Origin of the sequence: Enterobacter cloacae complex sp. 2024EL-00711, assembly GCF_047529885.1 — a bacterium.
GTDB classification, from domain to species: domain Bacteria; phylum Pseudomonadota; class Gammaproteobacteria; order Enterobacterales; family Enterobacteriaceae; genus Enterobacter; species Enterobacter ludwigii.
Genome location: NZ_JBLIZC010000008.1, coordinates 1 through 113,754 on the forward strand (window position 1 = coordinate 1; position 113,754 = coordinate 113,754).

Here is a 113,754-nt window from a genome sequence, read left to right on the forward strand (position 1 = left end):
CAGGATGTGATCGGCAGTGATCGTCTCACCGTTAACTTCTATCGTCTTCGCATCAACAAAGCGCGCAAAACCATGAATAACATCGACGTTGTTCTTGCCCAGCACATTGTCGTACGAGGTATGAATACGGTCGATATAGGCAGTACGGCTGGCGATCAGCTTGTTCCAGTCAAAGTTATTAATGGTGGTGTCAAAGCCGTAATCCGGGCCATACATATGGATTGCTTCACGGATTTGGGCCGCATGCCACATCACTTTCTTCGGTACACAACCCACGTTGACGCAGGTGCCGCCCAGCGCTTTGGCTTCGATCAGCGCACATTTCTGGCCATACATGGCCGCGCGGTTGATGGAGGCGATGCCGCCGCTGCCGCCGCCGATTGCGATGTAGTCATAATGCTTAGTCATAGCTTTTATCCTTAATCGTGAATTGCCGCGATTGTATACCTGAAATCAATAGTTTCCACCGATGACTGCGATTACTCCGGCACGATCCAACTGACGGTGGCATGGCCCGTTCCGGCCGGCACCAGCGTCTTGTGCAGCCACGGCAGCACGTTGTTCATCTGCGCTTCGAGCTTCCATGGCGGGTTGATCACAATCATGCCGGAAGCGGTCATGCCGCGCTGGTCGCTGTCCGGGCGCACGGCCAGTTCAATTTGCAGAATTTTGCGGATACCGGTCGCTTCCAGGTCTTTGATCATGCGTTTAATTTGCGCGCGCAGCACCACCGGATACCACAGGGCATAGGTGCCCGTCGCAAAACGTTTGTAGCCGTCGTTAATACCGCTCACTACCGCCTGATAGTCGGTTTTGATCTCATAAGGCGGGTCGATCAGCACCAGACCGCGACGGGATACCGGCGGCAGTTTGGCCTTCAGCTGCTGGTAGCCATCCGCCTTTTCCACACGGGCGCGGCTGTCTTTCTGGAATTCAGAACGCAGCAGCGGGAAGTCGCTTGGGTGCAGCTCGGTCAGCTGAAGGCTGTCCTGCTCGCGCAGCAGCTGGCGGGCAATCAACGGCGAGCCAGGGTAGTAGCGCAGCTGGCCGTTGCGGTTAAAATGATTCACCACACCAATGTAGGGTTCCAGCTCTGCCGGCAGGTCGTCCTGCTGCCAGATGCGGGCGATCCCTTCCAGGTATTCCCCGGTGCGTTCGGCATGTTCGCCGCTCAGCTGATAACGTCCCGCGCCCGCGTGGGTGTCCAGATAGAGAAACGGTTTATCTTTCTCTTTGAGTGATTCAATGATCAGGCTCTGAACGGTGTGTTTAAGGACGTCGGCGTGGTTGCCTGCGTGAAAGCTGTGGCGATAACTGAGCATGAATGAATGTGTTCCAGGTAGTAAACGTAGGCCTGATAAGCGTAGCGCCATCGGGCAAAAATAGAGCGTATCGCCACAGTATACAGAAAAGTTTATCCTGCCGCGAAAGCGCAACGTCTGGCATTGAAATCCTCTACACTTATCCCCATTCTAGATCGCATATGCACAGCGCCGGATGCGCGCTTCATTCATCTTATTCAACAGGACAGCGTTTATGACCAATCCATTACTGACGCCTTTTTCGTTGCCACCGTTTTCTAAAATCCGCCCTGAGCATGTGGTTCCAGCCGTAACACAGGCGCTGGACAACTGCCGTGCGGCGGTAGAAAGCGTGGTGGCGCAGGGCGCGCCGTACACCTGGGAAAATCTGTGTCAGCCGCTGGCCGAAGTGGATGACGTGCTGGGACGCCTCTTCTCCCCGGTAAGCCATCTGAATTCAGTGAAAAACAGCCCGGAACTCCGTGAAGCGTATGAACAAACCCTGCCGTTGCTCTCTGAGTACAGCACCTGGGTTGGTCAACACGAGGGGCTGTACAAAGCCTATCGCGACCTGCGCGATGGCGACCACTATGCCGAACTTAACATCGCGCAGAAAAAATCGGTCGATAACGCTCTGCGTGATTTCGAACTCTCCGGCATTGGTTTGCCGAAAGAGAAACAGACCCGTTACGGTGAAATTGCGGCCCGTCTGTCTGAGCTGGGCAACCAGTACAGCAACAACGTGCTGGACGCGACCATGGGCTGGACGAAGCTGATTACCGACGAAGCCGAGCTGGCCGGTATGCCGGAAAGCGCGCTGGCGGCGGCGAAAGCGCAGGCCGAAGCGAAAGAGCAGGAAGGCTTCCTCTTAACCCTGGACATCCCGAGCTACCTGCCGGTCATGACCTACTGCGACAATCAGGCGCTGCGCGAAGAGATGTACCGTGCGTACAGCACCCGCGCCTCCGATCAGGGCCCGAATGCCGGTAAGTGGGATAACAGCCCGGTGATGGCTGAAATCCTCGCGCTGCGTCACGAGCTGGCACAGCTGCTGGGCTTTGAGAGCTACGCTTCCAAATCCCTCGCCACCAAAATGGCGGAAAATCCACAGCAGGTCCTCGATTTCCTGACTGACCTGGCGAAACGTGCGCGTCCGCAGGGCGAGAAAGAGCTGGCGCAGCTGCGCGCCTTCGCGAAAGCGGAATACGGTGTCGACGAGCTGCAGCCGTGGGATATCGCCTGGTACAGCGAAAAACAGAAACAGCACCTTTACAGCATCAGCGATGAGCAGCTGCGCCCTTACTTCCCGGAAAACAAAGCCGTTAACGGCCTGTTTGAAGTGGTTAAACGCATTTACGGGATCACCGCCAAAGAACGTACCGACATCGACGTCTGGCATCCGGACGTGCGCTTCTTCGAACTGTATGACGAGAAGAACGAGCTGCGCGGGAGCTTCTACCTGGATCTATACGCTCGCGAGAACAAACGCGGCGGAGCATGGATGGATGATTGCGTCGGGCAGATGCGTAAAGCGGACGGCTCCCTGCAGAAGCCGGTGGCGTACCTGACCTGTAACTTCAACCGTCCGGTGAATGGCAAGCCTGCACTGTTTACCCATGACGAAGTGATTACCCTGTTCCACGAGTTCGGCCACGGCCTGCACCATATGCTGACCCGTATCGAAACCGCAGGCGTTGCCGGTATCAGCGGTGTGCCATGGGATGCGGTCGAACTGCCAAGCCAGTTTATGGAAAACTGGTGCTGGGAGCCGGACGCGCTGGCGTTCATCTCCGGCCATTACGAAACCGGCGAGCCGCTGCCGAAAGAACTGCTGGATAAAATGCTGGCGGCGAAAAACTACCAGGCGGCGATGTTTATCCTGCGCCAGCTGGAGTTCGGCCTGTTCGACTTCCGTCTGCACGCCGAGTTTAGTCCGGAGCAGGGGGCGAAAATCCTCGAGACGCTGGCCGAGATTAAAAAGCAGGTCGCCGTTATTCCTGGCCCAACCTGGGGCCGCTTCCCGCACGCGTTCAGCCATATCTTCGCGGGCGGCTATGCGGCAGGCTATTACAGCTACCTGTGGGCCGACGTGCTGGCGGCGGATGCGTTCTCTCGCTTTGAAGAAGAGGGCATTTTCAACCGTGAAACTGGCCAGTCGTTCCTTGATAACATCCTGACGCGCGGCGGTTCTGAAGAGCCAATGGTGCTGTTCAAACGCTTCCGTGGCCGCGAGCCGCAGCTGGATGCGATGCTTGAGCACTACGGAATTAAAGGCTAACCGTTACGTGAAGATTTGTTTAGTCGATGAAACAGGCGCCGGAGACGGCGCCTTATCTGTTCTGGCCGCCCGCTGGGGCCTGGAGCATGATGATGAAAACCTGATGGCGCTGGTGATGACGCCGGCGCATCTGGAATTACGTAAGCGTGACGAACCCAGGCTCGGCGGGATATTTGTCGATTTTGTGGGGGGCGCTATGGCGCACCGGCGCAAGTTCGGCGGCGGTCGCGGTGAAGCGGTTGCCAAAGCGGTTGGCGTCAAAGGAAGCTATCTTCCGGACGTGGTAGATGCCACGGCGGGTTTAGGGCGCGATGCGTTTGTCCTGGCCTCGGTAGGGTGTCACGTGCGGATGCTGGAGCGCAATCCGGTCGTGGCCGCGCTGCTCGACGACGGGCTGACGCGCGGCTATGCCGACCCGGAGATTGGACCGTGGCTGCAGGCGCGCTTGCAGTTGATTCACGCCTCCAGCCTGACGGCCCTGACCGATATCACTCCGCGTCCGCAGGTGGTCTACCTCGACCCGATGTTCCCGCATAAGCAGAAAAGCGCGCTGGTGAAGAAAGAGATGCGGGTGTTCCAGTCGCTGGTCGGGCCGGATTTAGACGCGGATGGTTTGCTGGTGCCTGCTCGTCAGTTAGCCACGAAGCGCGTAGTGGTGAAACGCCCGGACTATGCGCCGCCGCTGGCGGACGTGGCAACGGCCAATGCGGTGGTCACCAAAGGGCACCGGTTTGATATTTATTCGGGGACGCCGGAACAGGAAGGTTAGGGTGTGCGGTTTGATGCCGTCACCCCAACCCGCGCTGGAAAGAGGCTCGAACGGTTCCCTCTCCCGGTGGGAGAGGGAAAGCAGACTTACTCGTCTTCTTCGTCACGCAGTGGAACAATCAGCATATCCACATGAACGGTGTTAATCAGCTGACGCGCTGAAGACATCAGCTTGCTCCAGAAGTCCTGGTGGTGACCACAAACGACCAGGTCCATATCGTATTTCTTAATCGCATCAACCAGCACCTGACCCAGATCGCCGCTGCCGCTTAAGGTTTCGGTGATAGGGTAGCCCGCGTTGGTGGACAGTTCGCTCAGGGCGTGGTGTGTCTCTTCAGAGATGCGTTTCTGCATATCACCGAGATTGACGTCAATCAGACCGGTATAGAGGTCGGAGTAATTCACATCAACGTGGATAAGAGAAACTTTCGCGTTGTAAGGGCGTGCCATGGATACCGCTTTATCAACCAGCACTTTACTCTCCGGAGAGAGGTCTACCGCGATGAGAATGTGTTTGTAAGCCATAGTGTTACTCCTTCCTTAAGTTATCGATGACTAAATGGAAAAGCCGTCGTCTGATGCTTTCATTACGGCCCAGTAAAACATATTTTTCAAGCTTTGGTGTTGATAACGATTAACCTTGTGGCAAAAAAATTAACGGATCTCCTACACTATTTAATGAGCCGTTCGGATATTAAAACGCGAACCGGATCGACTTTTGTTCATTCTTTCACTGAACTGTCTGTCAGGGCACTGGAGTGCGGTAGCTCAGAGGCCTTGCTTCGTGGGCGTACGCCGGGGAGGATGTATGATTAGCACCGTCGCATTGTTTTGGGCGTTATGCGTGGTTTGCATAGTGAATATGGCGCGCTACTTCTCATCGTTACGTGCGCTATTAGTGGTACTTCGTGGTTGCGATCCGTTGCTTTATCAGTATGTGGACGGTGGAGGGTTCTTCACCTCGCACGGACAGCCCAGCAAGCAGATGCGTCTGGTAGGGTATATCTATTACCAGCGCTATCGCGATCACCACGATGAAGAGTTTATTCGCCGTTGCGAGCGTCTTCGCCGTCAGTTCATTTTAACCAGCGCCCTGTGTGGTCTGGTTGTGGTCAGTATGATTGCCTTGATGATTTGGCACTGAGCATAAAAAAAGCGGGTCAGTTTCCTGACCCGCTTTTTTATCGCGTTCTGCCGATTAGATAAGCTTCAGCGAAATCCAGTACAACCCACCCGACAGCAGGATAGAGGCCGGAAGGGTAAATACCCAGGCCATCAGAATGTTGGTCACGGTTTTGCGTTGCAGACCGCCGCCGTCAACAATCATGGTCCCTGCCACGGAAGAGGAGAGTACGTGGGTGGTCGAAACTGGCATACCGGTATAGCTCGCCAGACCGATTGAAACCGCCGCCGTCATCTGCGCGGACATACCCTGCGCATACGTCATGCCTTTCTTACCGATCTTCTCGCCGATGGTGGTCGCCACACGACGCCAGCCAATCATCGTACCGATACCGAGAGCCAGTGCGACAGCCATGATGATCCAGATTGGCGCGTACTCAATAGTATTGAGCATATCGCCTTTCAGTTTCTTCAGCAGACGCTGGTCGTCAGCATTCACTTCTGGCAGCTTCGCCACTTTATCCGTGACATCAGAGATGCACAGCATAATGCGACGCAGTTGACCACGTTGCTCAACGGACAGTTTGTCGTAGCTTTCGATATTACCCAGCATGCCTTTGGCACGTTCCAGCGCGTTAATCGCGTTTGCCGGATGGCAGTGGAATTCGCCCGGCGCAGTGGTAGCGCCTGCTTCAGGAGAAGGGATCAACTGGTCAACGCCGGTTGCCTTCTTCAGCAGCTCAGGGTGTTGCTGGAAATAGATTTCAACGTTGTTCACCGCATCACGGGTACGGGTGATTTCGTAACCGGAGGCGTTCATGTTGACCACGAATCCCGCCGGTGCGACGCCAATCAGTACCAGCATTACCAGACCAATGCCTTTCTGACCGTCGTTCGCGCCGTGAGAGAAGGCAACGCCGATAGCGGAAAGGATCAGGGCAATCCGCGTCCAGAATGGCGGCTTTTTCTTGCCGTCTTTCTTCTCACGCTCTGCCGGCGTCAGGTGAATACGGGAGCGTTTTTTCGTATTGCTCCAGTAACGACGCAGGATGAAAATCAATCCGCCTGCGACCACCAGACCCACGATAGGGGAGACAATCAGTGAGGCGAAAATTCCCAGCACTTTCGGGATGTTTAACGCATCAACAACCGAGGTACCGGTCATGAGGGCATTCGTTAACCCAATACCGATAATCGCGCCGATGAGGGTGTGAGAACTGGATGCAGGCAGGCCGAAATACCAGGTACCGAGGTTCCAGATAATTGCAGCAAGCAGCATTGAGAACACCATAGCGAGGCCATGGCCAGAACTAACGTTGAGAAGCAGATCCGTTGGCAACATATGCACGATCGCATATGCAACGCTCAGTCCACCCAGAAGAACACCAAAAAAGTTAAATACCGCCGCCATAACAACCGCGAGCTGCGATCGCATTGCGCGAGTGTAGATAACCGTTGCTACTGCGTTTGCAGTGTCGTGGAAGCCGTTGATCGCTTCGTAAAACAGTACAAAAACCAGAGCAAGCAATAATAAAAGCCCGGTATGTAAATCCAGGCCAGCAAACAAATGTAGCATAGGACGTTACGCCATTTTGAGGACATGAACGCGGCGCATTATCCAGGACAAATGCGCGGCGGGCAAAGTGAAATATAGCTTTTTTTTGATATAACTTCGGCTTTGTTGGCGTTAGGTAAAGAAATATATTTTATATTTCAAGTATATGACTGATATCTCGGTTAATTGCGCTGGTGTGACCACAGAGGAAACTTTACAATCCGCGGCAGTTAACGAAGAGGATTTTGACGTGGAAAGGTTTGATGCCGTGGTAATTGGCGCCGGTGCGGCGGGTATGTTTTGTGCGGCGATGGCCGGACAGGCGGGTCGTCGCGTGCTGTTGCTGGATAACGGTAAAAAGCCAGGACGTAAAATTCTGATGTCCGGTGGCGGGCGCTGCAACTTTACAAATCTCTATGTCGAACCCGCAGCTTATCTGAGCCAGAACCGTCATTTTTGCAAATCGGCCCTGGCGCGTTACACCCAGTGGGACTTTATCGACCTGGTGGGTAAGCACGGTATCGCATGGCATGAGAAAACGCTGGGCCAGCTGTTCTGTGATGACTCCGCCCAGCAGATTGTCGATATGCTGGTGGCCGAGTGCGAGAAGGGCGGCGTGGTGATGCGCCTGCGCACGGAAGTGCTGGAGGTGTCCCGCGATGAGCAGGGCTACACGCTGCAGTTAAACGGGGAAAGCGTCAGCGCCGATAACCTGGTGATTGCCAGCGGTGGCCTCTCCATGCCGGGGCTCGGTGCTTCACCATTCGGCTACAAGATTGCCGAACAGTTTGGCTTGAACGTGCTGCCCACCCGTGCGGGGCTGGTACCGTTCACCCTGCATAAGCCCCTGCTGGAACAGCTCCAGACGCTTTCTGGCGTCTCGGTGCCGTCGGTCATTACGGCTGAAGACGGTACGGTGTTCCGTGAAAACCTGCTGTTTACCCACCGTGGTCTTTCCGGCCCGGCGGTACTGCAAATTTCCAGCTACTGGCAGCCGGGGGAGTTTGTCACGGTTAACCTGCTACCCGAATGCGACCTGGAGGCTTTCCTCAACGAGCAACGCGCGGCGCACCCGAATCAAAGCCTGAAAAACACGCTGGCCATGCAGTTGCCAAAACGTCTGGTGGAATGTTTGCAGGTGCTGGGTCAGATCCCCGATGTGTCGCTCAAGCAGCTTAACAGCCGCGAACAGGCGGTGCTGGTTGAGACGCTGACAGCCTGGCGGGTGCAGCCCAACGGCACCGAAGGCTACCGCACGGCGGAAGTGACGCTTGGCGGGGTCGACACCCATGAACTCTCCTCACGCACCATGGAAGCGCGCAACGTGCCTGGGCTCTATTTTATTGGTGAGGTGATGGATGTGACCGGCTGGCTCGGCGGATACAATTTCCAGTGGGCATGGGCAAGTGCCTGGGCGTGTGCTCAGGCGCTGGCAGAAGACAAGTGACATAAGAGCACTGCCACTCGTCACAGTTGGCTTTACGGGCTGACGGTGGTTACGTCTGTTACAGCAAGAATATTGCTCGCGGCCACGGTCCCCATCTTGATATATGACGCTGCGGTAACGCCGCCAATATGTGGTGAAATAACCACGTTTTCTACGGACTGCCAGAGGTGCGGCGCCGTCAGCGGCTCGTGGGTAAAGCTGTCCAGCGCTGCGCTGTGCAGCGTGCCATCCCTGAGCGCCGCCAGTAACGATTCATCGTCGATCAGTCCGCCGCGTGCCGTATTTACCAGAATTGCGTTCCGCTTGCAGTGTGCGAGCGTCTGGCTATTGATCATCCCCCGATTCTCATCGGTCAGCGGACAGTGCAAAGAGATGACATCGGAACGGGAAAGAAGTCCATTCAGCGTTTCTGCGCGTTCACACAGGGCAGGCATGGACTTAGCATAGGGATCGTAAGCCAGCACCTTCATGCCGAATGCGTGGCCAATATGTGCCACACGCGAGCCGATAGCACCCAATCCGATGAGCCCTAATGTTAAGCCCTCCAGTTCAATGGATTTATGCGTCGCCTTATCCCAGTGCCCGTCTCGCAGGCGCTTGTCCAGAGGTACCACCGACTTTGCGCAGGCGAGGATCTGCGCCCAGGTATGTTCAGCCACTGCCGCCGCGTTTGCACCTGGCGCAGCGCGGACGGCGATGTTGCGCTCGGCCGCTGCCGTCTGGTCTATCACATCGATCCCGCTTCCGTGCTTGGAAATAACCTGCAGAGCGGGGGCGGCATCCATGACTTTCGCGGTAATCTTGCCGTAACGTACCAGAATCGCCACAGGATTGTGTCGTTCACACAGCGCGATCAGTTCATCTTCTGTGGGCTGGCGGCCCGCAAACACCACCTCAAAGCCCTGCAACATCACCATGGCCTGCTCCGCCAGGTCGCTTCCGGTAACCAGAACTACGTCTTTGCCCCCCATCACAGCGTCTCCCCGTCATCTAACATACCTGCCTTACGAAGCGCGTCATCAAGCCAGTGTGGACGTAAATCGCCTTCACGGATGGCGGCAAGGCGTCGGGTCTCCATCTCCAGCTTTCCTTTTGCCAGCGCGATAACTTCCTGAACCTCATCGCGCGGGATGACTACCACGCCGTCGATATCCGCGACAACCAGATCCCCGGCCTGAACCGTCGCCCCGGCGACTGAAATGGGATGATTAACCCGACCAGAAATTAGCTTTGTCGGGCCGCAGGGGTTCAGACCGGCAGAAAAGACAGGGTAGTGACCTTTGCTCAAGGTATCGGCGTCTCGTACAGCGCCGTCAATAATAATGCCCGCAATGCCGCTCGCCTGAGCCTGAGTGGCCATGATTTCCCCAAGCAGCGCGCAGCTCAGGTCGCCTTTGCCATCGACGATCAGGACATCGCCGGGCTGCGCCACCGCCATCGCGGCATGAATCGCCAGATTATCACCCGGACGGACTTCAACGGTGATGGCCGGACCCGCAACGGACATGTGTGGGGCCAGCGGTTTGATGCGGCCATGAAGCGTACCGCGGCGACCGGCCACGTCGGCCAGAATAGCGGCCTGATACTCGGCAGCCCGACGAACGTCCTCGGCAGAAACGCGATCAAACTGGCGATTAATCGGTTTTTTTTCAGTAACGGACATGAATGCCTCCATATTGTTTTACTAAGTACAATGCAGGTGTACAGTGCAAAACAACTATAGCGGTGTTGCTTTCCTTTTAGCCAGACCCGAGATGGCGTTTGTGATGTAAACACGAAGTGACTCACAAAATTTGAGGTACACTCACTGCCGGGCTAACAAGGAGATAATGATGGGGAATGAAGGCGTTGTAGCGGTTGAAAAAGCGCTGGCTTTACTGGATTGCTTCCGTCCTGGAGATGAGAGCCTGACGCTGACCGCGCTGGCACAGCTATCGGGTTATCACAAAACCACGGTTTACCGCTTGATGAATTCTCTTGAACGGATGAATTACGTCGTCAGGCATGAAGACGGCAATTATGCGCTGGGCCCACGTCTGCTTTACCTCGGCAAGCTGTATGAACAATCTTTCCATCTTTCCCGAGTGGTTCAGCCAGAGCTCCAGGCCTTATCCCTGGCGTCTCAGGAGAGTGCCAGCTGGTATGTGCTGGAGGGAGGGCAGCGGCTTTGCCTGTTTCGCGCTGAAGCGTCGCATGGCCTGCGACACAGCAATCTTCCCGGTAGCCAGTTCCCGCTCGATAATTCGGCCATCAGTAAGGTATTACGCCATTGGGGGCTCAATGAGAGCCTGCCGGAGGGAGACGCTGAACTCCCTTTCTACACGTCAGGCGCACGCGATCCCCACACCGCTGCGTTTGCGATGCCTGTCTTCGGCGTTCACGACAAGCTGGTTGCGGCGTTAGCCCTGACCGGCCCCATCTCACGGCTGACGGAAGATCGTCGTGAGAAGGAGATAGGTCAGTTGATGAAGGCGGCAGCAAGCCGTCTGTCGCAGAAAATGGGAGCCAGTAAGCTCTTCTGTCAGCAGTTTTTTGGGGAAACGAGCGATACGGCGGAAGAACATCTTTAAATGCAGAAGCGGGACAGTTGTCCCGCTTCTGTCAACGCTAATGCGTGACCTGTTTTTCGTGTAGCTGAGCGTTGCGGGCCTGTCGGCCCATAATGAGCACCGCTATCCCCCCGGCCACGCACAGCGCGGCCAGCGGAAGCATCGCCAGCGTGTAGCTGCCCGTACGCTCATTGATAATGCCGTACGCGTTTACCATCACCGCCCCGCCTATAAGGTTTGCGATGGCGCCAATCGCGGCCAGTCCCGCCGCCGCTGAGGTACTGCTCATCCAACCGGACGCCAGCGCCCAGAAAGGCCCTTTCATTGAATAGGCGCCTATCAGCATAATGCTGAGGATAACGATCGTGGCAGACAGCGAGACGCTCACAAAGGCGGCGAACACGCCGGCGGCAATTATGAATAGCGTGAGTGCGGTATGCCAGCGGCGTTCGTTGGTACGATCGGAATTCCGTCCCCATACAATCATGAGAACAGATGCCAGACCGTAAGGAATGGCGTTAAGCAGACCTGTCTCAAGATTATCGAGATGGAAGGATTTCAGCAGTTGAGGAGACCAGACGCTGATGGTGGTACCCGCGGACGATGCACCCGCGTAAATCAGCGCCATCAGCCAGATTTGGCGATGCTTTAACAACTGCCAGGTGGTCTGGTGTCCGATATTCTTTTGCTGATTGCGCTCGGTTTCCAGCGTGGTTTCCAGCCATTGTTTCTGTTCACTGCTAAGCCAGCTCGCCTGATGAGGGCGATCCCGGAGAATAAACCAGGCGGCAATACCCAGCAGCACCGCCGGCAAGCCTTCAATAATGAACAGCAGATGCCAGCCGCGAAGACCCAGCCAGCCATCCAGTGACAGTATCAACCCGGAAAGCGGGGAGCCAATGAAGTTAGCGAGTGGGATGGCGACCATAAAGGACGCAATAATGCGTGCGCGGTAGCGGGACGGGATCCACCAGGTCAGATACAGCACGACGCCCGGGAAGAAGCCCGCCTCTGCAGCACCGAGAAGAAAACGGACGATATAGAGCGACGTGGTGTTCTGCACCAGGGACATACACATGGAGACGATGCCCCAACTGATCATAATGCGCGGGATCCACAGCCGGGCGCCGACTTTCTGCATGGCCAGGTTGCTGGGTACTTCAAACAGAAAATAGGCCACGAAATAAAGACTGCTGGCGAAGCCAAATGCAGCTTTGCTGAGGCCAAGATCCTCATTCATCTGCAGCGAAGCCATGCCGATATTCCCGCGATCGATAATGGAGACCAGGTAACTGACAATCAGAAACGGGAGAATACGCCAGATCACCTTCCGCATCGTCTCTCTTTCTATGTCCTCGGTGGCGGTAGCACCGTTACGTAAATGTTCTGTCATTGTGTCCTCGCAGGGTATGTTCTTTGTTTTATTAGGTACAACTTAGTTTTATTAAACAAAACCACTATAGCGACGGCGCGTTCTTTTTATCCAGTTAATGGAAGGTTTAAATGATGTAAATAAGAGGTGACTCACAGATAGTGCGCTCCAGATATATCGCTCACAGCAGTCGAACCAGCCGCAAAGAGGAGACTCTAAAAGGGTGACAATCACGCAGCGCAATTATTGCACCAACTTTTTTCCTCCGATCCACTAAGCTTCGACCAGGCCAGACAACTCCAGGTGCCCCGCTGCGTTCGTGGGGTCATTTTTCTTCCCGGTCAGAGCACCTTTCATGCAGCTACTCAGCATCATTATTTTGCTTACCCTTACGGTGGTCATCCATTCGCTGTGGATGTTTTGCGTTTTAAAATTCATTAACTTAGAGGTCGACTCTGCGGTGCGTGTGGTTTTGCGTAACGTCGGGATCGTTATCTCCATGATCTTCGCCCATCTTCTTGAAGCCGGTCTCTTCGCCGGGTTTTATTTTGTTATTGATGCATTTAACGACTGGAACACCAGCTTCTACTTTTCGCTGGTCAGTTACGCCACGGTGGGATACGGCGATGTCACGTTGCCTCAGCACTGGCGGCTGATTGGGGGTGTGGAAGGCCTGGTCGGCGCCTTGATGGTGGGCTGGTCAGTGGCGGTTCTGGTGGCCGTACTGCAGCGTTTGCGCGGCATGAGCGCCTAAACGGCAGATGCGCGACCCCATGGAGTGCGGTAAAGTACCTCTCTTTGCCGGGCCTGAAAAGCCGCGGCTTTAAGGGTTAAAGGCTGGTAAACAGCCTGCCCCTTTCCGTTCCTGGTTTACGCCAGTTTGCATGGTGTTGTGTTTTGTCTGCCAAAAGGGTTGTGTATGTCTGCTGCTCATCTCGGTTTCCCGACTGAAACCGTTGTTGTCTTTGTAGTGATGGCCGTCGGGGCGATGTTTATCGACCTCTTTATGCACCGTCACGATAAACCGATCTCGCTGAAAAGCGCTGCCATGTGGTCCCTCTTCTGGGTCATGATGGCCATGGCTTTCGCCGGGTTCCTGTATGTTCACCACGGCGCAGAGATGGCAAGCCTGTTCCTCACCGGTTACGCGCTGGAAGAGGTGCTCTCCGTCGATAACCTGTTTGTGATGATGGCGATTTTTGCCTGGTTCGGCGTGCCGGATAAATATCGTCACCGTGTCCTCTACTGGGGCGTGCTCGGGGCGATTGTTTTCCGCGGTATCTTTGTGGCCATTGGGACCAGCCTGTTAAGTCTGGGGCCTTACGTCGAGGTTATCTTCGCGCTGGTCGTCGGCTGGACGGCGGTGATGATGCTCAGACGCAATGAAGAGAGTGACGAGGTTGAAGATTACTCCGGCCATCTGGCTTACCGTCTGGTGAAACGCTTCTATCCTGTCTGGCCTAAAATCAGCAGCAATGCCTTTATTCTGACCCAGAAAGAGGTGGACGCGGAGCTGGAGAAACCTGAAAACCAGGACGTGATGGTTGGACGCGTGAAGAAGGCGAAGCGCTACGCAACGCCGCTGTTGCTTTGCGTGGCGGTCGTGGAACTCTCTGATGTGATGTTCGCGTTTGACTCCGTGCCGGCCATTATTGCCGTCAGCCGTGAGCCGCTTATTATTTACAGCGCAATGATGTTCGCCATCCTCGGCTTGCGTACGCTCTACTTCGTGCTGGAAGCGCTGAAGCAGTATCTGGTGCATCTGGAGAAAGCGGTGGTGCTGCTGCTGTTCTTCGTGGCGTTCAAGCTCGGATTAAATGCCACCGATCACTTCTGGCACCACGGTTACAGCATTGGTGCCACGGCAAGCCTGTTTGTGGTGCTTGGCGTGCTGGCGCTGGGGATTATCACCAGCGTGATGTTCCCGGGTAAGAAAGAAGCCCATTAAAAGCAAAACGGCAACCTTTGGTTGCCGTTTTCGGGTAGACAGTGTCTAACACTTAATCGGTGAATGTCGACGCTTGCGCGGTGGATGGAAGTGCCGCCAGTGTGCATCCTGCGCCGCCGCCAGCAGTTCATGGTCACCGCGGGTATCGCCCCACGCGCGCAGGTGGTAGCTATTCAGATCGCCATACACTTTTTCCAGCCTCGCCACCTTCTGGGCACAGCGGCAGTTGTTGCCGGTGATACGCCCGGTCAGCTTGCCGTCTTTCACTTCCAGCTGTGTGCCAATCAGCTTAATCCCCAGCTTGTCAGCCCACGGCTGGAGCACCAGCGCCGGAGAGGCGGAGCAGATGGTCACTTCCGCACCGGAATTCACCTCTGCGGCGACGGCCAGTACGCCGGCAGGGCGCATCAGCTTGTCCCAGTATTTTTCGCAAAACGCTTCCGCCTGCTGGCGTAGCCAGTGTTCATCCACGCCCGTCAGGAACGTTTTAATCAACACTTCCTTCAGCTCATCGCGCGTCAGCTTACGACGCACGCAGTGGAGCGTGGGCAAGGCCATACGCACCAGGCGGCCCGCGAAGTAACGTTTACCAAAGGCAAAACGCAGGAAAGGGATAAAGCTGTCGTGGTGCGTCAGTGTTCCATCAAAGTCGAAGACGGAGAGCACGTTGGATTTGGCCACGGCCTCGTCGGCAATCATATTGGTCATAAATACGTCTTAGCTAAAATACACATTCTGTTGATTAGTTTACCTGCTTTACCCTGTCTGTCCTTCTGTCTTGAGCATTTTTTTCGCGATCTTGCGATCGGAAAGTGAGTCCATTTTTGGTCTCAATAATAATTGGTTGAAAAGCGAGCTGTCTATATTATCGCCACATTGCGCGCTATTTCGGGGGAACGTTGGCCCCCACCGGTAAGGAAAACATTCACTCACTGAATCTATTTTGATATGACGTTTAGATCGCTTATTTCAATCCTCTCGTTAAGTCTGGCTTCGTTTTCGGCATTGAGTTTTCAACTGCCGGCGTCGATGCTGTCAATGAACCGCGAGCTCGCCCTTTCTCCGGCAAAATCCGCGCTGCTGCACCAGGAAACAGGACCACTGCGTACCCGGATCCTTGATCAATACCAGAAGTGGAAAGGCACCCACTATCAGTGGGGCGGGACCACACATCGGGGCGTGGACTGCTCCGCGCTGATGCAGCATCTGTTCAGCGATGCGGCGCACCTTAATCTGCCGCGCGCGACGGGCGAACAGATCCATCGCGGCGTGAAGGTGGCGCAATACCGTCTGAAGGCGGGGGATTTGGTCTTCTTTCAGACCGGTCCAGACCGAAGGCACGTGGGCGTGTACATCGGCAATAGCCAGTTTATTCATGCCTCACGCAGCCAGGGCGTAACCGTTTCAACCCTGACTGATGACTACTGGCAGGCGCACTATATTACTGCCCGACGGGTCACAGACCGTTCTGTCTGAGGGATCAGATGATGTCATCCACCACGCCGCCATCGACGCGCAGTGCCGCGCCCGAGGTGGCGGAGGCCTGGGGCGAGCAGACATACACCACCATATTGGCGACTTCTTCCACCGTCGCGGCACGCTGGATAACCGAGCTCGGGCGGTGAGTCATCACAAACTCTTTCGCCAGTTCCTCCAGCGATTTGCCGGTTCTCTCGATCTCGTCTTTCATCATGTCGGCAAAACCGTCTGAAAGGGTGGGGCCGGGCAATACGCTGTTCACCGTGACACCGCTTCCCGCCACGAACTTCGCCAGCCCGCGAGCGAGCGACAGCTGCGCCGTTTTGGTCACGCCATAGTGGATCATGTCCGCCGGAATATTGCAGGCCGACTCGGACGAAATAAACACCACGCGTCCCCAGCCTTTCTGCACCATACCCGGCAGCAGCGCACGGGAGATACGCACGCCGGACATCACGTTTGTCTGCCAGTAACGCTCCCAGGTGTCATCGTCGGTGCCATAAAAATCCTGCTGGCCGTAAATGCCGGCGTTGTTGACCAGGATGTCGACGTGGGTCGCCACGTTCAGCAGCGATTCCACCCCTTCAGCCGTGCTGAGGTCGGCAATTGCGGCGCGTACCTGCACCCCAGGCACAACCTGTTGTAGCTGCTGGATACCTTTATTCACAGATTCCGTGCTACGGCCATTGATGATCACTTCCGCACCGCTTTCAGCCAGCCCTCGGGCTATGGCGAACCCGATCCCGCCGGTAGAGGCGGTCACCAGCGCGACTTTCCCCGTAAAATCGATCTTCATCATCTGCTCCTTATCGTGTTTAACGTTCGGACCTTAAAGCGTAGCAGGTGAGGATGGCGGCTCCTGGCTAAAAAGGCGCAGCAGGGTTTCAACCTGTTCATCCAGCGGGCCGAGGGAGCGTTTCACAATCAGGTGCAGCGGCGTAGCCCGGCGCGCACCATGGCTAAGCGGCAGGCGTTTAAGCACCCCCAGATCAAGCTGGGTCTGAATACGCTCCTCTGGCAGCCAGCCATAGCCGACCTGGGACATCACCGCCTCTATGGCTGCATCAATGGTGGAAAAGGTCCACGACTCACCGGCCGCACGCGCGGCGGTCTGGCTGTCGGCTATCTGAATGAGCGGCCACGGGCGCAGCATATCGTCGTTAAGCGGCGCGTCGAGGCTAAAGAGGGGATGTTGATGATGCGCCACGGCAACAAAGTCGATATTCATCAGCCATTCGCCAAGACCGGTTATGTCCTGGCGGCGGGTTAACACCATCACGTCGGCTTCATCATTAATGACATCGGTGCGGCTATTTTCCAGTACTTCGGTGAGACGGACCTGCGTTTGCGGATACAACTGCTGGAACTGACGCAAAATAGCGAACAGGCGTCGGCGCGGGAAAATGCTGTCCACCACCAGATCTAACCGCGTGCGCATTCCGTTACGCAGGCTTGCCGCACGGGTCTCAACATAGGCGAAGGCTTTCAGCAACGGTTTAACCTGGTTGAGCAGGAGTTCGCCGGCCGGGGTCAAGACAGCCCGCCGCCCCTCAGGCACCAGCAGCGCCACGCCCAGCCGCTCCTGCAGCAGCGACAGGTTATAGCTGACCGAGGACTGGCTGCGGTTGGTCTCTTCCGCTGCTTTGGCAAAGCTGCCTGCCTCGACCACTCTTTCCAGTAATGACCATTGTTCAAGCGTCGTCTTATGCATTATTAATCTAAAATTTGGATGAATTTGATTCAAACATAGCGTTATTCATTCATTTTTTGAAGGGGTACGATCGTCTCATCAAAACAAAGGAGACACATTATGAACACCTTCGACAAACATGACTTAAGCGGCTTCGTCGGCAAACACCTTGTATATACCTACGATAATGGCTGGAACTACGAGATTTATGTCAAAAATGAAACCACCCTTGATTACCGTATTCACAGCGGGATTGTGGCGAACCGTTGGGTGAAAGATCAGCAGGCTTATATTGTTCGCGTAGGGGAGAGCATCTATAAAATTTCCTGGACAGAACCAACCGGTACCGACGTGAGCCTGATTGCAAACCTGGGTGACAAACTGTTCCACGGCACCATCTTCTTCCCACGTTGGGTGATCAACAATCCAGAAAAAACCGTCTGCTTCCAGAACGATCATATTCCATTGATGAATGCGTATCGTGATGCGGGTCCGGCATACCCCACTGAAGTCATTGATGAATTTGCGACGATCACCTTTGTTCGCGACTGTGGGGCGAATAATGAAAGCGTTATTGCCTGCGCGGCCAGTGAATTGCCGAGTGATTTTCCTGCTAATCTTAAGTAAACGCGACAATTCACATTAAAAGAAAGTTCCCGGCGGTTGACGAAACCGCCGGGGTTTTTATTTTGGTTGAGCGTTCATTTACTTTTCTTATCGTTTTAATGTAAAAGAAATGAAATATTTAAATGCCCGTCGTGAGTCTACTCACAAAAAATAAAAAAAAGAGAATTAAATCCCATCTTACTGTTGTAAAAGGATTTTTCTTGCACTCTGTTGCTCTTTACCCATTCCGCTTTCCTCATCTCTTAATTTTTTCCTAAGAAAACGACGATACTTTTACTTTAGTTGATGGTTTGTTGACATAAATGGAGTGCAGTCTAAATTTTATTTGGACTTTATTTATAAACCATCTTGCATGATTCCATTGAGCTGCCCATAACGACAGCGCAGTAAAAAAGATGACGCCTTTAATACAGCAAGGAAATTAATGATGAGTGATTTTTTGCCTTTTTCCCGGCCGTCCATGGGTAGCGAGGAATTAGCGGCGTTGCAGGAGGTATTAACCTCCGGCTGGATCACCACAGGACCGAAAAATCAGGCGCTTGAAGAGGCATTCTGTCAGCTAACCGGGAATCAACATGCGATTGCCGTCAGCTCAGCGACCGCGGGAATGCATGTCACGCTGATGGCGCTGGGTATTGGTCCAGGCGATGAAGTGATTACCCCCTCCCTGACCTGGGTATCCACACTGAATATGATTGTGCTGCTGGGCGCAACCCCGGTGATGATTGATGTGGACCGGGATACGTTGATGATCACGCCGGACGCGGTCGACGCCGCCATTACGCCACGCACAAAAGCGATTGTTCCGGTTCATTATGCCGGCGCGCCGTGTGACATCGACGCCATTCGCGCCATCGGGGAACGTCACGGTATTCCGGTCATTGAAGATGCGGCGCATGCAGCCGGCACGTACTACCACTCGCGCCACGTGGGCTGGCAGGGCACCGCGATTTTCTCATTCCACGCCATTAAAAACATGACCTGCGCCGAAGGCGGGTTAGTGGTCACGGACGATGCGCAACTGGCGCAGCGGATCCGTAGCCTGAAATTCCACGGCCTGGGTGTGGACGCTTACGACCGCCAGACGCACGGTCGTGCGCCGCAGGCAGAAGTTATCACGCCCGGCTTCAAATACAACCTGGCGGATATCAACGCCGCGCTGGCGCTGGTGCAGTTGGGCAAACTGAAAGAGGCCAACGCACGACGTCATGACATTGCTGAACGCTATCTGCGCGAGCTTGCCGATACGCCGTTCCACCCGCTGCGTATTCCTTCATGGCCGCACGTCCACGCCTGGCACCTGTTCATCATTCGCGTGGATGAAGCCCGCTGCGGGATTTCTCGCGACAACCTGATGGCAGCCCTGAAGGAAAAAGGCATTGGCACCGGCCTGCATTTCCGCGCGGCGCACACGCAAAAATACTACCGCGAGCGTTTTCCTGATGTATCGCTCCCGAATTCTGAATGGAATAGCGCGCGTATTTGTTCTCTCCCCCTTTTCCCGGACATGACTCATGACGACACAACCCGCGTCATTACCGCGCTCCATCAGCTTGCAGGAAATTGATATGTTCAGCGCACCGCCTGTACAAAAAGTTTCTGTGGTTATCCCCGTTTACAACGAACAGGAGAGCCTGCCCGAACTGATCAGCCGCACGACGGCCGCCTGCGACACGCTCGGCAAAGCCTATGAAATACTGCTGGTGGATGATGGCAGTAGCGATAATTCCGCGCTGATGCTGACCGAAGCCGCGCAGGCCGAGGGCAGCCATATTGTTGCCGTGCTGCTTAACCGTAACTACGGCCAGCACTCCGCCATTATGGCCGGGTTCAGCCACGTGACGGGCGATCTGATTATTACGCTTGATGCCGATCTGCAAAACCCGCCGGAAGAGATCCCGCGTCTGGTTGCAAAGGCCGATGAAGGGTACGACGTGGTCGGCACGGTGCGGCAAAACCGTCAGGACAGCCTGTTCCGTAAGCTGGCTTCCCGCACAATCAACCGTCTGATCCAGCGAACCACCGGCAAAGCGATGGGCGATTATGGCTGCATGCTGCGCGCCTACCGCCGCCATATTGTCGACGCCATGCTGCACTGCCATGAACGCAGCACGTTTATTCCTATTCTCGCGAACACCTTTGCCCGTAAGGCGACGGAAATCCCGGTACTGCACGCCGAGCGCGAGCACGGGGAGTCGAAGTACAGCTTTATGCGTCTCATCAACCTGATGTACGACCTTATCACCTGCCTGACCACCACGCCGCTGCGCCTGTTGAGCGTTTTCGGCAGCATCATTGCCGTGTTCGGCTTCGCGCTCTCCGTGCTGCTGGTGTTACTCCGCCTGATCTACGGTCCCCAGTGGGCGGCGGAAGGGGTCTTCATGCTCTTTGCCGTGCTGTTTATGTTCATCGGCGCCCAGTTTGTCGGGATGGGCCTGCTCGGGGAATACATTGGCCGTATTTATAACGATGTTCGCGCACGTCCGCGCTACTTTATTCAACGTGTTGTCCGCCAGGAACACAAAGCATCTCAAGAGGAAATTCACCCATGAAAGCTGTTGTCTTTGCCTATCACGATATGGGGTGTGCGGGCACGCTGGCCCTGCTGGAAGCGGGCTATGAAATCGCTGCAATCTTCACGCATCCGGACACGGCCGGAGAGAATAACTTCTTTGGCTCGGTGGCGCGTATCGCCGCAGAGCGCGGTATTCCGGTTTACGCCCCGGACGATGTCAACCATCCGCTGTGGGTGGACCGCATCCGGGCGCTCGCGCCTGATGCCATCTTCTCGTTCTATTATCGCAACCTGATTTGCGATGAGATTTTAAGTCTGGCGGCAAAAGGGGCATTTAATCTTCACGGCTCTTTGCTGCCCGCCTACCGTGGCCGCGCACCGCTGAACTGGGTGCTGGTGAACGGCGAAACGGAAACCGGCGTCACTCTGCACCGTATGGTGCACCGCGCAGATGCCGGTGCCATCATCGCGCAGCAGCGCGTGGCTATCGATGCGGATGAAACTGCGCTGCAGCTTCATCAGAAGCTCTGCACCGTAGCGCAAAGCCTGTTACGTGATGTGTTGCCAGCGATCCTTAACGGCACCTTCAGCGAGACCGCGCAGGATGAGAGCAAGGTGAGCTGTTTTGGCCGTCGCCGGCCAGAAGATGGTCGCCTGGACTGGAACAAGCCGGCTCGTCAGTTGCACAACCTGGTGCGTGCCGTCACCGACCCCTGGCCGGGGGCGTACAGCTTTGCCGGCGTGAGTAAGTTTATCGTCTGGAAATCCCGCGTACGCGACGACATTCCTGCCGCCAAACCGGGCACCGTTGTCTCGGCTTCCCCGCTGATTGTCAGCTGCGGCGAGCAGGCGCTGGAGATCGTGACCGGGCAAACCGATAACGGCGTTTACGTTCAGGGCGCGCAGCTGGCTCAGTCTCTGGGGTTGGTCACTGGCGCACTGATCACCAGCGCACCGGTTGTGGCCATCAAACGCCGCACCCGCGTGCTGATCCTCGGCGTCAACGGTTTTATCGGCAACCACCTGACCGAGCGTCTGCTGAAAGACGATAACTACGAAATTTATGGTCTGGATATCGGTGCTGATGCCATCAGTCGTTTCCTCGACAACCCGCGTTTCCACTTTGTGGAAGGGGATATCAGCATTCACTCCGAGTGGATTGAATATCACATTAAAAAATGTGACGTGGTGCTGCCGCTGGTGGCGATTGCCACGCCGATTGAGTACACCCGTAACCCGCTGCGCGTGTTCGAGCTGGACTTCGAAGAGAACCTGAAGATCATCCGCGACTGTGTGAAATACGACAAGCGCATCATCTTCCCGTCCACTTCTGAAGTGTACGGCATGTGTACTGACAAAAACTTCGACGAAGATACCTCTAACCTGGTCGTCGGGCCGATCAACAAGCAGCGCTGGATTTATTCCGTCTCCAAGCAGCTGCTCGACCGCGTGATCTGGGCCTACGGCGAGAAAGCGGGTCTGCGCTTTACGCTGTTCCGTCCGTTTAACTGGATGGGACCACGTCTGGATAACCTTAACGCGGCGCGTATCGGCAGCTCACGTGCCATCACCCAGCTGATCCTGAACCTGGTGGAAGGCTCGCCCATCAAGCTTATCGAAGGCGGTAAACAAAAACGCTGCTTTACGGATATCAGCGACGGTATCGAGGCGCTGTTCCGCATCATCGAAAACAAAGAGGGTCGCTGCAACGGAGAGATCATCAACATCGGTAACCCGGATAACGAAGCGAGCATTCGCGAGCTGGCTGAGATGCTGCTGGCAAGCTTTGAACGTCATCCGCTGCGCGATCGCTTCCCGCCGTTTGCCGGTTTCCGTGAAGTGGAAAGCAGCAGCTACTACGGTAAAGGTTATCAGGACGTTGAGCACCGTAAACCGAGCATTCGTAATGCGAAACGCTGCCTGAACTGGACACCGACGGTGAAGATGGATCAGACCATTGATGAAACGCTCGATTTCTTCCTGCGCACCGTGGAGCTGTCGGAACAGGTCTCATGAGAAAAGTCGGTTTACGCATTGATGTCGACACCTTCAGGGGGACGCGTGACGGCGTACCCAAACTGCTGGAACTGCTGAGCAAGCACAACGTGCGCTCATCCATTTTCTTCAGCGTGGGGCCTGACAATATGGGACGTCATTTATGGCGTCTGGTTAAACCGGCATTTCTGTTCAAAATGCTGCGCTCACGCGCAGCCTCTCTCTACGGCTGGGATATTTTGCTGGCCGGAACCGCATGGCCCGGCAGGCGCATTGGCGCGGGTAATGAAGCCGTTATCCGCGACGCGGCGCAGCACCATGAGGTTGGACTGCATGCCTGGGATCACCATGCCTGGCAGGCCTGGGCTGGCGTCTGGGATATTCCACGCCTGTCGCGTGAAGTTGAGCGCGGCATGCTGGAGCTGGAGGCCATCACCGGTCAGACGATTCGCTGCTCCGCCGTGGCGGGATGGCGTGCCGACCAACGCGTAGTGAAAGCCAAAGAACCCTTCGCGTTTCGCTACAACAGCGATTGCCGCGGCACCGGGCCTTTTTTGCCGCTCATCGGGGAGAATCGCCTGGGGACGGTGCAAATCCCGGTCACGCTTCCCACCTGGGATGAAGTGGTTGGGCGCGAGGTCAGTGCCGGAGGGTTCAATCGCTATATTCTGGACTGCATTCATCGCGACACCGGTACGCCCGTCTATACCATCCACGCGGAAGTGGAAGGGATTGCGTATCAGCATGATTTCGATGCACTGTTGACGATGGCCGCTCAGGAGGGCATTCAGTTTTGTCCATTGAGCGAATTGCTGCCAGAGGATCTTAGCGTCCTGCCCGTGGGCAAAATTGTGCGTAATGAACTGGCTGGCCGGGAAGGCTGGCTTGGCTATCAACAAACCGTGAGTCCGGTATCATGAAAGCAGCCCGTTATGGCTTAGCGCTTCTCGCACTGTTTATCGTTTACTACCTCATTCCGATCGATATCCGCCTGCTGTGGCAGCCTGATGAAACGCGCTATGCGGAAATCAGCCGCGAAATGCTGGCGTCTGGAGACTGGATTGTCCCGCATTTTCTGGGGCTGCGTTACTTTGAAAAGCCGATTGCGGGCTACTGGATCAACAGTATCGGGCAACTGCTGTTTGGGCATACTAACTTTGCCGTGCGCGCCGGCGCCATATTCTCAACCGGGTTGACGGCTCTGCTGGTGATCTGGATGGCGTGGCGCCTGTGGCGGGATAAGCGCGTTGCCATTTTCTCAGGCCTTATCTTCCTGACCCTGTTCCTGGTGTATGGCATTGGTACGTACGCCGTGCTGGATCCCATCATTACCCTGTGGCTGGTGGCCGCTATGTGCAGCTTCTGGCTGGCCTCGCAGGCTGAAACCGTGGCCGGAAAAGCGGGTGGCTACGTGCTGCTCGGGCTTGCCTGCGGCATGGGGGTGATGACCAAAGGATTCCTGGCGCTGGCGGTGCCGGTGATAGGTGTGCTGCCGTGGGTGATTGCGCAGAAGCGCTGGAAAGAGGTGCTGATCTTTGGCTGGCTGGCCATCGTGAGCTGTGTGCTGATCGTCCTGCCCTGGGCGCTGGCCATTGCGCATCGAGAGCCTGATTTCTGGCGTTACTTCTTCTGGGTTGAGCATATTCAGCGCTTTGCCCAGAGCGATGCCCAGCACAAAGCGCCGTTCTGGTACTACCTGCCGTTCCTGCTGGCCGGCAGTCTGCCGTGGCTGGCGCTGTTGCCCGGCGCGTTTCGGCTGGGCTGGCGCGAAAGAGACAACACGGGCGGTGGCTTTTATCTGCTTGGATGGGTCGTGATGCCGCTGCTGTTTTTCAGCATTGCCAAAGGCAAACTGCCAACCTACATCCTGCCGTGTTTTGCTCCGCTGGCTATCCTGATGGCGCGCTATGCCTGCATCGCGGCGGACAAAGGGGCCAGAGCGTTACGCATTAACGGCGGGATTAACCTGGCGTTTGGTGTGATTGGCGTGGTGGCGGCGCTGGTGGTCTCACCGTGGGGGGTTGCTAAGCATCCGGTCTGGACATCCGTTGAGCTGTATAAAGTCTTCTGCGCGGTGCTGGCGTTTCTCGTCTGGGCGGCTGTCGGCTGGTTTACCGTGCGGCAAAGCGCGCAGCGCTGGTGGCTGGCGGCGTTGTGTCCTGCTGGTGTGGCGCTGCTGATTGGGTTTGCCATTCCTAACCTGGTGGTGGATTCCAAACAGCCGCAGTCGCTGGTGGATACCATCCGTGACCCGCTTCAGAGCAGCCGGTTTGTGCTGGCGAACAATGTTGGCGTGGCCTCCGGGCTGGCGTGGGAGCTTAAGCGTAATGACATCATTCTGTTTGGTCAGAGCGGCGAGCTGAGCTACGGGCTAGCGTACCCGGATGTGAAAGACCGGTTTGTCGAGAAAGATAATTTTGCGCAGTGGCTGGCAACGCATCGCCAGCAGGGGGGCGTGTCACTGGTGATCCTGCTGTCAAAACACGACGATATTAAGCGGGCTCATCTGCCAGAACCGGACAGCCTGTATATTCAGGGCCGTCTGGCCTGGCTGCAGTATTTACCGCAATGACGACCTGGCTCTGGTTGATACTGGCAAGCCTGCTGACCTGCGCAGGGCAGCTGTGTCAGAAGCAGGCCACCCGTCCGGCGAAAGCCGGGCGGCGTGGCGCGCATATTATGCTATGGCTGGGCCTGGCATTGCTGGCACTGGGCAGCGGCATGCTGGTCTGGCTGGTGGTCCTGCAGCGCCTGCCTGTCGGCGTTGCCTACCCTATGCTGAGCCTCAATTTTGTCTGGGTGACCCTGGCGGCGAAAGCATTCTGGCATGAAAAAGTCGCGTTGCATCACTGGCTGGGCGTCGGGTTCATCATCATCGGCATTGTTATCCTCGGAGGAAGCCTGTGAGAGGAACGTTCTGGGCGTTATGCAGCGTAATGCTGGTCAGCGCGGCGCAGCTGCTGCTGCGCTATGCCATGCAGGCTCTGCCGCCAGTCAGCGAGCTTTATGCGTTTGTCTCCGCGCTCTGGCACGTCTCATCCGGTACTGGCGCGCTGCTGCTGGGACTCATGGGGTATGTGGCCTCAATGGGCTGCTGGTATCTGGCGTTGCATCGCATGGCGCTCAGCAAAGCGTATGCCTTGCTGAGCCTCAGTTACATTCTGGTGTGGGCCGCGGCCATTTTGTTGCCCGGCTGGAACGAACACTTTTCCTGGCACGGGCTGGCGGGGGTCGGGATGATTATTCTCGGCGTGCTGGTGATTTTTATGCCACGGACATCCCGTGGTGAGCAATCGTCCCGGCGGTAAGGGTATAAGGCGTTGAGGTGCAGACGGCAAGACTGAGCGAGCCGAACTGGAGCTGGCTTACCGAATGCGTCTGCGACGTGCTGTCGATGCTGACAATCTGCCAGGCGCTGCCGCCTCGCTGCTTCACGATGGCCTCTTTACGCGTCCAAATCCCCCAGAAAGCAGAAAGCTTTGTCTCCGGGTCTTCGCGCTCCAGCTCCGCATGTTCCGCCACGCTGAAGACGGCGTTAGCCAGCGCCTGCCAGTTTTCACGTGGGCGGATAACTTCGATATCACATCCCACTTCGCCTTCGTCGCTCAGCAGCAGCGCGATATTATCGCCGCTGTGACTCAGGTTAAACCAGAAGGGCTGCGCATCCACGAAGGCTGGCTTCCCTTGCTCACCATAGACGATCTCGGGTAACGGAGAAGGAGAAAGCGTTTTGGCGAGCAGGGTTCTCCCCGCCAGCCAGGATGCATTTCGTGCACCCGCAGGTGCCATATGTGCAAGCGTCGACGCCAGCGGGTCTGCGCTCAGGGTGGAGATCTTTCCCAGTATAAACTGGTACATAGTTACGCCCAGCGTTTGATGATTATCGACGTGTTGATGCCGCCAAATGCGAAGTTATTGCTTTGTAGATACTCGCAGTCAATCTGACGGGCTTCACCCATAATATAATCTAAAGCACCACATTGCTCATCCGGTTGTCTTAAATTGAGCGTCGGGGCAAACCAGCCCTCACGCATCATCTGCAGACTCATCCAGGCTTCCAGTGCCCCACAGGCGCCTAACGTGTGGCCAAAATAGCTCTTCAGCGACGAAATTGGCACGTTGTCGCCAAAGATGGCGGCGGTGGCCTGGCTTTCGGCGATATCACCGCGATCGGTGGCGGTACCGTGCGCGGAGATGTACCCCATGTCCCGCGCGCTTAACCCTGCTAACGCCAGCGACTGCTCCATACAAATTTGCATGGTGTCACGTTGTGGCTGGGTGATATGGGCTGCATCACAGTTGGTGGCGAAGCCAACGATCTCGCCATAGATAGTTGCACCGCGTGCTCTGGCATGCTCAAGCTCTTCCAGAATCAGGGTGCCTGCGCCTTCCCCAATGACCAGACCATCACGCTGCGTATCAAATGGCGAAGGGGTGGTTTTCGGCGCATCGTTGCGCTGGCTGGTCGCGAATAAGGTGTCAAATACCGCCGCCTCTGACGGACAAAGCTCCTCTGCTCCGCCTGCGACCATCACGGTCTGATAACCGTGACGAATGGCTTCCCAGGCGTAGCCAATGGCCTGACTGCCCGACGTACAGGCACTCGACGTCGGGATAACGCGACCCCGAAGGCCAAAGAACAGGCCGGTATTCACCGCGGTCGTGTGCGGCATCATCTGCACATAGGTCGTACCGGTGATGTTGTGGGTGTGTTTTTCGGTGAGCATGGTGGCGAATTCGCTGACCGGCCCGGTACTGCCTGTGGAGGAGCCATAGGCGATACCGGTTTGGCCATTTGTGAGCACCGCCTCGCCAATCAGCCCCGCCTGCTCCAGTGCCAGCTCGGTGGCGCGGGTCGACATCAACGACACGCGGCCCATGGCGCGAATACGCTTGCGGGTATAGTGTTCCGGCAGGGTGAAATCATCAATCGGCGCGCCCAGCAGAGTGTGCAGGCCATCGTAAACCTGCCACTCCGGCATTTTGCGTACCGCGTTGTCATACGCCAGCAGCCTGCGGGAAACGGATTGCCAGTCCTCACCGAAGGCGGTAACGCCGCCCATACCGGTAATCACCACGCGACGCGTCATAGCATTCCTCCGTTAATGGAAATGACCTGGCGGGTAACGTAGCCTGCAATATCTGACATCAGATAGCTGGCAAGTCCTGCAACCTCTTCGGCCTGGCCCATCCGTTTCATGGGAATGATGGACATTGCCTCTTTCAGCGCAGCCTCTTCCATTTCAATCATGCCGGTATCAATCAGCCCCGGCGCAATGCAGTTCACGGTGATATTGCGTTTTGCCAGCTCAATTGCCAGTGCTTTGGTCGCGCCAATAATGCCCGCTTTTGCCGCGCTGTAGTTCACCTGACCGCGGTTGCCCATCATGCCGGACACGGAGGATAAGGTGATAATGCGCCCCCCTTTTCGGGTGGCGATCATCGGCATAATGCAGGGTTGAATAACGTTATAAAAACTGTCGAGGTTGGTATGAATGACGCTGTCCCAGTCGTCTTCGCTGAGGGCCGGAAACGCACCGTCGCGGGTGATACCGGCATTACTGACCACGCCATACCATGCGCCGTGGGCCTCGATATTCTGCTCCAGCACGTCACGGCACTGTTCGCGGTTACCTGCATCGAAAGAGAGCAGGCGACCCTGACCGCCCGCCTGTGTGATGGTATCCAGCGTCGCCTGCGCGCCTGCGGCGTCACGGTGGTAATGTACGCCTACGGTAAACCCATCAGCGGCAAGCTGGCAGGCGATGGCACGACCAATGCCTTTGCTGGCCCCGGTGACCAGTACGGAACGACTCATGCGTGAGATCCCTGATTAAAAAGCGATGTTAATTCTTCTGCGCTCGGCTGGAAGGTGTTGACCCGGCCCGTGGCCAGCGTCTCCTCACCTGAGGAGATCGTACATTCAAAACTGCCGAAGCGTTCATCCTGCATCAGCAGTCTGACGGTGATGTCCAGCGTCGCGTCTTTTGCGAAATGTCCACTGGCGCAGACCAACTCGCGCGCACCCAGCACCATGCCCAACGCAATATGATCTTGCCCTTTCTGCTGGCGATGCCAGCCTGACCAGACGCCAACGGTCTGCGCCATCAGTTCGAGCGCGTACCAGCCAGGCAAATCGCCCTCGGCATTCAAAAAGGGCGCCAGTACGCTTTGGCCGTTGACCGCGACACGGCATACGGCGGAATCGTCGGTGACGCGTTCAACGGATCCCAGCAGCATCATTGGCGCATCGTGCGGCAGATAGTCGACGGGTGATAAGTAGCTCATGACACTCTCCCCAGCAGGATGCTGGCGTTGTTGCCACCAAACGCGAACGAGTTAGATAAAATGACCGGTTTTTTCAGCGCGGTGCTCTGGTGCAGCACGCCGCACGGCGACAGCGTTTCGTCCGGCGCGTAGCGGGCGAAATCCTGTGGGGGTAACGGCAGGTCACGCGTCAGAATAAGCCAGCTCAACGCCGCTTCGGTGATACCGGCAGCGCCCAGCGTATGGCCGGTAAGGTGTTTGGTAGAACTGCAGGGCACGTTTTCTCCAAAGAGGTCGTGTACCACGTGTGATTCAATCTGATCGTTGAGCGGTGTGGCGGTGCCGTGCAGGTTGATATAGCCAATATCCTCCGGCTGCAGACCCGCGTCATTGAGCGCCTGGGTAATGGCGCGAATGGCGCCTTCACCCTGCGGATGCGGCGCCGAAATATGGTAAGCATCGCTGGACTCGCCTGTTCCCAGCAGCGCGACCCCGGCGGGCTCACGGGTCAACACCATCAGCGCAGCGGCTTCACCAATGGTGATACCCCGACGGTCGCGGCCAAACGGCTCGCAGAGCGTTGGAGAAAGCGATTCCAGACTGTGAAAGCCATTGACGGGCATCCGGCTCAGGGTATCTGCGCCGCCAACAATGGCAATATCCACCAGCCCGGCGTCAATCAGACGCCGGCCGCTGATGATTGCCCGCGCGCTGGAGGAGCAGGCGGTCGAGAGGGTATATGCCGGGCCCTCGAGCTGTAACCAGTTTGCCAGAAAGCGGGACGGATCGCCCAGCTCCTGTTGCGGATACTGCCACCGGGTGCTGGCTTCGCCGTTGAGCGTTAATCGTACGTGCTCATCCCCTTCATCGAGGCCGGAGGTGCTGGTACCCAAAACCACGGCCACGCGGTCGCGGCCGACCCGGGCAATCGCGTCGTCAACGGCGGATTGAATCTGTGCCAGCGCGGCCAGCAGCAGCTGGTTATTGCGGGTGCGGTGCGCGGACAGGGTATCCGGAATGGACGGCAACTCGCCTTCCACGCCACCCAGCACGGCGTCGGGCGCATCCTGCAACCAGCCGGACCGACAATGCATGCCAGGGGCTACGCCCGCCGTCAGGTTAGCGGCAATCTCATCCAGCGAGTTACCCAGCGCGTTGACCATGCCAACAGCAGAAATGTAAATCATCTCAGTCACCCAGATATTGAATGGTGATGTGGTAGTTAAAGACGTGTTGCTCGATGCTGATTGGCACGCGCTTGCCTTTGCGTTGCAGGTAGACAATGTCAGTGACCAGCTTGCCGCTGGCATTGCGTAGCTCGCGCCGATCGCCCTTGTCTTTAAGCGTCCAGCCCTTCGGCAGTTGTGGCTGCCAGGCGCTGAGTGGCCAGTGGCTGAGCATCACATCGGCCAGTACCTGGCTGGCGGGAGGCAGCTGCGGTACAACGATCGACTGTTCGGTGTGGATCCCGGTGTCGTCGTAAGTCGCCAGGAACAGACGGATACCGACGGAAGAGAGCCCGGCAAGCGTCACTTTGTGATCATCCGCGTTGAGCATGACCAGCAGGGACTGCGTTTGTCCGTTGAAGGTTCCGGTCAGCAGCTGCTGCGAACTGACCGCCGGGGTAATACCGGGCGGCGGCAGCGTCACTCGGGTTCCTGGCTGAAGCCAGGCCTGCGGACGTGTCCCTTCAGTATCGGTCGAATGGCTACAGCCTGCCAGCAGCAGCGTCGCGACCAGCGCGGCTGCGCGGTAAAAAGCATTCATTTTCGTTTTCTCTCTTTCTTAACAGGCATCGCCAGCGGCGCCAGCAGGAAGGCGGTAAAAATGCCGCTCACCAGCACAATACCGAAGCTGCTGATGGCCTGCGTGGCGCTGAACACGAGCATGCCTAACGTCAGCAGCGTGGTCATCATCGCCAGCGTGATGGCCAGCATTGACGTCAGCGGCGTACCGCGCGGGTTGCCGAAAAACAGCGTGTAGTTAATGCCAATGCCGAGTACCAGGACCAGCGCCAGCAGTGAAAACAGATTTACCGGATGCCCCGTGACGGCCAGCGCGGCCAGCCCGCAGCTGAGCGACAGCACGGACGGGACCAGACTGATAAGCCCTTTTCGCCAGCCGAGGCGTACCATCGCCCCGCAGGCAATCACCGCCAGCGCGACAAGCAAGAGCCCTGTTAACAGCGTGCGGTAGAGCGCAAACAGGCTGTCAAAACTGGCCTTGCGATCGACCCAGACGACGCCCGCATGACGGGCGGCTACTTCGCTGAGTGCGGCGCTGTTCCGGGCGTTGTCCACCGGCACTAACACACCGCTTTCGCCGTCAGGCAGGGTCAGCCACAGCAGACGCCAGCCTTCGCTGGCCGGGCTGGCGAGCCACGCCTCCACGCTCACGGGCATGGCGTTCAGATTCGGTGTGACGGTGCTCAGTCCCGCGTTTCGCAGCGCGTTCGTTATGGCCGGCGCGGCCTGCTGCAACAGCAGCAGATCGCTTTTCTGGCGCGCCAGCGAATTTAAGGGCAGGGTCCGCCAGCGGGTAATATCCCCCGCTTTTTGGGCCTGGGCTAACGCCGGGGTAAAGGCTTCCAGCCGTTCCAGCGTTTGCTGCGGCGATGCGCCATACACCACAAACCATTTCTGATCGACACCTTGCCCGGTCAGGGCGGTAATGGTTTTCTCCTGCGCCAGAATGTCTTTGGGCAGCGCCTGTAGCTGGGCGATATCGTCGTTGACCTTCAGGGTGGCAAGCCCGGCAGCCGAGACCAGCGCCAGTACCACAGGCAGGCCCACAGAGAGTTTTTTATTGCGTCGCCAGGCGGCCAGCCAGCGCAACATCAGGACCATAAACGGAACCGGGCGCACCGGCAAACCACGGCACAGCCAGGGATGCCAGAAAATCACCGTCAGGCAGGAGGCGCTCAGCCCCACCGCGGCAAACACCGCCATCTGGCGGATCCCGGGGAAGGGGGCCAGCATCATAATCAGGTAGGCGGTAACGGTCGTCAGGAGCGCCAGCAGCAGCGCATTACGCACTTTTGCCAGGCTTTGCCACGGTGAATGTTCTGCGCCGTGCACCATGCGTTCGGTGAGGTAATAGAGCGTGTAATCCGCTGAAATTCCGATGATGCTCATGCTCATCACCAGCGTCATCAGATGCAGTTCGCCAAACAGCAGCAGCGTCACCACCGTACCCGCCAGCGCACCTGTGGCAATGGAAATCAGACACAGCAGCAGGGGTTTCAGGGAACGAAACACTGCCAGGATGAGCAGGATAACCCCAAGGATCGTGACGATGCCCAGCGTGGAGATGTCCCGTTTTGCCTGCTGGCTGGCGTAATCACTGTAAAACACGGTACCGCGTGAGAGCAGCTGCGCCTGCGGAAAGCGCGTTTTCAGCGTCTCCTGCAGGGCGGTAAGGGTGGTTACCAGCTGATGGGTTTGCTGCATATCAAACGATGAGCCCGCCAGCTCACCGTGCAGCATATACCAGTAATTTCCACTGGCATCCTGGGTGACCAGCCAGCCGTCCATCAGCCGTAGCTTCTGGCTGTTTTGCGCCAGCGCCAGCTGCGAGCCGCGCATCAGCATCAGGGGATCGTTATGCAACTCTTTGCCACTCACGCCGGAAAAGGCCGAGTAGAGCTGGGATAAAATCCACTGCGCCTGCGCCTCACCGCCGTTTTGCAGGCGGGCCCGGGTGGCCGAATCAATCAGGCCGTTGCGATGCTGCCAGAAGAACTCGCCCCAGGCCTTTTGCCCGGCGGCGTCCATCGGGCCTTTAACCTCCCTGAGCGAATGGCTGTTTTTCAACAGATCCAGCCACTGCTGCGCCACCCGCGGATCGGGTTCTTTACCGGGACTGACCAGCCAGACAAGCTGGCGGTCAAGACGCTGCATAAACGCGTCGTTGAGTGCCGGCGGGATTGCCCCGAGCGTCTGCTTCGGCAGCATAGCCAGTACGCTGCTGTTCAGGCGCGCGCCGGGCAGCAGCGACAGCAACACACCCAACAGAATCAGGCATACCGTCGCCCACAGCAGCGCCGTGCGCAGGGATTTACGGTGCGGCAAAGCGTTGGCGTTCGTCATCGGTCAGGCTGGCGGGCGTCAGTGTGTGGCGGGAAAGGACGATATCGGTACGATCGCCCTGCTTATCGTTGAGGCGAATCGTCTCAAGGTAGGTCGCGCCGCCCAGATCGAGGGTGGCGAAAATTTTGTCCAGCGGTGTCGTTGTGGGGGTCAGCACCAGCGACCAGCGGCCTTCGCCGAGATCGCGAAAATCGATGCGGAAGTTCTCTTCCAGCACCTTGCGGTCGGCCTGGAACAGCGCCCGCAGCAGGTGGTTGAACTGGAACATCTGCGGGTTATTGTCGGCGGTAATGGTCTGCGGAGGCTGGCCGTTGATCGTCTGGATCATCCGTTTATCATCCAGCAACAACGTCATGGGGAAAGGCGCTTTTTGATCCCACAGCAGGCCGCTGTCGCGTGCGATCAACATTTCGCCCTGCGAGCGCAGCGGCTGCGGCAGATCCTTAATCGTCCGGACCTGTTCGAAATGCGCGCGCACGACAGGTTGCCCGGTAAACCGCTGCTGCAGCTCATCCAGCGTCACGGCGCTCACCAGCGGGCTGATCATCAGTGCCAGCACAGGCAACCATCTCATGGCGTAACTCCCATTCGTTCAAACAATATAGCCGGGCTGACAAAGCACATTTCACGGCTGGCTTCTTCGACGGCCACCTGGATGGTATAGCCGGTGGTGGTGCGTTTACCGGTTTGCGCGTCGAAAATTTGATAGGCGATGCGCAGACGGTTTTCATACTCTTCGATGTGCGCGCGTACACGGATGCGCTGCTCAAAGGTCACCGCATCGCGGTATTTCACCCGGGTATCGACTACCGGCCAGACATAGCCTGACGCCTTCATCTGGCGATAGCCGTAGTTAAACTGGTTGAGCAGCGCCTCGCGGGCAATCTCAAAGTAGCGGAAATAGTTGCCGTGCCAGACCACGCCCATCATATCGACATCGTGGAACGGAACGGTGATTTCTACTTCGGTCGTAAAGCGGGGATCGGTCAGCACCCTTTACTCCTTCTCTTTGGCATCCGGCAGGTGCCAGAAATCGAAAAAATTAAACCAGTCGAGCGGTGACATTAAGGCGTAATGCTCAAGCCGCTGTGCATAGCGATCGACGGCCTGTTGCAGCGCCTGCTGGCGCTCCCCGCGTGGCAGAAGCAGCGGGTCGGCAAACGGCTCGCAGTGTATCGTGAGCGCACCCTGCTGACGCAGAGCGTAAATCAGCACCACCGGGCAGCGCAGAATGGAGGCGAGGATAAACGGCCCTTGCGGGAACGGGGCGGGCTGTCCCATAAACGAACTCCAGATCACCCGCCAGTCGCCGCCGCGCTGTGGCGTGACCGCTATGCGATCGCCCACAATGGCGACCCATTCACCGCGCTCAAGCTTCTCTTTGATGGCGATAGCGGTATCCGGCCCAATGTCCGTCACGGGCATCAGGTTAACCCCTGCCTGGGGTGCCATCTCGGTCATGATCTGTTTAAAGCGCTGCGCGTTATCGCTAAAGACCAGCGCGTTGATGACTTTGCTGCCTTCCAGCTGAGCCAGTGCCCGGCAGGCTTCCACATCGCCAAGATGCGATGCGAGCAGCAGTTTGCCTTGCGATGCGTCAGCATCCAGCACGTCATACGCACCGGGAGCAAAGACCACGTCACGATGAAACGTCAGTTCGCCGCGCCAGCTGGCGACTTTATCCAGCATGGCGTTACCGAAGCGCATAAAATGGAAAAAGCTGTTAAGGCGTGGCGGAACAGGCATGTTCCGCTGCGTCAGCACCTGCTTCACTCGTGCTGTCCACTGCTGTGAAGCCTGTCGCGCCTGTTGGGCCGTAAGCCAGTACACCCCGATAACCGGCCACAGCAGCACGGTAAAGGCCCGGCGGCCAAACAGCTGCCAGACGCGCAGCATCAGGCGCATTCCCCACAGGCCCTTCACCTCGTCCTGCTGCGCCCAGTGCTGGCGGCGACGACGCAACAGCAGGGCGGGAATGCGGGGCAGCATGCCGAAGAACAGCCGGGTGTGCATCAGTGAGATCCGCACGTTGTCTTTGAGCGCGTCGAAATGGGATAACCCGTCAGGCGGATAGGTAACGCGGGTCGGCAGAAAATAGCTGGTATTGCCCTGCCAGTAGAGACGGACCATCACTTCGGTGTCAAAGTCCATACGTTTGCCAAGCGGCACACGTGCGGCCAGCTGCAGCGTGGGCGAGACCGGGTAGACCCGAAAACCGCACATGCTGTCTTTAAGTTGCAGGGACAGGGTTTCAATCCATACCCACACGTGCGTTATCCAGCGACCGTAGAGGCGGGAGCGCGGAATGGAATCATCGTAAATGGGCTGGCCAGAAATCAGCGCCTCCGGGTGACGCTCAGCCAGAGCCAGCATTTTGGGGATATCCTCAATAGCATGCTGGCCGTCGGCATCCACCTGTACGGCGTGGGTATAGCCCGCACGGGCAGACTCTTCCAGCCCCTTAATGACCGCGGCACCTTTACCTGCGTTTTGCGCCAGACGTACCAGCGTAACCTGGGGCTGCCCGGCGGCCAGACGCTCCAGAATGCGGCGCGTCTGCTCGTCACTTCCGTCATCGACCACCAGGCAGGGCAAGCCGAACGGCGCCAGCCGCGACAGTACTTTTGCCATCATCGCGCCATGGTTGTAGCACGGGATCAGCACGCAGGGGCGGAAGGTTACTGACACAGGCGAATCTTCCCGCTGCTGGCAGTATGGCGATCGTCACCGGCATGGCGCTGGTAGCTGAAGGTCAGTATCTGACGTTCAGCATGCCAGTTAAGGACCAGCGTGACCGTGGTATCCGGCAGCAGAGGGGCCTGGAATTTCACATTTTGGATGCTGTGAAAACGGTAACCCGGTGCCAGCAGCGTGGTGGCGTAGTGCATGACCCAGTCAATCTGTGCCACACCTGGCAGCAACGGCTGTACGGCAAAATGCCCCTGGAACCAGAACAGGGAGGGGTCAAGATGCAAAACGATTTCCAGGTGCTGCGGCTGTGCCTGGTGGCGTTCGATTTCATGAATTTTCATGAAACAACTCCTGTAACTGCGCATAGACACGCTTGTTCATACTGTTTACCGGCATCTCATCGATAATGCGCCAGTAGCGGGGGACGGCGACCGGCTCAAGCCAGGGCCGCAGGGCGCGGCGCCAGGCCAGTTCCTGCGTTTTTTTGCCCTGCTGATGCCAGCGCTGACGGGTCTTCTCATCCAGAACCAGCAGGACACCTATACCCTGACGACCTCCGCGGGTAACCGGTAATGCTGCGGCTTCACATATGCCCTCAAGCTCCAGCAGGCGACGTTCAATCTCGTTCAGTGAGATACGCTTTTCTTCGATTTTGACCACCCGACCACGACGTCCGGCAATGCTAAAAAAACCGTTACTGTCGAAGTGCAGGATATCGTCCAGCTCTAACCCTGCGGCTTCGTGAATGAGCGGGGAGGTCACGCGGCAGATTTCCCCTTCACTGTGGAACACCACGCCGGGGAAGGCGAACCAGGGTACGCTGTCCGCCTGACGGTGCCGCCAGGCGAGGATCCCGGTTTCGGTGCTGCCATAGATTTCATCCGGCCAGACGTTAAGCCAGCCATGGGTCTCCGTGACATCGCACCAGGGCAGCATTCCCCCAGCGGAGATCAGCATCACGACGGGAGGGGCAGTCAGCTCGGTATCCAGCCGTTTCAGGAACGCCGGACTGCTGATAAAAAGGTACTGCCTGTCGTGAGGGAGTGCCGCCAGCTGCTCAGCGTAATAAAGCATGGCGGCGTGCAGCGGAAGCCCCATCGCCATTGGCAACATGATGCGGAACGTCAGGCCATAGAGATGTTGTGGTACGACCGAGGCCACAATGCTGCAGCCCGCCAGGCGTTCGCCAAAACGGTTCGCCAGCAGGCATGCTTCACGGTCCAGGCTGGTGATGTGCTTAATGACCCGGCGTGGGGTGCCCGTGGAGCCCGAGGTAAAAAGCTCAACAAAGCGCGCGTCGTCAATGACGGGCAACGGTGCCCATTGGCGCGCGGTCTGGGGGGAGGAGGTCACCACAATGACCTTTCCCTGAATATCCAGCGTCTGATCGCTCAGGACACCGCTAAACAGCGACTGCTGTTCGTCGAGCAGAGAGACCCGGCTATGGCCTGGAATGACCGGGGTTTTACCGGCATGCAGTGAGGCCAGCAGCGCAACAATAAACAGGTAGCTGTTTTCAAAGCACAGCGCCCAGCGTTCACCCTCCTGCTGTCGCAATGCTTCTACCAGCAAGGTGACATCGTGGCGCAACTCACCCAGCGTCCAGGTGCGATCGTCAAGCCAGGCGATCGGCATGTCGTCAGGGCGTGGAGCATTTAACCACTGGCCCAGCGGGAGGGGTTTATTCATCGAGCTTCTCTTTTTTCATCACCCGTTGACGCACCAGCCACTCTGTCGCCATCAGCGTGCCCATCAGAAAATAAGCCACCATACCGTTCCACACTGTCCAGACATGCATATCGCCGTGTAGCACGGTAAACAGGGCTATCGCACCGTTACCGAGGAAAAACCCGCACCACACCAGCGTCACCTTACGGGTATATCGCACACCCGCCGGAGGCAAATTCGGTTCACGCAGACGTGCCAGCCGTTCAACCAGCGGCATGGTTGTCCACAGTGAGCCGCCAAACACGGCCAGCATCACGAGATTAACCACCACCGGATAGAGCAGCAGCCACTGATGCGCTTTCAGCAGATAGCTCGCCGCGCAGAGCGCCAGGCCTGCCAGCGCAATGCACTGCACCACATACCGCATCGGGCCTGCGTTTCGCCGCGCCTGATGCAGACGCAGCACCAGCACCAGGGCCATCAGCGGCAACAGCCAGTGCAGACCGTTGTGCGTCAGCCCCAATCCAATCAGGAATGGCCACGCCAGCAACACGACTCCCGTCAGGAGTGGGATCGCCGGAAACGCTCGTCCTCCAGGCACGGTGGTTTACTCGTCGCGCAAAAGCTGAGCGACAGCGTCAACCACATCCTGCACGGTACGGACAGATTTGAAGGTTTCCGGTTTGATTTTCGTCCCCGTTTTCTTCTGCAGGTGAACAATCATGTCCACTGCATCGATACTGTCCAGATCCAGATCTTCGTACAGGCGAGCCTCAGGCGTGATTTCCTGTGGGTCGAGTTCAAACAGCGTAGCCAGGAGTTCGCAGACTTCCTGATAAATGGTTTCTTGTTCAGTCATAACGGATCACATCTCAGGCGCGTTGAGCGTTGATAAAAGAAGCCAGCGTGGCGACGGAAAAGAAGTGCTGACGCATCTCTTCGCTTTCGGCAGACAGCACCACGCCATACTGGTTTTTCACGGCCAGGCCAAGTTCCAGGGCGTCGATAGAGTCGAGACCCAGTCCATCACCAAACAGCGCAGCATCGGTATCGATATCCTCGGCGGTGAGCTCGTCCAGATTCAGCGTGGTGATGATGAGATTTTTAATTTCAAGATGAAGCGCTTGCATCATTAATTCCTGACAAAGATTGAAGGCCTGATGTTAATCGATGCTGCAGATGCCGGTTTAACTGCCTTGCCGCCAGTGCCGGTTCTTGTGTCTTTGCATCGTAAAAAGCGTCGATATTCACGCGATCGCGAACATCTACGGTGAAAACAGGTTTTACGGGCGGTACGTCGTACCAGTGACTTTTTTTATCCAGCAGAGGTTCGCTGCAGTGGATCACCACGATGCGCAGGTCGCTGTGGCAGCGCACGGCAATATTTGCCGCGCCGCGCTGGAGGGAGATTGCCTCTCCCGACCGGGTTCGTGTGCCCTCCGGAAAGATTAACAGCGTGTCGCCCTGGGCCAGACGCTGCTGGCTTGCACTGAGGAGCGTTTCCGCTTCGCTGTTAATCAGGTAATCCGCTGCGCGAATGACGCCGCTGACAAAGGGGTTGCGGAGCAACGCACTTTTCACCAGACAGTCGGTTTCGGGCATGACGGACGCCAGGATCACGTAATCAATCAGCGTCGGGTGATTGGCCACCACCAGACAACCGCGATCCCCGCGAAGGGCGTCAAGATTGTGAATGCGATAGTCCAGTACCCCGGTGCCACGGGCGACATGTAAGAAAAAGCGGAAGCTGGCCGCGATACTGCGACGCGCCAGGCGACGGCGTCTGGCGCGGTCGCGCTGAACCAGCAACAGCAGATTGAACCACACCAGCGACAGCAACAGCCCGCCCGTGCCAAACAGCACGAAGCAGAAGCCGGTCATCATGAGACGCCATAACCAGTTGATACGGGCAGTCAGGCGGCTCATTCGCGTGTCCATTGCCACAGCAGACGTTCGCCTGAAACCACAAACTGTCGTTCATCGCGGAGGTAACGTTGCAGGAACATCAGGCTCTGCGGCAGGGGAGGTTCTTCACCCGTGCTGCCGCTGCGGGTTTCGCACTGCAGTGTGCTCCCGGCTTCAATCACCAGGGCCAGCGCGTAGGGCCAGGTGGGCATCTGCGGCGGTAAACCCGGATGATAAAAATCGGGCAGGGCACCGTCAAAATCGACCAGCAAGACGCGGGAATAGCCCGCCTGAAGCAGGCTCAACACTTCACATAATGCCTGCTGGAAGGTGTCCAGCCCGGCAGAAACAGAAGACGAGACGATGGGGTGTCGCGCAGTGATCGTCAGGTTGCCCACCGCCGAATTGTGCACGGACATGGCAAAGTCTGTCGGCGAGACGGCCTGACCGGTCGCCAGGGAGTGCAGGATGCGGAAATTACGCTCCAGTTCGCCATGACGGCTGGAATAGACAACGGCATCAATCGCGTGGCGGCGAAGCAGGGTGAGTCCGAGGTCTACCGCCAGTTTACTGCCCGAGTTGAGGCGGCGCGCGGTCATCATCGGCAGTTCGGTAAGCTTAGGCAGCGGCGCAGCCGGGTCGAGGGTAAGGTGCTGGCGTGACCACGCCTGCCACTCTGCGGCATCGCTCAGGCCTGGTGCTCTTGCCTGCCAGTCAATTATGTTCAGTGAAAATTTCATCTACGCGCGTCCGCGGAAAACCATCATTAAAAGACAGGCAAGCCTGCCGGGCAGTTCAACTGCTCTATTGTTCAATTTTTTGACAAATCAATAGGGTATGACCTACCCCAAGGTTGTCCAGCCGCTGTTCTACGTGGAAACCGGCCCGCTCCAGGTAGTGATAAAATTTCTCTACACTGTAAAACCGGCTGTTGCCGTTCGCCATACAGGTGAAATAAAGCGAGGTAGCATTCAGGCTGAATGAGGCGGCTTCAAATTTTTGGGCATCCCAGAACAGTTCCATGATGCACAGTCGCGCGCCGGGCTTCATAGCCTGTGCAACGCGAGTCAACATGGCGACAATCTGGTCCGGAGAGAAACAATCCAGGAACTGGCTCATCCACCAGATATCGGCTTCACCCGGCAATGTCGCATGACTAAGCATATCGACAGCATGGAAGCCAATGCGATGAGATAAACCTGCTTTTTCGATGTTTTCCTGCGCCAGCGTTATCTGCTGTGGCAGGTCAAGGATCGTCACGGCAACATTGTCGTCATAGCGGCAGCAGCGTAACGCCCATTTACCCGTATTTCCGCCCACATCGTACAATTTTGTCGGCGAGCTTGCGAATATATATGGCAGCGTCGCGTCGAAAGCGGCATCAGAATAGTAATGATCAAAAGCGAACCAGCTCTCTTTTGCCTGCTCGGGTAATTGTGATAATGCCGGATAGATGGTTGGCCAGTTGCCAAACACGGATAATCCCGCCGGTTTTTCTTCCTGCAGGGCATCGGCCAGATGGAATAATCCCTGGTAACAAACATCCTGCGTGAAATCCATATTCACGCGGGTCATGGTGTCATGCAATAAGAAATGACCCACCTTTGCCAGGAAATAGCGCCCTTCTTTACAGGTAACGATCCGTCCGCTTAATCCCATATCCAGCAATACGCTTACGCTATAACTGCTCAGGGTACTGTTTTCGGTTATTTCCTCGAGACTTGCCCCTGTTTTCCCTTTTTTATCCAGCCAGGAAAGCACGCCCGAATTACGCAGACAACGCGCGGTCTGAAACAGCATCGGCGCAAAAGCGATGCGTTGCGCTTCGGTAATGGCGTCCAGCGCGTTGAGGGTGTCCTTTTCGTACATGCGTGCGTAACCTTATGAGGCCGAGAAAAACGTTATCGGGCCATTTCGGCCCGACATGAGGAAAATATTACAGCGCGGCACCTGCAGAGAGGTTCATCTGAATATCGTGGTCGAGGTTATGCACCCAGCGGTTATAGTTCTTGTGGATTTTACCGTCGGCGGCTTTCAGGTTCATACTGCTTTCGTAATTAATTGAATAGCTTGTCGCAGAATAAGGAATACGGATTTCGACCGAGTGGTCGCGTGCCTGCAGACGGCCTTTAATTACGCCCGGGCCCGCTTCGCTCATGATCCAGTCGCGCTTCTGGCCTGCTTTCAGAATGGCGGTTTTCACCTGCTCAGCAGTGTGGCCTGTACTGACAGTAGCGTGAACCTGATCGATTGGGGCGGTACGCGCGCAACCGGCCAGTGCGCCGACGACAGCAACAGCAGCAAACCATTTAATGATCTTTTTCATCAACAACTCCGTATCAATAATAACAATTTAAATCAGTAATTTTAAAAAATTATATTTTGGCGGAGTATTATCGCTAATGAGGATAATTATTGTCGATATAAAAGTGGGTATTTATTTTACGTGAGGGGAGGTGTAATGCATTGAAACGAAAGGGTGAGAATTATATGCCATGTAATTTGCGTTAAATAAATATTTGCATGACGATTCATTTATTAGGGCAAGATAAATAACGCGAAATCCTCCTTACCGAAAATGAAAATTACCGCGCGGTGAGCGTCGCGGTAATTTTCGGTGTGTTGCACTGTTACGCGTTGTGGGACCCGTTATCCCGGCAGACGGCTTTTCGGTCGCCCGGGACCCAACAGGATCGCCAGTTTGCTGCCACCTTTGGTGGTTTCCATCCAGATCTTACACACGCTGGTCAGCGGGACTGACAGTAACATCCCGACCGGTCCCAGCAGCCATCCCCAGATCAGCAACGACAAGAACACCACCAGCGTCGACATTCCGAGACGGTGGCCCATCATGCGCGGCTCAAGGATATTGCCCAGCACCATATGCACGACCAGGAACAGCGCCCCCACCAGCATGCATTCGTAAAAGCCATTGAACAGAAACGCCTGAATCATCGGCGGCACGGCGGAAAGCACCGCGCCGATGTTGGGTACGTAGTTCAGCAGAAACGCCAGTACGCCCCACATCAGCGCGAACTGCACGCCCATCAGCATCAGTCCCAGCCAGACAATCACCCCGGTCCAGACGCTTAACAGCGTTTTCAGGGCCAGATATTTGGACACGCCCTTCAGGGCGCGGTGTAAACCCGCAATATGAATTTGCGGGTTATTCAGCGCAAAGCGCAGCTTATAAGGAACATGGCGGACCTCGAACAGCATAAACACCACCGTCATCACCAGCAGAAGGATGCTGGCCATCGCGCCGGAAAGGCCGGTCATCAGGGTAGTGGCGTAGGTCATGACCTTCTCTGAATCCATGCGGCGTAACATCCGCTCGGGTGAGATATGCAGGTTAAGAAAAGGCATCATCTCCTGAAGCGAAACGATCTTACTCGTCAGCTCTTTGTTGTACTGTGGAAGCATGGTGGAGAATTCACTGAGCGACGCCGCCAGCACGCCGAAAAGCGCCGTCAGGGCAATCATCATCACGATGACCACGATAGTAATGGCTACCGGACGGCTGATGCCCCGGCGCAAAAACCAGGTCACCAGCGGATTAAGCACAATGGCAAAAAAGAGCGCCAGCAGGAGCTGGACAATGATGTCAGCGGCAGCATGGATACCTGCGAGGATAACCACCAGGCAGGCGAGTTTTAATAAGATGTGAAGTCCTGCTTTGTCGGACTGGTTCGGTATCATGCGGGTTCCTTAATGTGATAGCCCGTTAAGTGTAGTGCCCGGCGGCCGCTTCGTCTGGAGCCGATAATCTGAAAGTCAGTGCTGATTTTCTTATCCTGCCGTGGTAATAGTGAAACACTGTTGTAAAAATTCAGGTTAAACCCCATGCCAGAGCATGCCGCCGAACCGGCGCTGAGCGGATTGCGCCTCAATCTGCGCATTGTTTCCGTTGTGATTTTTAACTTCGCCAGTTATCTGACGATTGGCCTGCCGCTGGCGGTGTTGCCGGGCTATGTCCATGACGTCATGGGTTTTAGCGCATTCTGGGCGGGGCTGGTCATCAGCCTGCAGTATTTCGCCACGCTCCTGAGCCGCCCGCATGCCGGGCGCTATGCGGATCTGTTTGGGCCAAAGCGCATCGTCATTGTGGGGCTCTGCGGCTGTTTTCTGAGTGGTCTGGGCTACCTGCTGGCCGCCACCACCAGCCACTGGCCGCTGGTCAGCCTGGCGCTGCTCTGTCTGGGGCGAGTGATTCTGGGTATCGGACAAAGTCTGGCGGGTACCGGTTCGACGCTGTGGGGCGTGGGTGTGGTGGGTGCGTCCCATATTGGCCGGGTGATCTCCTGGAACGGTATCGTCACCTACGGCGCGATGGCACTGGGCGCACCGCTGGGAGTGATCTGTTATGCCTATGGCGGGCTATCCGGGCTGGCTATCACCATTATGGTCGTCGCGCTGCTCGCGATTCTGTTTGCCCTGCCGCGCCCCAAGGTGAAGGCCAGCAAAGGCAAGCCGCTGCCGTTCAGGGCGGTGTTAGGGCGCGTCTGGCCTTATGGTATGGCGCTGGCGCTGGCAACCACCGGCTTCGGCGTGATCGCCACGTTCATCACTCTCTTCTATGACGCCAAAGGCTGGGACGGCGCAGCCTTTGCCCTGACGCTGTTTAGCTGTGCGTTTGTCGGCGCGCGTTTGCTCTTCCCGAACGGTATCAACCGTCTGGGGGGACTGAATGTGGCGTTGATCTGCTTTGCGGTAGAGATTGTCGGGCTGGTGTTGACCGGGATTGCCACCGCACCGTGGATGGCGAAAATGGGCGTTTTCCTCGCCGGCGCTGGCTTTTCGCTGGTCTTCCCGGCACTCGGCGTGGTCGCGGTAAAAGCCGTGCCACAGCAGAACCAGGGGTCGGCGCTGGCGACCTACACGGTGTTTATGGACATGTCGCTGGGCATTACCGGGCCGCTGGCGGGGCTGGTGATGGCGTGGGCAGGGGTACCGGTAATCTATCTTGCCGCGGCGGGTCTGGTGGTTATCGCATTGATGCTGACATGGCGGCTAAAAAAATGGCCCCCGATGCAGGCACCGGAGGCCACGTCATCATCGTGAAGAATTACTGGATCACGATGGTGTTAATGATGTTTTCAGCAGCCGTCTGCGCTTTCTGCTGATTTTCCGCCGGCAGAGTGATCTGCAGGGTCAGCAGTTTATTATCGACCTTGCCAAGCACCACGGAAGAGTAAGCGGTCTGGCCTTTTGCTGAGATGATGCTGTCCAGCTGTTGCAGCGTATGGCCTTTCAGTTCGATAGATTTATTGGTCACGACCTGCAGCTGCGGATCGCGGCTGCGCTGCTGATCTTCCAGACGTTTGGTCATGACGGCCAGGTCTTCGCTGGTGTCGTCGCCCACAATCACAATAACGGCTTTCTGCCCGGTTGCATCGGAGTAAACGTGCATATTGTTCGCCTGGGTACCCAGCTTGCCGCTCTGGTCAGTCATATCTGCCGGCAGAGAGAAACTGAGTTTACCGTCCAGCAGACTCACCGGCTGACCGGTGGCGTTGCTCTCTGCAGACGCGCCCTGAGCAGGCGTTTTCGTGTCGCTGTTATCACAGGCTGCAAGGCCCACAACCAGCAGGCCAATCCCGACATATTTAACCAGATTGCGCATTAACTTCTTCCTTTCGATAAACGGCCATAACGGCTGATTGGCTCATCTTATCACAACTGATAAAGCGAACCCTTAACCAGCCTGCAATGCTGTGATTTCAGATTTATCTGCGAGTCTTTTCAGCAGCATATTTAGCAGGACGCCGTACATCGGCAGGAAGAACACAATGCTGATAAGCACCTTGAAGCAGTAGTCCACAAGGGCGATTTCCATCCAGTGCTGGGCCATAAATGCGTCCGGGCTACGCCAGAATGCGATAAAGAAGAAGGCCAGCGTGTCGCTGACGTTGCCGAACAGCGTGGACGCCGTGGGTGCCATCCACCAGCGATGATTTTGACGCAGGCGGTTAAACACGTGAACGTCGAGGATCTGCCCCAGCGCGTAGGCCATAAAGCTGGCGGAGGCGATACGGGCGACAAACAGGTTGAAGTGCGTTAATGCCTCGAACCCCTGCCAGCTTCCCATATAAAACAGGGAAGAGATCACGTACGAAATGAACAGCGCCGGCAGCATGACCGCAAAAATAATGCGGCGAGCCAGCGGTGCGCCGAAAATACGCACGGTCAAATCAGTGGCGAGAAAAATAAACGGGAAACTGAACGCGCCCCACGTGGTATGAAAACCAAAGATGGAGATCGGGAGTTGCACCAGATAGTTGCTGGAGGTAATCACCAGCAAATGAAAAAGCGAAAGCCAGAACAACGCTTTAACGCGCTGTGAATCAGAAAACTGCATCATGTTGTAACCTTTTTATACGTTGGGGTGAGGGAACCCAATAAAAACCGCAGCATGATACTGCTTTGGCCGGACATTGCAATGGTTAGTTTTTACGCAATCGTTAACCTGGTTGCATTGCCGACGATGGGGCGTAAACTACAGCCGTTTTTACCTGACCGAGAAGAACATGACCGATCTGTTTTCCAGCCCAGACCACACCCTTGATGCTCAGGGCCTTCGCTGCCCGGAGCCGGTAATGATGGTACGTAAAACCGTGCGCAACATGCAGACCGGTGAGACGCTGCTGATCATCGCCGACGACCCCGCCACCACCCGCGACATTCCCGGTTTTTGTACCTTTATGGAACATGAGCTGGTGGCACAGCAGACCGAAACGCTGCCGTACCGGTATGTGATCCGTAAGGGGTAATTGCGGCCTGATGGCCTAACCCCGACCCTCTCCCACCGGGAGAGGGAGAAAACCTTTCTAAACCATCGTTTCAAAATTTCACGCTTTTGTGAGGCGCTTCACCTCCGCTTTTCCGGCCGTAGTCTAGTTTTTAAGCGTACAAAAATAAAACACTGTTTTAACGCTTATCTCACTACCCTGGAGTTGACCCGATGAAAACGACCCTCAAGCCGTTACTGGCCGCCCTGTGCCTCTCCGCTTTTGCCTGCTCTGTCGCTGCGCAAACCATCAAAGCCGCCGATGTGCACCCTGAAGGCTACCCGAACGTGGTGGCGGTTCAGCAAATGGGTGAAAAACTCAAACAACAAACCGACGGCAAGCTGGAGATCAAGGTCTTCCCCGGCGGCGTGCTGGGGGATGAAAAACAGATGATTGAGCAGGCGCAGATGGGGGCGATCGATATGATCCGCGTCTCGATGGCGCCGGTGGCGGCCATCCTGCCCGATATCGAAGTCTTCACGCTGCCCTACGTTTTCCGCGATGAAGACCACATGCACAAAGTGATCGACGGGGATATCGGCAAGCAAATTGGCGATAAGCTAACCGCCAACCCGAAATCACGACTGGTATTCCTCGGCTGGATGGACTCCGGCACCCGCAACCTGATCACCAAAGATCCGATTGTTAAACCCGACGATCTGAAAGGGAAGAAAATCCGCGTACAGGGCAGTCCGGTGGCGCTGGCGACGCTGAAAGATATGGGCGCTAACGCGGTGGCAATGGGGGTGAGCGAAGTTTACAGCGGGATGCAAACCGGCGTGATTGACGGCGCGGAGAATAATCCACCGACCTATGTCGCGCATAACTATATGCCAGTCGCCAAAAACTACACCCTCAGCGGCCACTTTATCACCCCGGAAATGCTGCTCTACTCAAAAGTGAAGTGGGACAAACTCAGCGCCGACGAGCAGAAAAAGATCCTGACCCTGGCCCGTGAAGCCCAGTTTGAACAACGTAAGTTGTGGGAAGCCTATAACGCCCAGGCGCTGGAAAAAATGAAGGCTGGCGGGGTGCAGTTCCACGAGATCGACAAAACGGTATTTATCAAAGCCACAGAGCCGGTGCGCGCCCAGTATGGCGAAAAGCATCAGGGTCTGATGAAAGCCATCGCTGACGTCAAGTAACCGGAGTACGTATGTCCGAACTCTATCTGAAGTGGATGGACCGTCTCTACCTGCTGGCGATGGCCGTGGCGGGCATTTCGCTGCTGGTGATGACGATTGTGATCCCCATCGGCATTTTTTCGCGCTATGTGCTTAACCGCGGTGAATCCTGGCCGGAGCCGGTTGCCATCATCTGCATGGTGACCTTCACCTTTATCGGCGCGGCGGTCAGCTACCGTGCCGGTTCGCACATTGCGGTGAATATGCTCACCGACCGGCTGCCCGGGCCGTTAAAAACCGTCTGCGCACGGGCCGTTGATCTGCTGATGCTGCTGATCGCTGGCCTGATGTTCTGGTACAGCTACTGGCTGTGCGTCGAACTCTGGGAGCAACCGGTCGCCGAATTTCCGGTCCTGACCTCCGGCGAGAGCTATCTGCCGCTGCCGGTGGGCTCTGCCGTTCTGATCCTGTTTGTGATTGAGCGCCTGCTGTTTGGCTCGCAGGAAAACCGTCCCGTCGTGCTGATCGGCAACCACAGTTAAGGGGTGAACAATGGATGCATTCGTTTTGTTATTCACCCTCGCCATTTTGCTGGCGCTGGGGATGCCGGTGGCTTTTGCCGTCGGGCTAAGCGCCGTCGCGGGCGCATTGTGGATAGATTTACCCCTCGAGGCGCTGATGATTCAGATAACCAGCGGGGTGAATAAATTCACGCTGCTGGCGATCCCCTTCTTTATTCTCGCGGGTGCGATTATGGCGGAAGGGGGGATTGCCCGACGGCTGGTCAATTTCGCCTACGTGTTTGTTGGCTTTATTCGCGGTGGGCTGTCGCTGGTGAATATTGTGGCCTCCACGTTCTTCGGCGCGATTTCCGGCTCGTCGGTGGCGGATACGGCCTCCATTGGCAGCGTAATGATCCCGGAGATGGAGAAGAAGGGCTATCCGCGCGATTATGCGGCGGCGGTGACCGCCAGCGGGTCGGTACAGGCGATTTTGATCCCGCCCAGCCACAACTCGGTAATTTATTCCCTCGCGGCAGGCGGGACGGTCTCTATCGCGACGCTGTTTATCGCGGGGGTGCTGCCAGGGCTGCTGCTCGGCGTAAGCCTGATGGCAATGTGTCTGGGCTTTGCCCGCAAACGTGGCTACCCGAAAGGGGAAAAAATTCCCTTTAAGCAGGCGCTGAAAATCACGCTGGACGCGCTGTGGGGGCTGATGACCGTGGTGATTATTCTCGGCGGGATACTGTCCGGGATATTTACCGCAACGGAATCCGCTGCCGTGGCCTGTCTGTGGGCGTTCTTTGTCACCATGTTTATCTACCGGGACTATAAATGGAACGAGCTGCCGAAGCTGATGTGCAGGACGGTGAAAACCGTCACCATCGTGATGATACTGATTGGCTTTGCGGCGGCGTTTGGCGCGGTGATGACCTACATGCAGCTCCCGAGCCGTATCACCGAGTTCTTCACCTCACTCTCCGATAACAAGTACGTGATCCTGATGTATCTCAACATCATGCTGCTGCTGATCGGCACGTTAATGGACATGGCACCGATCATCCTGATCCTGACGCCAGTGCTGTTGCCGGTGACCAATTCGCTGGGCATCGATCCGGTGCATTTTGGGATGATCATGATGGTGAACCTGGGGATCGGGCTGATTACGCCGCCGGTCGGTTCGGTGCTGTTTGTGGCGAGCGCGGTAAGTAAACAGAAAATCGAGCATGTGGTTCGCGCCATGCTGCCGTTTTACGGCATGCTGCTGGTGGTGCTGGCGATGGTGACGTACATCCCGGCCATCTCGCTGTGGCTGCCGCGCGTGTTAGGGATGCAGTGACGCCGTTTTCCGCCCTCTCCCGGTGGGAGAGGGCATCTTGTGTTATTGTCGACGTAATAAGCGGAGCGCGTTCGCCGTCACCAGTACCGTCGCGCCGGTATCCGCCAGCACCGCCAGCCACAGGCCGGTTATACCGAGCAGCGTGGTGACCAGGAAAATCCCCTTCAGGCCCAGCGCAATCCCGATGTTCTGACGGATATTGGCCCGCGTGGCGCGCGCCAGAGCAATCATCTGCGCCAGCCCGGTCAGGCGGTTATGGGTGAGCGCCGCGTCGGCAGTTTCCAGCGCCACGTCGGTGCCGCTGCCCATTGCAATGCCAATGGTGGCGGCTTTCATCGCCGGGGCATCGTTGATGCCGTCACCCACCATTGCCAGCGGTGCATGGTTGTTCAGTTCCGTTACGGCGCGCACTTTATCCGCAGGCAATAACCCTGCTTTGAACGCCAGCCCCAGTTCACCGGCAATCGCTGCCGCGGCTCGCGGGTTATCCCCGGTGAGGATCACCCCCTGTACGCCCAGTTGATGCAGCGCGGCGACGGCGTCTTTTGCATCGTCACGCAGGGTGTCACGCAGTGCCAGCATCCCTATCGCCACGCCGTTTTGCACCACCATCACCACGGTTTGCCCGGCCTGTTCCAGCGCCTGGACTTGCTGGCTCAGCCCGGCCGCCGGAAACGTATTCGCGGCAACGATCAGGACGTTATTCCCTTCAACGTCGGCTTCAATCCCGGACCCGACCAGCGCCCGCTGTGCGGTGGCGGCAGGGATGTCCAGCCCACGCGACTGCGCTTCGCGGACTATTGCCTGTGCCAGCGGGTGGGTGGAGCCTTGTTCGACGGCAGCGGCCAGGGTGAGCAGCGTGTTTTCACTGACCTCCTGAGGATAAATGCCCGTGACCTGCGGTTTACCCACCGTCAGCGTACCGGTTTTATCGAAGGCGATATGTTGCACCTGGCTCAGCTGCTCCAGCGCCGCACCGCCTTTAATCAGCGCTCCACGACGCGCCGCGGCCGCCAGGCCGGAGGTAATGGCCGCCGGCGTGGAGATCACCAGCGCGCACGGGCAACCAATCAGCAGCAACGTCAGACCTTTATAAACCCAGCCTTCCCAGGCTGCGCCCAGGAACAGCGGTGGAATAATTGTCACCAGCAGGGCGACCAGCATGATGGCGGGGGTGTAGATCCGGCTGAAGCGATCGATAAAGCGCTCAACGGGTGCGCGACGCTCCTCGGCCTCTTCAATCAGCTTCAGGATGCGGTCGATGGCGCTCTCACCCGGTCCGGAGAGGACCGTGAGTTGCACCAGACGATCGACGCTGGTGGCGCCTGCAGGCACTTTCTCGCCCGCTGAGCGTTCAACCGGAATCGACTCGCCAGTAAGGGCACTTTCATCGAAACTCGCCGTGGCGGTAAGCAATTCACCGTCCGCAGGTAGACGCCCGCCGGCGGCGACCTCAATCACATCACCCGGGCGCAGCGTGTTAATAGCCACCGTCTGGCGTTCGCTGCCCGTCACCCGCGTTGCGGTTTCCGGTTTCAGCGCCATCAGCGCGCTGACCCCTTTCCGTGCCCGACTCGCCGCCCAGCCCTCAAGGCGCTCGCCAATTAAGAACAGCAACAGCACCATGGCCGCTTCCGCCGTCGCGCCAATAAACAACGCGCCGATCGCCGCCACGCTCATCAGCGTTTCGATGGCGAACCAGCTTCCGCTTTTCATCAGCCGCACGGCCTGACGGGCAATCGGGAACAGTCCGACAAGCGTCGTGGCGATGAACGCCAGGTTACCGAACGGGTGGTTAAACTGTTCCAGACCCCAGCTCAGGGCCATCATGATGACAAGGGTGATAATGGGCAGGTTTTCTCGCAGGGCTGACGTCTTTTCGACAGGTGCGGTTTCGCTGCGCAGGCTGTAACCGGCCTTACTGACGGCGGCTTCAACCAGCGTGCTGATGTCATTATCGGCGCTGACCAGCAGCTTTTCGGTGGCGAAGAGCACCTGGACGTGGCTGACGCCCGGGACCTGTTTTACCGCGTTTTCGACTTTACGGGCGCAGGCCGCGCAGTCCATACCGTTGACCACCCAGCTGTAGCGGTTTGCGCTTTCCGGGAGCGGCGGCGTGTTTTGCGTTTCGCATGCGCCGTCGCAGCAGCAGTCGTCCTTCGCGGGAACGGGGCTGAGCTTAAGTGCCGAGAATTGTGGAACTTTTTTAGGTGTTTCTGGAGTCGACATGGCAGTCTCCGGTAATGATAATTTTCTCATTAACCGCAGCATACACTCTGGAGTCGACTCCAGAGTCAAGGCTTATTTAGATATACAGTGAACGCACAATCAGGAAGTGCCCGGCAAAGTAGCAGGCGGCGGCAATCGCGTTATCCGCACGGAAGCGGCGACGATAGTGGCTGCCCAGCCAGACGATATTCCCGAGTAACAGCAGCGTGGCACCAAAGAACGCGGACATTGCCGGTGCCGTCGGACGGAAGAACCACAGTTCACCCGCCAGCCATACCATCACCAGCGTCATGGCGATAAACGTGCAGACAGGCAAGCGCATCTCTTCCAGACGCGTCCAGATCACCGCGATCAGCAGCGCGCCAATGACCAGCAGCACCAGCGGTAGCGGCCAGAAGAAGGAGAGCGTCATCTGGCTGGCGAAGTAAATGGTATAAAGCAGATGCGACAGGAAAAATGCCCCAACGGCATACAGCAGGCGCTGTCGCGGCAGCAGGGTTAAGGCATCACCAATCAGGGACGCACACAGACCGGCAAGAACCAGATAGCTGACGGCGTTAAACATGGGCGCTTGCCAGGCAAGCAGCAGGAGTAACAACAGCGTGACGGGTTTAAACAACCATCGCTGCCAGGCAGGGCCGCGATAGGATGCATCGACGTAAAGCCATGCGGAAAAACAGACAGCGATAAATGACCAAAGCATATTAACTCCCTGTAACTGTTGAGTCTGAATAATCAGTTTCTTCTTCAGTGTAGTGATGGGGGCAGGCGTTTGGCAATGCCGGGGAAGGCAAGGTATGCTGAATTCCGTATAATCTGATGGGATTTTTGAATGAGCAAGATGCCGCTTTTTTTCGTTATCGTGGTGGCGATTATCGTCATTGCCGCCTCCTTTCGTTTCGTGCAGCAGCGCCGTGAGAAGGCGGACAACGATGCCGCGCCGTTGATGCAAAAACGCGTGGTGGTAAGCAATAAACGCGAGAAAGCCCTCAATGACCGACGCTCGCGCCAGCAGCAGGTTACGCCGGCGGGGGCCACCGTGCGCTTTGAAGCGAGCTTTAAGCCGGAAACCGGCGGGCTGGAGATGACCTACCGTCTGGAGGCGCAGCAGTACCATCAACTGACGGTGGGAGAAAAAGGGATTCTGAGTTACAAAGGGTCGCGGTTTGAAGGGTTTACGCCAGATCGGTAATGTTCCCTCTCCCGCAGGGAGAGGGGTAGGCTAAGGCTTGATGCGCCTTACTTCTTCGCCTGGGCCTTAAATTTCTTCATCCACACCAGCAGTTCAAATACGCCAAAAATAAACACGCGCAGCTGCTGCCAGCCGGTCATCTGCGGACCGTCTTTTGGCAGGCCGTTTTTCAGCATCACCATCTGCAGGGCGTGCATGAAGGTGGTAAAGATAAAGGCCACGTTCACAAAGATGTTCATCGGGCGCGGGAACGGGTGCACCAGATTGAGGAGCAGAAATGCCCAGACGCCCAGCATCAACAAACGTCCCACATTAATCAGTACTGGCATTGGATTCTCCTTGTGCCTGACGGTGATACAGACGATAAGCGACCTGACCTGCCACTTTTTCTCGGTGCAGATCCCAGTGTACCGGGACCGGCGGTAAACCATTTTCGACTTCGCTTTCGACGTAGATTAACGCGTCATCCGCCAGCCAGCCGTTGTTTTCCAGCAGGGATAACGTCTCCTCCAGCAGCCCCTTGCGGAACGGCGGGTCGACAAACACCACGTTGTGCGGCGTGCCCTTTTGCGCGAGGAAGCTCAGTGTGTTGGTATTCACTACTTTGGCGTTGGTCGCTTTCAGCGTTGCCAGATTTTGCTGCAACGTCTGCGCAACGCCGCGCTCCATTTCCAGCAGCGTGGCGCTGGCGGCATAGCGCGACAGCGCCTCCAGACCCAGCGCGCCGCTGCCCGCGAAGCAGTCAAGGCAGTGGGCATCCACCATTGAGGGGGCCAGCCAGTTAAACAGCGTTTCGCGTACGCGGTCCGTGGTTGGGCGTAGTCCGGGGCTATCCGGCACCGGTAATTTCCGGCCTCGCCATTGGCCGCCGATAATACGAATTTGACCGGCTGGGGCGCGGTTGGGTTTCTTCATCTCTGGAAAGCTCTGTTAACAATTGGCCTGCGATTGCGGGCGGTGATGTCAATTAAGTAAAGTGTTAGACTATTTCATCATTTTTTTAGCTTCCATGTATATAGCGCCGCGAGGAGTGTAGTCGCAGATGGCAAAACAAAAAAAACGTGGCTTCTTTTCCTGGCTGGGCTTCGGTGAAAAAGAGCAAGAAACAGAGCAGAAAACCGAAGAACAACAAGCCGTTGAAGAGCAGTCTCAGCCTGAAACGCCGGTAGAAACTGCCGCCGTTGTCGACGCGGAAGAGCACGCGCACAGCAAAGAAGAGACCGAAGCCTTTGCTGAAGAGGTGGTGGAAGTTACCGAACAGGTTCAGGAAAGCGAGAAGCCAGAACCCGTTGTGGTAGAAGACGTTATCGATACGCCGCAGGCGATTATCGAGCATGAAACGTTGCCGCTGCCGGAAGAGGTGAAAGCCGAAGAGGTTTCAGCGCAGGAGTGGCAGGCCGAGGCAGAAACCGTCGAAATTGTTGAGGCGGTGGAAGAAGAAGCACAAGACGAGCCAGCGCTTACCGACGAAGAGCTGGAAGCCCAGGCGCTGGCGGCAGAAGCGGCGGAAGAAGCGGTTATCGTCGTGCCGGTGGAAGCGCAACCAGAGCAGGGTGAAGAGGTTGCTCAGGAGCAGGAAAAACCCACCAAAGAAGGTTTCTTCGCCCGCCTGAAGCGTAGCCTGCTCAAAACCAAAGAAAACTTAGGTTCCGGATTTATCAGTCTGTTCCGCGGCAAGAAGATCGACGACGATCTCTTTGAAGAGCTGGAAGAGCAACTGCTGATCGCCGACGTTGGGGTGGAAACAACCCGTAAGATCATCGCCAGTCTGACCGAAGGGGCGAGCCGCAAGGCGCTGCGTGACGCCGAAGCGCTGTACGGTCTGCTGAAAGACGAGATGGGCGAAATCCTCGCAAAAGTTGACGAACCGCTTAATATTGAAGGCAAAACGCCATTTGTTATTCTGATGGTTGGCGTGAACGGTGTGGGGAAAACCACCACCATCGGCAAGCTGGCGCGACAGTTTGAGCAGCAGGGCAAATCGGTGATGCTGGCGGCAGGTGATACCTTCCGTGCGGCGGCGGTTGAGCAGCTGCAGGTCTGGGGCCAGCGTAACAACATTCCGGTGATTGCGCAGCATACCGGTGCGGATTCCGCCTCCGTTATCTTTGACGCCATTCAGGCGGCGAAGTCGCGTAACGTGGATGTGCTGATTGCCGATACCGCAGGGCGTTTGCAGAACAAAGCGCACCTGATGGAAGAGTTGAAGAAAATCGTCCGCGTCATGAAGAAGCTGGACGAAGAGGCACCGCATGAAATTATGCTGACCATTGATGCCAGCACCGGACAGAACGCCATCAGCCAGGCGAAGCTGTTCCATGAAGCGGTAGGGCTGACCGGGATCACGCTGACCAAACTGGACGGCACCGCGAAAGGCGGGGTGATCTTCTCCGTGGCCGATCAGTTCAATATTCCTATCCGTTACATCGGTGTGGGCGAGCGTATTGAGGATTTACGTCCGTTTAAAGCGGACGACTTTATTGAGGCACTATTTGCCCGAGAGGACTAACAATGATTCGCTTTGAACACGTCAGCAAGGCCTATCTCGGTGGGAGACAAGCGCTGCAGGGGGTGACATTCCACCTGCAGCCAGGCGAGATGGCATTCCTGACCGGCCATTCCGGCGCGGGGAAAAGTACCCTGCTCAAGCTTATCTGTGGGATCGAGCGGCCGAGCGCCGGGAAAATCTGGTTCAGCGGCCATGATATTAGCCGTCTGAAAAACCGTGAGGTGCCTTTCCTGCGTCGTCAGATTGGCATGATTTTCCAGGACCACCACCTGCTGATGGATCGCACCGTTTTCGATAACGTGGCCATTCCGCTGATTATTGCCGGTGCCAGCTATGATGATATCCGTCGTCGCGTCTCTGCGGCGCTGGATAAAGTCGGGCTGCTAGACAAAGCGAAGAACTTCCCGATCCAGCTGTCTGGCGGTGAACAGCAGCGTGTGGGGATTGCCCGTGCGGTGGTGAACAAACCTGCGGTACTGCTGGCGGATGAACCGACCGGTAACCTGGACGACGCCCTGTCAGAAGGGATTTTGCGTCTGTTTGAGGAATTTAACCGCGTTGGGGTGACGGTATTGATGGCAACGCACGACATCGGGCTGATTTCCCGTCGTTCGTACCGCATGCTGACCCTGAGCGACGGTCATTTGCACGGAGGCCTCGGTGAATAAGCGTGATGCAATAAACCAGATTCGGCAGTTCGGAAACCGGTTTGACCGCTTCCGTAAGCCGCAGGGCGGCGGTGACGGCAATCGTAATGCACCAAAGCGTGCGAAAGCGGCGCCTAAGCCGAACTCCCGCAAAACCAACGTGTTCAACGAGCAGGTGCGTTATGCGTTCCACGGTGCGTTGCAGGACCTGAAAAGCAAACCGCTGGCGACTTTCCTGACGGTGATGGTGATTGCCATCTCCCTGACGCTGCCAAGCGTCTGCTACATGGTCTATAAAAACGTTAACCAGGCGGCGTCGCAGTACTATCCTTCTCCGCAGATCACGGTCTATCTGGATAAGGCGCTCGACGATAACGCGGCGGCGCAGGTTGTGGGGCAAATCCAGGCCGAACAGGGCGTAGAGAAAGTGAATTATCTCTCTCGTGAAGAAGCCCTGGGTGAGTTCCGTAACTGGTCAGGCTTTGGCGGTGCGCTGGACATGCTTGAAGAGAACCCCCTCCCGGCCGTGGCGGTGGTGATCCCGAAACTCGATTTCCAGGGGACCGATTCGCTCAACACCCTGCGTGACCGCATCACCCGTATCAACGGGATTGATGAAGTGCGCATGGATGACAGCTGGTTTGCGCGTCTTGCTGCGCTGACCGGGCTGGTAGGGCGCGTGGCGGCGATGATTGGTGTGCTGATGGTGGCGGCGGTCTTCCTCGTCATCGGTAACAGCGTACGCCTGAGCATTTTCGCGCGTCGCGACACCATCAACGTGCAGAAACTGATTGGTGCGACGGATGGCTTCATCCTGCGTCCGTTCCTGTACGGCGGCGCATTGCTCGGTTTTTCCGGCGCATTTCTTTCACTGATATTGTCAGAAATTTTGGTGATGCGGCTGTCCTCTGCCGTAACCGAGGTGGCGCAGGTTTTCGGAACGAAGTTTGATATCAGCGGCTTAGGGTTCGATGAGTGCCTGTTACTGCTGCTGGTGTGCTCGATGATCGGCTGGGTGGCAGCATGGCTGGCAACCGTGCAACATTTACGTCACTTTACTCCCGACTAATAAAAGCGTGATATAATCTTTCCCTGCACCGAGATGTTCGCTCTGCAGGGAAAGCGTCCCTGTTGTCTCTTCCCCTGTTATCATCTCCATGTCACAATTTGTGCGTAATTTATTCACCGTTGCACCTGGAACTTGTGGATAAAATCACTGTCTGATAAAAGAGTGAATGCTAATCTCGTGGCTCAAACGCTTTGGCATGGTTGTTGCCTGATGGGGACAGCCTGGACCAGAAGAAACATTGAGAGGAATGAATGACCAAAGAAATGCAAACTTTAGCTTTAGCCCCTGTTGGTAACCTGGAATCTTATATCCGGGCTGCGAACACCTGGCCGATGTTAACGGCCGAGGAAGAAAAGGAGCTTGCTGAAAAGCTGCATTACCAGGGCGATCTGGAAGCAGCGAAAAAGCTGATCCTGTCTCACCTGCGCTTTGTTGTTCACATTGCTCGTAATTATGCGGGCTATGGCCTGCCGCAGGCGGACTTGATTCAGGAAGGTAACATCGGTCTGATGAAGGCTGTACGTCGCTTCAACCCGGAAGTGGGTGTGCGACTGGTCTCCTTCGCCGTACACTGGATCAAAGCAGAAATTCATGAATACGTGCTGCGCAACTGGCGTATCGTGAAAGTCGCCACGACAAAAGCGCAACGTAAACTGTTCTTCAACCTGCGTAAAACCAAGCAGCGTCTGGGCTGGTTCAATCAGGATGAAGTTGAAATGGTGGCGCGCGAGCTGGGCGTATCCAGCAAAGACGTGCGTGAGATGGAATCCCGTATGGCCGCGCAGGACATGACCTTCGATATGTCCTCCGACGACGACGGCTCTGACAGCCAGCCAATGGCACCGGTTCTGTATCTGCAGGATAAAACCTCTAACTTTGCTGACGGCATTGAAGAGGATAACTGGGAAGATCAGGCCGCGAACAAGCTGACTTCAGCAATGGAAGGCCTCGACGAACGTAGCCAGGATATTATCCGCGCCCGCTGGCTGGACGAAGACAACAAGTCCACGCTGCAGGAGCTGGCCGACCGCTACGGCGTCTCCGCTGAACGTGTGCGTCAGCTTGAAAAGAACGCCATGAAAAAACTTCGCGCCGCTATCGAAGCGTAATTTCCGCGATGTCCCCGATAACCCTCGAATGCAAATTCGGGGGTTTTGTTTTTTTATCTCCCGCTCTGGCGAATTCCCTCCCCCTGGCAAACACTTACAGATGCGCTAAGCAGGTGACTTTCTCAGGGGGACAGGGTGAAAAACAGTGAACTGAATGACCGGCGTTTGCAGGCGACGCCGCGCGGTATCGGCGTGATGTGTAACTTCTACGCCGATAAAGCCGAAAATGCCACGTTGTGGGACGTCGAGGGTAACGAGTATATCGACTTCGCCGCCGGGATTGCGGTGCTGAATACCGGCCATCGGCATCCAAAAGTTATTGCCGCCATCGAAAAACAACTCCACGCATTTACCCATACGGCATATCAGATTGTCCCGTACGAAGGCTATGTGGCGCTTGCCGAGCGTATCAACCAACGTGTACCCGTTGATGGGCCTGCCAAAACGGCTTTCTTCTCTACGGGAGCAGAGGCGGTCGAAAACGCGGTAAAAATTGCCCGCGCGTATACCCGTCGTCCTGGCCTGATCGCCTTTGGCGGTGCCTTCCACGGCCGTACCTTTATGACGATGGCGTTGACGGGGAAAGTGGCGCCGTACAAACTCGGTTTCGGTCCGTTTCCCGGATCGGTTTATCACGCACACTATCCAAATGATCTGTACGGCGTCAGCACGGCAGAAGCGTTAAAAAGCCTCGAACGCATCTTCAAAGCCGACATTGCGCCGGACCAGGTGGCGGCCATTATCCTGGAACCGGTTCAGGGGGAGGGGGGATTCAACATTGCCCCCGCCGATTTTATGCAGGCCCTGCGCGAACTGTGCGATACGCACGGAATTTTGCTGATTGCTGACGAAGTGCAAAGTGGCTTTGCGCGAACCGGCAAGCTGTTCTCGATGGAACACCATTGCGTGAAGCCGGATTTGATCACCATGGCGAAAAGCCTGGCCGGCGGGATGCCGCTCTCGGCGGTCTCTGGCCGGGCGGAAGTGATGGATGCCCCCGCTCCTGGCGGGCTGGGCGGGACTTACGCCGGCAACCCGCTGGCGATTGCCGCAGCCCATGCCGTGCTGGATGTGATTGATGAAGAGGATCTCTGCACGCGCGCGGCGCATCTTGGCCATCATCTGGTGGAAGTGCTGAACAAAGCGAAGGGCGACTGTCCGTTTATCGCTGATATTCGTGCCCAGGGCTCAATGGTGGCGGTGGAGTTTAACGACCCGCAAACCGGGCTGCCGTCGCCTGAATTCACGCGTCAGGTCCAGGAGCGTGCGTTGCAGGAAGGTCTATTGCTGCTGAGCTGCGGCGTGTACGGCAACGTTATCCGTTTCCTCTATCCGCTTACCATCCCCGAAGTTCAGTTCCGTAAAGCGCTGGATATTATCTCCGCGTCGCTGACACGTTAAAGCCCTTGCCCGGCGGTGATCCCTGCCGGGCTTATCATATATTCATTTCAAATTAGCTATTCCAAAATCATAAAAATGGGGTATGTTTTAGCAGAGTATGCTGAAAAAGCGCGACTGTCATACCTATAACTGAAATAAAGCGCTACACAACAACATCACGACAATCGTAATAACCATAATAATGGGGAATCTCAGGATGAATATGAAGGGTAAAGCGTTACTGGCAGGATGTATTGCGTTGGCATTCAGCACGATGGCACAGGCCGATATTAAAGTGGCTGTCGTGGGCGCGATGTCCGGTCCGGTAGCACAGTACGGCGACCAGGAATTTACCGGCGCAGAACAGGCGGTTGCAGACATTAATGCTAAGGGCGGCATCAAGGGCGAAAAACTGCAGATCGTAAAATATGATGATGCCTGTGACCCGAAACAAGCGGTTGCCGTGGCGAACAAAGTGGTGAACGACGGGATCAAATACGTTATCGGTCACCTGTGCTCCTCTTCCACGCAGCCCGCGTCTGATATCTACGAAGACGAAGGCATTCTGATGATCACCCCGGCTGCAACGGCGCCGGAGCTGACCGCACGTGGCTATAAGCTGACCCTGCGTACCACCGGTCTGGATTCAGACCAGGGCCCAACCGCGGCAAAATACATTCTGGACAACGTGAAGCCGAAGCGTATCGCGATTGTTCACGACAAACAGCAGTACGGTGAAGGTCTGGCGCGTGCCGTGCAGGATGGTCTGAAGAAAGGCAATGCCAATGTGGTCTTCTTCGACGGTATCACCGCCGGTGAGAAAGACTTCTCCACTCTGGTGGCACGTCTGAAGAAAGAGAATATTGATTTCGTTTACTACGGTGGCTATCACCCTGAAATGGGCCAGATCCTGCGTCAGGCACGTGCGGCTGGCCTGAAAACCCAGTTTATGGGTCCGGAAGGGGTTGCGAACGTTTCCCTGTCTAACATCGCCGGTGAGTCTGCTGAAGGCCTGCTGGTGACCAAACCGAAGAACTACGACCAGGTGCCTGCGAACAAACCGATCGTAGATGCCATCAAGGCGAAGAAACAGGATCCAAGCGGCGCGTTCGTCTGGACCACCTACGCTGCGCTGCAGTCTCTGCAGGCGGGTCTGAACCAGTCAGCCGATCCGGCTGAGATTGCCACCTGGCTGAAAGCCAACTCTGTCGATACCGTGATGGGTCCGCTTTCCTGGGATGCGAAGGGCGATCTGAAAGGCTTCGAGTTCGGCGTGTTTGACTGGCATGCTAACGGAACGGCAACCGACGCCAAATAAAAGCAAACGGCAACCTTTCGGTTGCCGTTTTAGTATTTGCACCCTCTCCTGTGGGAGAGGGGCGGGGTGAGGGCATCAGGCGGCATTCAGCAAACCTGACGTTTCTCCCACCCGTTTTCCTGCGCCGTAAACCCTAACGCCTGCATAAACGCCGCCATCACGCCGCGGTCTTCCACGCCCACGTCGGCCATCCACCAGGAGGTAACGTTCGGGTTTTCACGGATTATTTCTTCAATTAAATACTGCCCCACACCGCGACGACGGGTCACGTCACGTACGCGCAGTGAGTCCAGCGCCCCTTCGGTGCCGCTCAGCGTCACGCGAACCGCGGCGAGCAGACGCTCGTTAAAGCGCGCGGCGTAGATGCGGTGTGTCTCATCGACACGGAGCGACGAAGGGGAATATTCCGGCCAGATCTTGCCCAGGTCGATATGATCCTGGTCGCTAAAGGTCACCAGACGCACGATAGTCAGTTTCATTAGCTGCTTGTCCAAATCAAATTGAGTAGGGGCAGTGTACTCAATTTATTCCCTCAGCGGCTTCCTCTTTTTATCCCGGCTCACCAGGTGATTAGTTTTTTGGCAGCGCGAAGGGCAGTTTGAAAACACATGGATCGAAAAATAAGCAGAATTTTAACCTGAATGGCAGTGAATTATTCGGCGCTTTGTACCGTTATTTTATGCTGCAAACTGCAATTTTATTTGTTTATCTCTGCCTTGTTTCAGAATATTATCTTTGCTTAATCGCCTGAAAAATAGAGATTTTAGTCTGGTTTTTATGAAAAAACTGCGCTAAACCATTAAAGGCGCTGGTAAAAATAGCGTTGTGCATTAAAAGTACAGAATGCTTTTTAACCATAATAAAACAAAATATATACACGACATCACGAATGGGGATTCAGAGATGAAAAGGAACGCGAAGACGTTAATCGCGGGGATGGTTGCATTGGCGATTTCGCATGCAGCCATGGCGGAAGATATTAAGGTTGCTGTAGTGGGTGCGATGTCCGGTCCTGTTGCCCAGTGGGGGGACATGGAGTTCAACGGTGCTCGCCAGGCAATCAAAGACATCAACGCCAAAGGCGGCATCAAAGGCGACAAGCTGGTTGGCGTGGAATATGACGACGCCTGCGATCCCAAACAGGCCGTCGCGGTTGCTAACAAAATCGTGAACGATGGTATTCAGTACGTGATTGGCCACCTGTGCTCGTCGTCCACCCAGCCTGCGTCGGACATCTACGAAGACGAAGGCATTCTGATGATTACCCCGGGCGCAACCAACCCTGAACTGACTCAGCGCGGTTATCAGCACATCATGCGTACTGCCGGTCTGGACTCGTCTCAGGGACCAACCGCCGCCCGATACATCCTCGATACCGTCAAGCCGACGCGCATCGCCATTATTCATGACAAACAGCAGTACGGCGAAGGCCTGGCGCGCTCCGTTCAGGACGGGCTGAAAAAAGGCGGCGCGAATATCGTCTTCTTTGATGGCATTACCGCTGGCGAGAAAGATTTCTCCGCGCTGATCGCCCGCCTGCAAAAAGAGAATATCGATTTTGTTTACTACGGCGGCTACTACCCGGAAATGGGTCAGATGCTGCGTCAGGCGCGTTCGGTCGGGCTGAAAACCCAGTTTATGGGGCCAGAAGGCGTCGGTAACGCCTCCCTGTCGAACATCGCCGGGGACGCAGGCGAAGGCATGCTGGTGACGATGCCAAAACGCTATGACCAGGATCCTGCGAACAAGGCTATCGTAGACGCGCTCAAGGCGCAGAAGAAAGATCCAAGTGGTCCGTACGTCTGGATCACCTACGCGGCGGTGCAGTCTCTGGCAACCGCGCTGGATCGCACCGGCAGCAAAGAACCGCTGGATCTGGTGAAAGATTTAAAAGCACACGGGGCGAACACCGTGATTGGGCCGCTGAACTGGGATGAGAAAGGCGATCTGAAGGGATTTGAGTTTGGTGTCTTTAAGTGGCACGCCGACGGTTCGTCCTCGGTCGCCAAATAATTATCCCACCGCCCGGACCGCCGGGCGGGTATAAAAAGGTTTGCATATGTCCGAGCAGTTTCTCTATTTCCTGCAGCAGATGTTTAACGGCGTCACGCTGGGAAGCACCTACGCGCTGATCGCCATCGGCTACACGATGGTTTACGGCATTATCGGCATGATTAACTTCGCCCACGGCGAGGTCTACATGATCGGTAGCTATGTCTCCTTTATGATTATCGCCGCCCTGATGATGATGGGTATCGACAGCAGCTGGCTGCTGGTCGCCGCCGGGTTTGTCGGCGCGATTGTGATTGCCAGCGCCTATGGCTGGAGCATTGAACGCGTGGCGTACCGGCCGGTGCGTAGCTCCAAACGCCTGATTGCGCTGATCTCCGCCATCGGGATGTCGATCTTCCTGCAAAACTACGTCAGCCTGACGGAAGGCTCGCGCGACGTGGCGCTGCCAAGCCTGTTCAACGGTCAGTGGGTGGTCGGTGCCAGCGAGAACTTCTCTGCCTCTATCACCACCATGCAGCTGGTGATCTGGGTGGTGACCTTCGTTGCAATGCTCGCCCTGACGGTCTTTATCCGCTACTCGCGTATGGGACGCGCCTGCCGTGCCTGCGCAGAAGATCTGAAGATGGCGAGCCTGCTTGGCATCAACACCGACCGCGTTATTGCCCTGACCTTTGTGATTGGGGCAGCGATGGCGGCGGTCGCGGGCGTCCTGCTGGGGCAGTTCTACGGCGTTATCAACCCGTACATCGGCTTTATGGCCGGGATGAAAGCTTTCACCGCGGCGGTCCTGGGCGGTATCGGCAGTATTCCTGGCGCGATGATTGGCGGCCTGATCCTGGGCGTGGCCGAAGCGCTCTCCTCCGTGTATCTGAGTACGGAATATAAAGATGTGGTGTCGTTTGCCCTGCTGATTCTGGTTCTGCTGGTAATGCCTACCGGTATTCTGGGTCGTCCGGAGGTAGAGAAAGTATGAAACCGATGCATTTCGCAATGGCGCTCCTCTCTGCCGCCATGTTCTTCGTGCTGGCAGGCGTCTTTATGGGCGTCCAGTTAGAGCTGGACGGCACAAAACTGGTGGTGGATACCGCCGCCGACATTCGCTGGCAGTGGATATTCATTGGCACCGCGGTCGTGTTTCTGTTCCAGATGCTGCGTCCTGTGTTCCAGAAGACGCTGAAAAGTGTCTCCGGTCCGAAATTCGTTCTGCCGGCTCTCGACGGCTCAACCGTTAAGCAGAAGCTGTTCTTCGTGGCGCTGCTGGTGGCTGCGGTGGCGTGGCCGTTTGTGGTTTCTCGCGGTACGGTCGATATCGCGACCCTGACCATGATCTACGTGATCCTCGGTCTGGGCCTGAACGTGGTGGTGGGGCTGTCTGGCCTGCTGGTGCTGGGCTACGGTGGTTTCTACGCCATCGGGGCCTATACCTTCGCGCTGCTGAACCACTATTACGGTCTCGGCTTCTGGACCTGTCTGCCGCTGGCGGGCCTGGTCTCCGCCGCCGCGGGCTTCCTGCTGGGCTTCCCGGTCTTACGCCTGCGCGGTGACTATCTGGCGATTGTGACCTTAGGCTTCGGCGAAATCGTGCGTATCCTGCTGCTCAACAACACCGAAGTGACCGGCGGCCCGAACGGGATCAGCCAGATCCCGAAACCGACCTTCTTTGGTCTGGAATTCAGCCGTACGGCTCGCGAAGGGGGCTGGGATACCTTCAGCAACTTCTTTGGCGTGAAGTACGATCCGTCCGACCGGGTGATTTGGCTCTACCTGGTGGCGCTGCTGCTGGTGGTGCTTACCCTGTTCGTGATTAACCGTCTGCTGCGTATGCCGCTGGGCCGTGCGTGGGAAGCGCTGCGTGAAGATGAAATCGCCTGCCGTTCACTGGGCCTCAACCCGACCCGCATCAAGCTGACCGCGTTTACCATCAGCGCCGCGTTTGCCGGATTTGCCGGTACGCTGTTTGCCGCGCGTCAGGGCTTTGTCAGCCCCGAATCGTTTACCTTTTCTGAATCTGCCTTTGTACTGGCGATTGTGGTGCTCGGCGGTATGGGCTCGCAGTTTGCCGTTATCCTGGCGGCCATTCTGCTGGTGGTCTCTCGTGAGCTGATGCGCGACTTTAACGAATACAGCATGCTGATGCTGGGTGGTTTGATGGTGCTGATGATGATCTGGCGTCCGCAGGGCTTGCTGCCGATGACCCGTCCACAGCTGAAGCTGAAAAACGGGCAAGCGAAAGGAGAGCAGGCATGAGCCAGCCATTATTATCCGTTAACGGCCTGATGATGCGTTTTGGCGGCCTGCTGGCCGTCAACAACGTGAATCTGGATCTGCACAAGAAAGAGATTGTCTCCCTGATTGGCCCTAACGGCGCGGGGAAAACCACGGTCTTTAACTGCCTGACCGGTTTCTACAAGCCGACGGGTGGCACCATCAAGCTGCGCGACCAGCATCTGGAAGGGCTTCCGGGCCAGCAGATTGCCCGCATGGGGGTGGTGCGTACCTTCCAGCACGTGCGTCTGTTCCGCGAGATGACGGTGATAGAGAACCTGCTGGTGGCGCAACACCTGCAGCTCAAAACCGGTCTTTTCTCTGGCCTGCTGAAAACCCCGGCCTTCCGCCGTGCTCAGGATGAAGCGCTCGACCGCGCCGCCACCTGGCTCGACCGTATCGGCCTGCTGCAGCATGCGAACCGTCAGGCCAGCAACCTGGCCTACGGTGACCAGCGTCGTCTGGAGATCGTGCGCTGCATGGTGACGCAGCCAGAAATCCTGATGCTCGATGAACCGGCGGCAGGGCTTAACCCGAAAGAGACTAAAGAGCTGGACGAGTTGATTGCCGAACTGCGCGATCATCACGACACCACCATCCTGCTGATTGAGCATGATATGAAGCTGGTGATGGGCATTTCTGACCGTATCTACGTGGTGAACCAGGGCACGCCGCTGGCAAACGGGACGCCGGAAGCGATCCGCAACAACCCGGACGTAATCCGTGCATACCTGGGTGAGGCATAAGATGGAAAAAGCGATGTTAACGTTCGACAAGGTTAATGCTCACTACGGCAAGATACAGGCGCTGCACGATGTCAGCCTGCATATCAATCAGGGCGAAATCGTCACCCTGATTGGCGCGAACGGTGCGGGTAAAACCACGCTGCTCGGCACCCTGTGCGGCGACCCGCGCGCCACCAGCGGGCGGATTGTCTTTGATGGCAAAGATATTACCGACTGGCAAACCGCCAGAATCATGCGTGAAGCGGTGGCGATTGTCCCGGAAGGGCGTCGCGTCTTCTCACGAATGACGGTGGAAGAGAACCTTGCGATGGGCGGCTTCTTTGCTGACCGCGACCAGTACCAGTCCCGCATCAAATGGGTCTATGAGCTGTTTCCGCGTTTGTGGGAGCGCCGTATTCAGCGGGCCGGCACGATGTCCGGTGGTGAACAGCAGATGCTGGCGATTGGCCGCGCGCTGATGAGCCAGCCGCGTTTGCTGCTGCTGGATGAACCGTCGCTCGGTCTTGCGCCGATCATCATTCAGCAGATCTTCGACACCATCGAACAGCTGCGTAAAGAGGGGATGACCATCTTCCTCGTCGAGCAGAACGCCAACCAGGCGCTGAAGCTCGCCGACCGCGGCTACGTGCTGGAAAACGGCCACGTGGTGCTCTCCGATACCGGCGACGCGCTGCTGGCAAACGAAGCGGTGCGAAGCGCCTATCTCGGCGGCTAGATAAAAGCAAAAGCAAAAAGGCAACGTCAGTTGCCTTTTTTCATGCAGGGCACCAGACCGCACCGAACTTACCCCAACCGCCTTCACACAACCATCATCCGCCTGACGTTTTGTTGTCATCTCACTGTAAAGAAACAGTTATTTTTCTGTCATTCGAGCATGTCATGTTACCTCGCGAGCATAAAAACGCGTGATATCGCGCATCCGGCACAATAAGAGAGATGACAATGACATCGTTACGACACACAGCTTTGGGTCTGGCAATGGGGCTGACTTTTGCGGCGAACGCAATGGCTGTCACCACCATTCCGTTCTGGCATTCCATGGAAGGGGAGTTGGGTAAAGAAGTTGACTCCCTGGCGCAGCGTTTCAACGACACCCATCCGGATTACAAAATTGTGCCGGTGTACAAAGGTAACTACGAGCAGAGCCTGAGCGCGGGCATTGCCGCTTTCCGTACCGGTAATGCACCTGCGCTGCTTCAGGTTTACGAAGTCGGTACTGCGACCATGATGGCCTCTAAAGCCATTAAACCGGTCTACGAAGTGTTTAAAGACGCAGATATCAACTTCGACGAATCGCAGTTCGTGCCGACCGTGGCGGGTTACTACACCGATTCCAAAACCGGTCATCTGTTGTCTCAGCCGTTTAACAGCTCCACGCCGGTGCTGTACTACAACAAAGACGCCTTCAGGAAAGCCGGTTTAGATCCGGAACAACCGCCAAAAACCTGGCAGGATCTGGCGGCGTACACCGCTAAGCTGAAAGCGGCGGGGATGAAGTGCGGCTACGCCAGCGGCTGGCAGGGCTGGATCCAGATTGAAAACTTCAGCGCCTGGCACGGCCTGCCGGTGGCCACCAAAAACAACGGCTTCGACGGCACCGACGCGGTACTGGAGTTCAACAAGCCAGAGCAGGTGAAGCACATCGCTCTGCTTGCCGATCTCAACAAGAAGGGCGATTTCAGCTACTTCGGGCGTAAAGACGAATCCACCGAGAAGTTCTACAACGGTGACTGCGCGATTACGACCGCCTCTTCCGGCTCTCTGGCGGATATCCGTCATTACGCAAAATTCAACTACGGCGTAGGCATGATGCCTTACGACGCTGACGTGAAAGGCGCACCGCAGAACGCCATCATCGGTGGGGCGAGCCTGTGGGTCATGCAGGGCAAAGACAAGGGCACCTACAAGGGCGTGGCCGAGTTCCTCGACTTCCTGGCGAAGCCAGAGAATGCCGCCGAATGGCATCAGAAAACCGGCTACCTGCCTATCACCACGGCTGCGTATGACCTGACCCGCGAGCAGGGCTTCTACAGCAAAAACCCGGGCGCGGATATCGCGACGCGTCAGATGCTCAACAAGCCGCCATTGCCGTTCACCAAAGGCCTGCGTCTGGGGAACATGCCGCAGATCCGTACCATCGTAGATGAAGAGCTGGAAAGCGTGTGGACCGGGAAGAAAACCCCACAGCAGGCGCTGGATTCTGCGGTAGAGCGCGGTAATCAGCTGCTGCGCCGCTTTGAGCAATCAACAAAGTCTTAATCATTTTACCCTCATCCTGTCCCTCTCCCTGTGGGAAGGGCTGGGATGAGGGCTACCTACGCTGAGCTAAACTATGTCCTCATCCCGTCCGGTGTTCCGTTCGCGCTGGCTGCCGTATTTGCTGGTCGCGCCGCAGCTGGTCATCACCGTTATCTTCTTTATCTGGCCTGCGGGCGAGGCGCTCTGGTACTCGGTACAAAGCGTCGATCCGTTTGGGCTTTCCAGCCAGTTTGTCGGGCTGGATAACTTTACCGCGCTGTTCCACGACAGCTATTACCTCGACGCCTTCTGGACGACCATGAAGTTCAGCGCGCTGGTCACTGTCAGCGGTCTTGTCGCATCGCTCTTTTTCGCGGCGCTGGTGGATTACGTGGTGCGCGGCAGCCGTCTGTATCAGACGCTGATGCTGCTACCTTACGCCGTGGCACCTGCCGTCGCCGCCGTGCTGTGGATCTTCCTGTTTAACCCAGGGCGCGGGCTGATTACCCATTTCCTGGCAGAGTTCGGCTACGACTGGAACCACGCCCAGAACAGCGGTCAGGCGATGTTCCTGGTGGTCTTCGCGTCGGTGTGGAAACAGATCAGCTACAACTTCCTGTTCTTCTTTGCTGCGCTGCAGTCTATTCCGCGCTCGCTGGTTGAAGCCGCGGCGATTGATGGTGCAGGGCCGGTCCGTCGTTTCTTTAGGCTGTCGCTGCCGCTGATTGCCCCAGTGAGTTTCTTCCTGCTGGTGGTCAACCTGGTTTACGCCTTCTTCGACACCTTCCCGGTGATCGACGCCGCTACGGCCGGTGGCCCGGTACAGGCCACGACGACGCTTATCTATAAGATCTATCGCGAAGGCTTTGCCGGTCTGGATCTCTCGGCATCCGCCGCCCAGTCGGTCGTGCTGATGTTCCTCGTCATCCTTCTCACGGTAGTGCAGTTCCGTTATGTCGAAAGTAAGGTGCGCTACCAATGATCGAGAACCGTCGCGGGCTGACGATGTTCAGCCACACCATGCTGATTTTGGGCATCATCGTTATTCTGTTCCCGCTGTACGTGGCCTTCGTTGCCGCCACGCTGGACACCAAAGCGGTGTTTGATACGCCGATGACGTTGATCCCAGGCGGGCATCTTTTCGAAAACATGAAAACCATCTGGACCCAGGGCGTGGGCGCTAACAGCGCGCCATTCTGGCTGATGATGCTGAACAGCTTCATCATGGCGTTCGGTATTACGGTGGGCAAAATCACGGTGTCGATGCTCTCGGCTTTCGCCATCGTCTGGTTCCGCTTTCCCCTGCGTAACCTGTTCTTCTGGATGATCTTCATCACCCTGATGCTGCCGGTCGAAGTGCGCATCTTCCCGACGGTGGAAGTGATCGCCAACCTGAAGATGCTGGACAGCTACGCAGGTTTAACCCTGCCGCTGATGGCCTCGGCCACCGCCACCTTCCTGTTCCGCCAGTTCTTTATGACCCTGCCGGACGAGCTGATTGAGGCCGCGCGTATTGACGGAGCCTCGCCGATGCGCTTCTTCCGTGACATCGTGCTGCCGCTGTCGAAAACCAACCTTGCGGCGCTGTTTGTCATCACCTTTATCTACGGCTGGAACCAGTATCTGTGGCCGCTGCTGATTATTCAGGACGTCAATCTTGGCACCGCCGTGGCGGGCATCAAAGGCATGATCGCCACCGGTGAAGGCACCACGCTCTGGAATCAGGTGATGGCGGCGATGCTGCTCACCCTTATCCCCCCGGTCGTTATCGTTTTAGCCATGCAGCGTGCGTTCGTGCGTGGTTTAGTGGACAGTGAGAAATAAGATGGCAGGTTTAAAATTACAGGCAGTGACCAAAAGCTGGGACAACAAAACCCAGGTCATTCAGCCGTTAACGCTCGACGTGGCGGACGGGGAATTTATCGTGATGGTTGGCCCGTCAGGCTGCGGAAAATCGACGCTGCTGCGCATGGTTGCCGGGCTTGAACGTGTGACCAGCGGCGATATCTGGATCGATCGCCAGCGCGTGACCGAGATGGAGCCGAAGGACCGGGGCATCGCGATGGTGTTTCAGAACTACGCCCTTTATCCGCACATGAGCGTGGAAGAGAACATGGCCTGGGGGCTGAAAATCCGCGGGATGGGCAAAAGCCATATCGATGAGCGCGTGAAAGAGGCGGCGCGTATTCTGGAGCTGGATGGCCTGCTCAAGCGTCGTCCGCGTGAACTGTCCGGCGGACAGCGCCAGCGCGTGGCGATGGGGCGCGCCATTGTGCGTGACCCTGCGGTGTTCCTGTTCGACGAGCCGCTCTCAAACCTTGATGCCAAGCTGCGCGTGCAGATGCGCCTTGAGCTGCAGCAGCTGCACCGTCGTCTGAAAACCACCTCCCTGTATGTGACGCACGATCAGGTGGAAGCGATGACCCTCGCCCAGCGCGTGATGGTGATGAACAAAGGCGTCGCCGAACAGATTGGCACCCCGGTGGAGGTATACGAGAAACCGGCCTCCCGCTTTGTGGCGAGCTTTATTGGCAGTCCGGCGATGAACCTGCTGGAAGGGCGGATCAGCAGCGCCGGTACGCACTTTGAGCTGGAAAGTGGGATGGCGCTGCCCGTAAACGGGTACTATCGTGGCTATGCCGGGCGTAAGATGACGCTTGGTATCCGCCCGGAACATATTGGGTTAACCTCACAGGCGGAAGGCGGCGTGCCGCTGGTCATGGACACGCTGGAGATGCTGGGGGCTGACAACCTGGCGCACGGACGTTGGGGTGAACAAAAAATGGTGGTGCGTCTGGCCCATCAGGAGCGCCCTAAAGCAGGCAGCACGCTGTGGCTGCATCTGCCGGAAAATCACCTGCACGTATTCGACGGTGAAACAGGACAACGTATATGAGTAACTGGCCTTATCCCCACATCGTCGCCCACCGGGGCGGCGGTAAACTGGCGCCGGAAAACACGCTGGCGGCTATCGATATGGGCGCGCATTACGGTCACACGATGATCGAGTTCGATGCCAAGCTATCGAAAGACGGCGAGATTTTCCTTCTGCATGATGACAACCTCGAACGCACCAGCAATGGCTGGGGCGTGGCGGGAGACCTGCCGTGGCGCGATCTGCTGAACGTCGACGCCGGAAGCTGGTACAGCAGCGAGTTCAAAGGCGAGCCGCTGCCGCTGCTGGCGGAAGTGGCCGACCGCTGTCGCCTGCACGGCATGATGGCCAATATCGAAATCAAACCAACCACCGGCACCGGGCCGCTCACAGGTAAAGTCATTGCGCTGGCCGCGCGTGAGCTGTGGGAGGGCATGACGCCACCCCTGCTGTCGTCGTTTGACATTGATGCCCTGGAGGCGGCGCAGGCGTCCGTTCCGGCGTTGCCGCGCGGACTGCTGCTCGACACGTGGCGTGATGACTGGCGTGAGCTGACCAGCCGTTTAGGGTGTGTGTCGATTCACCTGAACCACGCGCTGCTGGATGAGGCACGGGTAAAAATGTTGAAAGCGGCGGGGCTGCATATCCTGGTCTATACCGTCAACAAACCCCAGCGTGCGGCGGAGCTGCTGCGCTGGGGGGTGGACAGTATCTGTACCGATGCGATTGACGTGATCGGCCCGAACTTTAGTTCTGCGAAGAATTAAGCATCCCGCCATTCGACGGTGACTGAGACGGCAGCATATGCTGCTGTCCGCTGCCCGACGAGGTCATTCCGCCCAGCATCCCGCCGTTTGGGTTAGGCAGCGGCTGCTCACGCACCTGACCCTGCTGTATGCGCTGGGTGTTGGTGTTCATCTGGTTTTGCAGGCTTTGCTGCTGCATCTGGGTCTGCGTTTTCAACTGCTGGTTTAGCATCCCTTTCTGCTGTTGCTGCTGGCTCATCATCTCCGTTTGCATACGCTGCTGGCTTGGAATGACGTAGCCCTGCTGGTTCGGGTTGTTCATCGTATTGAGTGGCTGTGCGAGCGCGGCAAACGGAAGCAGCGCCGTAAGAATCAGTAAGCGTTTCATTGTCATCTCCCTTCTTTTGAGGCTTCTCTTAAGTTTACCCTGATTTCACCATGACGATGATTTTTTAGGAGTTGTGAACCAGGCTTAAGCGGGGAATATGGCCCTCTTCACCTGGAGAACAATAATGATGAAACCAACGTTTTTGCGCTGGATAGCGATCGCCGCGCTGATGGCAGGCGGCACATTTAGCGTGGCGGCCAACCCGCCAGCGGCTCCGCCAGTTTCGTACGGCGTGGAGGAAGATGTTTTTCATCCCGTGCGGGCAACGCAGGGTATGGTGGCGTCGGTGGATGCGCTGGCAACGAAAGTGGGCGTCGATATTCTCCGGCAGGGCGGTAATGCGGTGGATGCGGCAGTCGCGGTGGGCTATGCGCTGGCGGTGACGCATCCGCAGGCGGGGAACCTGGGCGGCGGCGGCTTTATGATGCTGCGGACCAAAGACGGCAAAACCACCGCCATCGACTTCCGTGAGATGGCCCCAGGACAGGCTTCCCGTGATATGTTCCTTGACGATCAAGGCAACCCGGACAGCAAAAAATCCCTGACCTCGCATCTCGCCTCCGGTACGCCGGGCACCGTCGCAGGCTTCTCCCTGGCGCTGGAAAAATATGGCACCCTGCCGCTCAACAAAGTGGTACAGCCTGCGATTAAGCTCGCCCGCGAAGGTTTTGTGGTGAATGACGCCCTGGCTGACGATCTTAAAACCTATGGCAGCGAAGTGATTCCGACTCACGAAAACAGCAAGGCTATCTTCTGGAAAGACGGTGAACCGCTGAAGAAGGGCGATAAGCTGGTGCAGAAGAACCTGGCAAAAAGTCTGGAGCTGATTGCGGAGCACGGCCCGGATGCGTTCTACAAAGGGGCGATTGCCGACCAGATTGCCGAAGAGATGCAAAAGAACGGTGGGCTTATCACCAAAGCGGATCTCGCGGAGTACAAGGCCGTCGAGCGTGAGCCGATTCACGGAAGCTATCGCGGCTATGACGTTTTCTCGATGCCACCTCCGTCTTCCGGCGGCATTCACATCGTGCAGATCCTCAACATTCTTGAAAACTTCGATATGCACAAGTTCGGCTTCGGCAGTGCGGATGCCATGCAGGTGATGGCAGAGGCGGAAAAACGCGCCTACGCCGACCGTTCAGAATACCTGGGCGACCCGGACTTCGTGAAGGTGCCGTGGCAGGCGCTGACCAATAAAGCCTATGCCAAATCGATTGCTGATGAGATTGACATCAACAAGGCCAAACCGTCGAGCGAGATCCGCCCGGGCAAGCTGGCACCGTATGAGAGCAACCAGACCACCCACTTCTCGGTGGTGGATAAAGACGGTAACGCGGTGGCGGTGACCTATACCCTCAACACCACCTTTGGTACAGGCATCGTGGCAGGCAACAGCGGGATTCTGCTCAATAACGAGATGGATGACTTCTCGGCCAAACCGGGCGTGCCGAACGTCTACGGACTGGTAGGCGGGGATGCGAATGCGGTCGGGCCGAAGAAGCGTCCGCTGTCGTCCATGTCGCCTACCATCGTGGTCAAAGACGGTAAAACCTGGCTGGTGACAGGCAGCCCTGGCGGCAGCCGTATTATCACCACGGTGCTGCAGATGGTGGTGAACAGCATTGACTTTGGAATGAATGTCGCCGAAGCGACGAACGCACCGCGTTTCCACCATCAGTGGCTGCCGGACGAGCTGCGTGTTGAGAAGGGCTTTAGCCCGGACACCTTAAAACTGCTGGAGCAGCGCGGACAGAAGGTGGCGCTGAAAGAGGCAATGGGCAGCACCCAGAGCATTATGGTCGGCCCGGACGGCACGCTGTTTGGGGCCTCGGATCCGCGTTCGGTGGATGATTTGACGGCGGGGTTCTGATTTTATTGCCCGGTAAGCGTCGCGCTACCGGGCAATTTATCACTTCAGCCGCGCCATGTAATACGCGTCCACATAGTCGCCGTTACGCAGGGCGAAGTTCCTGCCGGTCCCTTCGATTTCAAACCCAAACTTCTTATACAGCGCCAGTGCCGCAGGGTTATCCGCAAAAACCGTGAGCTCAATGCGTTCAATGCGCAACCAGTTGTCGCAGAGATTGACCATTTCGCGCATGAGCGCACGACCCACACCGCGTCCCTGTACATCAGCGGCCACGCTAATGCCGAACGTTGCAACGTGGCTGCGGCGGGGATTTTCCATCACATCGAGTGCCATATGGCCAACCACTCGCTGGTCAAGACAGGCGACGAGATGCCGTCTTCCCGGTTTCGTCGCGACCCGGTCATGCCACATATCCATTGAGGGATGGGGAAGTTGTAGCGTGTCGTGATACACCCCAGGATGCGACATAATGTCACGTAACGCTTCTGCATCGCGGGCTTCGATATGGCGTATCACAATCTCACTCATTCCTTCATCCTCAGTCAGTTAAACGTCCATTCCAACATCAGTGAGATTAAAATTTGAGTCAACTGCTAATTTTTGCAAAAAAGATTGGACAAGTGCGAATGAGAATGATTATTATTGCTCTGCGTTCAGGAAGACCCCTACGGGAACCTGAAAGCACGACATTGCTCACATTGCTTCCAGTATTACTTTAGCCAGCTTTTCGCTGGCTTTTTTTTGTCTTTTTTCGCCCGCTCCCCGTGGAAGAGGGCTGGGGTAAGGGCAAAACTTGCGCTATGGTTGCACTCAGTAACCTTAAAAAGGACTGAGCCATGACATTACATTGCGCATTTATTGGATTTGGCAAAAGCACCACGCGTTACCACCTTCCGTATGTTCTCAACCGCAAAGACAGCTGGCACGTTGCCCATATCTACCGGCGTCGCGCGAAGCCGGAAGAGCAGTCTCCCCAGTACTCCCATATTCATTTCACCAGCGATCTTGATGAGGTCCTCAACGATCCGCAGGTCAAGCTGGTGATTGTCTGTACCCACGCTGACAGCCATTTCGAGTACGCAAAACGCGCGCTGGAGGCGGGCAAAAACGTGCTGGTGGAAAAGCCGTTTACCCCGACAATGGCAGAGGCGAAAACGTTGTTTGACCTGGCGAAGCGCAAAGGGCTGACCGTCACGCCGTACCAAAACCGCCGCTTTGACAGCTGCTTCCTGACGGTAAAAAAAGTGATTGAGAGCGGTAAACTGGGTGACATCGTCGAGATTGAAAGCCACTTTGATTACTACCGCCCGGTGGCCGAAACGCATCCCGGCCTGCCGCAGGATGGCTCATTCTATGGTCTGGGCGTGCATACGCTCGATCAAATCATCTCTCTGTTTGGCCGACCGGACCACATGGCGTACGACATCCGCAGCCTGCGCAACAAAGCCAATCCGGATGACACCTTCGAAGCCCAGCTGTTTTACGGCGACCTGAAAGCCATCGTCAAAACCAGCCATCTGGTGAAAATTGACTACCCGAAATTTATTGTGCATGGCACCAGAGGCTCGTTTATCAAGTACGGTATCGACCAGCAGGAGACCAGCCTGAAGGCGAACATTATGCCCGGCGACCCGGGGTTTGCGGCGGATGACTCCGTGGGCGTGCTGGAGTACGTCAACGCAGAGGGCATCACCGTTAAAGAGGACGTGAAACCCGAAGCGGGTGACTATGGCCGCGTTTATGATGCGCTGTATGAGACCCTGACTATCGGTGCGCCCAATTACGTCAAGGAATCTGAAGTTATGACCAATCTCGAACTCCTTGAACGGGCCTTCGAACAGGCCTCTCCTGCCACGATAACCCTCGCCAGATAAGAAAACATGACTCCTCTTTGCTTGTTCTAAATTTTTGAACAGAGGAGTCAATTTTCACCCTCTATGATCCCAGGCCGTTTGCGTCCACACTTACTCCATCGAAACGAACTGAGGGTGAAACAATGATCTACTTACGCAAAGCAAACGAACGTGGTCACGCGAATCATGGCTGGCTGGACTCATGGCATTCATTCTCGTTTGCTGACTACTACGACCCGAACTTTATGGGCTTCTCCGCACTGCGCGTCATTAACGATGACGTGATTGATGCAGGCCAGGGCTTCGGTACTCACCCGCACAAAGACATGGAAATCCTGACGTATGTGCTGGAAGGGGCGGTTGAGCACCAGGACAGCATGGGCAACAAAGAGCAGGTTCCGGCGGGCGAGTTCCAGATTATGAGTGCGGGTACCGGGGTGCGTCACTCTGAATACAACCCAAGCAAAACGGAAAAACTGCACCTGTATCAAATCTGGATCATTCCGGAAGAAACCGGCATCACCCCGCGCTACGAACAGCGCCGCTTTGATGCTAAACAGGGCAAACAGCTGGTGCTCTCTCCGGATGCGCGTGACGGTTCGCTGAAAGTGCACCAGGATATGGAACTGTACCGCTGGGCGCTGGCAAAAGACGAACAGTCTGTCCATCAGATTGCCGCTAACCGCCGCGTCTGGATCCAGGTGGTGAAAGGCGAGGTGTCTATTAACGGCACGAAAGCCACCACGGCGGATGGTCTGGCAATCTGGGATGAGCAGGCACTGTCCGTGCATGCCGACAGTGAAAGCGAAATTCTGCTGTTTGATCTGCCACCGGTGTAATAAATCATAAATAAATGCCCATCCTTCCCTTTGACAGGGGAAGGATGGGCTTTGTCCGTGATAAACTGAGCAAATCTATCACTTACGATTTCTCAGGACGATGAAAAAGAAACGCCCCGTACTTCAGGATGTAGCCGATCGCGTCGGTGTGACCAAAATGACGGTCAGCCGGTTTTTACGTAACCCGGAACAGGTTTCCGTGGCGTTGCGTGGCAAGATTGCCGCTGCCCTCGATGAACTGGGGTATATCCCTAACCGCGCCCCCGATATTCTTTCGAATGCGACCAGCCGCGCGGTTGGCGTCCTCCTGCCTTCCTTAACCAACCAGGTTTTTGCCGAAGTGTTGCGCGGCATTGAAAGCGTGACCGATGCCTTTGGCTATCAGACCATGCTCGCCCACTATGGGTACAAGCCGGAACTGGAAGAAGAACGTCTTGAGTCCATGCTCTCCTGGAACATCGACGGTCTGATTTTAACCGAACGTACTCACACCCCCCGTACGCTAAAAATGATTGAAGTGGCAGGCATTCCGGTGGTGGAGCTGATGGACAGCCAGTCGCCGTGTCTCGATATTGCGGTGGGCTTTGATAACTTCGAAGCGGCGCGCCAGATGACGGCGGCCATCATCGCCCGCGGCCATCGGCATATTGCCTACCTGGGTGCACGTCTGGATGAACGTACTATCATCAAACAGAAGGGATACGAGCAGGCAATGCTCGACGCCGGTTTAACACCGTACAGCGTGATGGTTGAGCAGTCGTCATCCTATACGTCGGGTATTGAGCTGATGCGTCAGGCACGACGCGAGTATCCGCAACTGGACGGTATTTTCTGTACCAACGATGACCTTGCGGTCGGTGCAGCGTTCGAATGCCAGCGTCTGGGGCTGAAGATCCCCGAAGACATGGCGATTGCCGGTTTCCACGGCCACGACATCGGCCAGGTGATGGAACCCCGTCTGGCGAGCGTCCTGACACCGCGTGAACGTATGGGCCGTATTGGCGCAGAACGCCTGCTGGCGCGCATACGTGGCGAGACGGTGACGCCGAAAATGTTAGATTTAGGTTTCACCTTGTCACCGGGTGGATCTATTTAAGCTGACAAATTTGAAGTGGGTCACACTTATTCACTTCGCGCACGTTTGGATATTGCTTCTCTTTTGCCCCGGCAGGACAATGTTACCGATAACTGTTACCCGTAACAATTGACTGAGGGACACCCTTTGAGCACGACTAATCATGATCACCACGTTTACGTCCTGATGGGCGTTTCCGGTAGCGGTAAATCTGCCGTGGCCAGCGAAGTGGCGCATCAACTTCATGCGGCGTTTCTTGATGGCGACTTCCTCCATCCGCGCAGCAATATCATGAAAATGGCCTCCGGCGAGCCGCTGAACGATGACGACCGCAAACCGTGGTTGCAGGCGCTGAATGACGCCGCGTTCGCGATGCAGCGTACCAACAAGGTCTCCCTGATCGTCTGCTCCGCGCTGAAAAAAACCTACCGCGACCTGCTGCGTGACGGCAACCCGAACCTCTCTTTCATCTACCTGAAAGGCGATTTCGAGGTGATTGAGAGCCGTCTGAAGGCGCGTAAAGGCCACTTCTTCAAAACCCAGATGCTGGTGACGCAGTTCGAAGCGTTGCAGGAGCCGGGTGACGATGAGAAAGACGTCTTAGTGGTTGATATCGATCAGTCACTGGAGGGTGTTGTTGCCAGCACCATCGAGGTCATTAATAAAAGGCAGTAAGTTTTGAGTACATTAACGCTAGTTTTAACAGCAGTTGGTTCCGTATTGCTGCTGCTGTTTTTAGTGATGAAAGCGCGTATGCATGCTTTCGTTGCCTTAATGGTGGTGTCTATTGGTGCAGGTCTCTTTTCCGGTATGCCGCTCGATAAGATCGCAGCGACGATGGAAAAAGGGATGGGAGGCACGCTGGGTTTCCTGGCCATTGTGGTCGCGCTGGGCGCGATGTTTGGCAAGATCCTGCATGAGACGGGCGCAGTCGACCAGATTGCCGTCAAAATGCTCAAATCCTTCGGACACAGCCGTGCGCACTACGCGATTGGCCTCGCCGGTCTGATTTGTGCGCTGCCGCTGTTCTTCGAAGTGGCCGTGGTGCTGCTGATTAGCGTGGCGTTCTCGATGGCGCGCCATACCGGCACTAACCTCGTGAAGCTGGTGATTCCGCTGTTTGCGGGCGTGGCGGCTGCGGCGGCGTTCCTGCTGCCTGGGCCTGCGCCGATGCTGCTGGCTTCTCAGATGCACGCCGATTTTGGCTGGATGATACTGATCGGCCTGTGTGCAGCGATCCCGGGAATGATTATTGCCGGCCCGCTGTGGGGCAACTTCATCAGCCGTTACGTTGAGCTTCACATTCCGGATGACGTCACCGAGCCGCACCTTGGCGAAGGCAAAATGCCGTCCTTCGGCTTCAGCCTGGCGCTGATCCTGCTGCCGCTGGTGCTGGTGGGGCTGAAAACCATCGCCGCGCGTTTCGTGCCGGTAGGGTCTACCGCGTACGAATGGTTTGAGTTTATCGGCCACCCGTTCACCGCGATCCTGGTGGCGTGTCTGGTGGCGATGTACGGCCTGGCGATGCGCCAGGGCATGCCGAAAGACAAAGTGATGGAAATCTGCGGCCATGCGCTGCAGCCGGCGGGTATCATTCTGCTGGTGATCGGTGCCGGCGGCGTGTTCAAACAGGTGCTGGTGGATTCCGGCGTGGGTCCGGCGCTGGGCGAAGCCCTGACCGGCATGGGGTTGCCCATTGCAGTGACCTGTTTCGTACTGGCTGCGGCGGTGCGTATCATCCAGGGCTCTGCGACGGTGGCATGTTTAACCGCCGTGGGTCTGGTGATGCCGGTGATTGAACAGCTTAACTACTCCGGTGCCCAGATGGCCGCGCTCTCAATCTGTATTGCGGGCGGTTCGATTGTGGTGTCACACGTCAACGACGCCGGCTTCTGGCTGTTCGGTAAATTTACCGGTGCGACCGAAGCGCAAACCCTGAAAACCTGGACGCTGATGGAAACCATCCTCGGCACGACGGGTGCCATTGTCGGGATGATTGCGTTTACGCTGCTGAGTTAAACCCGGCTAAAAGCAAAAGGACAACGTGAGTTGTCCTTTTTTGTTTTTACTTAGCCCTTCATCCACGCGCGGATCCCGTCCAGGAACATCTGCGTCGCCATCATCACCAGAATCAACCCCATCAGGCGCTCCAGCGCGTTTACGCCTTTCTCACCCAGCAGGCGCAGGAACAACGACGACTGCAGCAGAATGATAAACGTCCCGCCCCAGGCAATCAGCAAGGCAATCACCAGATGGCTCATCTGATTAGGGTACTGATGCGACAGCAGCATCAGCGTTGCCAGAATCGTCGGTCCGGCGACAAGGGGAATCGCCAGCGGCACAATAAACGGCTCTTCCCCCGCGGGCAGGCCGCTGCTGCTGCCTTCGGCGCTCGGGAAAATCATCTTAATCGCTATCAGGAACAGGATAATCCCACCGGAAATCGAAACCGTTTCGGCACGCAGATTCAGGAAGGCGAGGATTTTCTCACCGGCAAACAGGAAGATGAACATCACCAGCAGCGCGATAAGCAGCTCGCGGATCATGATCGCCCGACGGCGTTTGGGTTCGGTGTGCTTCAGCACCGACATGAAGATAGGCAGGTTGCCCAGAGGATCCATTATCAGGATCAATAAAACCGCCGCGGATATGATTTCACTCATTAAAATTATCCCTGAAACTCTCTATGGTTATTATGATGATTAGCGCTATTTCTGATTGGCGGGCCATCATCGATTAATTTCGCTTGCGACTTTGGCAGCATTTTGTAATGTGAAGCATATCCCAGTTGAATACTGGTTTGCACAATCAGCACACACCCTCTGCAGGAAAAAAATGCTATGAAAAACGTTGGTTTTATCGGCTGGCGCGGTATGGTCGGCTCTGTTCTCATGCAACGCATGGTTGAAGAGCGCGATTTTGACGCCATCCGCCCGGTCTTCTTCTCCACTTCCCAGCTCGGCCAGGCTGCACCTTCTTTTGGCGGCAGCACCGGTACGTTGCAGGATGCTTTCGATCTGGAAGCGCTGAAGGCACTCGACATTATTGTCACTTGCCAGGGCGGCGATTATACCAACGAAATTTATCCAAAGCTGCGTGAAAGCGGCTGGCAGGGCTACTGGATTGATGCGGCGTCTTCACTGCGCATGAAAGACGATGCCATCATCATTCTCGACCCGGTCAACCAGGACGTCATCACCGACGGCCTGAACAACGGCGTAAAAACCTTTGTCGGCGGTAACTGCACCGTCAGCCTGATGCTGATGTCCCTCGGCGGCCTGTTCGCGCAGGACCTGGTGGAGTGGGTCTCCGTGGCGACTTACCAGGCCGCGTCCGGCGGCGGTGCGCGTCATATGCGCGAGCTGCTGACGCAGATGGGCCAGTTGCACCACAGCGTTGCAACCGAACTGGCAAACCCGGCCTCCGCTATTCTCGATATCGAGCGTAAAGTCACCGAGCTGACCCGCAGCGGCGAGCTGCCGGTGGATAACTTTGGTGTACCGCTGGCCGGTGGTCTGATCCCGTGGATCGACAAACAGCTGGATAACGGCCAGACCCGCGAAGAGTGGAAAGGTCAGGCTGAGACCAACAAAATACTCAATACCGCGAACACCATTCCAGTTGACGGTCTGTGCGTACGTATCGGCGCGCTGCGCTGCCACAGCCAGGCCTTCACGATTAAACTGAAAAAAGATGTGTCGATTCCGACCGTGGAAGAGCTGCTGGCTGCACACAACCCGTGGGCGAAAGTGGTTCCAAACGATCGCGACATCACCATGCGTGAATTGACCCCGGCTGCCGTCACCGGCACGCTGACCACCCCGGTTGGTCGTCTGCGTAAGCTGAACATGGGGCCGGAGTTCCTTTCTGCATTCACCGTCGGCGACCAGCTTCTGTGGGGCGCAGCCGAGCCGCTGCGTCGCATGCTGCGCCAGCTGGCGTAATAATTTGTTAAACCCCGGGGGGTGATTTTCACCCCCTTTTCCGCGTACTACATGGAGTAAAACGCATATGTCTTATTTTTTATCAGGAGTCATTTAGAGCGTTGGCTATGCTTTAAGGAAGAGTTATTTCTTACCTGAGGTTAGGACGGGGCTGAGAGGATGCCCGTTCAGGTCACATTAAAGTCGTCCCAGGCGCTAAAAAAGGACGACATAAAAAACAGGATGAATACCATGTCCGATCGTGTGGATAGAGACGTGATTAATGCGCTTATTGCGGGTCATTTTGCCGACCCCTTTTCCGTACTGGGGATGCACCGTACCGAGGCCGGGCTGGAAGTCCGGGCACTGTTACCGGATGCCACAGAAGTGTGGGTTATCGAACCCAAAACCGGCCGCAAGGTCGGCAATCTGGAATGCCTCGATTCTCGTGGCTTCTTTTCGGGCGTAATGCCCCGACGTAAAAACCCTTTTCGTTATCAGCTTGCCGTTATCTGGCATGGCCAGCAAAATCTCATCGATGATCCCTACAGCTTTGGGCCTCTTTTACAGGAGATGGACGCGTGGCTGCTGTCTGAAGGTACCCACCTGCGACCTTATGAAACGCTGGGTGCCCATGCCGATACGATGGATGGCATCACCGGCACGCGGTTTGCCGTGTGGGCGCCTAACGCCCAGCGAGTCTCCGTTGTCGGCCAGTTCAACTACTGGGATGGCCGTCGTCACCCGATGCGTCTGCGCCGTGAAAGCGGTATCTGGGAGCTGTTTATCCCCGGCGCGCACAACGGCCAGCTGTATAAATTCGAGATGATCGATGCGCACGGCAAGCTGCGTATTAAGTCCGACCCGTACGCCTTCGAAGCGCAAATGCGTCCGGAAACCGCGTCAATGATTTGCGGCCTGCCGGAAAAAGTTGTCCAGAGTGAAGAACGCAAGCAGGCCAACCGCTTTGATGCGCCAATTTCCGTCTACGAAGTGCATCTCGGTTCCTGGCGTCGCCATACCGATAATAACTTCTGGCTCAGCTACCGGGAGCTTGCCGACCAGCTGGTTCCGTACGCGAAATGGATGGGCTTTACCCATCTTGAGCTGCTGCCAATTAATGAACACCCGTTCGACGGAAGCTGGGGTTATCAGCCGACCGGGATGTATGCCCCGACGCGTCGCTTCGGCACGCGCGATGACTTCCGCTATTTTATCAATGCCGCGCACGCCGCCGGGTTAAACGTGATCCTCGACTGGGTGCCGGGCCATTTCCCGTCCGATGATTTTAGTCTTTCAGAGTTTGACGGCACTAAGCTGTACGAGCACAGCGACCCGCGCGAAGGCTATCACCAGGACTGGAACACGCTGATCTACAACTACGGTCGTCGTGAAGTGGCAAACTACCTCGTGGGCAATGCGCTGTACTGGATTGAGCGCTTTGGCATTGATGCCCTGCGCGTTGATGCCGTGGCGTCGATGATCTACCGCGACTACAGCCGCAAAGAAGGCGAGTGGATCCCGAACGAGTATGGCGGCCGTGAAAACCTGGAAGCGATTGAGTTTCTGCGCAACACCAACCGTATTATCGGCGAGCAGGTAGAAGGTGCGGTGACGATGGCGGAAGAGTCCACCGACTTCCCTGGCGTCTCCCGTCCACCGTCAACCGGCGGACTGGGGTTCTGGTACAAATGGAACCTGGGGTGGATGCACGACACGCTCGACTACATGAAGCTGGATCCCGTCTACCGCCAGTATCACCATGACAAACTCACCTTCGGGCTGCTCTACAACTACACCGAGAACTTCATGCTGCCGCTGTCGCATGACGAAGTGGTGCATGGCAAAAAATCCATTCTCGACCGCATGCCGGGCGATGCATGGCAGAAGTTCGCCAACCTGCGCGCCTACTACGGCTGGATGTTCGCCTTCCCGGGTAAAAAACTGCTGTTTATGGGCAATGAGTTCGCCCAGGGGCGCGAGTGGAACCACGACACCAGCCTCGACTGGCATCTGCTGGAAGGGGGCGACAACTGGCACCACGGCGTGCAGCGTCTGGTGCGGGACCTGAACCTGACCTACCGTCACCACAAAGCCCTGCATGAGCTTGATTTTGACCCGTACGGTTTCGAGTGGCTGGTGGTGGATGACCATGAGCGCTCGGTGTTTGTCTTTGTGCGGCGGGATAAAGCCGGCAACGAAATTATCGTCGCCAGCAACTTTACCCCTGTACCGCGCCATCATTACCGCTTCGGGATTAACCAGGCCGGCAAGTGGCGTGAAATCCTGAATACCGATTCCACGCACTACCACGGCAGCAATGCCGGTAACGGTGGTCTGGTGCAAAGCGATGCCATTGAAAGCCACGGGCGACCAAATTCCCTGAGCCTTACGCTACCGCCGCTCAGCACCATCTGGCTGATCCGGGAGGGGGAATGACCCAGCTTACGGCAGGTAAACCCGAACCGCTCGGGGCACGTTTTGATGGAAAGGGGGTGAATTTCACGCTCTTTTCTGCCCATGCGGAGCGGGTTGAACTGTGCGTATTTGACGGCGAGGGTAATGAACATCGTTACGACCTGCCGTCTCGCACAGGAGATACCTGGCACGGCTATCTGGCCGGGGGACGGCCAGGAATGCACTACGGCTATCGCGTACACGGCCCGTGGGCACCTGCGCAGGGGCACTGGTTTAACCCGGCGAAGCTGCTGATCGATCCGTGTGCGCACCGCGTGGATGGCGAGTTTAAAGACGACCCTATTTTCCATGTCGGCTACGGTGAACCCGACCACCGCGACAGCGCCCCCGTGGCGCCTAAAAGCGTGGTGGTGAACGATCTCTACGACTGGGAAGACGATGCCCCACCGCGCACGCCGTGGGGCAACACCGTTATCTACGAGGCGCATGTTAAAGGGCTGACGTATCTGCATCCGTCAATCCCGAAAGAGATGCGCGGCACCTACAAGGCGCTCGGTCATCCGACCATGATTGCCTACCTTAAGCACCTCGGGATCACGGCCCTGGAGCTGTTGCCCGTCGCGCATTTTGCCAGTGAACCTCGTCTGCAGCGGCTGGGGCTCAGTAACTACTGGGGCTACAACCCGCTGGCGATGTTTGCGCTCGAACCCCGCTATGCCGCTCATCCGGACAAGGCGCGGGACGAGTTTCGTGATGCGGTAAAGGCGCTTCATGCGGCAGGTATTGAGGTCATTCTGGACGTGGTACTGAACCACAGTGCGGAAAGCGATCTCGATGGACCGACGCTCTCCATGCGCGGAATTGATAACCGTAGCTATTATTGGATCAGGGACGATGGCGATTACTTCAACTGGACCGGTTGCGGTAACACGCTCAATCTCAGCCACCCGGCGGTCATGCATTTCGCGTATGAATGCCTGAAGTACTGGGTGGACACGTTCCACGTCGACGGTTTTCGTTTTGATCTGGCACCCGTTATGGGGCGTACGCCGGCCTTCAGCCAGCAGGCGCCGCTGTTTGAAGCGATCAAAAACTGTCCGGTGCTGTCACAGGTGAAGCTCATTGCCGAGCCGTGGGACATCGGTGAAGGGGGTTATCAGGTCGGGAATTTCCCGCCCCTGTTTGCCGAGTGGAACGATCACTATCGCGATGCCGCGCGCCGCTTCTGGCTGGAACGGAATCTGTCGCTGGGTGAGTTCGCCGGACGCTTTGCCGGGTCCAGCGATCTTTTTAAGCGCGATGGCAAACTACCGTCTGCGACGATCAACCTGCTGACGGCGCACGACGGTTTTACGCTCCGGGACTGCGTTTGTTTCAATCAGAAACACAATGAAGCGAACGGCGAGGAGAATCGCGATGGCACTAACAATAACCATAGCTTCAATCATGGTATAGAAGGGTTAGGCGGAAGCCTTGATGTTATCGAGCGGCGACGCGCCAGCGTGCATGCGCTGCTGACAACGCTGTTATTGTCGCAGGGCACGCCGATGCTGCTGGCAGGCGATGAACATGGTCACAGTCAGCATGGTAACAACAATGCGTATTGCCAGGACAACACGTTGACCTGGCTCGACTGGGGTGAAGCGAACAGCGGGTTGATTCACTTTACCGCTGCGCTGATCCATCTTCGCCAGCAAATTCCCGCGCTCACCGCCGATCGCTGGTGGGAAGAGGGCGACGGTAATGTCCGCTGGCTGAATCAAGACGCGCAACCCTTAAGCGCGCAAGAGTGGCAACACGGCGTACCACGCCTGCAAATCCTGCTTTCGGAGAGGTGGCTGGTCACGCTGAACGCGACGGATGACGTCGCTGAGATTGTTTTACCTGACGGGGAATGGCGCGCTGTTCCCCCATTTGCCGGAGCGGATAATCCGGTAGTAATGGCTGTCTGGCACGGGCCTGCGCACGGAGTGTGCGTATTCCAAAGATGATAAAAAAGGAGTTAGTCATGGTTAGATTAGAGAAGAACGATCCCTTAATGTTGGCACGCCAGCTACCATTAAAAACTGTTGCCCTGATACTCGCAGGCGGGCGTGGTACTCGTCTGAAAGATTTGACCATCAAACGCGCCAAACCTGCCGTCCACTTTGGTGGTAAGTTCCGTATTATCGACTTTGCGCTCTCCAACTGCCTGAACTCAGGCATTCGCCGCATTGGCGTCATTACGCAGTATCAGTCACATACTCTGGTGCAGCACATCCAGCGCGGCTGGTCATTCTTCAGTGAAGAGATGAATGAGTTTGTCGATCTTCTGCCTGCCCAGCAGCGCGTTCACGGTGAGAACTGGTATCGCGGGACGGCGGATGCGGTGACGCAAAACCTCGACATTATTCGCCGTTATAACGCGGAATACATTGTGATCCTCGCGGGCGATCATATCTACAAGCAAGACTACTCCCACATGCTGATCGACCACGTCGAAAAAGGGGCGCGTTGCACCGTGGCATGCCTGCCCGTGCCTGTTGCTGAGGCGACGGCATTTGGGGTGATGCACGTCGACGCCGACGACAAGATTATCGATTTTGTCGAAAAACCGGCGAACCCACCGACAATGCCAGGGGACGATACCAAATCGCTCGCCAGCATGGGGATCTATGTCTTTGATGCCGATTATCTTTACGCGCTGCTGGAAGAAGACGACAAAGACGAAAACTCCAGCCACGACTTCGGCAAAGACATCATTCCGAAAATTACCAAAGCTGGCATGGCGTATGCACATCCCTTCCCGTTGTCCTGCGTGCAGTCTGATCCGAATGCTGAACCTTACTGGCGCGACGTCGGAACGCTGGAGGCCTACTGGAAGGCAAACCTCGATCTCGCGTCGGTGACGCCTGAACTGGATATGTACGACCAGAACTGGCCAATCCGTACCCACATGGAATCGCTGCCGCCGGCGAAATTCGTTCAGGACCGCTCCGGCAGTCACGGCATGACGCTGAACTCGCTGGTGTCCGGCGGATGCATTATCTCGGGGTCGGTGGTGGTGCAGTCGGTGCTGTTCCCCCGCGTGCGCGTGAACTCATTCTGTAATATTGATTCGGCGGTGCTGCTGCCGGATGTCTGGGTCGGACGCTCATGCCGTCTGCGCCGTTGCGTTATCGACCGTGCCTGCGTCATACCTGAAGGCATGGTGATTGGTGAAAATGCGGAAGAAGACGCGCGTCGTTTCTACCGTTCGGAAGAGGGGATCGTGTTAGTAACACGGGAAATGTTGCGGAAGCTGCAGGTCAAACAGGAGCGATAATGCAGGTTTTACATGTATGTTCTGAGATGTTCCCGTTGTTAAAAACGGGCGGTCTGGCGGATGTTCTTGGCGCATTGCCTGCGGCGCAAATCGCCGGGGGTGTAGATACCCGAGTTCTGTTGCCCGCTTTTCCGGATATCCGGCGTGGTATTCCAGATGCAAAGGTGGTCACTCGTCGTGAAACCTTCGCCGGACGCATCACCCTGCTGTTTGGACATTACAATGGCGTAGGCATTTACCTGATTGATGCGCCGCATTTATACGATCGACCGGGTAGCCCGTATCACGATACGAACCTGTTCGCCTATACCGACAACGTGCTGCGTTTCGCACTGCTCGGCTGGGTCGGTGCTGAAATGGCAACCGGGCTGGATCCGTTCTGGCGCCCGAATGTGGTACACGCTCACGACTGGCACGCCGGGCTTGCACCGGCGTATCTGGCGGCGCGCGGCCACCCGGCGAAATCGGTCTTTACCGTTCACAACCTGGCGTATCAGGGCATGTACTATGCCCATCACATGAATGACATCGATCTGCCATGGTCGTTCTATAACATGCACGGGCTGGAGTTTAACGGGCAGATTTCGTTCCTGAAAGCCGGCATCTACTACGCCGATCACATTACGGCCGTGAGCCCGACCTACGCCCGGGAAATTACCCAGCCGGAGTTTGGTAACGGTCTGGAAGGGTTGCTGCGACAGCGCCATCGTGAGGGCCGCCTGTCGGGGATCCTCAACGGTGTTGATGAGCAGATCTGGAATCCGGAGACCGATCTTCTGCTGGCGGCACGCTATGGCCGCGATTCCGTGGAAGACAAAGCGGAAAACAAACGCCAGCTGCAGATTGCGATGGGGCTGAAGGTGAACGATAAAGTGCCGCTGTTCGCCGTCGTCAGCCGTCTGACCAGCCAGAAAGGGCTGGATTTAGTGCTGGAGGCGCTGCCGGGCTTACTGGAGCAGGGGGGACAACTGGCGCTGCTCGGTGCCGGCGACCCGGTGCTGCAGGAAGGTTTCCTTGCGGCAGCGGCGGAACACCCCGGGCAGGTAGGGGTGCAGATTGGCTATCACGAAGCGTTTTCGCACCGGATTATGGGCGGTGCTGACGTCATTCTGGTGCCGAGTCGTTTCGAACCGTGTGGCCTGACGCAGCTCTATGGCCTGAAATACGGCACGCTGCCGCTGGTACGTCGTACTGGCGGGCTGGCGGATACCGTATCGGACAGTTCTCTGGAAAACCTTGCGGACGGTATCGCCAGCGGGTTTGTCTTTGAGGACAGTAATGCCTGGTCGCTGCTGCGGGCGATTCGGCGTGCTTTCGTCTTGTGGTCCCGTCCATCTCTGTGGCGTTACGTTCAGCGTCAGGCGATGTCTCTGGACTTTGGCTGGCACGTTGCGGCGCAGTCATACCGCGACCTTTATCAACGCTTGATGTAACGAGGCGAAGTTACTGATATGAATGCTCCTTTTAGCTATTCTTCACCCACGCTCAGCGTTGAGGCGTTAAAGCACTCTATCGCCTATAAGCTGATGTTCACCATCGGGAAAGACCCGGTCATCGCCAACAAACACGAGTGGCTGAACGCCACGCTGTTTGCCGTGCGTGACCGCTTAGTGGAACGCTGGCTGCGCTCTAACCGCGCCCAGCTCTCGCAGGAAACGCGGCAGGTTTATTACCTGTCGATGGAATTTTTGATTGGCCGCACGCTGTCCAATGCGCTGTTGTCGCTCGGTATCTATGACGACGTCAAAACCGCACTGGAAGAGATGGGGTTAGATTTAGAAGAGCTGATTGACGAAGAGAATGACCCGGGCCTCGGTAACGGCGGCCTGGGGCGTCTGGCCGCCTGTTTCCTGGACTCGCTGGCGACGCTGGCCCTGCCGGGCCGCGGCTACGGGATTCGCTACGACTACGGCATGTTCAAGCAGAACATTGTGGAAGGCCGACAGAAAGAGTCTCCGGACTACTGGCTTGAGTACGGCAACCCGTGGGAATTCAAACGACACAACACGCGCTACAAAGTGCGCTTTGGTGGCCGTATTCAGCAGGAGGGAAAAAAATCCCGCTGGGTTGAGACGGAAGAGATCCTGGCCGTGGCCTATGACCAGATTATCCCCGGCTACGACACCGATGCCACCAATACCCTGCGCCTGTGGAGCGCCCAGGCCAGTAGCGAAATCAACCTCGGTAAATTCAACCAGGGCGACTATTTTGCGGCGGTGGAAGATAAAAACCACTCTGAAAACGTCTCCCGCGTACTTTATCCGGATGACTCGACCTATTCCGGACGCGAACTGCGTCTGCGTCAGGAGTATTTCCTTGTGTCCGCGACGATTCAGGACATCCTGAGCCGTCATTATCAGCTGCACAAAACCTACAGTAACCTGGCGGAAAAAACCGCCATTCACCTCAACGACACCCACCCGGTGCTTTCGATCCCCGAGCTTATGCGTCTGCTGATCGACGAGCACAAATTCAGCTGGGATGATGCGTTTGAAGTGACCTGCCAGGTCTTCTCGTACACCAACCACACCCTGATGAGCGAAGCGCTGGAAACCTGGCCGGTCGACATGCTCGGTAAAATTTTGCCACGCCATCTGCAGATTATCTTTGAGATTAACGACTACTTCCTGAAGACGCTGCAGGAGCAGTATCCGAACGATACTGGCCTGCTGAGCCGGGCTTCAATCATTGATGAATCCAACGGTCGCCGCGTGCGTATGGCCTGGCTGGCGGTGGTGATCAGTCACAAGGTGAACGGGGTTTCCGGACTGCACTCGAACCTGATGGTGCAGTCGCTGTTTGCTGATTTCGCGAAGATCTTCCCGACGCGTTTTTGCAACGTGACGAACGGTGTTACCCCGCGTCGCTGGCTGGCGCTGGCTAACCAGCCGCTCTCCGACGTCCTGGACGAACATATTGGCCGCACCTGGCGTACCGATTTGAGTCAGCTGGGCGAGCTTGAACAGCACCTGGATTTCCCGGCGGTGAACAAAGCCGTGCGTGAAGCCAAGCTTCTGAACAAGAAGCGGCTGTCGGTGTATCTTGCGCTGCACCTGAACGTGGTGGCCAACCCGAAAGCGTTGTTTGATGTGCAAATCAAGCGTATCCATGAGTACAAGCGACAGCTTATGAACGTGCTGCACGTCATCACGCACTACAATCGCATCAAAGCCGACCCAACGGCCGACTGGGTGCCACGGGTGAAAATCTTTGCCGGTAAGGCGGCGTCGGCATACTACATGGCGAAGCACATTATTCATCTCATCAATGATGTGGCGAAGGTGGTCAACAACGATCCGGATATCGGTGACAAGCTGAAGGTGGTCTTTGTCCCGAACTACAGTGTGAGTCTGGCGCAGCTGATCATTCCGGCGGCGGACCTGTCTGAGCAGATTTCCACGGCCGGTACGGAAGCCTCTGGCACCAGTAATATGAAGTTTGCCCTGAATGGCGCACTGACCATCGGTACGCTGGATGGCGCGAACGTTGAGATGCTGGAACATGTCGGGGCAGAAAATATCTTTATCTTCGGTAACACGACGGAGGAGGTGGAGGCGCTTCGCAGGAAGGGCTACTCGCCGCGCGAGTACTACGAAGAAGATGAAGAGCTGCGCCAGGTGTTGACGCAAATCGCCACCGGCGTGTTTAACCCTGAAGAGCCGAGCCGCTATCGCGATCTGGTCGATTCACTGATTAACTTTGGTGACCACTATCAGGTGCTGGCGGATTACCGCAGCTATGTCGACTGTCAGGACAACGTGGACGAGTTGTACCGTCAGCAGGAGAAGTGGACCAGCGCCGCGATGCATAACATCGCCAATATGGGGTATTTCTCATCAGACCGTACTATCAAAGAATATGCTGAAACTATCTGGCATATCGATCCCGTGCGGTTATAAAAAAACAGAGCCGGGTGGCGGCTTCGCCTGACCCGGCTTATGCGATCTGCTGGCCCGGGAAGCGTAACGCCACCGGGCTTTTTTACATCACGATGCTAATGACAGCTCACGCTTTCCCGCGTTCTGCGCCAGCCACTGCGCCACGCGCGACTGCTGCTCGGCATCCAGCCACATCCCTTCTTTGGTACGACGCCAGATGGCATCATCCAGGCGGCGCACCCACTCGTTCTCAACCAGATAGCGCAGTTCGGCTTCGTAGAGTTCGTGACCGAAATGTTCACCCAGGTCGGCAAGCGTTTTGGCTTCACCCAGGATCCATTCCGTATTACTGCCGTAGGTACGGGCGTAGTGACGCGCCATCCCTTCGGTGATGAACGGGTAGCGACGGCGCAGTTTCGCGGCATAATCATCGCGGTTATCCCCGATATCGCCGCCAGGCAATACGGCACCTTTAGTCCAGGCCGGGCCAATGCCTTTGTAGTACGGCACCAGTTTTTCCAGCGCGTGTTCGGCCAGCTTACGATAGGTAGTGAGCTTGCCGCCAAAGACCGACAGCAGCGGTGCCTGGCCGTCCACGTCATGAATATCCAGCGTATAGTCGCGGGTGATGGCCTGCGGTGAGTCCGATTCGTCATCACACAGCGGACGCACACCGGAGTAGGTCCAGACCACGTCATCGCGTGCCAGCTGTTTTTTGAAGTGCGCGTTATACACTTTCAGCAGGTAGCTGACTTCACTTTCGTCGATCTCGACATTTTTCGGATCGCCTTTGTACTCCACGTCGGTGGTGCCGATGATGGAGAACTCGTCCATCCACGGGATCACAAACACGATACGTTTATCTTCGTTTTGCAGGATATAGGCCTGCTTCTGGGTATGCACGCGTGGCACGACAATGTGGCTGCCTTTGATCAGGCGGATGCCGTACGGCGAAGGCAGGTGCATTCCCTCATCAAAGAACTGTTTCACCCACGGACCGGTGGCGTTTACCAGGCCGCGCGCTTTCCAGCTGAACTTCTCGCCGGTATCCACGTCTTCCGCTTCAACAACCCACAGGCCGTTTTCACGACGGGCAGCCGTGGCGCGGGTGCGGGTTTTCACCTCGCCGCCCTTTTTCACCACCATCTGCGCATTGGCAAGAACCAGACGCGCATCGTCTACCCAGCAGTCGGAATATTCGAATCCGCGCACGATTTCAGGTTTAAGGACCGATTCTGAGCCAAAACGCAAACCGGTCGATCCTGGCAGGCTGGTACGTTTGCCCAGATGATCGTACATAAACAGACCGATTCGAATCATCCACGCCGGACGCAGATGCGGGCGGTGGGGCAGGCGAAAGCGCATCGGAATCGCCAGATGCGGGGCCATTTTCAGCAGCACTTCACGTTCGGCCAGGGCTTCGCTGACCAGGCGGAATTCGTAGTGTTCCAGGTAGCGCAGGCCACCGTGGATCAGTTTGGAGCTGGCGGACGAGGTCGCGCAGGCGAGATCGTTAGCTTCCAGCATCAGCACGGATAAACCGCGTCCTGCAGCATCGGCCGCAATCCCGGCACCGTTGATGCCACCGCCTATCACAATCAGATCTTTGGTTTCCATAACACCCTCACGCACTTTCGTTAAAGCTCAGAAATGTTCGATATCGCTCATAATAGCAAAGGAACGCGCTTTTGGTAACATCAAAAAAACAATTTAGAGTGATATGGATAACATAATGGCGTTTACCCGCCGCCAGGACGTACACTACGGGGTAAAATAGTGCCGCTTGATGCCCTCGCCCAACCTTCTCACTTCAGGAGAGAGTGGGGGTGAGAGGAAGCGCACCACACCTGAATATAAGATGAGAGCACCATGGATCAGTTTGAATGTATTAACGTAGAAGAAGCCCATCAGAAAATGCACCAGGGAACGGCTGTGCTGGTGGACATCCGCGATCCACAGAGCTTTGCGATGGGCCACACGCCAGGCGCGTTCCACCTGACCAACGACTCCCTGGGCGCGTTTATGCGCGATAACGACTTCGACACGCCGGTGATGGTCATGTGCTACCACGGCAACAGCAGTAAAGGTGCAGCGCAGTACCTGCTTCAGCAGGGCTACGATGCGGTTTACAGCGTCGATGGCGGCTTCGATGCCTGGCATCGTCATTTCCCGGCAGAAGTTGAATACGCGTTTGAGCGCTGATACCGCTATACTGTCCCCTTTTGTGTGGAAATAAGCGACGGCTGCCCATGTTGATGATCACCTCTTTTACCAACCCGCGCGTCGCCCAGGCGTTTGTCGACTATATGGCGACGCAGGGCGTTATTCTGACCATCCAGCAACATCATCAGACCGATGTGTGGCTGGCCGACGAGAGCCAGGCCGCGAGGGTAAATGAGGAGCTGGCGCGATTCCTTGAGAACCCCGGCGACCCGCGCTATCTGGCCGCAAGCTGGCAATCAGGCCAGACGGGCAGCGGGCTGCACTATCGTCGTTTTCCCTTCTTTGCCACCGTGCGCGAACGCGCGGGTCCGTTTACGCTGCTGCTGATGGCCGCCTGCATTATCGTGTTCATTATGATGAACGTGGTCGGCGACCAGAGCGTCATGATCGCCCTGGCATGGCCCTATGATCCTTCACTGGACGTTGACGTCTGGCGCTATTTTACCCATGCGCTGATGCACTTCTCGGTGATGCATATTCTCTTTAACCTGCTGTGGTGGTGGTACCTTGGCGGTGCCGTCGAGAAGCGTCTGGGCAGCGGGAAGCTGATTGTGATCACCGTCATCAGTGCCCTGTTGAGTGGCTATGTGCAGCACAAATTCAGCGGCCCGTGGTTTGGCGGATTATCAGGTGTTGTGTATGCCCTGATGGGCTATGTCTGGCTCAGAGGTGAGCGCGATCCTGAAAGTGGCATCTATCTGCAACGCGGGTTAATAACCTTTGCATTAATATGGCTAATTGCCGGATGGTTTGATCTGTTTGGTATGTCTATCGCCAATGGTGCACACGTCACCGGGCTGGCCGTTGGGCTGGCGATGGCGTTTGCCGACACGCTCCATGCGCGAAAACGAACATAATTCTCAGGGATAATTGATGAAACAAACACAACGTCATGACGCCATTATCGAACTGGTTAAAAAACAGGGATATGTCAGTACCGAAGAGCTGGTCGAGCAGTTTGCCGTCAGCCCGCAGACCATTCGTCGTGACCTGAACGACCTTGCCGATCAAAACCGTATTCTGCGCCACCACGGCGGGGCGGCGCTGCCGTCCAGCTCGGTCAACACCTCATGGCATGACCGTAAAGCCACGCAAACGGCGGAAAAAGAGCGCATTGCGCGGAAAGTCGCCAGCCAGATCCCTAACGGGGCGACGCTGTTTATTGATATCGGCACCACGCCGGAAGCGGTCGCCCATGCGCTGCTGGATCATGAAAACCTGCGCGTTGTGACCAATAACCTGAATGTCGCGAATACCCTGATGCAGAAAGACGATTTCCGCATCATCCTTGCGGGCGGCGAGTTGCGCAGCCGCGACGGCGGCATCATCGGTGAAGCGACGCTCGACTTTATCTCTCAGTTCCGTCTCGATTTCGGCATTCTCGGGATCAGCGGTATCGACAGCGATGGCTCCCTGCTGGAGTTTGATTATCATGAAGTCCGCACCAAGCGCGCGATTATTGAGAATTCACGCCACGTTATGCTCGTGGTGGACCACTCCAAGTTTGGCCGTAACGCGATGGTGAATATGGGCAGCATCAGCATGGTTGATGCGGTTTATACCGACGTGATGCCGCCGGCAGGCGTGATGCAGGTGATTAAGGATAATAATCTGCAGCTGGAACTGTGCTGACGTAAAAGCAAAACGGCAACCGAAGGTTGCCGTTTTTAGTTTCTGCAAAACAGGCCCGGGTGAGGGCACCCACGCGCACCGGAATTACACGCCGTACCCCATCATCTTCAGCAGCTGCTGTGCATGCTGCACCGCATCCTGACGATGGGCGACGCCAAGCTTCTGATAGAGATTACGGATATGGGTTTTGATGGTCGTCGCCGCCACCGCCAGTTCACCGGCGATCTGCTCGTTGCTGTAGCCTGAGTAGATCAGCCCCAGCACCTGCCATTCGCGCTGAGTGAGCGGGCTGGTGCGGATCAGTTCCGGTACTTCCGGATGGTTCAGCAGACGTTCAACGAAGTTCTCATCAAAGTGCGCAAACTTATGGCGATGGTGCTGGTTAATCTCGCGCAGAATACGCTGGGCACGATGCTGATCCAGCTCTGGCAGCGTATTGAGTTGAATCAACTGTCGCAGCTGCTGGGCCATCACTTCACCTTCAATGACAAAGTGGCTGATAAACCCGGTGCGGTTCGCCAGCTGCAGCGCTTCCAGCAGGACGCGCTGGGCATCGTTTTTGCGGCCCGCCTGCCAGTAAAGCTGGTTCAGCAGAAGCAGGTTGCGGTTGAGATCGCTCATCAGCCGCAGGCTGCGGGCGTTTTCATTAAGCTCTTCCAGCACGATTTCGGCAGGTTCTAATTCACCGAGCAGGATCTGGACGCGGGCAATGTTGCGCCACTGGCTCTGCAGGAAGTGGTTGTTGGCAAATTCCGGTTTAGGGGTCTGACGTAACCAGTTGGCGGCGGATTTTTTGTCGCCGGTCATCTGCCAGTAAATCACCCGCACCTTATCGGCGTTGGACACCCAGTCGCTGTGGTACTGACCGTTACCGAGCAGGTTTTCCAGACGGTTAAGGTGGTTGCGGGCGTTATCGAGATCGCCACGCGCCAGCGAGCACTGAACCAGCAGCGCCAGACACTGCAATTGCTGCTGTGGCTGGAAGCTGGAGAGAACGTCCACACCCTGACGGGCGCAGCTTTCCGCTTCATCCAGACGCGACCATGCCCAAAGGAGCTGTGCACGAATGCGCAGCAGGAACTCGTGCATCGGCAGCTGTTCCAGATGCTGCTCACGAATCAGCTGGAAGGCCTTTTCCTGATTTTCCCAGGCGGCCTGCAGGAACCCCTGCGCAAACAAAATTTCACTTTGCTGGATCAGGCTCCACAGCGCGTAATGCCAGACATCGTGGCGGCGGGCCATCTGTTCAGTTTGTTGCATGAGCGAAAGGGAGCGCGTCAGCTCGCCTTTGCAGTGCAGAACTTCACCGTGTACCGAGGTGGCAACAATACGGCTGTAGAAATTGGCCAGCGGCAGTTCATCCAGCGCAACCATCGCCAGGCGCTCTGCCTCTTCCGGGTCACCGTCGTTAATCGCCACCTGCGCCCGCAGGGCGTTGAATTCGCCGTGCAGGGTGGCATCCATATCGCTTTCCATCTCCTGCTCGGCACGTGCCAGCAGGGTATTTACTTCACTGTAGCGATGCTGGCTCTGCATCAGCCAGGCCTGCAGCAGCACCAGGCGCGGATTCTCCAGCAGGCTCTCCCACGGCAGGGCTTTCAGTGACTCTTCAAGCAACGTCAGCTCGCTGTGGTTAAACAAGCCCCATGCGTGGTTAAGGAGGATATCGCGCAGCATGCCGGCATCACCGGCGGCAAGCGCGTGGTGAATCGCCTCGCTCGGGAAACCTTGGGCCATCCAGCTTTCGGCGGCGGCGCGATGGATTTCCGGCAGTTCCGTCGCAAGCTCCCACTGACAGCGCTGGCGCAGGAAGCTGCCGAACAGTGGGTGATAGCTGAACCACTCGCCGGGATCGTCCATTCGGGTCAGGAACAGGCCCTGGCGTTCAATCTCTTCCAGCTGCAGCTGACCGTTTTCACAGCCGGTCACGCGCACGATCAGCGCGTCGTTCATGGAACGCAGCAGAGAACTTTTGAGCAGGAAATTTCGGGTCGACGGATCAACGCTGTTCAGCACTTCGTCGACGAGATAATCAGAAAGATGGCTCGCGTTAATCCCCGCCAGGCGACGCGCAGACTGGTGCGTTGGGCTGTTATTTTGCCGGGCAGAGAGGGCAATCAGCTGCAGCGCCGTCGCCCAGCCGGCGACATCATCACACAGGCGGCTGCTTTCGGAGGCCTCAATTGGCGAGTTCAGTCGACAGTCAAAGAACTGTTTGGCTTCCTGATGGGTAAAGGCCAGCTGCTGGCTGCCGACTTCCAGTAGCTGATCGCGCACGCGCAGGTTGGCGATGCCCAGTTGCGGCAGGTTACGCGACAGCACGACCAGGGTCAGGTTTTCCGGCTGATGACGCAGGAAGAAACGCATCGATTCATGGATAACCGGGTTAGTGATGAGATGATAATCATCAATCACCACGTACAGCGGGCGATGCCATTCGGCCAGTTCGATAAACAGCTGTGAGAAAAGGGAAGACAGGCTGGCGTACTGGCGCTTTTGCACCATGACCTCACTGGCGACGCAGTGTCCGTTGGTTGCCTGCTGAATGGCAGCAATCAGATAGCTGGCAAAACGCTCTTGCTGGTTATCGCCCTCATCAAGGGAGTACCAGCCAAGGTCGCTCTTACCTGCGGCCCATTGCGAAATGAGCGTTGTTTTTCCATAACCTGCAGGGCTCGTAACCAGCGCCAGTCGGAAATTATGCGCGCCGGAAAGTTTAGCCAGCAGACGCTCGCGGACCACTGTATGGTCAAGACGAACCGGGCGACTTAATTTAGACGGAATCAACATAGTTTTCACTTCACTGTGGGGAACGAGAGAATTTATTTTTTTTGCGCTTCGTAATTAATAGCTATAAGGTCGGCCAGAAAGAGAACTATTGCAAGTTATGTCTGGGTTTTGTGGCTCTGAATTTGCACTCTGTCACAAAACATTCAGGCGAGTACCGGAACTTTTCCAGAATGGCTTTAACACCGCGTCAGCGCTGGCTTGTCCCAGTGTCACACGGTTACGCTGAAACTGGTTTCAGAAAGGTATAGTGACGTCAAATTTAATAAAGTTCGGGTAAAGTTGAGTGAGATTAATAATCCCCTTAGGTAAGGCCCCATTGCAGAAATATTATTCTGCGTAAGTAATCATTTCGTCGCGGATTAATTTCATCCGAAACTGTATTTCATTTTTTTGACATTCTCCCCGGTTATCTTTTTTTCTTCCTGGCACACTCACACTATGCTCTCAGAGTGGCCTTGATCACACTTTTATGCTCATCCCCGCTACTCCTCCCTGCCTAATCCCCTGCGGGATGAGGAAGAGGCGAAATGAGCCTGGCACACTAGCGCCAACATGTGTTTTCTCTCTACAGGATGCCAATTCCCTATGTCACAGCCTACCTTTAACAAAGCTCAATTCCAGGCTGCCCTGACGCGTCAGTGGCAGCGTTTTGGCCTTCACGCTGCAAACGAGATGACGCCTCACCAGTGGTGGCAGGCAGTGAGCGGTGCGCTCGCGGAGCAACTGGATGCTCAACCGTTGGCAAAACCGGCGAAAGACCAGCGCCACGTTAACTACATCTCAATGGAGTTCCTGATTGGCCGTCTGACAGGTAACAACCTGCTGAACCTCGGCTGGTATCAGGAGGTGGGTGATGTGCTGAAAGAGCATGACATTAACCTGACCGACCTGCTGGAAGAAGAGATTGACCCGGCGCTGGGTAACGGTGGTCTGGGACGTCTGGCGGCCTGTTTCCTTGACTCGATGGCCACCGTCGGTCAGTCGGCCATTGGCTACGGTCTGAACTACCAGTACGGCCTGTTCCGTCAGTCGTTTGCTGATGGTCATCAGATGGAAGCGCCGGATGACTGGCACCGCAATACTTACCCCTGGTTCCGCCACAATGCACAGCTTGATGTGCAGGTGGGCATTGGTGGTAAAGTCACGAAGCAGGGGCTGTGGGAGCCTGCGTTTACCCTGACCGGCGAAGCCTGGGATCTGCCGGTGCTGGGCTACCGTAACGGCGTGGCGCAACCGCTGCGTCTGTGGCAGGCAAAGCATGCTCATCCCTTCAACCTGACCAAATTCAACGACGGCGATTTCCTGCGTGCCGAGCAGCAGGGGATCGACGCTGAGAAACTGACCAAAGTCCTTTACCCGAACGACAACCATCTGGCGGGCAAGAAACTGCGTCTGATGCAGCAGTACTTCCAGTGTGCCTGTTCCATTGCGGATATTCTGCGTCGTCATCACCTGGCGGGCCGCAAGCTGGCGCAGCTGCCGGACTTCGAAGTGATCCAGCTTAACGATACGCACCCGACGATTGCGATTCCTGAACTGCTGCGCGTGCTGATTGACGAGCACCAGCTGAGCTGGGATGACGCGTGGGCGATCACCAGCCGTACGTTTGCCTACACCAACCACACCCTGATGCCTGAAGCGCTGGAGTGCTGGGATGAGAAGCTGGTGAAAGCCCTGCTGCCGCGTCATATGCAGATCATCAACAAGATTAACGACGCGTTTAAAAAGCAAGTGGATAAAACCTGGCCGGGCGACAAAGCGGTGTGGGCGAAGCTGGCTGTGGTACATGACAAACAGGTGCGCATGGCGAACATGTGCGTGGTAAGCGGTTTTGCGGTGAACGGTGTGGCGGCGCTGCACTCGGATCTGGTGGTGAAAGACCTGTTCCCGGAATACCACCAGCTGTGGCCGACCAAATTCCATAACGTGACTAACGGCATCACGCCGCGTCGCTGGATTAAGCAGTGCAACCCGCTGCTGGCTGGCCTGCTGGACAAAACCCTGAAGAAAGAGTGGGCCAACGATCTGGACCAGCTTATCAATCTGGAAAAGTATGCCGACGACGCGGCATTCCGCGAGCAGTACCGCGCCATTAAGCTCGAAAACAAAGTGCGTCTGGCGCATTTTGTCAAAGCGCGTACCGGGATTGAGATCAACCCGAACGCCATTTTCGATATTCAGATCAAACGTCTGCATGAGTACAAACGCCAGCACCTGAACCTGCTGCATATTCTGGCGCTGTATAAAGAGATCCGCGAGAACCCGCAGGCTGACCGCGTACCGCGCGTGTTCCTGTTTGGGGCGAAAGCCGCACCGGGCTACTACCTGGCGAAAAACATTATCCTCGCCATTAATAAAGTGGCCGCGGCCATCAATAACGATCCGAAAGTGGGTGACAAGCTGAAGGTGGTGTTCCTGCCGGACTACTGCGTCTCTGCAGCTGAGATGCTGATCCCGGCGGCGGATATCTCCGAGCAGATCTCCACGGCAGGGAAAGAAGCTTCCGGTACCGGCAACATGAAGCTGGCGCTGAACGGTGCGCTGACCGTCGGTACGCTCGACGGCGCGAACGTCGAGATCGCCGAAAAGGTGGGGGAAGAGAACATCTTTATCTTCGGCCATACCGTCGAAGAAGTGAAAGCCCTCAAAGCCAAAGGTTACGACCCGGTGAAATGGCGTAAGAAAGACAAAGTTCTTGATGCGGTTCTGAAAGAGCTGGAAAGCGGTAAGTACAGCGATGGCGATAAACATGCCTTTGACCAGATGCTGCACAGCATGGACAAACACGGCGGTGACCCGTATCTGGTCATGGCGGACTTTACGGCCTATGTGGACGCGCAAAAACAGGTCGACGTGCTGTATCGCGACCAGGAAGCGTGGACCCGGGCGTGCATTCTGAACACCGCCCGCTGCGGGATGTTCAGTTCTGACCGCTCAATCCGTGATTATCAGGCTCGTATCTGGCAGGCAAAACGCTAAGGAAGCGCGATGGAGAGTAAACGTCTGGACAGTGCCGCGCAGGCGGCGGGGATCAGCCTCAGTTACATTAATGCTCACGGCAAACCACAGTCTATTGGCGCCGACACCAAAAGACGTTTGCTGGATGCCATGCACAAGACCGACGCGAAAGCGTCGGTTGCTCCGGTGCCGAACGTGAAGGTGTTTACCGCCGGTAAAAAGATGCCGCTAACGGTAAACGGGCGCGGCGAATTTAGCTGGCTGCTCACGACCGAAGAGGGGCAACAGCACAAAGGCCACGCCACCGGTGGCAAAGCGCTTAACCTTCCGGCAAAACTGCCGGAGGGCTATCACACGTTAACCCTCACGCAGGACGACCAGCGTTTTCATTGTCGGGTGATTGTTGCGCCAAAACGCTGCTATGAGCCGCAGGCGTTGCTCGAGGGTAAAAAGCTGTGGGGGGCCTGCGTGCAGCTCTACACGCTGCGCTCTGACAGCAACTGGGGTATCGGCGATTTTGGCGACCTGAAAAAGATGCTGGCGGATGTGGGCGAGCGCGGCGGTGCGTTTATCGGCCTCAACCCCATTCATGCGCTCTATCCGGCGAACCCGGAAAGTGCCAGTCCGTACAGCCCGTCATCCCGTCGCTGGCTGAACGTGATTTACATTGACGTGAATGCCTTAGACGATTTCAAAAGCAGCAAAGAGGCGCAGGCGTGGTGGAACCTCACGACCACTCAGCAGGCGCTGAAGCAGGCGCGCGAGACGGACTGGGTAGACTATGCCACCGTCACCGCACTGAAAATGGCCGCGTTACGTCTGGCGTGGAAAGGTTTTTCGCAGCGTGATGATGAGCAGATGTCGGCTTTCCGCCAGTTTGTAGCTCAGGAAGGCGAGAGCCTTTACTGGCAGGCGGCGTTCGATGCATTGCACGCTTATCAGGTAAAAGAGGACGAAATGCGCTGGGGCTGGCCGGTATGGCCGGAAGCGTATCAATCTGTCGATACGCCCGAAGTGCAGGCGTTCTGCAAAAAATATGCTGACGAGGTGGACTTCTTCCTCTGGCTGCAGTGGCTGGCTTACAGCCAGTTTGCCGCCTGCTGGCAGGTGAGCCAGGGCTATAAAATGCCAATCGGCCTGTACCGCGATCTGGCCGTTGGCGTGGCGGAAGGCGGGGCGGAAACCTGGTGTGACCGCGAGCTTTATTGCCTGAAGGCCTCCGTGGGCGCACCGCCGGATATTCTTGGCCCGCTCGGCCAGAACTGGGGTTTGCCGCCGATGGATCCGCACGTCATGGCCGCGCGGGCTTACGAGCCGTTTATCGACCTGCTGCGCGCCAACATGCAAAACTGCGGCGCGCTGCGAATTGACCACGTGATGTCCGTCCTGCGTCTGTGGTGGATCCCTTATGGGGAAACGGCTGACCACGGCGCGTATGTACAGTATCCGGTTGACGATCTGCTCTCGATCCTGGCGCTGGAGAGTAAACGTCATCAGTGCATGGTGATCGGCGAAGATCTCGGTACCGTGCCGGTTGAGATTGTCAGTAAGCTCCGCGACAGCGGCGTTTACTCCTATAAAGTGCTCTATTTTGAAAACGACCATGAGAAAACCTTCCGCGCGCCGAAAGCGTACCCTGAACAGTCAATGGCAGTCGCGACGACGCATGACCTTCCTACGCTTCGTGGCTATTGGGAAAGCGGCGATCTGACGCTCGGTAAAACGCTGGGTCTGTATCCGGATGAAGAGGTCTTACGTGGGCTGTATCAGGATCGTGAGCTGGCGAAGCAAGGGTTGCTTGATGCGTTACACAAGCATGGCTGCCTGCCGAAACGCGCCGGGCATAAGGCATCACTGATGTCGATGACGCCTACGCTCAACCGCGGATTGCAGCGCTATATCGCCGACAGCAACAGTGCCCTGCTGGGTCTGCAGCCGGAAGACTGGATTGATATGGCGGAGCCGGTGAACATTCCGGGTACCAGCTATCAGTACAAGAACTGGCGTCGCAAATTGTCCATCACGCTTGAGAAGATGTTTGCCGATGACGGGGTGAACAAGTTGATTAAGGATTTGGATAAGCGCAGAAAAGCGGTGGGTAAAACGCGGTAGTCTCGCAGAGAGAAGAAAGCCGGGTAAGCGCAAGCTACCCGGCTTTTTGATATCAGATAACCATGTTCAACAGCAGAACCCCGACCAGACCACACACCGAAATAATGGTTTCCAGTGCAGACCAGGACTTGATGGTTTCACCGATAGTCAGGTTGAAATATTCCTTGAACAGCCAGAAGCCCGGATCGTTCACGTGAGAGAAAATCACGCTACCGGAACCTACCGCGATAACCATCAGCTCAGGGCTCACACCCGTCGTCGCAATCAGCGGCGCAACGATACCACCGGCGGTGATTGCTGCAACGGTTGCAGAGCCGAGCGCGATACGCAGCACCGCAGCGATAGACCACGCCATCAGCAGCGGTGACACATTGGTTTCATGCATCATGGCCGCGATGTATTTATCCACGCCGCTGTCGACCAGCACCTGCTTGAACGCACCGCCACCACCGATAATCAGCAGCATCATGGCAATGATTTTGATGGAAGAGGTCAGCGTATCGTTAATCTGATCCATTGAACGACCACGGTTCAGGCCGAAGGTGAACATCGCAATCAGCACCGCAATCAGCGTCGCCATCACCGGGTCGCCCAGGAACTCGGCAACGGACAGGAACGGGTGGCCTTTTGGCAGGATCATTTCCGCCACGGCACGCATCGCCATCAGGATGACCGGCACCAGAGAGGTCCAGACGCTGACGCCAAAACCAGGCATCTCTTCTTCCGTGAAGGTTTTCGCGCTGTACAGACCTTCCGGGATAGGCTTATCAATACCTTTCAGGAAGCGGGCATAAACCGGGCCGGCCAGGATCACCGTCGGGATTGCCAGAATCGTACCGAACAGCAGGGTTTTACCCATATCGGCATGGAAGATGGTGGCGATCGCGGTTGGACCCGGGTGTGGTGGCAGGAAACCGTGCGTAACGGACAGCGCGGCGGCCATCGGTACACCGACATACAGCAGTGGAATGTTCGCTGCCGCTGCGATGGTGAACACCAGTGGCAGCATCAGCACGAAGCCCACTTCATAGAACAGTGCGAAACCGACGGTAAACCCGGTTAACACAACCGCCCACTGAATATTCTTCTTACCAAATTTGGCAATCAGCGTGGTGGCAATACGCTGGGCGCCCCCACAGTCCGCCAGCATTTTGCCGAGCATAGCGCCAAAGCCCATGATCAGTGCCAGGCTACCGAGCGTGCCGCCGACACCGGCTTTAATGGAGCTGATGACTTTCACCAGCGGCATCCCTTGCATCAGACCGACTGCAAGTGCCACCAGAACCAGAGCGATAAACCCGTTCATTTTGAAACGGATCATCAAGAGCAGTAATAACACAACACCGATAGCAACGATGACTAATGGCATGATTTACCTGGCCTTTGAATTGTTATGGGTAACGTCATTGTTTCAACGACAAATTCCGATTGTCCCAACTGGGAACAGAGTGTTAACGGCACTAATACTGTTGCCTTGGAAACTATTAAGTTTAGTCGGCTGTTATGAAGGTGCTTAGTGCCCACGAGAATGATACGGGTAACATGTCGTGGTTGAGAATCACCCTGGGGGGCTAAATTTGAATTATGAGACGCAGGTCAACATATGGGGAGGCAAGGCAGGGAGGGGAAAGCAGGCCCGGTAAGCATAGCGCCACCGGGCAAAAGCAGGCGGACGCTTAGTAGTAAGAGTGCTCGCCGCGCTGGTGTTCGGTCAGATCGCGCACACCTTTCAGTTCCGGGAATTCGTTCAGCAGCTGCTTCTCGATCCCTTCTTTCAGCGTGACATCAACCATTGAACAACCGTTACAGCCGCCGCCGAACTGCAGGATCGCCAGGCCGTCTTCAGTGATTTCCATCAGGGAAACACGCCCGCCGTGGCCCGCCAGCTGCGGGTTGATCTGAGACTGCAGCAGGTACTCGACGCGCTCCATCAGTGGGGCATCGTCAGACACTTTACGCATTTTGGCGTTTGGCGCTTTCAGGGTCAGCTGAGAACCCAGCTGATCGGTGACGAAATCGATCTCCGCATCTTCAAGATACGGTGCGCTCAGCTCATCAACGTAAGCCGTGAGCTGTTCAAATTTAAGGGCAGTGTCAGTCGCTTCCACTGCGTCCGGAGGACAATAAGAGACACCACATTCTGCATTCGGAGTGCCTGGATTGATCACAAACACGCGGATCTGCGTCCCTTCTTCCTGATTTGCCAGCAGTTTGGCAAAGTGCGCTTGTGCAGAATCGGAAATACGGATCATAGCTTTGGCCTAATAGTTGACTAAATTACCTGGGTATAATCATACGCCCATTGAAGAAGGGCTACAAGGTACGGCACAGACACCATACCTGAACCGACGCGGCGCCGCTTTGCAAAAGCAGTCGGGAAAGTTCAGCAACGGTACTGCCTGTGGTGACGACATCATCCACAATCGCGATATGGAGGCCTTTGACCGGGAATTCAAGACGAAAGGCATTTTTGAGGTTCCTTTTGCGAAGCCGGGCCGTGAGCTGATGCTGGATAGCCGTATTATGGACGCGTTTGAGCGCACGGGCGTCGTACCGGCAACCGAGCCATCGCGCGAGCGGGCGGCAGAGCAGGTCACTTTGGTTGTAGCCGCGTCGCCAGTGTCGGCGACGGTATAAAGGCACGTTGACCACCATGTCGATGTTCGGCAGGCCGCGGGTGCGTCGCGCCTGTAAAACGGCCAGCAGTAACAGGCGGGCGAGGGGACGCGCCAGCACACTCTGGCCGGCAAACTTCAGCGCATGAATAAGGCCGCTTAACGGCGCAACATAATCATCCACAGCCACCAGGGCACACCACGGCGGCGCTTTTTTCAGGCAGCGGCCGCAGGGAACGTCCCGGCCGGTGGCATTTAGCCCACACTGCGGACACGTCATCGCCTGCCTTTTCAGCGAGCGGGTGCAAACGGAGCAGACGCCCCATGTGCTGAGGGCAAGCGGCATCCGGCATAGCCAGCACAAGCCAGGCACTGTTAACATGTGCAACCTCCATGTGAAAAAAGAGAACAGTAACTGATGAAGACGCTGTGGTGGCAGACCGTAGGGACGGGAAATTGCCATCTTGTGCTGCTGCACGGATGGGGCCTGAATGCCGAAGTATGGAATTGCATAACCGGGGAACTCACCTCGCAATTTACCCTGCATCTGGTGGATTTACCGGGCTTTGGCCGCAGTCGCGGCTTTGGGGCAATGTCGGTTGAGGAGATGGCGCAGCAGGTGCTGGACGCTGCGCCGCAACACGCCATCTGGCTGGGCTGGAGCCTGGGTGGGCTGGTGGCGAGCCAGATTGCCTTGACCCATCCCGAGCGCGTGCGTGCGCTGGTCACGGTAGCCTCGTCACCGTGCTTCAGTGCGCAGGACGACTGGCCGGGCATAAAACCGGATGTGCTGGCCGGGTTCCAGAAACAGCTGAGCGAAGACTTCCAGCGGACCGTTGAGCGTTTCCTGGCCCTGCAGACAATGGGAACCGACACCGCGCGTCAGGATGCCAGAGCGCTGAAGCAGACCGTGCTTTCCCTGCCGATGCCGGACGTTGAGGTGCTTAACGGGGGGCTTGAGATCCTCAAAACCGTCGATTTGCGTGAGCCGCTGGCCGCGCTGGCGATGCCGCACCTGCGTATCTACGGCTACCTCGACGGGCTGGTGCCGCGTAAAGTGGTTCCAGTGCTGGATTCACTCTGGCCACAAAGTGAGTCTCTGGTGATAAACAAAGCCGCGCATGCGCCGTTTATCTCTCATCCGGCGGAGTTTTGTTCAGCGCTCGTTGCGTTAAGTCAACGTTTAGACTGATTATTTTCTATCCAGCCTGGAAAAAGTTTCACACCGCAACCATACTCCAGATGTCGTTGCGGTTGTTCTGCCTACGATAATCAAAACAACAATCCTATGGAGAGTCAGGCTATGAAACTTGTTACAGGTATCGTCACTTCTCTGGTTATTGGGTCACTTTCATTTGGCGCCTTTGCGGCACAAGAGCTGGAAAAAGATAAAGTTGCCGGGATGAATCTGACCAAAGTTGGTGAGATTTCTACGTCTGACACGACCGCGCCGATGGACGCCAAAAGAGAGCTGTCTAAGAAAGCGGATGAGCTGGGTGGGAAGTACTACGTCGTCACCAGTGCCGAAAAACAGACCAAAAACGTGCGCGCAACGGCGGACGTCTATAAGTAATACGTTAATGCCGGGCAGCGATGCCCGGCTTTATGCGCGCAGTGCCCACCACTCTCTGAGGCAGGCTTTTCCTTCCGGGCAGCTTTTACAACTGCCGGACAGGCAGCCCTCCGCCTCTTCCTGAATACGCACCGCTTTTCCCATGGCTTCCAGTCTTTCCAGCATGGCATCGATCATCGGCTGTGGCGTATGCAGGGTGAGGCTCAGCTGTTTCGCCTCCATTCGCCCTTGTAACGCCAGCAGATCACGTACCTGAATCAACGATGCCATGGCTTACCCCTTAGTGACAGTCGCCCGCCGGGCTGTTGCAACAGGTGGCAACCGTTTTGCGGTTTGCCAGCAGGTTGATATCAACCCGGCTGCGTGCCCGGCGTAGCAGGCCGAGAACGAGCACGTTAAACAGCACAACCGCCAGGATGCACACCAGGCTATAACGCGGGTGCTGGCTAAAGTTAACGGTCTGATAAAAGAGCGTCGCCAGCGAGTACGCGATGTTGAGCCCCCACAGAATGGAGAAGCCCATCCAGCCACGGCTGGACTCGCGGGCAATCGCGCCCATGACGGAGATGCACGGAATATAGAGCAGAACAAAGATGAGGTAGCTGTAGGCCGCAGAGGCGCTGCCAAATTTCTCGCTCATCACGCCCATGGCACCCGTTGCCATTTCGCCGTCACCTTTACTGGCCTCGATAGGGTTCGCCAGCACGCTCAGGCTGAAGGTGTCTTTCAGGCTCTGCCATGTCTCTTCGACGGCGCCCAGCAGTTCGTTACCGAGATGAAACTCTGCCGGATTGAACGCTTGCTCCTGGATGTTCTCCGCGGTGTAGAGCGTATTCAGGGTCCCGACGACCACCTCTTTCGCCATCGCACCGGTGAACAGACCGACGGTCGCCTGCCAGTTATCGTCATGGACGCCGATCGGTTTGAAGACCGGGGTTATGACGCGGCTGACGGAGGCGAGGGCGGAGTCGTTGATGTTATCCGCAGCCTGTCCGCTCAGGGTGAAGCTGTTCAGCGCGCTCAGGAAAATACTCACGATAACAATCACTTTACCGGCACGCAGGACGAAGCCTTTCAGGCGCTGCCAGGTCTGGATCACCAGGCTTTTAAGATGGGGGACGTGGTAGACCGGCAGTTCCATAACGAACGGCGACGCTTCGCCGCGCATGATGGTGTGTTTCAGCATCAGCCCCGTGAGAATGGCCATGACGATACCCAGCACGTACAGCGAGAAGACCGCCAGCGCCCCCTGCTGCCCAAAGAAGGCCGCGGCAAAGACCGCGAAGATAGCCAGTCGCGCACCGCAGGACATAAACGGTGCCATCATAATGGTCATCAGACGTTCACGCGGTGCATCCAGCGTACGGGCACCCATAACCGAGGGCACGTTACAGCCGAAGCCCACGATCAGCGGCACGAAGGATTTGCCTGGCAGACCGAGCGCCTGCATCAGGCGATCCATGACGAAGGCGGCGCGCGCCATGTAACCGGAATCCTCAAGGAAGGAGAGGAACAGATACATCATGCCGATTTGCGGCACCAGAGGCAGTACGGTGTTGATACCACCGCCAATCCCCTGGGCAAGGAAGATGGTCAGCCATTCCGGGAAATGCAGGGTGTAACCCACCCACTGAATGCCATGAACAAAGATAGCAACGGAACCGGCATCGAAAATCGGCTGGAGTGCGCCACCAATGTTAATGGCGAGCAAGAACATCAGGTACATCACCAGCAAGAAGACCGGCAAACCGAGGAAGCGGTTAAGCACAACCTTATCTACGGCCGCGGTGAAGCGGCTCGGTTCCGCCGTCAGGGCGTTACTGACCACGTCGCAAATCGCGGCGATGGCCTGATAGCGAGCATCAGCGATATGCAGGGCCGGGTCATCCAGCTCGTCGCTCAGACGGGCGAGGACCACGTCCAGTTTATCTGCCGCATGACCAGCATAGGCGCGGCTGTAGATATCCCCTTCCAGCATTTGCAGGCCGAGCCACAGGCGCTGTTTTGCGGGCATGCTTTTGTCCATCTCTTGCGCCAGCAGATCCGCTTCGCGCAGGAGCGGCTGGGCGTAGTGCACCAGCTCAACGTTACGATTGCCCGCGTGACGATCGATAGCCAGTTTCAGGGCATCAATACCGCGGGCGCGCGTCGACACCAGCGGAACGACCGGGCACCCCAGCCGTGCGGAGAGGGCATCGACGTCGATACGCAGTTTCTGTTTCTCTGCAATGTCGAGCATGTTGAGCGCCACGATGCAGGGAATGCCCAGCTCCAGCAGCTGCAGCGTCAGGTAGAGGTTACGCTCAAGGTTTGAGGCATCAACCACGTTGATGAGCAGATCCGCGTCGCCGCTAAGAATATAGTGGCAGGCAATCTGCTCATCGAGCGAAGTTTGCGAGGAGATCGTGGTTAAGGAGTACGTGCCGGGTAGGTCAACCAGCGTGACCTGGTGATCTGTTGTTGAGAACAGGCCTTCTTTACGTTCAACCGTTACGCCAGCCCAGTTACCGACGCGCTGGCGCGCACCCGTGAGCTGGTTAAATAGCGTTGTCTTGCCGGAATTAGGATTGCCAATTAAGCCAATAGTTAATTTTTTCATTTTTCTGGACTCACTGAAACCGCTGGCTTGTTATCGGGATAAGGCTTCGACTTCTATTAATGCGAGATCTTTTTTACGCAATACCAGATTTACGCGTCGGGTTTCGATATGCACCGGATCACCTAACGGGGCGACGCGCACGACCTGAAATGACGAGCCGGGCAGCATGCCCAGCGACAGCAGCTTTTGTCGATAGGCCGGGCTAATTTCGTGGGTAAAACCGGTAATTTTCCATGCACTGTCTGGAGTGAATTGCATAATGCCTGATTCCACGAGAGGTTAAAATATCTACTATGGGATGATAATGAGAATAGTTTTTATCAGCAATAATAAAACTGTGACGGAATGTTGTTTGCGGTATTAATTTACGGCCTGTTTGACCTTGCTCAATATTTACGGATTCTGCGGCAGGGAGAGGAAAGGCTTATTTGTTAATAGTGTGATCACTGGTGGTTGAAATATAGATATACAACCGGTTTCATATTTTACAATTAATTTCGGCGGGATAACGGCCCGGTGAGTGACGCATCACCGGGCCTTTTTTATGCGGTTAGCGTTTCTTACCCATTGCTGCCGCCAGCGCATCCATCATGGCGCTGTTGCCCGCAGGCTGGGCGTCACGTCCGCGTGGCTTCGCCGCTTTTGCGGCCGGGCGCTGCTGCTCGCGTCCGCCGCCGTTACTGCCGCGGCGCGCGTTGGTTTCACCTGGCTGCTCGTCCAGACGCATCGTCAGGGCGATACGCTTACGCTGCAGATCCACTTCCATCACCTTCACCTTCACAATGTCGCCCGCTTTGACCACGGTATGCGGATCTTCAACGAATTTATCGGCAAGGGAAGAGATGTGGACCAGACCGTCCTGGTGCACGCCGATATCGACAAATGCGCCAAAGTTGGTGACGTTAGTGACCGCCCCTTCGAGTACCATGCCTGGAAGCAGGTCATTCATGGTTTCAACGCCGTCGGCGAAGGTCGCGGTTTTAAACTCAGGACGCGGATCGCGGCCCGGTTTTTCCAGCTCTTTGATGATGTCCGTGACCGTCGGCACCCCGAACTGTTCGTCGGTAAAATCGACCGCCTTCAGGTTGCGCAGCGCGCTGCTGTCGCCCATCAGGTCTTTCAGCGCCTGCTGGGTTGCGGCCAGAATGCGTTCCACTACCGGGTACGCTTCCGGGTGAACGGTTGAGGCATCCAGCGGGTTATCGCCGTGGTTGATGCGCAGGAAGCCCGCGCACTGCTCAAATGCTTTTGGCCCCAGACGGCTCACCTTCAGCAACTGCTGGCGGTTCTGGAACTGGCCGTTTTCATCACGCCAGGCAACGATGTTTTGCGCCATCATGCGGGTTAAGCCCGCCACGCGGGTCAGCAGGGGAACAGAGGCCGTGTTCAGGTCAACGCCGACGGCGTTTACGCAGTCTTCCACGACCGCATCCAGCTTACGGGCCAGCTGAGTCTGGCTCACGTCATGCTGATACTGGCCGACGCCGATGGATTTCGGGTCGATCTTAACCAGCTCCGCCAGCGGATCCTGCAGACGACGGGCGATAGAAACCGCACCGCGCAGGGAAACGTCCAGGTCCGGGAACTCCAGGGCGGCCAGTTCAGACGCCGAATAGACGGAAGCGCCCGCCTCGCTGACAATCACTTTCTGTGCGGTGACTTTCGGGAACTGTTTCTGCACGTCGAGGTAGAAACGCTCGGTTTCACGGGAGGCCGTACCGTTGCCGATGGCCACCAGCTCCACGTTGTATTTCTCGCACAGCGCCGCAACCACGACGGCAGCCTTCGCCGCCTGGCCGGTATGCGGATAAATGGTGTCGGTAGCCACCAGCTTGCCGGTACCGTCAACCACGGCCACTTTTACGCCGGTACGCAGACCCGGATCGAGACCCATGGTGGCGCGCAGGCCGGCAGGTGCGGCCATCAGCAGGTCGTGCAGGTTACGGGCGAAGACGTTGATTGCTTCGTCTTCGGCGCGTTCACGCACGGTGCCCATCAGTTCGGTTTCGAGGTGCATCAACACCTTGATGCGCCACGTCCAGCTCACCACGCCTTTGCGCCAGCTGTCTGCCGGCGCGTTGTTCAGGCGCAGGCCGAGGTGGTCGATAATGATCTGCTCGCAGTGGCTCTCTTTTGGTGGCTCGTCAAACTGTGGGTCGGCATTCAGGGAGAGCTGGAGCACGCCTTCGTTGCGGCCGCGGAACATCGCCAGCGCGCGGTGTGAAGGGGTGGTAGAGATGGGTTCGTGATGATCGAAATAATCGCGGAACTTGGCGCCTTCTTCCTCTTTCCCGCTGACCACGGTAGAGACGATGTGGGCGTTTTTCCACAGATAGTCACGCACTTTCGCGAGCAGGGCGGCATCTTCGGAGAAGCGCTCCATCAGAATGTAGCGCGCGCCGTCGAGTGCGGCTTTGGTGTCTGCAACCCCTTTATCGGCATCGATAAACTTCGCGGCTTCGGTTTCCGGGTCGTGGGACGGTTCGTTCCACAGCAGTTCGGCCAGCGGCTCCAGGCCTGCCTCAATGGCAATCTGTCCACGGGTACGGCGCTTCGGTTTGTACGGCAGATAAAGGTCTTCGAGTTCGGTTTTGCTCAGGGTGCCGTTGATTGCGGTTTCCAGCTCGCTGGTCAGTTTTCCCTGTTCGCCGATGGATTTGAGGATCGCCTGACGACGGTCTTCCAGTTCGCGCAGGTAACCGAGACGGGTCTCCAGGTTACGCAACTGCGTGTCATCCAGACCGCCGGTGACTTCCTTACGATAACGTGCAATAAACGGCACGGTGTTCCCTTCATCAAGCAGGCGAACGGCAGCTTCTACCTGTTCGGCTCTGGCCTGAAGTTCACCCGCAATAATGCGGCAGAGCGAATCTTTCATCATGGCTTTATCATCTGTTGAGTCGAAAAAATCAGGGGATAGTTATACGGGCTGACACGGCAAAATGCCAGCCGCGGAGGGCGCTCTCGGACTATTTAACGTACGTAATTTCGTTGACGTACCAGCTGGCTTCGCCGCCAGGGGTCTGCACGACGGCCAAATCGCCCACTTCCTTTTTCAGCAGCGCACGGGCCATTGGTGAGTCGATAGAGATGTAATCCTTACGACCAAAAATTTCGTCATAGCCGACGATACGAAAACGCAGGGTGTCGCCATCGTCGTTCTCAATCTCGACCCACGCGCCGAAAAACACTTTGCCTTCCTGCTGTGGGGAGTAATCCACTATTTTGAGGTTCTCAAGGCATTTGGTCAGATAGCGGACCCGGCGGTCGATTTCACGTAACCGTTTTTTGTTGTACTGGTAGTCAGCATTTTCACTGCGATCGCCCAGGCTTGCGGCCCAGGTCACTTTCTTGGTCACTTCAGGACGCTCTTCGCGCCACAGGTAATCCATCTCTTTTTTGAGTTTCTCATACCCTTCGCGGGTGATCAGGGGCGTTTTCATGGGGTGACCTTAAGACTCGACATCATTGCATTCTTTGCGCACATTACGTATCACGTAGTCTAACAGACAACGTTAATAATGATTTATGTGATGAAATGTGCAGATAAGCTGCTGTTAAATATGCTTTGTAACAATTTCGACTAGAATTTATACCAGAATTAGCTGGTCGAACACGTGCACTTTTTTAGAATACGCTGTTATTAGACTATCCGAACCTTTGGGAGTACACACAATGCAAGAGAACTACAAAATTCTGGTCGTGGATGACGACATGCGCCTGCGTGCGCTGCTTGAGCGTTATCTGACCGAGCAGGGCTTCCAGGTTCGTAGCGTGGCCAACGCTGAGCAGATGGACCGTCTGCTGACCCGCGAATCATTCCATCTTATGGTACTCGACCTGATGCTGCCTGGTGAAGACGGGCTTTCCATCTGCCGCCGTCTGCGTAGCCAGAGCAACCCTATGCCGATCATCATGGTGACGGCGAAAGGGGAAGAGGTTGACCGCATCGTTGGTCTGGAAATCGGCGCTGACGACTACATTCCAAAACCGTTCAACCCGCGGGAACTGCTGGCCCGTATTCGCGCCGTGCTGCGCCGTCAGGCGAACGAACTGCCTGGCGCACCGTCGCAGGAAGAAGCGGTGATTGCGTTTGGTAAGTTCAAGCTGAATCTCGGTACCCGTGAGATGTTCCGTGAAGATGAACCTATGCCGCTCACCAGCGGTGAGTTCGCGGTGCTGAAAGCGCTGGTCAGCCACCCGCGTGAGCCGCTTTCACGTGACAAGCTGATGAACCTGGCGCGCGGCCGTGAATACTCCGCAATGGAACGTTCCATTGACGTGCAGATCTCCCGTCTGCGCCGCATGGTGGAAGAAGATCCGGCGCATCCTCGATATATTCAGACCGTATG

108 protein-coding genes (1 of these 108 only partly in view) are annotated in these 113,754 nt (G+C 56.5%); 58 read left to right on the forward strand and 50 right to left on the reverse strand.

All coding sequences use genetic code 11. From position 1 onward, the window contains the following. Together ACMVME_RS19075 and ACMVME_RS19080 are read right to left on the reverse strand one after the other, a co-directional pair. Positions 1–408: FAD-dependent oxidoreductase (locus tag ACMVME_RS19075; protein WP_414743479.1), on the reverse strand; the 408-nt coding region annotated here is incomplete at its 3' end. A gap of 71 nt (positions 409–479) precedes the next feature. Next, the gene (locus ACMVME_RS19080; protein ID WP_020884500.1) at positions 480–1,322 is read right to left on the reverse strand and encodes a 23S rRNA (adenine(2030)-N(6))-methyltransferase RlmJ; all 843 of its coding nucleotides are present in this window, start codon (positions 1,320–1,322) and stop codon (positions 480–482) included. A 214-nt stretch (positions 1,323–1,536) separates the two neighbouring features. Between ACMVME_RS19080 and prlC the strand changes: the two genes are divergently transcribed. Both prlC and rsmJ read left to right on the forward strand, forming a co-directional pair. Continuing rightward, positions 1,537–3,579, forward strand: coding sequence for an oligopeptidase A (gene prlC / locus ACMVME_RS19085; RefSeq protein ID WP_151712578.1), 2,043 nt, complete (start codon positions 1,537–1,539; stop codon positions 3,577–3,579). Positions 3,580–3,586: 7 nt separating this feature from the next. Further along, complete coding sequence (gene rsmJ, locus ACMVME_RS19090; protein ID WP_041162897.1) at positions 3,587–4,348, forward strand: 16S rRNA (guanine(1516)-N(2))-methyltransferase RsmJ; 762 nt, start codon at positions 3,587–3,589, stop codon at positions 4,346–4,348. Positions 4,349–4,434: 86 nt separating this feature from the next. Here the strand turns inward: rsmJ and uspA are convergent, their stop codons facing one another. Beyond that, positions 4,435–4,872, reverse strand: a complete 438-nt coding sequence (gene uspA, locus ACMVME_RS19095) for a universal stress protein UspA (protein WP_003861223.1) — start codon at positions 4,870–4,872, stop codon at positions 4,435–4,437. A gap of 283 nt (positions 4,873–5,155) precedes the next feature. On the opposite strand from uspA, the gene uspB reads away from it, so the two are divergent. Next, the gene (gene uspB / locus ACMVME_RS19100; protein ID WP_003861224.1) at positions 5,156–5,491 is read left to right on the forward strand and encodes a universal stress protein UspB; all 336 of its coding nucleotides are present in this window, start codon (positions 5,156–5,158) and stop codon (positions 5,489–5,491) included. Between the two features lie 54 nt (positions 5,492–5,545). Here the strand turns inward: uspB and pitA are convergent, their stop codons facing one another. After that, a complete protein-coding gene (pitA, locus tag ACMVME_RS19105) occupies positions 5,546–7,045 on the reverse strand; it encodes an inorganic phosphate transporter PitA (protein ID WP_014172068.1) in 1,500 nt (499 codons plus the stop codon). A gap of 229 nt (positions 7,046–7,274) precedes the next feature. Between pitA and ACMVME_RS19110 the strand changes: the two genes are divergently transcribed. Continuing rightward, positions 7,275–8,471: an NAD(P)/FAD-dependent oxidoreductase gene (locus tag ACMVME_RS19110; RefSeq protein ID WP_232947453.1), complete on the forward strand. Its 1,197-nt coding sequence runs from the start codon at positions 7,275–7,277 to the stop codon at positions 8,469–8,471. A gap of 32 nt (positions 8,472–8,503) precedes the next feature. Here the strand turns inward: ACMVME_RS19110 and ACMVME_RS19115 are convergent, their stop codons facing one another. Both ACMVME_RS19115 and ACMVME_RS19120 read right to left on the reverse strand, forming a co-directional pair. Next, positions 8,504–9,442 carry an NAD(P)-dependent oxidoreductase gene (locus ACMVME_RS19115; protein ID WP_020884505.1) on the reverse strand — a complete coding sequence of 313 codons (939 nt, stop codon included), beginning with the start codon at positions 9,440–9,442 and terminating at the stop codon, positions 8,504–8,506. Further along, complete coding sequence (locus tag ACMVME_RS19120) at positions 9,442–10,134, reverse strand: RraA family protein (RefSeq protein ID WP_025202818.1); 693 nt, start codon at positions 10,132–10,134, stop codon at positions 9,442–9,444. Before ACMVME_RS19120 ends, ACMVME_RS19115 begins: the two co-directional genes overlap by 1 nt. A 169-nt stretch (positions 10,135–10,303) precedes the next feature. On the opposite strand from ACMVME_RS19120, the gene ACMVME_RS19125 reads away from it, so the two are divergent. Next, positions 10,304–11,041, forward strand: a complete 738-nt coding sequence (locus ACMVME_RS19125; RefSeq protein ID WP_020884507.1) for an IclR family transcriptional regulator — start codon at positions 10,304–10,306, stop codon at positions 11,039–11,041. Between the two features lie 37 nt (positions 11,042–11,078). On the opposite strand, the gene ACMVME_RS19130 is transcribed toward ACMVME_RS19125, so the two are convergent. After that, positions 11,079–12,413, reverse strand: coding sequence for an MFS transporter (locus tag ACMVME_RS19130; protein WP_014172063.1), 1,335 nt, complete (start codon positions 12,411–12,413; stop codon positions 11,079–11,081). A 334-nt stretch (positions 12,414–12,747) separates the two neighbouring features. Here ACMVME_RS19130 and ACMVME_RS19135 point away from each other — a divergent pair, with 334 nt between their 5' ends. Then, a complete protein-coding gene (locus ACMVME_RS19135; protein WP_020884509.1) occupies positions 12,748–13,146 on the forward strand; it encodes a potassium channel family protein in 399 nt (132 codons plus the stop codon). Positions 13,147–13,311: 165 nt separating this feature from the next. Next, on the forward strand, positions 13,312–14,340 hold the full coding sequence (locus ACMVME_RS19140) for a TerC/Alx family metal homeostasis membrane protein (protein WP_020884510.1): 1,029 nt from the start codon (positions 13,312–13,314) through the stop codon (positions 14,338–14,340). A gap of 45 nt (positions 14,341–14,385) precedes the next feature. Here the strand turns inward: ACMVME_RS19140 and ACMVME_RS19145 are convergent, their stop codons facing one another. Continuing rightward, the gene (locus ACMVME_RS19145; protein ID WP_014172059.1) at positions 14,386–15,048 is read right to left on the reverse strand and encodes an HAD family hydrolase; all 663 of its coding nucleotides are present in this window, start codon (positions 15,046–15,048) and stop codon (positions 14,386–14,388) included. Between the two features lie 240 nt (positions 15,049–15,288). Between ACMVME_RS19145 and ACMVME_RS19150 the strand changes: the two genes are divergently transcribed. Further along, on the forward strand, positions 15,289–15,816 hold the full coding sequence (locus ACMVME_RS19150; protein ID WP_228176329.1) for an NlpC/P60 family protein: 528 nt from the start codon (positions 15,289–15,291) through the stop codon (positions 15,814–15,816). 4 nt (positions 15,817–15,820) lie between these two features. On the opposite strand, the gene ACMVME_RS19155 is transcribed toward ACMVME_RS19150, so the two are convergent. Then, positions 15,821–16,615, reverse strand: a complete 795-nt coding sequence (locus ACMVME_RS19155) for an SDR family NAD(P)-dependent oxidoreductase (RefSeq protein WP_020884512.1) — start codon at positions 16,613–16,615, stop codon at positions 15,821–15,823. A gap of 33 nt (positions 16,616–16,648) precedes the next feature. Next, the gene (locus tag ACMVME_RS19160; protein ID WP_020884513.1) at positions 16,649–17,530 is read right to left on the reverse strand and encodes a LysR family transcriptional regulator; all 882 of its coding nucleotides are present in this window, start codon (positions 17,528–17,530) and stop codon (positions 16,649–16,651) included. Between the two features lie 99 nt (positions 17,531–17,629). Between ACMVME_RS19160 and ACMVME_RS19165 the strand changes: the two genes are divergently transcribed. The 8 genes from ACMVME_RS19165 to arnF all read left to right on the forward strand — a co-directional run bounded on the left by ACMVME_RS19165 (position 17,630) and on the right by arnF (position 25,954). Further along, on the forward strand, positions 17,630–18,136 hold the full coding sequence (locus ACMVME_RS19165) for a phenolic acid decarboxylase (RefSeq protein WP_049021789.1): 507 nt from the start codon (positions 17,630–17,632) through the stop codon (positions 18,134–18,136). Positions 18,137–18,563: 427 nt separating this feature from the next. Then, positions 18,564–19,703 (forward strand): UDP-4-amino-4-deoxy-L-arabinose aminotransferase, encoded by a 1,140-nt coding sequence (gene arnB, locus ACMVME_RS19170; protein WP_414743480.1) that lies wholly within the window; start codon positions 18,564–18,566, stop codon positions 19,701–19,703. Between the two features lies 1 nt (position 19,704). After that, positions 19,705–20,688 carry an undecaprenyl-phosphate 4-deoxy-4-formamido-L-arabinose transferase gene (gene arnC / locus ACMVME_RS19175; RefSeq protein ID WP_020884516.1) on the forward strand — a complete coding sequence of 328 codons (984 nt, stop codon included), beginning with the start codon at positions 19,705–19,707 and terminating at the stop codon, positions 20,686–20,688. Next, positions 20,685–22,667, forward strand: coding sequence for a bifunctional UDP-4-amino-4-deoxy-L-arabinose formyltransferase/UDP-glucuronic acid oxidase ArnA (gene arnA / locus ACMVME_RS19180; protein WP_414743481.1), 1,983 nt, complete (start codon positions 20,685–20,687; stop codon positions 22,665–22,667). The genes arnC and arnA overlap by 4 nt, the downstream gene beginning before the upstream one ends. Continuing rightward, positions 22,664–23,566: a 4-deoxy-4-formamido-L-arabinose-phosphoundecaprenol deformylase gene (gene arnD, locus ACMVME_RS19185; protein ID WP_020884517.1), complete on the forward strand. Its 903-nt coding sequence runs from the start codon at positions 22,664–22,666 to the stop codon at positions 23,564–23,566. Before arnA ends, arnD begins: the two co-directional genes overlap by 4 nt. Next, the gene (gene arnT, locus ACMVME_RS19190) at positions 23,563–25,218 is read left to right on the forward strand and encodes a lipid IV(A) 4-amino-4-deoxy-L-arabinosyltransferase (protein WP_063435118.1); all 1,656 of its coding nucleotides are present in this window, start codon (positions 23,563–23,565) and stop codon (positions 25,216–25,218) included. Before arnD ends, arnT begins: the two co-directional genes overlap by 4 nt. Further along, entirely contained in the window at positions 25,215–25,553 is a 339-nt protein-coding gene (gene arnE, locus ACMVME_RS19195; protein ID WP_014172049.1) for a 4-amino-4-deoxy-L-arabinose-phosphoundecaprenol flippase subunit ArnE, read from the forward strand. The genes arnT and arnE overlap by 4 nt, the downstream gene beginning before the upstream one ends. After that, positions 25,550–25,954: a 4-amino-4-deoxy-L-arabinose-phosphoundecaprenol flippase subunit ArnF gene (arnF, locus tag ACMVME_RS19200; protein ID WP_014172048.1), complete on the forward strand. Its 405-nt coding sequence runs from the start codon at positions 25,550–25,552 to the stop codon at positions 25,952–25,954. The genes arnE and arnF overlap by 4 nt, the downstream gene beginning before the upstream one ends. Here the strand turns inward: arnF and acpT are convergent. The 20 genes from acpT to ACMVME_RS19300 all read right to left on the reverse strand — a co-directional run bounded on the left by acpT (position 25,911) and on the right by ACMVME_RS19300 (position 42,964). After that, positions 25,911–26,504, reverse strand: coding sequence for a 4'-phosphopantetheinyl transferase AcpT (gene acpT, locus ACMVME_RS19205; RefSeq protein ID WP_025202827.1), 594 nt, complete (start codon positions 26,502–26,504; stop codon positions 25,911–25,913). The genes arnF and acpT overlap by 44 nt on opposite strands. Positions 26,505–26,506: 2 nt before the next feature. Beyond that, positions 26,507–27,736, reverse strand: coding sequence for a beta-ketoacyl-ACP synthase (locus ACMVME_RS19210; RefSeq protein ID WP_020884520.1), 1,230 nt, complete (start codon positions 27,734–27,736; stop codon positions 26,507–26,509). Continuing rightward, a complete protein-coding gene (locus ACMVME_RS19215; protein ID WP_020884521.1) occupies positions 27,733–28,464 on the reverse strand; it encodes a 3-ketoacyl-ACP reductase FabG2 in 732 nt (243 codons plus the stop codon). Before ACMVME_RS19215 ends, ACMVME_RS19210 begins: the two co-directional genes overlap by 4 nt. Beyond that, complete coding sequence (locus ACMVME_RS19220) at positions 28,461–28,934, reverse strand: hypothetical protein (protein ID WP_020884522.1); 474 nt, start codon at positions 28,932–28,934, stop codon at positions 28,461–28,463. Before ACMVME_RS19220 ends, ACMVME_RS19215 begins: the two co-directional genes overlap by 4 nt. After that, positions 28,931–30,100 carry a beta-ketoacyl-[acyl-carrier-protein] synthase family protein gene (locus ACMVME_RS19225; RefSeq protein WP_047355831.1) on the reverse strand — a complete coding sequence of 390 codons (1,170 nt, stop codon included), beginning with the start codon at positions 30,098–30,100 and terminating at the stop codon, positions 28,931–28,933. The genes ACMVME_RS19220 and ACMVME_RS19225 overlap by 4 nt, the downstream gene beginning before the upstream one ends. Position 30,101: 1 nt before the next feature. Further along, entirely contained in the window at positions 30,102–30,680 is a 579-nt protein-coding gene (locus ACMVME_RS19230; protein ID WP_014172042.1) for a DUF3261 domain-containing protein, read from the reverse strand. Then, positions 30,677–33,001: an MMPL family transporter gene (locus ACMVME_RS19235; RefSeq protein ID WP_414743482.1), complete on the reverse strand. Its 2,325-nt coding sequence runs from the start codon at positions 32,999–33,001 to the stop codon at positions 30,677–30,679. The genes ACMVME_RS19230 and ACMVME_RS19235 overlap by 4 nt, the downstream gene beginning before the upstream one ends. Beyond that, positions 32,970–33,575: an outer membrane lipoprotein carrier protein LolA gene (locus ACMVME_RS19240; RefSeq protein ID WP_025202832.1), complete on the reverse strand. Its 606-nt coding sequence runs from the start codon at positions 33,573–33,575 to the stop codon at positions 32,970–32,972. Before ACMVME_RS19240 ends, ACMVME_RS19235 begins: the two co-directional genes overlap by 32 nt. Further along, on the reverse strand, positions 33,572–33,994 hold the full coding sequence (locus ACMVME_RS19245; RefSeq protein ID WP_014172038.1) for an acyl-CoA thioesterase: 423 nt from the start codon (positions 33,992–33,994) through the stop codon (positions 33,572–33,574). Before ACMVME_RS19245 ends, ACMVME_RS19240 begins: the two co-directional genes overlap by 4 nt. A 3-nt stretch (positions 33,995–33,997) precedes the next feature. Then, positions 33,998–35,689 carry a glycosyltransferase family 2 protein gene (locus tag ACMVME_RS19250; RefSeq protein ID WP_414743483.1) on the reverse strand — a complete coding sequence of 564 codons (1,692 nt, stop codon included), beginning with the start codon at positions 35,687–35,689 and terminating at the stop codon, positions 33,998–34,000. Further along, entirely contained in the window at positions 35,680–36,033 is a 354-nt protein-coding gene (locus ACMVME_RS19255; protein WP_020884527.1) for a beta-hydroxyacyl-ACP dehydratase, read from the reverse strand. The genes ACMVME_RS19250 and ACMVME_RS19255 overlap by 10 nt, the downstream gene beginning before the upstream one ends. Beyond that, positions 36,020–37,381, reverse strand: coding sequence for an AMP-binding protein (locus ACMVME_RS19260; RefSeq protein ID WP_221716997.1), 1,362 nt, complete (start codon positions 37,379–37,381; stop codon positions 36,020–36,022). The genes ACMVME_RS19255 and ACMVME_RS19260 overlap by 14 nt, the downstream gene beginning before the upstream one ends. Continuing rightward, positions 37,374–37,961: a hypothetical protein gene (locus tag ACMVME_RS19265; protein ID WP_014172034.1), complete on the reverse strand. Its 588-nt coding sequence runs from the start codon at positions 37,959–37,961 to the stop codon at positions 37,374–37,376. The genes ACMVME_RS19260 and ACMVME_RS19265 overlap by 8 nt, the downstream gene beginning before the upstream one ends. Positions 37,962–37,967: 6 nt before the next feature. Beyond that, positions 37,968–38,219, reverse strand: coding sequence for an acyl carrier protein (locus ACMVME_RS19270; protein ID WP_014172033.1), 252 nt, complete (start codon positions 38,217–38,219; stop codon positions 37,968–37,970). Positions 38,220–38,232: 13 nt separating this feature from the next. Then, on the reverse strand, positions 38,233–38,490 hold the full coding sequence (locus tag ACMVME_RS19275; protein ID WP_020884530.1) for a phosphopantetheine-binding protein: 258 nt from the start codon (positions 38,488–38,490) through the stop codon (positions 38,233–38,235). Further along, positions 38,471–39,286, reverse strand: a complete 816-nt coding sequence (locus tag ACMVME_RS19280) for a lysophospholipid acyltransferase family protein (protein ID WP_025202835.1) — start codon at positions 39,284–39,286, stop codon at positions 38,471–38,473. The genes ACMVME_RS19275 and ACMVME_RS19280 overlap by 20 nt, the downstream gene beginning before the upstream one ends. Further along, positions 39,283–40,005, reverse strand: coding sequence for a beta-ketoacyl synthase chain length factor (locus tag ACMVME_RS19285; RefSeq protein ID WP_040018231.1), 723 nt, complete (start codon positions 40,003–40,005; stop codon positions 39,283–39,285). The genes ACMVME_RS19280 and ACMVME_RS19285 overlap by 4 nt, the downstream gene beginning before the upstream one ends. Before the next feature lie 64 nt (positions 40,006–40,069). After that, positions 40,070–41,134: a methyltransferase gene (locus ACMVME_RS19290; protein WP_414743484.1), complete on the reverse strand. Its 1,065-nt coding sequence runs from the start codon at positions 41,132–41,134 to the stop codon at positions 40,070–40,072. 67 nt (positions 41,135–41,201) lie between these two features. Further along, positions 41,202–41,591, reverse strand: coding sequence for a hypothetical protein (locus tag ACMVME_RS19295; protein ID WP_020884534.1), 390 nt, complete (start codon positions 41,589–41,591; stop codon positions 41,202–41,204). Between the two features lie 323 nt (positions 41,592–41,914). Beyond that, the gene (locus ACMVME_RS19300) at positions 41,915–42,964 is read right to left on the reverse strand and encodes an AI-2E family transporter (RefSeq protein WP_414743485.1); all 1,050 of its coding nucleotides are present in this window, start codon (positions 42,962–42,964) and stop codon (positions 41,915–41,917) included. Positions 42,965–43,108: 144 nt separating this feature from the next. On the opposite strand from ACMVME_RS19300, the gene ACMVME_RS19305 reads away from it, so the two are divergent. Then, positions 43,109–44,326 carry an MFS transporter gene (locus ACMVME_RS19305; RefSeq protein ID WP_414743486.1) on the forward strand — a complete coding sequence of 406 codons (1,218 nt, stop codon included), beginning with the start codon at positions 43,109–43,111 and terminating at the stop codon, positions 44,324–44,326. Positions 44,327–44,330: 4 nt separating this feature from the next. On the opposite strand, the gene ACMVME_RS19310 is transcribed toward ACMVME_RS19305, so the two are convergent. Continuing rightward, positions 44,331–44,888, reverse strand: coding sequence for a DcrB family lipoprotein (locus ACMVME_RS19310; RefSeq protein WP_014172025.1), 558 nt, complete (start codon positions 44,886–44,888; stop codon positions 44,331–44,333). A gap of 72 nt (positions 44,889–44,960) precedes the next feature. Then, positions 44,961–45,626, reverse strand: coding sequence for a 7-cyano-7-deazaguanine/7-aminomethyl-7-deazaguanine transporter (locus ACMVME_RS19315; protein WP_020884536.1), 666 nt, complete (start codon positions 45,624–45,626; stop codon positions 44,961–44,963). Positions 45,627–45,792: 166 nt separating this feature from the next. Here ACMVME_RS19315 and tusA point away from each other — a divergent pair, with 166 nt between their 5' ends. From tusA to ACMVME_RS19335, 4 genes are all read left to right on the forward strand, one after another. Beyond that, positions 45,793–46,035, forward strand: a complete 243-nt coding sequence (tusA, locus tag ACMVME_RS19320; RefSeq protein WP_020884537.1) for a sulfurtransferase TusA — start codon at positions 45,793–45,795, stop codon at positions 46,033–46,035. A gap of 191 nt (positions 46,036–46,226) precedes the next feature. Continuing rightward, the gene (locus ACMVME_RS19325; RefSeq protein WP_346590180.1) at positions 46,227–47,198 is read left to right on the forward strand and encodes a TRAP transporter substrate-binding protein; all 972 of its coding nucleotides are present in this window, start codon (positions 46,227–46,229) and stop codon (positions 47,196–47,198) included. A gap of 11 nt (positions 47,199–47,209) precedes the next feature. Beyond that, the gene (locus ACMVME_RS19330) at positions 47,210–47,719 is read left to right on the forward strand and encodes a TRAP transporter small permease (protein ID WP_014172021.1); all 510 of its coding nucleotides are present in this window, start codon (positions 47,210–47,212) and stop codon (positions 47,717–47,719) included. A gap of 10 nt (positions 47,720–47,729) precedes the next feature. Beyond that, positions 47,730–49,016, forward strand: a complete 1,287-nt coding sequence (locus ACMVME_RS19335) for a TRAP transporter large permease (protein ID WP_014172020.1) — start codon at positions 47,730–47,732, stop codon at positions 49,014–49,016. 42 nt (positions 49,017–49,058) lie between these two features. On the opposite strand, the gene zntA is transcribed toward ACMVME_RS19335, so the two are convergent. Together zntA and ACMVME_RS19345 are read right to left on the reverse strand one after the other, a co-directional pair. Next, positions 49,059–51,245, reverse strand: coding sequence for a Zn(II)/Cd(II)/Pb(II) translocating P-type ATPase ZntA (zntA, locus tag ACMVME_RS19340; protein ID WP_414743487.1), 2,187 nt, complete (start codon positions 51,243–51,245; stop codon positions 49,059–49,061). 76 nt (positions 51,246–51,321) lie between these two features. After that, positions 51,322–51,948: a lysoplasmalogenase gene (locus ACMVME_RS19345; RefSeq protein ID WP_014172018.1), complete on the reverse strand. Its 627-nt coding sequence runs from the start codon at positions 51,946–51,948 to the stop codon at positions 51,322–51,324. 129 nt (positions 51,949–52,077) lie between these two features. Here ACMVME_RS19345 and ACMVME_RS19350 point away from each other — a divergent pair, with 129 nt between their 5' ends. Next, positions 52,078–52,437: a DUF2500 domain-containing protein gene (locus ACMVME_RS19350; protein WP_068795403.1), complete on the forward strand. Its 360-nt coding sequence runs from the start codon at positions 52,078–52,080 to the stop codon at positions 52,435–52,437. Between the two features lie 47 nt (positions 52,438–52,484). Here ACMVME_RS19350 and ACMVME_RS19355 read toward each other — a convergent pair whose 3' ends face one another. Both ACMVME_RS19355 and rsmD read right to left on the reverse strand, forming a co-directional pair. Then, positions 52,485–52,766 carry a DUF1145 family protein gene (locus tag ACMVME_RS19355; RefSeq protein ID WP_014172016.1) on the reverse strand — a complete coding sequence of 94 codons (282 nt, stop codon included), beginning with the start codon at positions 52,764–52,766 and terminating at the stop codon, positions 52,485–52,487. Next, complete coding sequence (rsmD, locus tag ACMVME_RS19360) at positions 52,750–53,352, reverse strand: 16S rRNA (guanine(966)-N(2))-methyltransferase (RefSeq protein ID WP_020884541.1); 603 nt, start codon at positions 53,350–53,352, stop codon at positions 52,750–52,752. Before rsmD ends, ACMVME_RS19355 begins: the two co-directional genes overlap by 17 nt. A 127-nt stretch (positions 53,353–53,479) precedes the next feature. On the opposite strand from rsmD, the gene ftsY reads away from it, so the two are divergent. The 6 genes from ftsY (at position 53,480) to livJ (ending at position 60,469) form a co-directional block, all read left to right on the forward strand. Continuing rightward, on the forward strand, positions 53,480–54,946 hold the full coding sequence (ftsY, locus tag ACMVME_RS19365) for a signal recognition particle-docking protein FtsY (protein ID WP_025202841.1): 1,467 nt from the start codon (positions 53,480–53,482) through the stop codon (positions 54,944–54,946). 2 nt (positions 54,947–54,948) lie between these two features. Beyond that, complete coding sequence (gene ftsE, locus ACMVME_RS19370) at positions 54,949–55,614, forward strand: cell division ATP-binding protein FtsE (protein WP_014172013.1); 666 nt, start codon at positions 54,949–54,951, stop codon at positions 55,612–55,614. Further along, positions 55,607–56,662, forward strand: a complete 1,056-nt coding sequence (gene ftsX / locus ACMVME_RS19375) for a permease-like cell division protein FtsX (RefSeq protein WP_014172012.1) — start codon at positions 55,607–55,609, stop codon at positions 56,660–56,662. The genes ftsE and ftsX overlap by 8 nt, the downstream gene beginning before the upstream one ends. 251 nt (positions 56,663–56,913) lie before the next feature. Further along, the gene (rpoH, locus tag ACMVME_RS19380) at positions 56,914–57,771 is read left to right on the forward strand and encodes an RNA polymerase sigma factor RpoH (protein ID WP_014172011.1); all 858 of its coding nucleotides are present in this window, start codon (positions 56,914–56,916) and stop codon (positions 57,769–57,771) included. Positions 57,772–57,906: 135 nt separating this feature from the next. Further along, complete coding sequence (locus ACMVME_RS19385) at positions 57,907–59,172, forward strand: 4-aminobutyrate--2-oxoglutarate transaminase (RefSeq protein ID WP_068795404.1); 1,266 nt, start codon at positions 57,907–57,909, stop codon at positions 59,170–59,172. Positions 59,173–59,368: 196 nt separating this feature from the next. Further along, the gene (livJ, locus tag ACMVME_RS19390) at positions 59,369–60,469 is read left to right on the forward strand and encodes a branched chain amino acid ABC transporter substrate-binding protein LivJ (protein WP_072126534.1); all 1,101 of its coding nucleotides are present in this window, start codon (positions 59,369–59,371) and stop codon (positions 60,467–60,469) included. 86 nt (positions 60,470–60,555) lie between these two features. On the opposite strand, the gene panM is transcribed toward livJ, so the two are convergent. Continuing rightward, positions 60,556–60,948, reverse strand: a complete 393-nt coding sequence (panM, locus tag ACMVME_RS19395) for an aspartate 1-decarboxylase autocleavage activator PanM (RefSeq protein ID WP_020884545.1) — start codon at positions 60,946–60,948, stop codon at positions 60,556–60,558. A gap of 424 nt (positions 60,949–61,372) precedes the next feature. Between panM and livK the strand changes: the two genes are divergently transcribed. The 10 genes from livK (at position 61,373) to ugpQ (ending at position 71,373) form a co-directional block, all read left to right on the forward strand. Next, positions 61,373–62,482, forward strand: coding sequence for a high-affinity branched-chain amino acid ABC transporter substrate-binding protein LivK (gene livK / locus ACMVME_RS19400; RefSeq protein ID WP_020884546.1), 1,110 nt, complete (start codon positions 61,373–61,375; stop codon positions 62,480–62,482). Between the two features lie 46 nt (positions 62,483–62,528). Continuing rightward, positions 62,529–63,455 (forward strand): high-affinity branched-chain amino acid ABC transporter permease LivH, encoded by a 927-nt coding sequence (gene livH / locus ACMVME_RS19405; protein WP_414743488.1) that lies wholly within the window; start codon positions 62,529–62,531, stop codon positions 63,453–63,455. Next, positions 63,452–64,729 (forward strand): high-affinity branched-chain amino acid ABC transporter permease LivM, encoded by a 1,278-nt coding sequence (locus ACMVME_RS19410; RefSeq protein WP_068795405.1) that lies wholly within the window; start codon positions 63,452–63,454, stop codon positions 64,727–64,729. Before livH ends, ACMVME_RS19410 begins: the two co-directional genes overlap by 4 nt. Continuing rightward, positions 64,726–65,493: a high-affinity branched-chain amino acid ABC transporter ATP-binding protein LivG gene (gene livG / locus ACMVME_RS19415; RefSeq protein WP_068795406.1), complete on the forward strand. Its 768-nt coding sequence runs from the start codon at positions 64,726–64,728 to the stop codon at positions 65,491–65,493. Before ACMVME_RS19410 ends, livG begins: the two co-directional genes overlap by 4 nt. Position 65,494: 1 nt before the next feature. Beyond that, complete coding sequence (gene livF / locus ACMVME_RS19420) at positions 65,495–66,208, forward strand: high-affinity branched-chain amino acid ABC transporter ATP-binding protein LivF (RefSeq protein WP_020884549.1); 714 nt, start codon at positions 65,495–65,497, stop codon at positions 66,206–66,208. Between the two features lie 227 nt (positions 66,209–66,435). After that, entirely contained in the window at positions 66,436–67,752 is a 1,317-nt protein-coding gene (ugpB, locus tag ACMVME_RS19425) for a sn-glycerol-3-phosphate ABC transporter substrate-binding protein UgpB (protein WP_068795407.1), read from the forward strand. Positions 67,753–67,825: 73 nt separating this feature from the next. Then, positions 67,826–68,713: a sn-glycerol-3-phosphate ABC transporter permease UgpA gene (gene ugpA / locus ACMVME_RS19430; RefSeq protein ID WP_014171998.1), complete on the forward strand. Its 888-nt coding sequence runs from the start codon at positions 67,826–67,828 to the stop codon at positions 68,711–68,713. Then, a complete protein-coding gene (gene ugpE, locus ACMVME_RS19435) occupies positions 68,710–69,555 on the forward strand; it encodes a sn-glycerol-3-phosphate ABC transporter permease UgpE (RefSeq protein WP_014171997.1) in 846 nt (281 codons plus the stop codon). The genes ugpA and ugpE overlap by 4 nt, the downstream gene beginning before the upstream one ends. 1 nt (position 69,556) lies before the next feature. Then, a complete protein-coding gene (locus ACMVME_RS19440; RefSeq protein WP_020884551.1) occupies positions 69,557–70,627 on the forward strand; it encodes a sn-glycerol-3-phosphate import ATP-binding protein UgpC in 1,071 nt (356 codons plus the stop codon). Continuing rightward, positions 70,624–71,373, forward strand: a complete 750-nt coding sequence (gene ugpQ, locus ACMVME_RS19445) for a glycerophosphodiester phosphodiesterase (RefSeq protein ID WP_068795408.1) — start codon at positions 70,624–70,626, stop codon at positions 71,371–71,373. The genes ACMVME_RS19440 and ugpQ overlap by 4 nt, the downstream gene beginning before the upstream one ends. Here ugpQ and ACMVME_RS19450 read toward each other — a convergent pair. Then, entirely contained in the window at positions 71,354–71,740 is a 387-nt protein-coding gene (locus ACMVME_RS19450; RefSeq protein ID WP_020884553.1) for a DUF2756 family protein, read from the reverse strand. The two genes, ugpQ and ACMVME_RS19450, sit on opposite strands and share 20 nt — an antisense overlap. A 127-nt stretch (positions 71,741–71,867) precedes the next feature. On the opposite strand from ACMVME_RS19450, the gene ggt reads away from it, so the two are divergent. Next, on the forward strand, positions 71,868–73,610 hold the full coding sequence (gene ggt, locus ACMVME_RS19455) for a gamma-glutamyltransferase (protein ID WP_041162998.1): 1,743 nt from the start codon (positions 71,868–71,870) through the stop codon (positions 73,608–73,610). Between the two features lie 39 nt (positions 73,611–73,649). Here ggt and yhhY read toward each other — a convergent pair whose 3' ends face one another. Beyond that, complete coding sequence (yhhY, locus tag ACMVME_RS19460; RefSeq protein WP_014171992.1) at positions 73,650–74,138, reverse strand: N-acetyltransferase; 489 nt, start codon at positions 74,136–74,138, stop codon at positions 73,650–73,652. A gap of 308 nt (positions 74,139–74,446) precedes the next feature. On the opposite strand from yhhY, the gene ACMVME_RS19465 reads away from it, so the two are divergent. The 5 genes from ACMVME_RS19465 to gntU all read left to right on the forward strand — a co-directional run bounded on the left by ACMVME_RS19465 (position 74,447) and on the right by gntU (position 79,396). Next, the gene (locus ACMVME_RS19465; RefSeq protein ID WP_068795409.1) at positions 74,447–75,484 is read left to right on the forward strand and encodes an oxidoreductase; all 1,038 of its coding nucleotides are present in this window, start codon (positions 74,447–74,449) and stop codon (positions 75,482–75,484) included. A 122-nt stretch (positions 75,485–75,606) separates the two neighbouring features. Further along, positions 75,607–76,302 carry a pirin family protein gene (locus ACMVME_RS19470; RefSeq protein WP_014171990.1) on the forward strand — a complete coding sequence of 232 codons (696 nt, stop codon included), beginning with the start codon at positions 75,607–75,609 and terminating at the stop codon, positions 76,300–76,302. Positions 76,303–76,402: 100 nt separating this feature from the next. Further along, positions 76,403–77,398, forward strand: a complete 996-nt coding sequence (gntR, locus tag ACMVME_RS19475) for a gluconate operon transcriptional repressor GntR (protein ID WP_014171989.1) — start codon at positions 76,403–76,405, stop codon at positions 77,396–77,398. A gap of 126 nt (positions 77,399–77,524) precedes the next feature. After that, positions 77,525–78,052 (forward strand): gluconokinase, encoded by a 528-nt coding sequence (gntK, locus tag ACMVME_RS19480; protein WP_020884556.1) that lies wholly within the window; start codon positions 77,525–77,527, stop codon positions 78,050–78,052. 3 nt (positions 78,053–78,055) lie between these two features. Next, positions 78,056–79,396 carry a gluconate transporter gene (gene gntU, locus ACMVME_RS19485; RefSeq protein ID WP_014171987.1) on the forward strand — a complete coding sequence of 447 codons (1,341 nt, stop codon included), beginning with the start codon at positions 78,056–78,058 and terminating at the stop codon, positions 79,394–79,396. A 50-nt stretch (positions 79,397–79,446) separates the two neighbouring features. On the opposite strand, the gene yhgN is transcribed toward gntU, so the two are convergent. Beyond that, entirely contained in the window at positions 79,447–80,040 is a 594-nt protein-coding gene (gene yhgN, locus ACMVME_RS19490; protein WP_003861574.1) for an NAAT family transporter YhgN, read from the reverse strand. 177 nt (positions 80,041–80,217) lie between these two features. Here yhgN and asd point away from each other — a divergent pair, with 177 nt between their 5' ends. The 6 genes from asd (at position 80,218) to glgP (ending at position 90,921) form a co-directional block, all read left to right on the forward strand. Further along, positions 80,218–81,321 (forward strand): aspartate-semialdehyde dehydrogenase, encoded by a 1,104-nt coding sequence (asd, locus tag ACMVME_RS19495; protein WP_014171986.1) that lies wholly within the window; start codon positions 80,218–80,220, stop codon positions 81,319–81,321. 231 nt (positions 81,322–81,552) lie between these two features. Next, positions 81,553–83,739, forward strand: coding sequence for a 1,4-alpha-glucan branching enzyme (gene glgB, locus ACMVME_RS19500; RefSeq protein WP_020884557.1), 2,187 nt, complete (start codon positions 81,553–81,555; stop codon positions 83,737–83,739). Continuing rightward, positions 83,736–85,709 (forward strand): glycogen debranching protein GlgX, encoded by a 1,974-nt coding sequence (gene glgX, locus ACMVME_RS19505; RefSeq protein ID WP_068795410.1) that lies wholly within the window; start codon positions 83,736–83,738, stop codon positions 85,707–85,709. Before glgB ends, glgX begins: the two co-directional genes overlap by 4 nt. A 17-nt stretch (positions 85,710–85,726) precedes the next feature. Then, on the forward strand, positions 85,727–87,022 hold the full coding sequence (gene glgC, locus ACMVME_RS19510; RefSeq protein WP_020884559.1) for a glucose-1-phosphate adenylyltransferase: 1,296 nt from the start codon (positions 85,727–85,729) through the stop codon (positions 87,020–87,022). Then, a complete protein-coding gene (gene glgA, locus ACMVME_RS19515) occupies positions 87,022–88,455 on the forward strand; it encodes a glycogen synthase GlgA (RefSeq protein ID WP_014171982.1) in 1,434 nt (477 codons plus the stop codon). Before glgC ends, glgA begins: the two co-directional genes overlap by 1 nt. Positions 88,456–88,473: 18 nt before the next feature. Beyond that, on the forward strand, positions 88,474–90,921 hold the full coding sequence (gene glgP / locus ACMVME_RS19520; RefSeq protein WP_014171981.1) for a glycogen phosphorylase: 2,448 nt from the start codon (positions 88,474–88,476) through the stop codon (positions 90,919–90,921). Positions 90,922–91,008: 87 nt separating this feature from the next. Here glgP and glpD read toward each other — a convergent pair whose 3' ends face one another. Then, positions 91,009–92,517 (reverse strand): glycerol-3-phosphate dehydrogenase, encoded by a 1,509-nt coding sequence (glpD, locus tag ACMVME_RS19525; protein WP_020884561.1) that lies wholly within the window; start codon positions 92,515–92,517, stop codon positions 91,009–91,011. 252 nt (positions 92,518–92,769) lie between these two features. Here glpD and glpE point away from each other — a divergent pair, with 252 nt between their 5' ends. Genes glpE through ACMVME_RS19540 form a run of 3 tightly spaced genes read left to right on the forward strand, consistent with a single transcriptional unit; the run spans position 92,770 to position 94,755 of the window. Further along, positions 92,770–93,102 (forward strand): thiosulfate sulfurtransferase GlpE, encoded by a 333-nt coding sequence (gene glpE, locus ACMVME_RS19530; protein ID WP_020884562.1) that lies wholly within the window; start codon positions 92,770–92,772, stop codon positions 93,100–93,102. A 47-nt stretch (positions 93,103–93,149) separates the two neighbouring features. Continuing rightward, the gene (gene glpG / locus ACMVME_RS19535; RefSeq protein ID WP_032679123.1) at positions 93,150–93,980 is read left to right on the forward strand and encodes a rhomboid family intramembrane serine protease GlpG; all 831 of its coding nucleotides are present in this window, start codon (positions 93,150–93,152) and stop codon (positions 93,978–93,980) included. Between the two features lie 16 nt (positions 93,981–93,996). Further along, positions 93,997–94,755: a DeoR/GlpR family transcriptional regulator gene (locus ACMVME_RS19540; protein WP_008503060.1), complete on the forward strand. Its 759-nt coding sequence runs from the start codon at positions 93,997–93,999 to the stop codon at positions 94,753–94,755. An 84-nt stretch (positions 94,756–94,839) separates the two neighbouring features. Here the strand turns inward: ACMVME_RS19540 and malT are convergent, their stop codons facing one another. Further along, entirely contained in the window at positions 94,840–97,545 is a 2,706-nt protein-coding gene (gene malT / locus ACMVME_RS19545; protein WP_020884564.1) for an HTH-type transcriptional regulator MalT, read from the reverse strand. A 585-nt stretch (positions 97,546–98,130) separates the two neighbouring features. Here malT and malP point away from each other — a divergent pair. Together malP and malQ are read left to right on the forward strand one after the other, a co-directional pair. Continuing rightward, positions 98,131–100,524, forward strand: a complete 2,394-nt coding sequence (gene malP / locus ACMVME_RS19550) for a maltodextrin phosphorylase (protein ID WP_025202851.1) — start codon at positions 98,131–98,133, stop codon at positions 100,522–100,524. Positions 100,525–100,533: 9 nt separating this feature from the next. Then, positions 100,534–102,615 (forward strand): 4-alpha-glucanotransferase, encoded by a 2,082-nt coding sequence (gene malQ / locus ACMVME_RS19555; protein WP_068795411.1) that lies wholly within the window; start codon positions 100,534–100,536, stop codon positions 102,613–102,615. A 52-nt stretch (positions 102,616–102,667) separates the two neighbouring features. Here malQ and gntT read toward each other — a convergent pair whose 3' ends face one another. The 3 genes from gntT to gntX all read right to left on the reverse strand — a co-directional run bounded on the left by gntT (position 102,668) and on the right by gntX (position 105,612). After that, positions 102,668–103,984, reverse strand: a complete 1,317-nt coding sequence (gntT, locus tag ACMVME_RS19560; RefSeq protein ID WP_014171973.1) for a gluconate transporter — start codon at positions 103,982–103,984, stop codon at positions 102,668–102,670. A gap of 307 nt (positions 103,985–104,291) precedes the next feature. Then, positions 104,292–104,867, reverse strand: coding sequence for a Fe-S biogenesis protein NfuA (gene nfuA, locus ACMVME_RS19565; RefSeq protein ID WP_003861601.1), 576 nt, complete (start codon positions 104,865–104,867; stop codon positions 104,292–104,294). 61 nt (positions 104,868–104,928) lie between these two features. Then, positions 104,929–105,612: a DNA utilization protein GntX gene (gntX, locus tag ACMVME_RS19570; protein WP_044867734.1), complete on the reverse strand. Its 684-nt coding sequence runs from the start codon at positions 105,610–105,612 to the stop codon at positions 104,929–104,931. A gap of 36 nt (positions 105,613–105,648) precedes the next feature. Here gntX and bioH point away from each other — a divergent pair, with 36 nt between their 5' ends. Together bioH and ACMVME_RS19580 are read left to right on the forward strand one after the other, a co-directional pair. Beyond that, complete coding sequence (gene bioH / locus ACMVME_RS19575; protein WP_044867735.1) at positions 105,649–106,422, forward strand: pimeloyl-ACP methyl ester esterase BioH; 774 nt, start codon at positions 105,649–105,651, stop codon at positions 106,420–106,422. A gap of 111 nt (positions 106,423–106,533) precedes the next feature. Beyond that, entirely contained in the window at positions 106,534–106,803 is a 270-nt protein-coding gene (locus ACMVME_RS19580) for a YdgH/BhsA/McbA-like domain containing protein (protein ID WP_020884569.1), read from the forward strand. 30 nt (positions 106,804–106,833) lie between these two features. Here the strand turns inward: ACMVME_RS19580 and feoC are convergent, their stop codons facing one another. The 5 genes from feoC to greB all read right to left on the reverse strand — a co-directional run bounded on the left by feoC (position 106,834) and on the right by greB (position 112,845). Further along, positions 106,834–107,073 (reverse strand): [Fe-S]-dependent transcriptional repressor FeoC, encoded by a 240-nt coding sequence (gene feoC, locus ACMVME_RS19585; RefSeq protein ID WP_014171968.1) that lies wholly within the window; start codon positions 107,071–107,073, stop codon positions 106,834–106,836. 10 nt (positions 107,074–107,083) lie between these two features. Continuing rightward, the gene (feoB, locus tag ACMVME_RS19590) at positions 107,084–109,402 is read right to left on the reverse strand and encodes a Fe(2+) transporter permease subunit FeoB (protein WP_068795412.1); all 2,319 of its coding nucleotides are present in this window, start codon (positions 109,400–109,402) and stop codon (positions 107,084–107,086) included. Between the two features lie 30 nt (positions 109,403–109,432). Then, positions 109,433–109,660: a ferrous iron transporter A gene (gene feoA, locus ACMVME_RS19595; RefSeq protein WP_020884570.1), complete on the reverse strand. Its 228-nt coding sequence runs from the start codon at positions 109,658–109,660 to the stop codon at positions 109,433–109,435. Positions 109,661–109,952: 292 nt separating this feature from the next. Next, on the reverse strand, positions 109,953–112,283 hold the full coding sequence (locus ACMVME_RS19600; protein WP_025202857.1) for a Tex family protein: 2,331 nt from the start codon (positions 112,281–112,283) through the stop codon (positions 109,953–109,955). Positions 112,284–112,371: 88 nt separating this feature from the next. Continuing rightward, complete coding sequence (gene greB / locus ACMVME_RS19605) at positions 112,372–112,845, reverse strand: transcription elongation factor GreB (RefSeq protein ID WP_014171964.1); 474 nt, start codon at positions 112,843–112,845, stop codon at positions 112,372–112,374. 232 nt (positions 112,846–113,077) lie between these two features. On the opposite strand from greB, the gene ompR reads away from it, so the two are divergent. Next, on the forward strand, positions 113,078–113,754 hold the 5' portion of the coding sequence (gene ompR / locus ACMVME_RS19610) for a two-component system response regulator OmpR (protein WP_006177890.1). 43 nt of this gene lie beyond the right edge of the window; 677 of the gene's 720 nt are visible here — the first part of the coding sequence; its start codon is at positions 113,078–113,080; the stop codon falls past the right edge of the window.

What these genes read in the sequence shown, in the direction of transcription:
- ACMVME_RS19080 (WP_020884500.1), bottom strand. Translation starts at nt 1,322, where the DNA reads ATGCTCAGTTATCGCCACAGCTTTCACGCAGGCAACCACGCCGACGTC.
- prlC (WP_151712578.1), top strand. Translation starts at nt 1,537, where the DNA reads ATGACCAATCCATTACTGACGCCTTTTTCGTTGCCACCGTTTTCTAAA.
- uspA (WP_003861223.1), bottom strand. Translation starts at nt 4,872, where the DNA reads ATGGCTTACAAACACATTCTCATCGCGGTAGACCTCTCTCCGGAGAGT.
- uspB (WP_003861224.1), top strand. Translation starts at nt 5,156, where the DNA reads ATGATTAGCACCGTCGCATTGTTTTGGGCGTTATGCGTGGTTTGCATA.
- pitA (WP_014172068.1), bottom strand. Translation starts at nt 7,045, where the DNA reads ATGCTACATTTGTTTGCTGGCCTGGATTTACATACCGGGCTTTTATTA.
- ACMVME_RS19115 (WP_020884505.1), bottom strand. Translation starts at nt 9,442, where the DNA reads ATGGGGGGCAAAGACGTAGTTCTGGTTACCGGAAGCGACCTGGCGGAG.
- ACMVME_RS19120 (WP_025202818.1), bottom strand. Translation starts at nt 10,134, where the DNA reads ATGTCCGTTACTGAAAAAAAACCGATTAATCGCCAGTTTGATCGCGTT.
- ACMVME_RS19125 (WP_020884507.1), top strand. Translation starts at nt 10,304, where the DNA reads ATGGGGAATGAAGGCGTTGTAGCGGTTGAAAAAGCGCTGGCTTTACTG.
- ACMVME_RS19130 (WP_014172063.1), bottom strand. Translation starts at nt 12,413, where the DNA reads ATGACAGAACATTTACGTAACGGTGCTACCGCCACCGAGGACATAGAA.
- ACMVME_RS19135 (WP_020884509.1), top strand. Translation starts at nt 12,748, where the DNA reads ATGCAGCTACTCAGCATCATTATTTTGCTTACCCTTACGGTGGTCATC.
- ACMVME_RS19140 (WP_020884510.1), top strand. Translation starts at nt 13,312, where the DNA reads ATGTCTGCTGCTCATCTCGGTTTCCCGACTGAAACCGTTGTTGTCTTT.
- ACMVME_RS19145 (WP_014172059.1), bottom strand. Translation starts at nt 15,048, where the DNA reads ATGACCAATATGATTGCCGACGAGGCCGTGGCCAAATCCAACGTGCTC.
- ACMVME_RS19150 (WP_228176329.1), top strand. Translation starts at nt 15,289, where the DNA reads ATGACGTTTAGATCGCTTATTTCAATCCTCTCGTTAAGTCTGGCTTCG.
- ACMVME_RS19155 (WP_020884512.1), bottom strand. Translation starts at nt 16,615, where the DNA reads ATGAAGATCGATTTTACGGGGAAAGTCGCGCTGGTGACCGCCTCTACC.
- ACMVME_RS19160 (WP_020884513.1), bottom strand. Translation starts at nt 17,530, where the DNA reads ATGCATAAGACGACGCTTGAACAATGGTCATTACTGGAAAGAGTGGTC.
- ACMVME_RS19165 (WP_049021789.1), top strand. Translation starts at nt 17,630, where the DNA reads ATGAACACCTTCGACAAACATGACTTAAGCGGCTTCGTCGGCAAACAC.
- arnB (WP_414743480.1), top strand. Translation starts at nt 18,564, where the DNA reads ATGAGTGATTTTTTGCCTTTTTCCCGGCCGTCCATGGGTAGCGAGGAA.
- arnC (WP_020884516.1), top strand. Translation starts at nt 19,705, where the DNA reads ATGTTCAGCGCACCGCCTGTACAAAAAGTTTCTGTGGTTATCCCCGTT.
- arnA (WP_414743481.1), top strand. Translation starts at nt 20,685, where the DNA reads ATGAAAGCTGTTGTCTTTGCCTATCACGATATGGGGTGTGCGGGCACG.
- arnD (WP_020884517.1), top strand. Translation starts at nt 22,664, where the DNA reads ATGAGAAAAGTCGGTTTACGCATTGATGTCGACACCTTCAGGGGGACG.
- arnT (WP_063435118.1), top strand. Translation starts at nt 23,563, where the DNA reads ATGAAAGCAGCCCGTTATGGCTTAGCGCTTCTCGCACTGTTTATCGTT.
- arnE (WP_014172049.1), top strand. Translation starts at nt 25,215, where the DNA reads ATGACGACCTGGCTCTGGTTGATACTGGCAAGCCTGCTGACCTGCGCA.
- acpT (WP_025202827.1), bottom strand. Translation starts at nt 26,504, where the DNA reads ATGTACCAGTTTATACTGGGAAAGATCTCCACCCTGAGCGCAGACCCG.
- ACMVME_RS19210 (WP_020884520.1), bottom strand. Translation starts at nt 27,736, where the DNA reads ATGACGCGTCGCGTGGTGATTACCGGTATGGGCGGCGTTACCGCCTTC.
- ACMVME_RS19215 (WP_020884521.1), bottom strand. Translation starts at nt 28,464, where the DNA reads ATGAGTCGTTCCGTACTGGTCACCGGGGCCAGCAAAGGCATTGGTCGT.
- ACMVME_RS19220 (WP_020884522.1), bottom strand. Translation starts at nt 28,934, where the DNA reads ATGAGCTACTTATCACCCGTCGACTATCTGCCGCACGATGCGCCAATG.
- ACMVME_RS19225 (WP_047355831.1), bottom strand. Translation starts at nt 30,100, where the DNA reads ATGATTTACATTTCTGCTGTTGGCATGGTCAACGCGCTGGGTAACTCG.
- ACMVME_RS19230 (WP_014172042.1), bottom strand. Translation starts at nt 30,680, where the DNA reads ATGAATGCTTTTTACCGCGCAGCCGCGCTGGTCGCGACGCTGCTGCTG.
- ACMVME_RS19235 (WP_414743482.1), bottom strand. Translation starts at nt 33,001, where the DNA reads ATGACGAACGCCAACGCTTTGCCGCACCGTAAATCCCTGCGCACGGCG.
- ACMVME_RS19240 (WP_025202832.1), bottom strand. Translation starts at nt 33,575, where the DNA reads ATGAGATGGTTGCCTGTGCTGGCACTGATGATCAGCCCGCTGGTGAGC.
- ACMVME_RS19255 (WP_020884527.1), bottom strand. Translation starts at nt 36,033, where the DNA reads ATGAAAATTCATGAAATCGAACGCCACCAGGCACAGCCGCAGCACCTG.
- ACMVME_RS19260 (WP_221716997.1), bottom strand. Translation starts at nt 37,381, where the DNA reads ATGAATAAACCCCTCCCGCTGGGCCAGTGGTTAAATGCTCCACGCCCT.
- ACMVME_RS19270 (WP_014172033.1), bottom strand. Translation starts at nt 38,219, where the DNA reads ATGACTGAACAAGAAACCATTTATCAGGAAGTCTGCGAACTCCTGGCT.
- ACMVME_RS19275 (WP_020884530.1), bottom strand. Translation starts at nt 38,490, where the DNA reads ATGCAAGCGCTTCATCTTGAAATTAAAAATCTCATCATCACCACGCTG.
- ACMVME_RS19280 (WP_025202835.1), bottom strand. Translation starts at nt 39,286, where the DNA reads ATGAGCCGCCTGACTGCCCGTATCAACTGGTTATGGCGTCTCATGATG.
- ACMVME_RS19285 (WP_040018231.1), bottom strand. Translation starts at nt 40,005, where the DNA reads ATGAAATTTTCACTGAACATAATTGACTGGCAGGCAAGAGCACCAGGC.
- ACMVME_RS19290 (WP_414743484.1), bottom strand. Translation starts at nt 41,134, where the DNA reads ATGTACGAAAAGGACACCCTCAACGCGCTGGACGCCATTACCGAAGCG.
- ACMVME_RS19295 (WP_020884534.1), bottom strand. Translation starts at nt 41,591, where the DNA reads ATGAAAAAGATCATTAAATGGTTTGCTGCTGTTGCTGTCGTCGGCGCA.
- ACMVME_RS19300 (WP_414743485.1), bottom strand. Translation starts at nt 42,964, where the DNA reads ATGATACCGAACCAGTCCGACAAAGCAGGACTTCACATCTTATTAAAA.
- ACMVME_RS19305 (WP_414743486.1), top strand. Translation starts at nt 43,109, where the DNA reads ATGCCAGAGCATGCCGCCGAACCGGCGCTGAGCGGATTGCGCCTCAAT.
- ACMVME_RS19310 (WP_014172025.1), bottom strand. Translation starts at nt 44,888, where the DNA reads ATGCGCAATCTGGTTAAATATGTCGGGATTGGCCTGCTGGTTGTGGGC.
- ACMVME_RS19315 (WP_020884536.1), bottom strand. Translation starts at nt 45,626, where the DNA reads ATGATGCAGTTTTCTGATTCACAGCGCGTTAAAGCGTTGTTCTGGCTT.
- tusA (WP_020884537.1), top strand. Translation starts at nt 45,793, where the DNA reads ATGACCGATCTGTTTTCCAGCCCAGACCACACCCTTGATGCTCAGGGC.
- ACMVME_RS19325 (WP_346590180.1), top strand. Translation starts at nt 46,227, where the DNA reads ATGAAAACGACCCTCAAGCCGTTACTGGCCGCCCTGTGCCTCTCCGCT.
- ACMVME_RS19330 (WP_014172021.1), top strand. Translation starts at nt 47,210, where the DNA reads ATGTCCGAACTCTATCTGAAGTGGATGGACCGTCTCTACCTGCTGGCG.
- ACMVME_RS19335 (WP_014172020.1), top strand. Translation starts at nt 47,730, where the DNA reads ATGGATGCATTCGTTTTGTTATTCACCCTCGCCATTTTGCTGGCGCTG.
- zntA (WP_414743487.1), bottom strand. Translation starts at nt 51,245, where the DNA reads ATGTCGACTCCAGAAACACCTAAAAAAGTTCCACAATTCTCGGCACTT.
- ACMVME_RS19345 (WP_014172018.1), bottom strand. Translation starts at nt 51,948, where the DNA reads ATGCTTTGGTCATTTATCGCTGTCTGTTTTTCCGCATGGCTTTACGTC.
- ACMVME_RS19350 (WP_068795403.1), top strand. Translation starts at nt 52,078, where the DNA reads ATGAGCAAGATGCCGCTTTTTTTCGTTATCGTGGTGGCGATTATCGTC.
- ACMVME_RS19355 (WP_014172016.1), bottom strand. Translation starts at nt 52,766, where the DNA reads ATGCCAGTACTGATTAATGTGGGACGTTTGTTGATGCTGGGCGTCTGG.
- rsmD (WP_020884541.1), bottom strand. Translation starts at nt 53,352, where the DNA reads ATGAAGAAACCCAACCGCGCCCCAGCCGGTCAAATTCGTATTATCGGC.
- ftsY (WP_025202841.1), top strand. Translation starts at nt 53,480, where the DNA reads ATGGCAAAACAAAAAAAACGTGGCTTCTTTTCCTGGCTGGGCTTCGGT.
- ftsE (WP_014172013.1), top strand. Translation starts at nt 54,949, where the DNA reads ATGATTCGCTTTGAACACGTCAGCAAGGCCTATCTCGGTGGGAGACAA.
- rpoH (WP_014172011.1), top strand. Translation starts at nt 56,914, where the DNA reads ATGACCAAAGAAATGCAAACTTTAGCTTTAGCCCCTGTTGGTAACCTG.
- livJ (WP_072126534.1), top strand. Translation starts at nt 59,369, where the DNA reads ATGAATATGAAGGGTAAAGCGTTACTGGCAGGATGTATTGCGTTGGCA.
- panM (WP_020884545.1), bottom strand. Translation starts at nt 60,948, where the DNA reads ATGAAACTGACTATCGTGCGTCTGGTGACCTTTAGCGACCAGGATCAT.
- livK (WP_020884546.1), top strand. Translation starts at nt 61,373, where the DNA reads ATGAAAAGGAACGCGAAGACGTTAATCGCGGGGATGGTTGCATTGGCG.
- livH (WP_414743488.1), top strand. Translation starts at nt 62,529, where the DNA reads ATGTCCGAGCAGTTTCTCTATTTCCTGCAGCAGATGTTTAACGGCGTC.
- ACMVME_RS19410 (WP_068795405.1), top strand. Translation starts at nt 63,452, where the DNA reads ATGAAACCGATGCATTTCGCAATGGCGCTCCTCTCTGCCGCCATGTTC.
- livG (WP_068795406.1), top strand. Translation starts at nt 64,726, where the DNA reads ATGAGCCAGCCATTATTATCCGTTAACGGCCTGATGATGCGTTTTGGC.
- livF (WP_020884549.1), top strand. Translation starts at nt 65,495, where the DNA reads ATGGAAAAAGCGATGTTAACGTTCGACAAGGTTAATGCTCACTACGGC.
- ugpB (WP_068795407.1), top strand. Translation starts at nt 66,436, where the DNA reads ATGACATCGTTACGACACACAGCTTTGGGTCTGGCAATGGGGCTGACT.
- ugpA (WP_014171998.1), top strand. Translation starts at nt 67,826, where the DNA reads ATGTCCTCATCCCGTCCGGTGTTCCGTTCGCGCTGGCTGCCGTATTTG.
- ugpE (WP_014171997.1), top strand. Translation starts at nt 68,710, where the DNA reads ATGATCGAGAACCGTCGCGGGCTGACGATGTTCAGCCACACCATGCTG.
- ACMVME_RS19440 (WP_020884551.1), top strand. Translation starts at nt 69,557, where the DNA reads ATGGCAGGTTTAAAATTACAGGCAGTGACCAAAAGCTGGGACAACAAA.
- ugpQ (WP_068795408.1), top strand. Translation starts at nt 70,624, where the DNA reads ATGAGTAACTGGCCTTATCCCCACATCGTCGCCCACCGGGGCGGCGGT.
- ACMVME_RS19450 (WP_020884553.1), bottom strand. Translation starts at nt 71,740, where the DNA reads ATGAAACGCTTACTGATTCTTACGGCGCTGCTTCCGTTTGCCGCGCTC.
- ggt (WP_041162998.1), top strand. Translation starts at nt 71,868, where the DNA reads ATGAAACCAACGTTTTTGCGCTGGATAGCGATCGCCGCGCTGATGGCA.
- yhhY (WP_014171992.1), bottom strand. Translation starts at nt 74,138, where the DNA reads ATGAGTGAGATTGTGATACGCCATATCGAAGCCCGCGATGCAGAAGCG.
- ACMVME_RS19465 (WP_068795409.1), top strand. Translation starts at nt 74,447, where the DNA reads ATGACATTACATTGCGCATTTATTGGATTTGGCAAAAGCACCACGCGT.
- ACMVME_RS19470 (WP_014171990.1), top strand. Translation starts at nt 75,607, where the DNA reads ATGATCTACTTACGCAAAGCAAACGAACGTGGTCACGCGAATCATGGC.
- gntR (WP_014171989.1), top strand. Translation starts at nt 76,403, where the DNA reads ATGAAAAAGAAACGCCCCGTACTTCAGGATGTAGCCGATCGCGTCGGT.
- yhgN (WP_003861574.1), bottom strand. Translation starts at nt 80,040, where the DNA reads ATGAGTGAAATCATATCCGCGGCGGTTTTATTGATCCTGATAATGGAT.
- asd (WP_014171986.1), top strand. Translation starts at nt 80,218, where the DNA reads ATGAAAAACGTTGGTTTTATCGGCTGGCGCGGTATGGTCGGCTCTGTT.
- glgB (WP_020884557.1), top strand. Translation starts at nt 81,553, where the DNA reads ATGTCCGATCGTGTGGATAGAGACGTGATTAATGCGCTTATTGCGGGT.
- glgX (WP_068795410.1), top strand. Translation starts at nt 83,736, where the DNA reads ATGACCCAGCTTACGGCAGGTAAACCCGAACCGCTCGGGGCACGTTTT.
- glgC (WP_020884559.1), top strand. Translation starts at nt 85,727, where the DNA reads ATGGTTAGATTAGAGAAGAACGATCCCTTAATGTTGGCACGCCAGCTA.
- glgA (WP_014171982.1), top strand. Translation starts at nt 87,022, where the DNA reads ATGCAGGTTTTACATGTATGTTCTGAGATGTTCCCGTTGTTAAAAACG.
- glgP (WP_014171981.1), top strand. Translation starts at nt 88,474, where the DNA reads ATGAATGCTCCTTTTAGCTATTCTTCACCCACGCTCAGCGTTGAGGCG.
- glpD (WP_020884561.1), bottom strand. Translation starts at nt 92,517, where the DNA reads ATGGAAACCAAAGATCTGATTGTGATAGGCGGTGGCATCAACGGTGCC.
- glpE (WP_020884562.1), top strand. Translation starts at nt 92,770, where the DNA reads ATGGATCAGTTTGAATGTATTAACGTAGAAGAAGCCCATCAGAAAATG.
- glpG (WP_032679123.1), top strand. Translation starts at nt 93,150, where the DNA reads ATGTTGATGATCACCTCTTTTACCAACCCGCGCGTCGCCCAGGCGTTT.
- ACMVME_RS19540 (WP_008503060.1), top strand. Translation starts at nt 93,997, where the DNA reads ATGAAACAAACACAACGTCATGACGCCATTATCGAACTGGTTAAAAAA.
- malT (WP_020884564.1), bottom strand. Translation starts at nt 97,545, where the DNA reads ATGTTGATTCCGTCTAAATTAAGTCGCCCGGTTCGTCTTGACCATACA.
- malP (WP_025202851.1), top strand. Translation starts at nt 98,131, where the DNA reads ATGTCACAGCCTACCTTTAACAAAGCTCAATTCCAGGCTGCCCTGACG.
- malQ (WP_068795411.1), top strand. Translation starts at nt 100,534, where the DNA reads ATGGAGAGTAAACGTCTGGACAGTGCCGCGCAGGCGGCGGGGATCAGC.
- gntT (WP_014171973.1), bottom strand. Translation starts at nt 103,984, where the DNA reads ATGCCATTAGTCATCGTTGCTATCGGTGTTGTGTTATTACTGCTCTTG.
- nfuA (WP_003861601.1), bottom strand. Translation starts at nt 104,867, where the DNA reads ATGATCCGTATTTCCGATTCTGCACAAGCGCACTTTGCCAAACTGCTG.
- gntX (WP_044867734.1), bottom strand. Translation starts at nt 105,612, where the DNA reads ATGTTAACAGTGCCTGGCTTGTGCTGGCTATGCCGGATGCCGCTTGCC.
- bioH (WP_044867735.1), top strand. Translation starts at nt 105,649, where the DNA reads ATGAAGACGCTGTGGTGGCAGACCGTAGGGACGGGAAATTGCCATCTT.
- ACMVME_RS19580 (WP_020884569.1), top strand. Translation starts at nt 106,534, where the DNA reads ATGAAACTTGTTACAGGTATCGTCACTTCTCTGGTTATTGGGTCACTT.
- feoC (WP_014171968.1), bottom strand. Translation starts at nt 107,073, where the DNA reads ATGGCATCGTTGATTCAGGTACGTGATCTGCTGGCGTTACAAGGGCGA.
- feoB (WP_068795412.1), bottom strand. Translation starts at nt 109,402, where the DNA reads ATGAAAAAATTAACTATTGGCTTAATTGGCAATCCTAATTCCGGCAAG.
- feoA (WP_020884570.1), bottom strand. Translation starts at nt 109,660, where the DNA reads ATGCAATTCACTCCAGACAGTGCATGGAAAATTACCGGTTTTACCCAC.
- ACMVME_RS19600 (WP_025202857.1), bottom strand. Translation starts at nt 112,283, where the DNA reads ATGATGAAAGATTCGCTCTGCCGCATTATTGCGGGTGAACTTCAGGCC.
- greB (WP_014171964.1), bottom strand. Translation starts at nt 112,845, where the DNA reads ATGAAAACGCCCCTGATCACCCGCGAAGGGTATGAGAAACTCAAAAAA.